General features: G+C 62.0%; 99 protein-coding genes, 2 tRNA genes and 2 pseudogenes (2 of these 103 running past the window's edge). 49 read left to right on the forward strand and 54 right to left on the reverse strand.

What is annotated here, in order from left to right:
- From RX330_RS02400 to RX330_RS02410, 3 genes are all read right to left on the reverse strand, one after another.
- A protein-coding gene (locus RX330_RS02400; protein ID WP_212089008.1) for an efflux RND transporter periplasmic adaptor subunit crosses the window boundary here: on the reverse strand, positions 1 to 182 show its beginning. It extends 748 nt beyond the left edge of the window; only the first 182 of its 930 coding nucleotides appear in the window; it begins with the start codon at positions 180 to 182; its stop codon lies off the left edge, out of view.
- Between the two features lie 158 nt (positions 183 to 340).
- A complete protein-coding gene (locus RX330_RS02405) occupies positions 341 to 1,012 on the reverse strand; it encodes an OmpA family protein (RefSeq protein WP_212089010.1) in 672 nt (223 codons plus the stop codon).
- A gap of 143 nt (positions 1,013 to 1,155) precedes the next feature.
- Positions 1,156 to 2,685 (reverse strand): caspase family protein, encoded by a 1,530-nt coding sequence (locus tag RX330_RS02410; protein WP_212089012.1) that lies wholly within the window; start codon positions 2,683 to 2,685, stop codon positions 1,156 to 1,158.
- A 372-nt stretch (positions 2,686 to 3,057) separates the two neighbouring features.
- Here RX330_RS02410 and RX330_RS02415 point away from each other — a divergent pair, with 372 nt between their 5' ends.
- On the forward strand, positions 3,058 to 3,864 hold the full coding sequence (locus RX330_RS02415; protein WP_317241947.1) for an N-acyl homoserine lactonase family protein: 807 nt from the start codon (positions 3,058 to 3,060) through the stop codon (positions 3,862 to 3,864).
- 15 nt (positions 3,865 to 3,879) lie between these two features.
- On the opposite strand, the gene RX330_RS02420 is transcribed toward RX330_RS02415, so the two are convergent.
- Positions 3,880 to 4,422: a MarR family winged helix-turn-helix transcriptional regulator gene (locus tag RX330_RS02420; protein WP_212089016.1), complete on the reverse strand. Its 543-nt coding sequence runs from the start codon at positions 4,420 to 4,422 to the stop codon at positions 3,880 to 3,882.
- Between the two features lie 110 nt (positions 4,423 to 4,532).
- Between RX330_RS02420 and RX330_RS02425 the strand changes: the two genes are divergently transcribed.
- The 5 genes from RX330_RS02425 (at position 4,533) to fahA (ending at position 10,170) form a co-directional block, all read left to right on the forward strand.
- The gene (locus RX330_RS02425; protein WP_317241948.1) at positions 4,533 to 6,158 is read left to right on the forward strand and encodes an FAD-dependent oxidoreductase; all 1,626 of its coding nucleotides are present in this window, start codon (positions 4,533 to 4,535) and stop codon (positions 6,156 to 6,158) included.
- 7 nt (positions 6,159 to 6,165) lie between these two features.
- Positions 6,166 to 6,390 carry a DUF2783 domain-containing protein gene (locus tag RX330_RS02430; RefSeq protein WP_212089020.1) on the forward strand — a complete coding sequence of 75 codons (225 nt, stop codon included), beginning with the start codon at positions 6,166 to 6,168 and terminating at the stop codon, positions 6,388 to 6,390.
- A 24-nt stretch (positions 6,391 to 6,414) separates the two neighbouring features.
- Positions 6,415 to 7,371: an MBL fold metallo-hydrolase gene (locus RX330_RS02435; protein WP_317241949.1), complete on the forward strand. Its 957-nt coding sequence runs from the start codon at positions 6,415 to 6,417 to the stop codon at positions 7,369 to 7,371.
- Positions 7,372 to 7,373: 2 nt separating this feature from the next.
- On the forward strand, positions 7,374 to 8,720 hold the full coding sequence (gene hmgA / locus RX330_RS02440) for a homogentisate 1,2-dioxygenase (RefSeq protein ID WP_317241950.1): 1,347 nt from the start codon (positions 7,374 to 7,376) through the stop codon (positions 8,718 to 8,720).
- Between the two features lie 175 nt (positions 8,721 to 8,895).
- Positions 8,896 to 10,170 (forward strand): fumarylacetoacetase, encoded by a 1,275-nt coding sequence (gene fahA, locus RX330_RS02445; RefSeq protein WP_317241951.1) that lies wholly within the window; start codon positions 8,896 to 8,898, stop codon positions 10,168 to 10,170.
- Between the two features lie 192 nt (positions 10,171 to 10,362).
- Here the strand turns inward: fahA and RX330_RS02450 are convergent, their stop codons facing one another.
- Positions 10,363 to 10,674, reverse strand: a complete 312-nt coding sequence (locus tag RX330_RS02450) for a DUF1272 domain-containing protein (RefSeq protein ID WP_317241952.1) — start codon at positions 10,672 to 10,674, stop codon at positions 10,363 to 10,365.
- A gap of 71 nt (positions 10,675 to 10,745) precedes the next feature.
- Positions 10,746 to 11,225: an Lrp/AsnC family transcriptional regulator gene (locus RX330_RS02455; protein ID WP_212089030.1), complete on the reverse strand. Its 480-nt coding sequence runs from the start codon at positions 11,223 to 11,225 to the stop codon at positions 10,746 to 10,748.
- Positions 11,226 to 11,348: 123 nt separating this feature from the next.
- On the opposite strand from RX330_RS02455, the gene hppD reads away from it, so the two are divergent.
- Complete coding sequence (hppD, locus tag RX330_RS02460; protein WP_317241953.1) at positions 11,349 to 12,467, forward strand: 4-hydroxyphenylpyruvate dioxygenase; 1,119 nt, start codon at positions 11,349 to 11,351, stop codon at positions 12,465 to 12,467.
- Between the two features lie 28 nt (positions 12,468 to 12,495).
- Here the strand turns inward: hppD and RX330_RS02465 are convergent, their stop codons facing one another.
- The 4 genes from RX330_RS02465 to RX330_RS02480 form a co-directional block, all read right to left on the reverse strand.
- A complete protein-coding gene (locus RX330_RS02465) occupies positions 12,496 to 13,608 on the reverse strand; it encodes a CaiB/BaiF CoA transferase family protein (RefSeq protein WP_317241954.1) in 1,113 nt (370 codons plus the stop codon).
- 203 nt (positions 13,609 to 13,811) lie between these two features.
- Entirely contained in the window at positions 13,812 to 14,612 is an 801-nt protein-coding gene (locus RX330_RS02470; protein WP_317241955.1) for an FAD binding domain-containing protein, read from the reverse strand.
- Between the two features lie 15 nt (positions 14,613 to 14,627).
- Positions 14,628 to 16,970 carry a xanthine dehydrogenase family protein molybdopterin-binding subunit gene (locus RX330_RS02475; protein WP_212089037.1) on the reverse strand — a complete coding sequence of 781 codons (2,343 nt, stop codon included), beginning with the start codon at positions 16,968 to 16,970 and terminating at the stop codon, positions 14,628 to 14,630.
- 86 nt (positions 16,971 to 17,056) lie between these two features.
- Complete coding sequence (locus RX330_RS02480) at positions 17,057 to 17,542, reverse strand: (2Fe-2S)-binding protein (RefSeq protein ID WP_212089039.1); 486 nt, start codon at positions 17,540 to 17,542, stop codon at positions 17,057 to 17,059.
- 351 nt (positions 17,543 to 17,893) lie between these two features.
- Between RX330_RS02480 and RX330_RS02485 the strand changes: the two genes are divergently transcribed.
- Together RX330_RS02485 and RX330_RS02490 are read left to right on the forward strand one after the other, a co-directional pair.
- Positions 17,894 to 19,933: a HAMP domain-containing methyl-accepting chemotaxis protein gene (locus RX330_RS02485; protein WP_317241956.1), complete on the forward strand. Its 2,040-nt coding sequence runs from the start codon at positions 17,894 to 17,896 to the stop codon at positions 19,931 to 19,933.
- 361 nt (positions 19,934 to 20,294) lie between these two features.
- Positions 20,295 to 22,328, forward strand: coding sequence for a HAMP domain-containing methyl-accepting chemotaxis protein (locus tag RX330_RS02490; RefSeq protein WP_317241957.1), 2,034 nt, complete (start codon positions 20,295 to 20,297; stop codon positions 22,326 to 22,328).
- 138 nt (positions 22,329 to 22,466) lie between these two features.
- Here the strand turns inward: RX330_RS02490 and RX330_RS02495 are convergent, their stop codons facing one another.
- Positions 22,467 to 22,853, reverse strand: coding sequence for a DUF3175 domain-containing protein (locus RX330_RS02495; protein WP_317241958.1), 387 nt, complete (start codon positions 22,851 to 22,853; stop codon positions 22,467 to 22,469).
- Between the two features lie 182 nt (positions 22,854 to 23,035).
- Between RX330_RS02495 and RX330_RS02500 the strand changes: the two genes are divergently transcribed.
- The 3 genes from RX330_RS02500 (at position 23,036) to RX330_RS02510 (ending at position 27,048) form a co-directional block, all read left to right on the forward strand.
- Entirely contained in the window at positions 23,036 to 24,520 is a 1,485-nt protein-coding gene (locus tag RX330_RS02500) for an MFS transporter (RefSeq protein ID WP_317244042.1), read from the forward strand.
- 4 nt (positions 24,521 to 24,524) lie between these two features.
- On the forward strand, positions 24,525 to 25,343 hold the full coding sequence (otsB, locus tag RX330_RS02505) for a trehalose-phosphatase (protein ID WP_212079476.1): 819 nt from the start codon (positions 24,525 to 24,527) through the stop codon (positions 25,341 to 25,343).
- A 241-nt stretch (positions 25,344 to 25,584) separates the two neighbouring features.
- Entirely contained in the window at positions 25,585 to 27,048 is a 1,464-nt protein-coding gene (locus RX330_RS02510) for a trehalose-6-phosphate synthase (protein ID WP_317241959.1), read from the forward strand.
- Between the two features lie 174 nt (positions 27,049 to 27,222).
- On the opposite strand, the gene RX330_RS02515 is transcribed toward RX330_RS02510, so the two are convergent.
- Positions 27,223 to 27,564, reverse strand: a complete 342-nt coding sequence (locus tag RX330_RS02515; RefSeq protein WP_317244043.1) for a hypothetical protein — start codon at positions 27,562 to 27,564, stop codon at positions 27,223 to 27,225.
- A 194-nt stretch (positions 27,565 to 27,758) separates the two neighbouring features.
- On the opposite strand from RX330_RS02515, the gene RX330_RS02520 reads away from it, so the two are divergent.
- The 5 genes from RX330_RS02520 to RX330_RS02540 all read left to right on the forward strand — a co-directional run bounded on the left by RX330_RS02520 (position 27,759) and on the right by RX330_RS02540 (position 32,689).
- Positions 27,759 to 27,848: transfer RNA gene (locus RX330_RS02520), tRNA-Ser, on the forward strand.
- 742 nt (positions 27,849 to 28,590) lie between these two features.
- Positions 28,591 to 29,664 (forward strand): competence protein ComEC, encoded by a 1,074-nt coding sequence (locus tag RX330_RS02525; protein ID WP_317241960.1) that lies wholly within the window; start codon positions 28,591 to 28,593, stop codon positions 29,662 to 29,664.
- 2 nt (positions 29,665 to 29,666) lie between these two features.
- On the forward strand, positions 29,667 to 30,422 hold the full coding sequence (locus RX330_RS02530; RefSeq protein ID WP_317241961.1) for a hypothetical protein: 756 nt from the start codon (positions 29,667 to 29,669) through the stop codon (positions 30,420 to 30,422).
- Positions 30,422 to 31,108 (forward strand): hypothetical protein, encoded by a 687-nt coding sequence (locus RX330_RS02535; protein WP_317241962.1) that lies wholly within the window; start codon positions 30,422 to 30,424, stop codon positions 31,106 to 31,108. The genes RX330_RS02530 and RX330_RS02535 overlap by 1 nt, the downstream gene beginning before the upstream one ends.
- Positions 31,109 to 31,150: 42 nt before the next feature.
- Positions 31,151 to 32,689 (forward strand): DUF2235 domain-containing protein, encoded by a 1,539-nt coding sequence (locus RX330_RS02540; protein WP_317241963.1) that lies wholly within the window; start codon positions 31,151 to 31,153, stop codon positions 32,687 to 32,689.
- An 860-nt stretch (positions 32,690 to 33,549) separates the two neighbouring features.
- Here RX330_RS02540 and RX330_RS02545 read toward each other — a convergent pair.
- Together RX330_RS02545 and RX330_RS02550 are read right to left on the reverse strand one after the other, a co-directional pair.
- On the reverse strand, positions 33,550 to 34,866 hold the full coding sequence (locus RX330_RS02545) for a recombinase family protein (protein ID WP_317241964.1): 1,317 nt from the start codon (positions 34,864 to 34,866) through the stop codon (positions 33,550 to 33,552).
- Entirely contained in the window at positions 34,863 to 35,312 is a 450-nt protein-coding gene (locus RX330_RS02550) for a DUF2924 domain-containing protein (RefSeq protein WP_317241965.1), read from the reverse strand. Before RX330_RS02550 ends, RX330_RS02545 begins: the two co-directional genes overlap by 4 nt.
- Positions 35,313 to 35,603: 291 nt before the next feature.
- Between RX330_RS02550 and RX330_RS02555 the strand changes: the two genes are divergently transcribed.
- Together RX330_RS02555 and RX330_RS02560 are read left to right on the forward strand one after the other, a co-directional pair.
- Positions 35,604 to 36,536 (forward strand): hypothetical protein, encoded by a 933-nt coding sequence (locus RX330_RS02555; protein ID WP_317241966.1) that lies wholly within the window; start codon positions 35,604 to 35,606, stop codon positions 36,534 to 36,536.
- Between the two features lie 109 nt (positions 36,537 to 36,645).
- Positions 36,646 to 39,144 carry a phage/plasmid primase, P4 family gene (locus RX330_RS02560; protein WP_317241967.1) on the forward strand — a complete coding sequence of 833 codons (2,499 nt, stop codon included), beginning with the start codon at positions 36,646 to 36,648 and terminating at the stop codon, positions 39,142 to 39,144.
- 1,093 nt (positions 39,145 to 40,237) lie between these two features.
- Here RX330_RS02560 and RX330_RS02565 read toward each other — a convergent pair.
- Positions 40,238 to 40,420, reverse strand: a complete 183-nt coding sequence (locus RX330_RS02565; RefSeq protein ID WP_317241968.1) for a hypothetical protein — start codon at positions 40,418 to 40,420, stop codon at positions 40,238 to 40,240.
- Positions 40,421 to 41,056: 636 nt separating this feature from the next.
- On the opposite strand from RX330_RS02565, the gene RX330_RS02570 reads away from it, so the two are divergent.
- Positions 41,057 to 43,021: a PAS domain S-box protein gene (locus RX330_RS02570; RefSeq protein ID WP_317241969.1), complete on the forward strand. Its 1,965-nt coding sequence runs from the start codon at positions 41,057 to 41,059 to the stop codon at positions 43,019 to 43,021.
- 48 nt (positions 43,022 to 43,069) lie between these two features.
- Here the strand turns inward: RX330_RS02570 and RX330_RS02575 are convergent, their stop codons facing one another.
- The 3 genes and pseudogenes from RX330_RS02575 to RX330_RS02585 form a co-directional block, all read right to left on the reverse strand.
- Positions 43,070 to 43,375 carry a hypothetical protein gene (locus RX330_RS02575; RefSeq protein ID WP_317241970.1) on the reverse strand — a complete coding sequence of 102 codons (306 nt, stop codon included), beginning with the start codon at positions 43,373 to 43,375 and terminating at the stop codon, positions 43,070 to 43,072.
- Between the two features lie 378 nt (positions 43,376 to 43,753).
- A pseudogene (locus tag RX330_RS02580) lies at positions 43,754 to 44,385 on the reverse strand (tyrosine-type recombinase/integrase).
- Between the two features lie 444 nt (positions 44,386 to 44,829).
- Positions 44,830 to 45,270 (reverse strand): hypothetical protein, encoded by a 441-nt coding sequence (locus RX330_RS02585; protein ID WP_317241971.1) that lies wholly within the window; start codon positions 45,268 to 45,270, stop codon positions 44,830 to 44,832.
- Here RX330_RS02585 and RX330_RS35675 point away from each other — a divergent pair.
- From RX330_RS35675 to RX330_RS02595, 3 genes and pseudogenes are all read left to right on the forward strand, one after another.
- Positions 45,197 to 45,514 (forward strand): annotated as a pseudogene (locus tag RX330_RS35675) (hypothetical protein); the annotation flags it as partial. The gene RX330_RS02585 and the pseudogene RX330_RS35675 sit on opposite strands and share 74 nt — an antisense overlap.
- Before the next feature lie 126 nt (positions 45,515 to 45,640).
- On the forward strand, positions 45,641 to 48,922 hold the full coding sequence (locus RX330_RS02590; protein WP_317241972.1) for an autotransporter outer membrane beta-barrel domain-containing protein: 3,282 nt from the start codon (positions 45,641 to 45,643) through the stop codon (positions 48,920 to 48,922).
- Positions 48,923 to 49,365: 443 nt separating this feature from the next.
- Complete coding sequence (locus RX330_RS02595) at positions 49,366 to 49,680, forward strand: hypothetical protein (protein ID WP_317241973.1); 315 nt, start codon at positions 49,366 to 49,368, stop codon at positions 49,678 to 49,680.
- A 24-nt stretch (positions 49,681 to 49,704) separates the two neighbouring features.
- On the opposite strand, the gene RX330_RS02600 is transcribed toward RX330_RS02595, so the two are convergent.
- The 3 genes from RX330_RS02600 to RX330_RS02610 form a co-directional block, all read right to left on the reverse strand.
- The gene (locus RX330_RS02600; RefSeq protein WP_317241974.1) at positions 49,705 to 50,175 is read right to left on the reverse strand and encodes a DUF2721 domain-containing protein; all 471 of its coding nucleotides are present in this window, start codon (positions 50,173 to 50,175) and stop codon (positions 49,705 to 49,707) included.
- Between the two features lie 277 nt (positions 50,176 to 50,452).
- A complete protein-coding gene (locus tag RX330_RS02605; RefSeq protein WP_317241975.1) occupies positions 50,453 to 51,958 on the reverse strand; it encodes a DUF1254 domain-containing protein in 1,506 nt (501 codons plus the stop codon).
- 66 nt (positions 51,959 to 52,024) lie between these two features.
- Positions 52,025 to 53,467 (reverse strand): DUF1254 domain-containing protein, encoded by a 1,443-nt coding sequence (locus RX330_RS02610; protein ID WP_317241976.1) that lies wholly within the window; start codon positions 53,465 to 53,467, stop codon positions 52,025 to 52,027.
- Positions 53,468 to 53,782: 315 nt separating this feature from the next.
- On the opposite strand from RX330_RS02610, the gene RX330_RS02615 reads away from it, so the two are divergent.
- Positions 53,783 to 54,967 carry a TAXI family TRAP transporter solute-binding subunit gene (locus RX330_RS02615; protein WP_317241977.1) on the forward strand — a complete coding sequence of 395 codons (1,185 nt, stop codon included), beginning with the start codon at positions 53,783 to 53,785 and terminating at the stop codon, positions 54,965 to 54,967.
- Positions 54,968 to 55,243: 276 nt separating this feature from the next.
- Here RX330_RS02615 and RX330_RS02620 read toward each other — a convergent pair whose 3' ends face one another.
- From RX330_RS02620 to RX330_RS02635, 4 genes are all read right to left on the reverse strand, one after another.
- Complete coding sequence (locus tag RX330_RS02620; RefSeq protein ID WP_410707096.1) at positions 55,244 to 56,317, reverse strand: transporter; 1,074 nt, start codon at positions 56,315 to 56,317, stop codon at positions 55,244 to 55,246.
- 108 nt (positions 56,318 to 56,425) lie between these two features.
- Positions 56,426 to 56,878 carry a helix-turn-helix domain-containing protein gene (locus tag RX330_RS02625; protein ID WP_317241978.1) on the reverse strand — a complete coding sequence of 151 codons (453 nt, stop codon included), beginning with the start codon at positions 56,876 to 56,878 and terminating at the stop codon, positions 56,426 to 56,428.
- 136 nt (positions 56,879 to 57,014) lie between these two features.
- A complete protein-coding gene (locus RX330_RS02630) occupies positions 57,015 to 57,653 on the reverse strand; it encodes a response regulator transcription factor (protein ID WP_317241979.1) in 639 nt (212 codons plus the stop codon).
- Positions 57,654 to 57,850: 197 nt separating this feature from the next.
- Positions 57,851 to 58,960: an HlyD family secretion protein gene (locus RX330_RS02635; protein ID WP_317241980.1), complete on the reverse strand. Its 1,110-nt coding sequence runs from the start codon at positions 58,958 to 58,960 to the stop codon at positions 57,851 to 57,853.
- A 239-nt stretch (positions 58,961 to 59,199) separates the two neighbouring features.
- Here RX330_RS02635 and RX330_RS02640 point away from each other — a divergent pair, with 239 nt between their 5' ends.
- From RX330_RS02640 to RX330_RS02660, 5 genes are all read left to right on the forward strand, one after another.
- Positions 59,200 to 59,877 carry a hypothetical protein gene (locus RX330_RS02640; protein ID WP_410707098.1) on the forward strand — a complete coding sequence of 226 codons (678 nt, stop codon included), beginning with the start codon at positions 59,200 to 59,202 and terminating at the stop codon, positions 59,875 to 59,877.
- A gap of 118 nt (positions 59,878 to 59,995) precedes the next feature.
- The gene (locus RX330_RS02645; RefSeq protein WP_317244045.1) at positions 59,996 to 61,426 is read left to right on the forward strand and encodes a DUF1254 domain-containing protein; all 1,431 of its coding nucleotides are present in this window, start codon (positions 59,996 to 59,998) and stop codon (positions 61,424 to 61,426) included.
- An 85-nt stretch (positions 61,427 to 61,511) separates the two neighbouring features.
- Positions 61,512 to 61,868 (forward strand): HdeA/HdeB family chaperone, encoded by a 357-nt coding sequence (locus tag RX330_RS02650; protein ID WP_247771768.1) that lies wholly within the window; start codon positions 61,512 to 61,514, stop codon positions 61,866 to 61,868.
- A 78-nt stretch (positions 61,869 to 61,946) separates the two neighbouring features.
- Positions 61,947 to 62,321 (forward strand): response regulator transcription factor, encoded by a 375-nt coding sequence (locus RX330_RS02655; RefSeq protein ID WP_317241982.1) that lies wholly within the window; start codon positions 61,947 to 61,949, stop codon positions 62,319 to 62,321.
- Positions 62,322 to 62,437: 116 nt separating this feature from the next.
- Entirely contained in the window at positions 62,438 to 64,261 is a 1,824-nt protein-coding gene (locus RX330_RS02660) for a sensor histidine kinase (protein ID WP_317241983.1), read from the forward strand.
- A gap of 517 nt (positions 64,262 to 64,778) precedes the next feature.
- On the opposite strand, the gene RX330_RS02665 is transcribed toward RX330_RS02660, so the two are convergent.
- The 3 genes from RX330_RS02665 to RX330_RS02675 form a co-directional block, all read right to left on the reverse strand.
- On the reverse strand, positions 64,779 to 65,939 hold the full coding sequence (locus tag RX330_RS02665; RefSeq protein WP_317241984.1) for a PAS domain-containing sensor histidine kinase: 1,161 nt from the start codon (positions 65,937 to 65,939) through the stop codon (positions 64,779 to 64,781).
- Positions 65,940 to 66,674 carry an alpha/beta fold hydrolase gene (locus RX330_RS02670; protein WP_410707577.1) on the reverse strand — a complete coding sequence of 245 codons (735 nt, stop codon included), beginning with the start codon at positions 66,672 to 66,674 and terminating at the stop codon, positions 65,940 to 65,942. It lies immediately after the preceding gene.
- A 146-nt stretch (positions 66,675 to 66,820) separates the two neighbouring features.
- Positions 66,821 to 67,222, reverse strand: a complete 402-nt coding sequence (locus tag RX330_RS02675) for a response regulator (protein ID WP_317241986.1) — start codon at positions 67,220 to 67,222, stop codon at positions 66,821 to 66,823.
- 394 nt (positions 67,223 to 67,616) lie between these two features.
- Here RX330_RS02675 and RX330_RS02680 point away from each other — a divergent pair, with 394 nt between their 5' ends.
- Entirely contained in the window at positions 67,617 to 67,847 is a 231-nt protein-coding gene (locus RX330_RS02680) for a hypothetical protein (protein ID WP_317241987.1), read from the forward strand.
- A gap of 18 nt (positions 67,848 to 67,865) precedes the next feature.
- Here RX330_RS02680 and RX330_RS02685 read toward each other — a convergent pair whose 3' ends face one another.
- On the reverse strand, positions 67,866 to 68,300 hold the full coding sequence (locus tag RX330_RS02685) for a nuclear transport factor 2 family protein (RefSeq protein WP_317241988.1): 435 nt from the start codon (positions 68,298 to 68,300) through the stop codon (positions 67,866 to 67,868).
- Positions 68,301 to 69,384: 1,084 nt separating this feature from the next.
- Between RX330_RS02685 and RX330_RS02690 the strand changes: the two genes are divergently transcribed.
- Positions 69,385 to 69,522 (forward strand): hypothetical protein, encoded by a 138-nt coding sequence (locus RX330_RS02690; RefSeq protein WP_317241989.1) that lies wholly within the window; start codon positions 69,385 to 69,387, stop codon positions 69,520 to 69,522.
- Positions 69,523 to 69,644: 122 nt separating this feature from the next.
- Here the strand turns inward: RX330_RS02690 and RX330_RS02695 are convergent, their stop codons facing one another.
- Both RX330_RS02695 and RX330_RS02700 read right to left on the reverse strand, forming a co-directional pair.
- The gene (locus RX330_RS02695) at positions 69,645 to 70,844 is read right to left on the reverse strand and encodes a PHB depolymerase family esterase (RefSeq protein ID WP_317241990.1); all 1,200 of its coding nucleotides are present in this window, start codon (positions 70,842 to 70,844) and stop codon (positions 69,645 to 69,647) included.
- Positions 70,845 to 70,848: 4 nt separating this feature from the next.
- Entirely contained in the window at positions 70,849 to 71,268 is a 420-nt protein-coding gene (locus RX330_RS02700; RefSeq protein ID WP_317244046.1) for a CopG family transcriptional regulator, read from the reverse strand.
- 229 nt (positions 71,269 to 71,497) lie between these two features.
- Between RX330_RS02700 and RX330_RS02705 the strand changes: the two genes are divergently transcribed.
- Complete coding sequence (locus tag RX330_RS02705; protein WP_317241991.1) at positions 71,498 to 71,923, forward strand: hypothetical protein; 426 nt, start codon at positions 71,498 to 71,500, stop codon at positions 71,921 to 71,923.
- Positions 71,924 to 72,132: 209 nt separating this feature from the next.
- Here RX330_RS02705 and RX330_RS02710 read toward each other — a convergent pair whose 3' ends face one another.
- The 5 genes from RX330_RS02710 to RX330_RS02730 form a co-directional block, all read right to left on the reverse strand.
- On the reverse strand, positions 72,133 to 73,245 hold the full coding sequence (locus RX330_RS02710; RefSeq protein ID WP_317241992.1) for a murein L,D-transpeptidase family protein: 1,113 nt from the start codon (positions 73,243 to 73,245) through the stop codon (positions 72,133 to 72,135).
- 33 nt (positions 73,246 to 73,278) lie between these two features.
- Positions 73,279 to 73,956 carry a nitroreductase gene (locus tag RX330_RS02715; RefSeq protein WP_212079480.1) on the reverse strand — a complete coding sequence of 226 codons (678 nt, stop codon included), beginning with the start codon at positions 73,954 to 73,956 and terminating at the stop codon, positions 73,279 to 73,281.
- 280 nt (positions 73,957 to 74,236) lie between these two features.
- A complete protein-coding gene (locus tag RX330_RS02720) occupies positions 74,237 to 75,466 on the reverse strand; it encodes a GTP-binding protein (protein ID WP_375847518.1) in 1,230 nt (409 codons plus the stop codon).
- Between the two features lie 114 nt (positions 75,467 to 75,580).
- Positions 75,581 to 76,072 (reverse strand): antibiotic biosynthesis monooxygenase, encoded by a 492-nt coding sequence (locus tag RX330_RS02725; RefSeq protein WP_212079482.1) that lies wholly within the window; start codon positions 76,070 to 76,072, stop codon positions 75,581 to 75,583.
- A gap of 289 nt (positions 76,073 to 76,361) precedes the next feature.
- Entirely contained in the window at positions 76,362 to 77,849 is a 1,488-nt protein-coding gene (locus RX330_RS02730) for a PLP-dependent aminotransferase family protein (protein WP_317241994.1), read from the reverse strand.
- 363 nt (positions 77,850 to 78,212) lie between these two features.
- Here RX330_RS02730 and RX330_RS02735 point away from each other — a divergent pair, with 363 nt between their 5' ends.
- A complete protein-coding gene (locus RX330_RS02735; protein ID WP_317241995.1) occupies positions 78,213 to 79,079 on the forward strand; it encodes a cupin domain-containing protein in 867 nt (288 codons plus the stop codon).
- Positions 79,080 to 79,186: 107 nt separating this feature from the next.
- On the opposite strand, the gene RX330_RS02740 is transcribed toward RX330_RS02735, so the two are convergent.
- The 5 genes from RX330_RS02740 to RX330_RS02760 all read right to left on the reverse strand — a co-directional run bounded on the left by RX330_RS02740 (position 79,187) and on the right by RX330_RS02760 (position 84,980).
- Positions 79,187 to 81,256 carry a response regulator gene (locus tag RX330_RS02740; RefSeq protein ID WP_317241996.1) on the reverse strand — a complete coding sequence of 690 codons (2,070 nt, stop codon included), beginning with the start codon at positions 81,254 to 81,256 and terminating at the stop codon, positions 79,187 to 79,189.
- The gene (gene kaiC / locus RX330_RS02745; RefSeq protein WP_317241998.1) at positions 81,153 to 82,619 is read right to left on the reverse strand and encodes a circadian clock protein KaiC; all 1,467 of its coding nucleotides are present in this window, start codon (positions 82,617 to 82,619) and stop codon (positions 81,153 to 81,155) included. Before kaiC ends, RX330_RS02740 begins: the two co-directional genes overlap by 104 nt.
- The gene (locus RX330_RS02750) at positions 82,603 to 82,902 is read right to left on the reverse strand and encodes a circadian clock KaiB family protein (protein ID WP_317241999.1); all 300 of its coding nucleotides are present in this window, start codon (positions 82,900 to 82,902) and stop codon (positions 82,603 to 82,605) included. The genes kaiC and RX330_RS02750 overlap by 17 nt, the downstream gene beginning before the upstream one ends.
- Before the next feature lie 162 nt (positions 82,903 to 83,064).
- A complete protein-coding gene (locus RX330_RS02755; protein ID WP_212079487.1) occupies positions 83,065 to 83,733 on the reverse strand; it encodes a helix-turn-helix domain-containing protein in 669 nt (222 codons plus the stop codon).
- Between the two features lie 293 nt (positions 83,734 to 84,026).
- Positions 84,027 to 84,980 (reverse strand): LysR family transcriptional regulator, encoded by a 954-nt coding sequence (locus tag RX330_RS02760; protein ID WP_317242000.1) that lies wholly within the window; start codon positions 84,978 to 84,980, stop codon positions 84,027 to 84,029.
- Positions 84,981 to 85,078: 98 nt separating this feature from the next.
- Between RX330_RS02760 and RX330_RS02765 the strand changes: the two genes are divergently transcribed.
- From RX330_RS02765 to recQ, 6 genes are all read left to right on the forward strand, one after another.
- A complete protein-coding gene (locus RX330_RS02765; protein WP_317242001.1) occupies positions 85,079 to 86,260 on the forward strand; it encodes an MFS transporter in 1,182 nt (393 codons plus the stop codon).
- Between the two features lie 129 nt (positions 86,261 to 86,389).
- Positions 86,390 to 87,952, forward strand: a complete 1,563-nt coding sequence (locus RX330_RS02770; RefSeq protein ID WP_317242002.1) for an amidase family protein — start codon at positions 86,390 to 86,392, stop codon at positions 87,950 to 87,952.
- Positions 87,953 to 88,219: 267 nt separating this feature from the next.
- Positions 88,220 to 89,521, forward strand: a complete 1,302-nt coding sequence (locus RX330_RS02775; protein WP_317242003.1) for an O-acetylhomoserine aminocarboxypropyltransferase/cysteine synthase family protein — start codon at positions 88,220 to 88,222, stop codon at positions 89,519 to 89,521.
- A 12-nt stretch (positions 89,522 to 89,533) separates the two neighbouring features.
- Positions 89,534 to 90,574, forward strand: a complete 1,041-nt coding sequence (locus tag RX330_RS02780; protein ID WP_317242004.1) for a homoserine O-succinyltransferase MetA — start codon at positions 89,534 to 89,536, stop codon at positions 90,572 to 90,574.
- 64 nt (positions 90,575 to 90,638) lie between these two features.
- A complete protein-coding gene (locus RX330_RS02785; RefSeq protein ID WP_317242005.1) occupies positions 90,639 to 91,382 on the forward strand; it encodes a polysaccharide deacetylase family protein in 744 nt (247 codons plus the stop codon).
- A 260-nt stretch (positions 91,383 to 91,642) separates the two neighbouring features.
- Positions 91,643 to 93,505: a DNA helicase RecQ gene (gene recQ / locus RX330_RS02790; protein WP_317242006.1), complete on the forward strand. Its 1,863-nt coding sequence runs from the start codon at positions 91,643 to 91,645 to the stop codon at positions 93,503 to 93,505.
- Positions 93,506 to 93,722: 217 nt separating this feature from the next.
- Here the strand turns inward: recQ and RX330_RS02795 are convergent, their stop codons facing one another.
- Complete coding sequence (locus RX330_RS02795; RefSeq protein WP_212079495.1) at positions 93,723 to 94,739, reverse strand: 1-aminocyclopropane-1-carboxylate deaminase; 1,017 nt, start codon at positions 94,737 to 94,739, stop codon at positions 93,723 to 93,725.
- Between the two features lie 158 nt (positions 94,740 to 94,897).
- On the opposite strand from RX330_RS02795, the gene RX330_RS02800 reads away from it, so the two are divergent.
- From RX330_RS02800 to RX330_RS02815, 4 genes are all read left to right on the forward strand, one after another.
- Positions 94,898 to 95,362, forward strand: a complete 465-nt coding sequence (locus RX330_RS02800; RefSeq protein ID WP_212079496.1) for an Lrp/AsnC family transcriptional regulator — start codon at positions 94,898 to 94,900, stop codon at positions 95,360 to 95,362.
- A gap of 66 nt (positions 95,363 to 95,428) precedes the next feature.
- On the forward strand, positions 95,429 to 96,574 hold the full coding sequence (locus RX330_RS02805) for a PLP-dependent cysteine synthase family protein (protein ID WP_317244047.1): 1,146 nt from the start codon (positions 95,429 to 95,431) through the stop codon (positions 96,572 to 96,574).
- Positions 96,575 to 96,867: 293 nt separating this feature from the next.
- Positions 96,868 to 96,953 (forward strand) — tRNA-OTHER (locus RX330_RS02810).
- Positions 96,923 to 97,258 carry a carboxymuconolactone decarboxylase family protein gene (locus RX330_RS02815; RefSeq protein WP_212079497.1) on the forward strand — a complete coding sequence of 112 codons (336 nt, stop codon included), beginning with the start codon at positions 96,923 to 96,925 and terminating at the stop codon, positions 97,256 to 97,258. The genes RX330_RS02810 and RX330_RS02815 overlap by 31 nt, the downstream gene beginning before the upstream one ends.
- Before the next feature lie 8 nt (positions 97,259 to 97,266).
- On the opposite strand, the gene RX330_RS02820 is transcribed toward RX330_RS02815, so the two are convergent.
- Together RX330_RS02820 and RX330_RS02825 are read right to left on the reverse strand one after the other, a co-directional pair.
- Positions 97,267 to 98,850: a diguanylate cyclase gene (locus RX330_RS02820; protein WP_317242007.1), complete on the reverse strand. Its 1,584-nt coding sequence runs from the start codon at positions 98,848 to 98,850 to the stop codon at positions 97,267 to 97,269.
- Positions 98,851 to 99,081: 231 nt separating this feature from the next.
- Positions 99,082 to 99,954: a hypothetical protein gene (locus tag RX330_RS02825; RefSeq protein ID WP_317244048.1), complete on the reverse strand. Its 873-nt coding sequence runs from the start codon at positions 99,952 to 99,954 to the stop codon at positions 99,082 to 99,084.
- 203 nt (positions 99,955 to 100,157) lie between these two features.
- Between RX330_RS02825 and RX330_RS02830 the strand changes: the two genes are divergently transcribed.
- A complete protein-coding gene (locus RX330_RS02830; RefSeq protein ID WP_212079499.1) occupies positions 100,158 to 100,403 on the forward strand; it encodes a hypothetical protein in 246 nt (81 codons plus the stop codon).
- 7 nt (positions 100,404 to 100,410) lie between these two features.
- Here the strand turns inward: RX330_RS02830 and RX330_RS02835 are convergent, their stop codons facing one another.
- Positions 100,411 to 101,346, reverse strand: a complete 936-nt coding sequence (locus RX330_RS02835) for an alpha/beta hydrolase (RefSeq protein WP_212079500.1) — start codon at positions 101,344 to 101,346, stop codon at positions 100,411 to 100,413.
- A gap of 132 nt (positions 101,347 to 101,478) precedes the next feature.
- Between RX330_RS02835 and RX330_RS02840 the strand changes: the two genes are divergently transcribed.
- The gene (locus tag RX330_RS02840) at positions 101,479 to 102,366 is read left to right on the forward strand and encodes a branched-chain amino acid aminotransferase (RefSeq protein WP_317242008.1); all 888 of its coding nucleotides are present in this window, start codon (positions 101,479 to 101,481) and stop codon (positions 102,364 to 102,366) included.
- Between the two features lie 137 nt (positions 102,367 to 102,503).
- Here RX330_RS02840 and RX330_RS02845 read toward each other — a convergent pair whose 3' ends face one another.
- Together RX330_RS02845 and phaR are read right to left on the reverse strand one after the other, a co-directional pair.
- Positions 102,504 to 103,121 carry a class I SAM-dependent methyltransferase gene (locus RX330_RS02845; RefSeq protein ID WP_317242009.1) on the reverse strand — a complete coding sequence of 206 codons (618 nt, stop codon included), beginning with the start codon at positions 103,119 to 103,121 and terminating at the stop codon, positions 102,504 to 102,506.
- 42 nt (positions 103,122 to 103,163) lie between these two features.
- Positions 103,164 to 103,754 (reverse strand): polyhydroxyalkanoate synthesis repressor PhaR, encoded by a 591-nt coding sequence (gene phaR / locus RX330_RS02850; RefSeq protein ID WP_317242010.1) that lies wholly within the window; start codon positions 103,752 to 103,754, stop codon positions 103,164 to 103,166.
- A gap of 316 nt (positions 103,755 to 104,070) precedes the next feature.
- Between phaR and RX330_RS02855 the strand changes: the two genes are divergently transcribed.
- The 3 genes from RX330_RS02855 (at position 104,071) to RX330_RS02865 (ending at position 107,209) form a co-directional block, all read left to right on the forward strand.
- On the forward strand, positions 104,071 to 105,249 hold the full coding sequence (locus RX330_RS02855) for an acetyl-CoA C-acetyltransferase (protein ID WP_212079504.1): 1,179 nt from the start codon (positions 104,071 to 104,073) through the stop codon (positions 105,247 to 105,249).
- 251 nt (positions 105,250 to 105,500) lie between these two features.
- Positions 105,501 to 106,226 (forward strand): acetoacetyl-CoA reductase, encoded by a 726-nt coding sequence (gene phbB, locus RX330_RS02860; RefSeq protein ID WP_212079505.1) that lies wholly within the window; start codon positions 105,501 to 105,503, stop codon positions 106,224 to 106,226.
- A gap of 113 nt (positions 106,227 to 106,339) precedes the next feature.
- Complete coding sequence (locus RX330_RS02865; protein ID WP_212079506.1) at positions 106,340 to 107,209, forward strand: DMT family transporter; 870 nt, start codon at positions 106,340 to 106,342, stop codon at positions 107,207 to 107,209.
- Positions 107,210 to 107,212: 3 nt separating this feature from the next.
- On the opposite strand, the gene RX330_RS02870 is transcribed toward RX330_RS02865, so the two are convergent.
- From RX330_RS02870 to gloB, 3 genes are all read right to left on the reverse strand, one after another.
- Entirely contained in the window at positions 107,213 to 107,896 is a 684-nt protein-coding gene (locus RX330_RS02870; protein WP_317242011.1) for a flavin reductase family protein, read from the reverse strand.
- Between the two features lie 73 nt (positions 107,897 to 107,969).
- Positions 107,970 to 108,392 carry a cupin domain-containing protein gene (locus RX330_RS02875; protein ID WP_317242012.1) on the reverse strand — a complete coding sequence of 141 codons (423 nt, stop codon included), beginning with the start codon at positions 108,390 to 108,392 and terminating at the stop codon, positions 107,970 to 107,972.
- Positions 108,393 to 108,443: 51 nt separating this feature from the next.
- Positions 108,444 to 109,211 carry a hydroxyacylglutathione hydrolase gene (gene gloB, locus RX330_RS02880; RefSeq protein WP_317242013.1) on the reverse strand — a complete coding sequence of 256 codons (768 nt, stop codon included), beginning with the start codon at positions 109,209 to 109,211 and terminating at the stop codon, positions 108,444 to 108,446.
- A gap of 107 nt (positions 109,212 to 109,318) precedes the next feature.
- Here gloB and RX330_RS02885 point away from each other — a divergent pair, with 107 nt between their 5' ends.
- A complete protein-coding gene (locus tag RX330_RS02885; RefSeq protein ID WP_317242014.1) occupies positions 109,319 to 110,059 on the forward strand; it encodes a methyltransferase domain-containing protein in 741 nt (246 codons plus the stop codon).
- 111 nt (positions 110,060 to 110,170) lie between these two features.
- Here the strand turns inward: RX330_RS02885 and RX330_RS02890 are convergent, their stop codons facing one another.
- The 4 genes from RX330_RS02890 to ptsP all read right to left on the reverse strand — a co-directional run.
- Positions 110,171 to 110,953 carry a DUF4167 domain-containing protein gene (locus RX330_RS02890; RefSeq protein ID WP_317242015.1) on the reverse strand — a complete coding sequence of 261 codons (783 nt, stop codon included), beginning with the start codon at positions 110,951 to 110,953 and terminating at the stop codon, positions 110,171 to 110,173.
- 460 nt (positions 110,954 to 111,413) lie between these two features.
- Positions 111,414 to 112,295, reverse strand: a complete 882-nt coding sequence (prmC, locus tag RX330_RS02895) for a peptide chain release factor N(5)-glutamine methyltransferase (RefSeq protein WP_317242016.1) — start codon at positions 112,293 to 112,295, stop codon at positions 111,414 to 111,416.
- Positions 112,292 to 113,377 carry a peptide chain release factor 1 gene (prfA, locus tag RX330_RS02900; RefSeq protein WP_317242017.1) on the reverse strand — a complete coding sequence of 362 codons (1,086 nt, stop codon included), beginning with the start codon at positions 113,375 to 113,377 and terminating at the stop codon, positions 112,292 to 112,294. The genes prmC and prfA overlap by 4 nt, the downstream gene beginning before the upstream one ends.
- A 56-nt stretch (positions 113,378 to 113,433) precedes the next feature.
- Positions 113,434 to 115,343 carry the 3' portion of a phosphoenolpyruvate--protein phosphotransferase gene (ptsP, locus tag RX330_RS02905; protein ID WP_212079514.1) on the reverse strand. It continues 358 nt past the right edge of the window, so the window shows 1,910 of its 2,268 coding nt (coding positions 359-2,268); its start codon lies off the right edge, out of view — the gene reads right to left on this strand; it ends in the stop codon at positions 113,434 to 113,436.

Below are 115,343 nucleotides of genomic sequence, written 5' to 3' on the forward strand. Positions count from 1 at the left end.
CCGGTCACCCGCACCAGGTCGGAGAAGCAGGCATTGGTCGACTTCGTCACGATGACGAGTGCCTCGCTCTGCGTCTCCTTCGGCTCGGGGCGCTTGCGGTGCTCGAACAGATAATAGCCGATGCCGACCGCGACGACGAACACCACGGTGCCGGCAGGCTTGAGATATTCGGTGAACTTCATCGCCGGATCATCCTGGCCTGGCTCACGGCCATCCGCGCGAGGCCCATCGAGAGCGTTTCCCTGAAATGAAGCGGCGTCCCGCACGGCTGCGGGACGCGCTTTGGAAGCGAGACTTTACACCACATCACGACTCGTCACTGCAAAGGATTGCGTCGTGCTTATTTCGATGCGGTGGTCTTGTTTTCCATATTGACGACCTGCACGCGGCGGTTGGCCTCCGCCAGCGGCTGGCCCGGATCCTTCAGCTTGCTCTTGCCATAGCCGACGGTGACGAGGTCGGTCGCGGAGATGCTGTACTTCTCGACGAGATAGCGCTTGATCGAATCCGCGCGGCGCTCCGACAGATCCTGGTTGTAGGCCTCGCCGCCGGCGGCGTCGGTATGACCGGCGACCACGAAGGTCGAGCCCTTCAGGTCGGGACTGGTCAGCGCGCGGCCGAGCGCCTGCACCGAGGGCATCGACTTGGCGCTGATATTGGCGGAGTTGTAGTCGAAGGTGATCTCGAGGTCGATGTTCGGCTTGTCCTTGGCGGCCAAGGCGATTTCCTCGCGCTCGGTCGACGACAGCGAGCGTGTCGAGCGGCCGCGCACCGACTGGATCAGCTTGGTCTCGGTCGCGCTCGGCGCGGGCTCGGTCTGCGGGCCAATGGAGAGCCCACGGGTCAGAGGCTTTTTCGCCGGCGGGGCGAGCGCACGGAGGATCTCGTCCTCGGTGACGTTCTTGCTGTTGCTTTCTTCGCCCGCGAAGGCTGACGAGGCCGGCAGCGACAGAGCCACGCCGATGGTGATGATGGACAGGATCGCGGTCAGTCCCTTTGCAGCCAGTCTCATAGCCAGTCCCTCCTGCAGCCAGCTCGCGTGCTTCCAAATTCGAGCAACAGGCCCCGGAAAAAGACCTGTTGCGGCATCCGCCCATTGGTCTTCCCCGGGCTGTTCAAGGTTCGAGGCCTCGACCGCCTCGAGCCAAAAAAATACTAGCGCACTCCGTAGCTTGCGAACTCCTGAACGATGTTCGGATCCATTGCCTTGGCATTGGCGATATCGAGCGCCCCTTCCTGGGCGGAGCCGTTGCGCTGCTTGGCGAGGCCCCGTCCATAGAGCGAGGAGGTCAGGCGCGGATTGATCTTCAGGGCCGCATCGAAATCGGCGATGGCATTCTTGACCGCGCCGGATTTCAGGTTGACGAGCCCCCGGCTATCCAGCGCATCGACGAAGTTGGGCCGCAGCCGCAGCGCCTCGTTGCAATCCTTCAGCGCGCCCTGCAGGTCGCCGACGACGGTGCGAGTCCAGCAGCGGTTGTTCAGCGCCTCGACATCCTTGGTGTTGATCCGGAGCGTGTCGTCAAAATCCTTGATGGCGAGGTTGTAGGCGCCCTTGCTGGCATAGACCTGGCCGCGCCGGTACAGCGCGTTCACGTCGTCCGGATTGGCGGCAATCTTGGAGGTCAGGCTCTTGATCGTGGGATCGTCGGCCAGGGTGGCGGCACTCGGCCCGCTGTCCGTGCTCGGGGCCGGATCAATCGGTTTCACAGGCAGTGGCGGTGGCGGCGGCGGCAGGGCCGCCTCGACCTGAGGCTTCGGCGTGGGAGCCGGCGCGGGCGCAGGGGGAGGAGCTGGCGCGGGTGCCGCAGCGGTGTCTGCCGGCTTCGGCGGCGGAGGTGGGGTCGGCGGCGCGGGCGGCGGAGGATTGTTGGCGACGACCGGCGGCGCGGGAGGCGCAGGCGGCGTGGCCGGTGCGGGACGCGATCCGCCGCCTCCCGGGCTGAACGAGAAATCTTCGGCCAATGAAGAGGATATCCACGGCACCTGCTCGCCGCGCGAGGCGCGGGTGACGCCCATCTTGGTGCGGTTCAGCGTCTCCTCGGCCATCAGGTCGGGGACACGGATTTCCTTCAGGAGTTCCTGGACGAACAGGCTGCGGTCGCCGCCGGCGTCCGAGACCACCGAGGCCAGCGCGGCCGAATACATCACCAGCGTGCCGTTCGGCGCGATGACCGGGGTCAGGCCGGCCGAGAAGCTGCGGAACCGCCGCTCGAACGGGTTCCGCCTGGAGGCGTCGATCAGCGCGATCTTCACGCCGGCACCGCGGGTGTTGAGCTCGCCGAGAACGGTCTCGAGGCTGAAACCGTCGCGGCGCACGTCGGATTCCGTCCAGATCTGCGCATCGACCGGTAGCATGTAGCTCTGGCGCGCCGACTGGATACCGAAGCCGCTGAAGAACACCAGCGCCACCGATCCCGGCTTGATCTTGCCGTAGAGCTTGTCGAAGGCGCGGCGCATGCCGTCGCCGGTCAGATTCTCCCCGATCTCGACCGCAAAGCCGTCGCGCTTGAGCTCGTCGGCCACGTCGCGCGCATCGTTGATCGGTTCCTTCAGCGGGGCATCCGCATCGGGATACTTGGCGTTGCCGATGACCAGCGCAAAACGATCCCCGGCCGCAAGCGATGGGGCAGTCGGGACGAGTGAGATGAGCAAGGGCAGAAGAAAAAAGAAGCGAATTTTCATAATCAGCGCGGTCCAGCCAAAAAGGCGCCGTTCCCAGCTTGCGCCGCGGCGACCTTAACTTACGCTTCCTGCATTATCAAACCGGGGACGGGGGGCGTCAACCACTTGGAGATTCGGCGTTATCGCGACGATCGACCGCAACGTCCGGGCGAGTCGCAAGGGCAGTATGTGGGCTGTCATGGTTGTGCTCGACGGCATCCGGCTCGATGTTTACCGGCGGGACGTTAGGGCCTTCATGGCGACGAAAATGTGATGGATCGCACATTGATGGCCTGCTCGTCGCGCCGCGAGGCGTTTGACCTTTGCAGCGGACAATGGCTTGCTGCGCAGGATCGTCCTGGAAGACCCACTCAGAAAAGCAAGCAAAAACCCATGGGAAACACCTACGAGATTTACGCCCTGCGCTATGCGACGATGTCGCCGCGCACCCCCAGCATGAACTTTCTTCAGCCCGATCCACATGACAGCGCGGCGCAGGACCTCGACTATTTCGTCTGGCTGATCCGGGGGCACGGCCGCGACATCCTGGTCGACACCGGCTTCAATGCGGAGGAGGCGAGCGCGCGGGCGCGCAAGCTGACGCTCAATCCGGTCGATGCGCTGGAGCGCTTTGGCGTTGCGGCGTCGAGCATTCGCGACATCATCGTGACGCATCTGCACTACGATCATGCCGGCAACCTCGATCGCTTCCCCAATGCGCGATTCCATTTGCAGGAGCGCGAGATGGCCTATGCGACCGGCCGCTGCATGTGCAACGGCCTGCTGCGCCATCCGTTCTCGGTCGAGCACGTCACGCAGATGGTGCGCCACGTCTATGGCGAGCGTGTCAATTTCTATTCGGGCGACGGCGAGGTCGCGCCCGGTGTCACCGTGCATCGCGTCGGCGGCCATTCCGACGGCTTGCAGGTGGTCAAGGTCGAAACCGCGCGCGGGCCGGTGGTGCTGGCATCCGATGCCGCGCATTACTACGCCAATCTGCAGCGCAGGAGCCCGTTCCCGATCGTCTACAATGTCGGCGACATGGCGGTGGGCTGGGAGACGATCGAGCGCCTCGCCGGCCACCCCGATCGATTCATCCCCGGCCACGATCCAATCGTGACGGAGATCTATCCGCGCGCCAGCGACAAGGTCGATGCCTGGGCGCTGCATCTGCCGCCGTCGCGGTCGTTTGCGACATAGGAATGACGGAAGAAGCTAATACGCCTGCTTCGCGTCGGCCTCTTCGCTGGTCTGGATCAGGTCGAGGCTCTGCTCGATCTTGCCGAGCAGCACTGAGAGCTGCTTGCGCTCCTGTGCGGAGAGGCAGGCGAGGATCTCGTCTTCCCGCCGCAGCAATTGCGGGAACAGCTCCTCGTAGAGCACGCGGCCCTTCTTGGTCAGTTGCAGGCGAAATTCGCGGCGGTCGGCTTCGTTCTCGACCCGCTCGATCAGGTCCTCGTGGAGCAGCGTGGTCACCGCGCGGCTGATGGTCGATTTGTGCGTGCGGGTGCATTGCGCGATGTACTGCGCGCTGCAGGCATCAACGCGGAACCCGAGCGTGGCGATCACGCGCCAGGCCGGAATGTCGAGACCGTGCCGTTCCTGATATTCGACCGAGAGCGCGGAACTGACTTCGGCCGCGAGCCGGTTGAGGCGGAACGGGACGAACTTGAAGAGGTCGAGCCGTGCCTTTGGCCGTGCCGAAGCCTCATCGGCTTCGCGTGCCTTCAATGCGATATCGCTGGATGTCCTCGCCAAGGAGTGCGCTCCGAATTCCAGTTGACGGCCGGCCGGCTCCGGTCCAAAATAGTTGCACGTGAGACTATCTAGCAGATCGGTCCTCTCCTGACCAGAGCCGGGGTTCGTGCATGGCGCAGGCCAAGACACATGAGGCCAAGACGCATCAGGCCAAAGCCCAGTTCGGCTATCGCCGCCATCCCGATCAGGACCGCGCCAGCCAAAGCCCGGCCGAGCATCCGGTCGTGGTTGTCGGCGCCGGCCCGGTCGGGCTGTCGCTCGCGATCGATCTCGCCCAGCGCGGCCAGCGCGTCGTCCTTCTGGATGACGCCGACCGCATCGGCGAGGGCTCCCGCGCGATCTGCTTCTCGAAACGCTCGCTGGAATATTGGGACCGGCTCGGCGTCGGCGACCGCATGGTCGCCAAGGGCGTGGTGTGGAGCGTCGGCCGGATCTTCCACGGGGAGTCTCAGCTCTACCAGTTCAACCTGCTGCCCGAAGACGGCCACAAGCGGCCGGCCTTCATCAATTTGCAGCAATACTACGCCGAGGCCTATCTGGTCGATCGCATCCAGGATCTGCCCGAGATCGATTTGCGCTGGCGCAACAAGGTGACGGCGCTGGAGCAGCGCAACGATTCCGCCCTGTTGACGATCGAAACGCCGGAGGGCGCCTATCGTCTGCATGCGCAATATGTGATCGCCTGTGATGGCGCGCGGTCCTCGCTGCGGCAGATGGTTGGCGCCGAGTTCGCGGGCCAGGTGTTCGAGGATCAGTTCCTGATCGCCGACGTCAAGATGACCGCGGAATTCCCGACCGAGCGCTGGTTCTGGTTCGATCCGCCGTTCCATGCGGGACGCTCGGCGCTGCTGCACCGGCAGCCCGACGACGTCTGGCGCATCGATCTCCAGCTCAATCGCTACGCCGATCCCGTTGTCGAAAAGAAGCCTGAAAACGTGCGGCCGCGGATCGCGCGCATGCTCGGTCACGATAAGTTCGAGTTCGAGTGGATATCGCTGTACAAATTCCAATGCCGGCGGATGGACCGCTTCATCCATGGCCGCGTGATTTTTGCCGGCGATTCCGCGCACCAGGTTTCGCCGTTCGGCGCGCGCGGCGCGAACTCGGGACTCGAGGACGCCGAAAATCTCGCCTGGAAGCTCGACCGCGTGCTGCGCGGCACCTCGCCGGCCAGCCTGCTGGAGAGCTATCATGCCGAGCGCAGCATGGCGGCGGACGAGAACATCCGCGAATCCACCCGCTCGACCGATTTCATGGCGCCGAACTCGCATCAGGAAGCCCGGCTGCGCAAGGCGGTGTTGTCGCTCGCCAGGGAGACCGAGTTCGGCAAGCGCATGGTCAATGGCGGACGGCTGTCGGTGCCGTGCAGCTACGATTCGCCGTTGTCGTCGCCGGATACGGATGTGTGGGGCGGCGGACCTTTTCCCGGCTGCTCCATGCTCGACGCGCCGATTGCCGAGCAGAGCTATCTGACGGATGCATTCCGAAAGGGTGGAACGGACTTTACGCTGCTGTCGTTCAGCAACGGCGCGGCGATCCCGGGGCCCGATGGGGTGAAGGAGATCCGCATCGACGGCGGACTTGCCGATCGCGCGGGCCTCGTCGCAAAGCGCTATCACGCCGAGCCGGGCGCCGCCTATCTGCTCCGGCCCGACGGCTACGTCGCGGCGCGCTTCCGCCATCCGACGCCAGCGGCGATCGCGGCGGCCCTGTCGCGGGCGCAAGGTCTGAATTGAGGTTTTCATGCCGCTGTCCACCAGCTCCAACTTCGCGCGACCTGACGACGCCTTCCGTGCCATCGCGGAGGCGCATCGTGGTCTCACGGAGGAGCAGAGCGCCGATCTGGACGCGGCGCTGGTGCTGATCCTCGCCAACCATGTCGGCGACATCGATGTGCTGCGCGAGGCGATCGCTCTCGCCAAGAGGCGCATGATCGACGGCCAGCAGCAACAACAGCAACAACAATGACCCTGTGACCTGAAGGACGAATTGATGGCGAAGAACTTCGCATCCACCGGCGACCTCTCCGAGAAGACAATCACCTTTTCCGAGATCGGCACCGATCTCTATGCCTTCACCGCCGAGGGCGATCCGAACACGGCGATCATCGTCGGCGACGACGGCTGCCTGGTGTTCGACGCGCAGGCGACGCCGGCGATGGCGAACAAGGTGATCGAGCGCGTGCGCGCGGTCACCGACAAGCCGATCAAATATGTCGTGCTGTCGCACTATCATGCCGTGCGCGTGCTGGGCGCCTCCGCCTACAAGGCGCAAGGCGTCGTCGCCTCGCAGGAGACGTACCGGCTGATCGAGGAGCGCGGCCAGCAGGATTGGGATTCCGAATATGGCCGCTTCCCGCGGCTGTTCCAGGACGCGCAGAGCATTCCCGGCCTGACCTGGCCGACGCTGACCTTCGAAGGCGAGATGTCGATCTATCTCGGCAAGCGCGAGGTGCGGCTGATGCAACTCGGAGCCGGCCACACCTCCGGCGACATCGTCGCCTGGGTGCCGGACGCCGAGGTGATGTTCTCCGGCGACCTCATCGAATATCACTCGGCCTGCTATTGCGGCGATGCGCATTTGCGCGAATGGCCGATGACGCTGAACGAGATCCGCAACTTCAATCCCAAGGCGATCGCGCCGGGCCGCGGCGATGCGCTCAAGGGCACCGCCACGGTGCGCGAGGCCATTGCCATGACGCGCGACTTCGTCACCTCGCTCTATGGCGCCGCGGAGATTTCGGTCGCCAAGGGTCGCAGCTTGAAGGAATCGATGGCGGCGACGCGCGAGGTGATGGATCCGAAGTTCAGCAGCTTCGCCATCTACGAGCACTGCCTGCCGTTCAACGTGTCGCGCGCCTACGACGAGGCGTCGGGCATCGATGATCCCGTGATCTGGACCGACAAGCGCGACCAGGAAATGTGGGCCGCCCTGCAAGGAGGAGGATAGTCATGAACATCAACACCTCGCCTGATCAGATCATCCGCAGTTCGGCGCAAGTCACGCCGGGCTACATGTCCGGCTTCGGCAACAGCTTCGAGACCGAGGCGTTGCCGGGCGCGCTGCCGATCGGGCGTAACTCGCCGCAACGCTGCGCCTATGGGCTCTATGCCGAGCAGCTCTCGGGCTCGCCCTTCACCGCGCCTCGCGGCAGCAACGAGCGTTCCTGGCTCTATCGCATCCGCCCCTCGGTGAAGCATTCGGGGCGTTTCGAGAAGGTCGATGCGGGCCTTTGGCGTTCGGCGCCGTGCCACGAATACGATCTGCCGATCGCGCAGATGCGCTGGGATCCGACGCCGCTGCCGAAGGACGACGTGACCTTCGTTCAGGGCGTGCAGAGCATGACGACGGCGGGGGACGTGAATACGCAGGCCGGCATGGCCGCGCATGTCTATCTCATCACCAAGTCGATGGTGGACCAGCACTTTTATAATGCAGACGGCGAGCTGATGTTCGTGCTCCAGCAGGGAAGCTTGCGCCTCGTCACTGAGTTCGGCCGCATCGACGCCGAGCCGGGCGAGATCGTGGTGATTCCGCGCGGCGTCAAATTCCGGGTCGAGGTTCCGAACGGGCCGGCGCGCGGCTATCTCTGCGAGAACTACGGCGGCGCGTTCACCCTGCCGGAGCGCGGGCCGATCGGCGCCAATTGCCTCGCCAATGCGCGCGACTTTCTCACGCCGGTTGCGTTCTACGAGGATAAGGACACGCCGACCGAGCTTTACGTGAAGTGGGGCGGCTCGCTGTTCAAGACCACGCTGCCGCACTCGCCGATCGACGTCGTCGCCTGGCACGGCAATTACGCGCCCTACAAATACGATCTGCGCACGTTCTCGCCGGTCGGCGCGATCGGCTTCGACCATCCCGATCCCTCGATCTTCACGGTGCTGACTTCGCCGTCGGAGACGGCGGGCACCGCGAATATAGACTTCGTGATCTTCCCCGAACGCTGGATGGTCGCCGACAACACCTTCCGCCCGCCCTGGTACCACATGAACATCATGAGCGAGTTCATGGGCCTGATCTACGGTGTCTATGACGCCAAGCCGCAAGGCTTCGTCCCCGGCGGCATGAGTCTGCACAATTGCATGCTGCCGCACGGCCCGGACCGCGACGCCTTCGAGCACGCCAGCAACGGCGAATTGAAGCCGGTGAAGCTGACCGGGACCATGGCCTTCATGTTCGAGACCCGATATCCGCAGCGCGTCACCGCGCATGCCGCGAACGCATCCACGCTGCAGGACGATTATGCGGATTGCTGGAAGGGTTTGGAGAAGCGGTTCGATCCGAGCAAGCCGTAGCTTTCTTCCCCTCTCCCCTTGTGGGAGAGGGGGGCTCGCCGTGTAGCGGCGAGACGGGTGAGGGGTTCTCCCAGCACGGAAATCTCTCATTGGAATTCGCGGAGACAACCCCTCATCTGGCGCTTCGCGCCAGGTTCTCCCACAAGGGGAGAAGGAAGAAAGAATTGAGCCAGACGTGACAACCCATCCCAACGACCCCAGCCTCCGCTCCTTCATCGAGGTCGATCCTTCCTCCGACTTCCCGATCCAGAACCTGCCCTATGGCGTGTTCTCGACCCCTGCCAATCCGACGCCGCGCGTCGGTGTCGCGATCGGAAACTACGTGCTCGATCTCTGGGAGCTCGAGCAGGACTCTCGCCTTGACGTCGGTCCGCTCGGCGTGTTCTCCGGAGGCTCGCTCAATCCCTTCATGGCGCTGGGACCGAAGGTCTGGAGCAAGACGCGAGCGCGGCTCAGCGAATTGCTGCGTCACGATCATCCGGAGCTGCGCGACAACGAGGAGCTGCGCAAGCAGTCACTCGTGCCGATGCGCGATGCAAGACTGCATCTGCCCTTCACCGTCTCCGGCTACACCGATTTCTATTCCTCGAAGGAGCACGCCACCAATGTCGGCGTGATGTTCCGCGGCAAGGACAACGCGCTGCAGCCGAACTGGCTGCATATGCCGATCGCCTATAACGGCCGCGCCTCGACGGTCGTGGTCTCGGGCACGAAAGTGAAGCGGCCGCGCGGACAGCTGAAGCCACCGAATGTCGAGGTGCCGAGCTTTGGCCCGTGCAAGCGGCTCGATTTCGAGCTGGAGATGGGCGTCGTCATTGGCCAACCCTCGCCGATGGGCGGCATGCTGAGCGAGAGCCAAGCCGAAGAGATGATCTTCGGCTTCGTGCTGCTCAACGACTGGAGCGCGCGCGACATCCAGCAATGGGAATATGTGCCGCTCGGCCCGTTCCTTGCGAAAGCATTCGCGACCTCGATCAGCCCGTGGGTGGTGACGCGCGAGGCGCTGGAGCCGTTCCGCCGGAAGGGGCCGGAGCAGGATCCGGTGCCGCTGGACTATTTGAAGCAGACCAAACCGCAGAACTACGATGTCGAGCTCGACGTCTCCTTGCGCGCGGCGGGTGCCAATGCGCCGGCCGGCATCAGCCGCACCAATTTCGAGTACATGTACTGGTCCTCGGTGCAGCAGTTGATGCACCACGCCTCCTCAGGCTGCGCCATGAATGTCGGCGATCTCCTGGGGTCCGGCACCATCTCCGGCCCGGAGAAGAACCAGCGCGGCAGCCTGCTCGAGATCAGCTGGAACGGCACCGAGCCGGTCGAGCTGCCCGGCGGCGCCAAGCGTTCGTTCCTGGAAGACGGCGACAGCCTCGTGATGCGCGGCTGGTGCCAAGGCAACGGCTATCGCGTTGGGTTCGGCGAGGTCGAGGGGACGATTGTGGCGGCGGAGTGAGTTGCCCGCCGGCTATAAGTCGAGGCCCGCCTTGTCGAGCTCAGTTCGCATCCGAGCTGAAAAATCGATAATCTGCTGCCTGTCGAAATTGCAGTAGGTAGGAAGAGATTTGTCGGGGACGTGCTGAACCAGCGCTGCGCCGACCCGAATAATGTACCGAAGTTCTTCCGGCGTTACCTCAATCTGCATTCGCTATCGAGCCTCCGGCGGCACGTCACGGATCCGCGCGCAATGCGCCGCGACATCCTCCGCGCTGTACTTCAAATGCACGCGCTTGTCCGACGGCACCTGCCTGGTCGTGCACACGCCCGGCCGCCATTCCTGCGTGGGACGGATCGGGCGCGGGGCAAAACCGCCGCCGCAGTTTGGGCAGACGTTGAACAGCTTCGTGTCGACGCAATCCGCGCAGAACGTGCATTCATAGGAGCAGATCCGCGCATCCGTTGCATCAGGCGGCAGGTCGCGGTCGCAATATTCGCAGTTCGGTCGAAGCTGGAGCGCCATGGCGGAATTCCCGATTTGGTCGGATCATCGCAGATCGCGGGGCTAGCGCGAATGCCGCATTTCCCTCGATTTCAGCCGGCCTTGATCTCCTTGAGCGGCAGCCGCGAACTCTCCTTCAGCCTATCCAGAACGATCGAGGAGCGCACATGCGCGACGCTCTGGTGCGGCATCAACACGTCGTTGACGAGGTTGGAGAGGCCCTTGAGGTCGCGCAGCACCGCCTTGAGCACATAGTCGGCATCGCCGGTGAGCGAATAGGCCTCCTGGATTTCATCGATCCGGTTCACCAGCGCGCGAAACCGCTTCGAATTATCCGGCGAGTGGGTCGCAAGCCCCACCTGGATGAAGGCGATGACGCCGAAGCCGAGCGCTTCGCTGGAGAGATCGGCGTGATAGCCCGCGATCACCTTCTCCTCCTCCAGCCGCATGCGCCGGCGCGAGCATTGCGACGCCGAGAGGCCCGCGAGGTCGGCGAGCTCCTGATTGGTGAGGCGGCCGTCGTCCTGGAGCGCACTGAGAATCTTGAGATCGAAGGCGTCAACAGAGGTCATGCGTCCTTGGCCCATTTGATGCACGGATCGTGCATATCATAGCCAAATGGCGCCCCGTTTGCACGTTCATTGCAGGCCCCATGAAGGATAATTCCTCTCAGTAGCAATTCGGGAGAGCCTCCAATGGGACCGTTTCCGCACGATGCACCGCCGGCCACCGTCAGCGCCGAGAATCCGAGGGGCACCGACGGGTTCGAGTTCGTCGAATATGCGCATCCCAACCCGGCCGAGTTGCACACGCTGTTCAAGCTGATGGGCTATGCGCCTGTCGCGCGCCACAAGACCAGGAAGATCACGGTCTATCGTCAGGGCGACATCAACTATCTCGTCAACGAAGAGCCCGGCACCCACGGCTATGAGTTCGTCGCCGCGCACGGGCCTTGCGCTCCGTCGATGGCGTTCCGTGTCGTCGATGCCAAGGCCGCCTATGAGCGCGCGATCGCACTCGGCGCCGAGCCTGCGGGTGTGTCCTCGGCACAGAAGACGCTCGACGTGCCCGCGATCAAGGGCATCGGCGGCAGCCTGCTTTATCTGGTCGATCGCTACGGCGCCAAGGGCTCGGCCTATGATGCCGAGTTCGAATGGCTGGGGGTGCGTGATCCGCGGCCGGTCGGCGCCGGTCTGTTTTATCTCGACCACCTCACCCACAACGTCCATCGCGGCCGCATGGATGTCTGGGCCGGCTTCTATGAGAAGCTGTTCAACTTCCGCCAGATCCGCTTCTTCGACATCGAGGGCCGCGCCTCGGGCCTGTTCTCGCGCGCCCTGACCAGCCCCGACGGCAAGATCCGCATTCCGATCAACGAGGACGCCGGTGATTCCGGCCAGATCGAGGAATATCTGAAGACCTATCGCGGCGAGGGCATCCAGCACATCGCCTGCGGCTGCCGCGACATCTACCGCACCATCGAGGATCTGCGCGAAGCCGGCCTGCCCTTCATGCCGGCGCCGCCCGAGACCTATTTCGAGAAGATCGACACGCGGCTGCCCAAGCATGGCGAAGACCTCGCACGTCTCCAGAGGAACGGCATCCTGATCGACGGTGAAGGCGTGGTGGAGGGCGGCCAGACCAAGGTGCTGCTCCAGATCTTCTCGGCCAACGCCATTGGTCCGATCTTCTTCGAGTTCATCCAGCGCAAGGGCGACGACGGATTCGGCGAGGGCAATTTCAAGGCCCTGTTCGAATCGATCGAGGAGGATCAGATCAGGCGTGGGGTGCTGAAGGTGGGCGACGCGGCGTAGGTCCCACCCTACGGGACTGTGCGCGGGGTTACTTCGCTGCCGCCCACGCCTTCGTCACCGCGCCGATCTCCGCGCCTTCCGGCTCCCGCACCGCTGACGGCGTGCGCGAGAATCTCGGCGCCGGCGCAGGCTGCTTCACGCCGTGGCGTTCGACGAAGACGTTGCGGGCGACCATGTGTGGATGCTTTGTTGCCTCCGACATGGTCAGCACCGGCGCGAAGCAGATGTCGGTGCCTTCCATGATCTTGCACCAGTCCTCGCGCGTCTTGCTCTTGAACACCGCCTTGAGCTTCTCCTTCAGCGCCGGCCATGCCTTGGGATTCATCTGCGCGTCGAAATCGGCATCGGTGAGGCCCGCATGCTCGCGCAGCAGCGCGTAGAATTGCGGCTCGATCGAGCCGATCGAGACGAAGTGCCCGCAGGCACATTCATAGACGCCGTAGAAATGCGCGCCGCCGTCGAGGAAGTTCTGGTCCCGCTGTTCGGTCCAGCGGCCCATATTGGTCATGTCGAAGAAGAACGACATCAGCGAGGCCGCGCCGTCGCACATCGCGGCATCAACCACTTGGCCCTTGCCGGAGCGCGAGGCTTCCAGAAGCGCAGCGAGCACGCCGACGACGAGATAGAGCGCGCCGCCGCCGAAATCACCGACCAGATTGAGCGGCGGCACCGGCGTCTCCTTGGTGCCGATCGCGGCGAGCGCGCCGGTGATGGAGATATAATTGATGTCGTGACCGGCCGCGTTCGCCAGTGGGCCTTCCTGGCCCCAACCGGTCATGCGGCCATAGACCAGCCTGGGGTTGCGCGCGAGCACGACGTCAGGCCCGAGGCCGAGCCGCTCCATCACGCCGGGACGAAAACCTTCGACCAGCGCATCGGCGGTGGCCAGGAGGTCGAGCACTTGCGCGATCGCCGCCTTGTCCTTGAGATCGAGCTCGATCACCTTGCGGCCACGGCCCGCCACCGACTTCATGCTCTTCTTTGCGCCGACGCGGTCGAGCGTGACGACGTCGGCGCCCATGTCGGCCAGCATCATGCAGGCGAACGGGCCGGGCCCGATGCCGGCGAATTCGACGATGCGAAAGCCCGACAGCGGGCCGGAGGCGCGGGCGGACGCGGAGGGGGCTGATTTATCGAGCACGTGTTGTTTCCTCGGATCGCGGGCGATTGCCGATGGTTCGGCCATCGCCGCTGCACTGTTCTTGAGCGAGTTAATCGGCTGATTAACTTTTCTCGCCTTCACGCCAGCGAGGCAAGCGCTTTCGATGCCGCAGCCAAAATAAAACGGCGCGCACCGAAGTGCGCGCCGCGGAAAATTTGCGTCGAGACGCTAGCGCATGAGCGTCAGCCGGCAGATGCGACCGCGCGCTGTGCCATCACCTTGACGAGGTTGGCGCGGTATTCCGCCGTGCCGTGGATGTCGGCCAGCAGTCCGTTCGCCGAAATGCTGACGCTGTCGATCGCCGATGGCGACCAGTTCGCCTTCAGCGCGGCTTCGATCGCGGGCACCCGCATCACGCCGCTCTGCGAGGCGCCTGTGGCGGCGACCCGAACCTCGCCCGATTTGGTCTGAGCGACGAACACGCCGGTCAGCGCGAAACGCGAGGCCGGGTGCCGCATCTTCTCGTAGCCTGCCTTCGCCGGCACCGGGAACGATACGGCCGTGATGATCTCGCCGTCTTCGAGCGCCGTCGTGAACAGGCCCTGGAAGAAGTCCTCCGCCCCAATCGACCGCTTATTGGTCTTCACGGTGGCGCCGAGCGCGAGCAGGGCGGCGGGGAAGTCCGCCGCGGGATCGTTATTGGCGATCGAGCCGCCGATCGTGCCGCGGTAGCGCACGGCAGGGTCGCCGAGCACCGAGGTGAGATGGGCGATCGCGGGGATCGCCTTCTTTACATCGGCATTCGTCATGATGTCGTAATAGATCGTGGCGGCCTTGATGGTCAGCGTGTCACCCGACAGTTCGACGCCCTGCAGCTCCTTGATCTTGCCGAGGTCGATGACATCCGAGGGGCTGGCGAGCCGCTGCTTCATGACGGGCAGCAGCGTCTGGCCGCCGGCCAGAAACTTCGCCTCGCTGCTTTTGCCGAACAGGCTGACGGCCTCGTCGACGGAGGAAGCGCGATGATATTTGGTCTGATACATCTTGGTTGCTCCCTCTCAAGCCGCGTGGATCGTACGCCACACCCTGTCGGGGGTCGCGGGCATTTCCAAATTGTTCTTGCCGATCGCATCCGTGATCGCGTTGATCACGGCCGCTGACGCCCCGATCGCGCCAGCCTCACCGCAGCCCTTGATGCCGAGCGGATTGCCCGGGCACAGCGTCGTGGTGTGGGACAGGTTGAAGGAGGGCACATCGTCGGCGCGCGGCATGGCGTAGTCCATGAACGAGGCCGTGACCGGCTGGCCGTTGGCATCGTAGATCGCATGCTCGAGCAGTGCCTGCCCGATGCCCTGGACAAGGCCGCCATGGACCTGGCCCTCGACGATCATCGGGTTGATCAGCCGGCCGAAATCGTCGGCCGCGACGAAGTCGACGAAGGAGGTCTTGCCGGTGCCGGGATCGACCTCGAGCTCGCAGATATAGGTGCCGGCCGGGAAGGTGAAGTTGGTCGGATCGTAGAAGGCGCTTTCCTTCAGACCCGGCTCCATCCCGTCAGGCAGATTATGCGCGGTATAGGCCGCGAGCGCGACCATCGGCAGGGCGATCGCCTTGTCGGTACCGGTGACCTTGAACTCGCCATTCTCGATGACGATGTCGGCCTCGGAAGCTTCCAGCGCATGCGCCGCAATCTTCTTGGCCTTCGATTCCATCTTCTCCATCGCTTTCAGGATCGCGGTGAGGCCGACAGCCGCCGAGCGCGAGCCGTAGGTGCCCATGCCGAACTGCACCTTGTCGGTGTCGCCATGGACGATCGAGACCTGGCTGATGGGGACGCCGAGCCGCTCCGCGACGAGCTGGCAGAACGTGGTCTCATGACCCTGGCCATGACTATGCGAGCCCGTGAGGATCTCGATGGTGCCGACCGGATTGACGCGCACCTCGGCCGATTCCCACAGGCCCACGCCGGCGCCAAGGCTGCCGACCGCCTTCGACGGCGCGATGCCGCAAGCCTCGATGTAGCAGGACACGCCGATGCCGCGCAGCTTGCCGTCGGCTTTCGCCTTGGCCTTGCGGGCAGGGAAGCCGGCATAGTCGATCGCCTTCATCGCGGCATCGAGCGATGCGTTGAAGTCGCCAGTGTCGTAAGCCATGATCACGGGCGTCTGATGCGGGAACTGAGTGATGAAGTTGGTCCGGCGCAACTGGGCCGGATCAACCTTGAGCTGCCGCGCCGCCGTCTCCATCAGCCGTTCGATCAGGTAGCTGGCCTCGGGGCGGCCCGCGCCGCGATAGGCATCGACCGGCGTGGTGTTGGTGTAGACCCCGACCACCTCGGCATGGATCGCCGGGATGTTGTACTGGCCCGACAACAGCGTCGCATAGAGATAGGTCGGCACCGAGGACGAGAACAGCGACATGTAGGCGCCGAAATTGGCGTAGGTCTTCACCTTGAGGCCGGTGATCTTGTTGTTGGCGTCGAATGCCATCTCGGCATGGGTGACATGGTCGCGACCATGCGCGTCGGTAAGGAAGGCCTCGGTGCGGTCGCCGGTCCATTTCACGGGACGGCCGACCTTCTTCGAAGCCCACAGCGCCACCATCTCCTCGGGATAGATGAAGATCTTGGAGCCGAAGCCGCCACCGACATCGGGGGCGATCACGCGCAGCTTGTGCTCGGGCGCGATGTTGTAGAATGCCGACAGCACGAGGCGGGCGACATGCGGGTTCTGCGAGGTCGTGTAGAGCGTGAAATGCTCTTCCGCCGTGTCATAGTCCGCGATCGCCGCGCGCGGCTCCATCGCGTTCGGGGCGAGGCGGTTGTTGGTGACGTCGAGCTTCACCACGTTGGCGGCCTTGGCGAAGGCGGCATCGGTGGCGCCCTCGTCGCCGATCACCCAGTCATAGACCTGGTTGCCGGGAGCCTCGGGATGAAGCTGCGGCGCGCCTGACTTGATCGCGGCTTGGACGTCGGCGACCGCGGGAAGCTCTTCGTAATCGACAACGACCGCTTCGGCGGCATCGCGTGCCAGATTCTTGCTTTCGGCGATCACGACCGCGACGGCCTGCCCGACGAAGCGCACCGTCTCCGGTGCCATCGCCGGCCATGCGCCCATCTTCATCGGGCTGCCGTCCTTGGAGGTGATGGCCCAGCCGCAAATGAGGTTGCCGACCTTGTCGTCGACGATCTGTTGGCCCGTGAGCACGGCGACCACACCCGGCATCTTCAGCGCGGCGGAGGAATCGATCCCCTTCACCTTGGCGTGCGCGTGCGGGCTGCGGACGAAATGGGCATGGGTCATGCCCGTCAGCTTGATGTCGTCGACGTAGCGGCCCTTGCCAGTAATGAAACGCTTGTCTTCCTTGCGCACGACGCGTGCGCCGATACCTTCAACACCCATGTCTGGTCCTCCCGACCGGAAATTATATGGCTGCGCCTTCCTTCGAGAGCGGCAGCGGTCATTTTGTTCGTTCGAGGCGCGCCGCTTTACTCGGCCGCCTGCGAGACCTTCATGCGTCCGGCCGCATCCAGCACGGCTTTCACGATGTTGTGGTAGCCGGTGCAGCGGCAGATATTGCCTTCCAGCTCTTGGCGGACCGTTGTCTCGTCGAGCTGGCCACCATGGCGCTGCACGATGTCGATCGCCGACATGATCATGCCCGGCGTGCAGTAGCCGCATTGAAGGCCATGATTGTCGCGGAAAGCGGCCTGCATCGGATGCAGTTCGTCGCCCTTGGCGATGCCCTCGATGGTGGTGATGCTGGCGCCGTCGGCCTGGCCCGCCAGCATGGTGCAGGATTTCACCGCCCTGCCGTCCATATGCACGACACAGGCGCCGCACTGGCTGGTGTCGCAGCCCACATGGGTCCCCGTGAGATTGAGGTGATCGCGCAGGAGTTGGACCAACAGCGTGCGGTCCTCGACGTCGACAGCCACGGCCTTGCCGTTCACTGTCAGTTTGACTGTAGACACGGTGTAGTCCTCCCGGGATTGATTTTGATTGCTTCTAATTAGAGACAGCGACCCGGAACTTTGCAACTAGGATTTTGGTCGCCCGCGTCATGGAAAGGTCATTGATCCAGCCGAAGACATGAGGCGCCCGTTCAGGGACCAAGGCCGGCGAGGGCGATCCCCGGCTATTTTCCCTGCTAAAAGTGCACAGTTTGCGTGGGATGCCAGCCGTTGCCTGTTCGGTGGGCCTTTGGCGGAGGAGCGCGGATGCGGCGAATTTACCGCCCTTTATCCATTCTGCCCTAGTTTTGCGCATTCGGATCTGGGGGCAGGGCGCCTCCGGATCAGGGCTGAATGAAAATGGGGGTGGGAATGTCCGGGCGTATCGCGTCGCCGTCAAAGCGCACAATATTTCCCACTCTCAGGTTTCGCGCCAAGATCATCCTCGGCTTTGCCGTCGTGCTGGCGATCTCCGCCGGGAGCATGGCCTTCTCCTATTTCGGCTTCGAACGCGTTTCGGAAGGCGTCGGATCCTACCGCAGCAGCGTTTCGGAGGCCGATCGTGCCCGCGATATCGATCGCGAACTGCTCGGCTATCGTTCGGCTGCCCGTTACTTCGTGGTGACCGGCAAGGAAGATGACGCCAAGGCGGCGCTGGACGCCGAGGCCGGCCTGAGGAATGCCATCGATCAGGCGATCAGGAATGCCAAGAAGCCAGCGCGGCTGGAGAGCCTCAACAAGCTCGCCAAGGAGTTTTCCAACTTCTCGGCGACCTTCGCCCAGATTTTGCAGGCCAAGCGCGACAGCGCGCTTCTGGTCCAGAATCAGCTTCAGCGCAACGCCAACCTCCTCAAATACAAGCTGGATGACGTCGGTAACAACGCCTCCGACTCCGAGGCGCAGGCGATCGAATTCGGCACCAAGCAGGTCAACGCCCAATTCCAGACCGCGAGTGCGGCCGCGAGCAATTTCATCCTCAACTCCGACCAGGCCGTCGGAGCAAGTGCGATGGCGCGGCTGAAGTTCGTCGAGAACTCGCTCGGCGCGGTCTATTCCATGGATGACAAGATCGTCGCCGGCCTGAAGGAGGCCAAAGCGCTTCTCGGTGCCTATCGCGAAGCGCTGGAGAAGCTGATTGCGAAAGCCAAGCTGGTCGACGACCTCGTCTCCGAGATGAGCGGCTCGGCCGGTGCGATCCTGCAAGGAGCTACCGCCATGAAGGCGGACCTCGTCGCCGAACAGCAGCGGCTGGAATCGGAGTCGGAAGCGACCATCGGGCAGACGGAGCAACTGGTTCTGATCCTCGCCATTGGCGGCACGCTGCTTGGCGCGGTCCTCGCCTTCCTGCTCGGCACCGGCATTTCGCGTCCGATGATCGCGATGTGCAAGGCGATGCGCGAGCTGGCCTCGGGCAATTTCGACGTCGTGCTGCCGGGCCTTGGCCGCAAGGACGAGATCGGCGAGATGGCCGGCGCGGTCGAGGAATTCAAGGTCCAGGCCGTGGCCAAGGCCGAGCGCGATGCCGCCGCCAGCGAAGTCCAGAACCGGGAGCAGGCGGCCAGCCGCCGCGCCGAGCTGATTCGGTTCGCCGACGATTTCGAGAGCGCGGTCGGCGCCATCGTCTCCAACGTCTCGGCCTCCGCCGTGCAGCTGGAATCGGCGGCCTCGACGCTGACCCGCACCGCCGAGACCACCCAGAGCCTGTCGAGCCAGGTCGCCGGCGTCTCCGAGCAGGCTTCGAGCAACATGCAGTCGGTTGCCACCGCGACGGAAGAGCTCTCGGCCTCGGTCGAGGAGATCGGCCGCCAGGTGCGCGATTCCAGCCGCATTGCGGAGGCCGCCGTGGTTCAGGCCAGGGAGACCGACGGGCGCATCGGCAAGCTGTCGCATGCGGCCCAGCAGATCGGCGAGGTGGTCAAGCTGATCACCGCGATCGCCGAGCAGACCAATCTGCTGGCGCTCAACGCCACCATCGAGGCGGCGCGCGCCGGCGAAGCCGGCCGCGGCTTCGCGGTGGTTGCCAGCGAAGTGAAGTCGCTGGCGAGCCAGACCGCGAAGGCGACCGACGAGATCTCGTCGCACATCACGGGCATGCAGGGCGCCACGGCGGAATCGGTTGCCGCGATCAAGGAGATCGGGGCGACCATCGGCCAGATCTCGTCAATCTCGACCTCGATCGCGAGCGCGGTCGAGCAGCAGGGCGCGGCGACGCAGGAGATCGCGCGCAGCGTCCAGACGGTCGCACAAGGGACTCAGACCGCGGCCACCGACATCGGCGAGGTCAACCGCGGCGCCGCCGAGACCGGCTCGGCCTCGGAGGAGGTGCTGCACTCGGCCAAGACGCTGTCATCCGAAAGCACCCGCCTGCGCGCCGAGCTCAACCGCTTCATGGGGAATATCAGGGCGGCGTAGGGCGTACCTGTCGCCCGACGCCCTCGCTGCAGCCTCATACACCGCTGTCGTCCCGGGCGCGAAGCGAACCCGGGACCCATAACCACAGGGCTTGGTTATGGAGTGAGCCGATAACTCCGAGTCTTCGCCAAACTTGTGGCTGCGGCTATGGCGACGAGCGCAGGCGCTCGCGCTGAGATCCCGGATCTGCGCTTGCGCTTGTCCGGGACGACAAGCTGACCCGCCCGCATCACCTAACCGCCAGTTGCGGTGCCACAAATTTACCACAGCTTATCCTTTGCGCCGTAACGTGCCGGCGAGTCTGGAAGCGGGCTGCTTCCCGGCTGCGCCTGGTTTTCCGCGAATGGAATGGGGTGGGGGAATGTCGGTCAAGTCGAAGTCGCGCCAATCGAAGCTGCCAACGTTGCGTTTTCGTGCAAAAATCATCCTCGGCTTCGGGGCATTGCTAGCCATCCTCGCCGTCAGTATGACTTTCGCCTATTTCGGCTTCGAGCGGATCCAGGGCGCCGTCGCCTCCTACCGAACCAGCGTGTCGGAAGCCGACCTCGCCCGGACGGTCGATCGCGAGCTGATCGCCTATCAGGGATTGGCGCGGGCCTATACCCTGACCGGCGCGGCCGAGGACGAGACCGCGGCCAAGGCGGCTGAAGAGAATCTGAGGAGCGCGATCGCAAAGTCGATGGCCGCTACGACCGGTGCCGTCCGCCGCGAGCAGGTCGGCAAGCTCGAGGGCGAATTCCAGCGCTTCACGAAGGTGTTCGGCGAAATCATCACCCTGACGCGCGAGAACAACAAGATCGCGGCCGACGAGCTCAACAGCGTCGGCAACAAGATCCGCTTCAAGTTCGACGACCTTGCCGATACCGCCGCGCTGGCCGGGCTGGCCTCGGTCCAGACCACGGCCAAGGACATCACCTCGCAATATCTGGCGGTCTCCACCTCGGTCAGTGCCTTCGTCGCCAAGCCGGAGCCGAAGACCGCAGATGGTGTGATCGCGCGGATCAAATTCCTGGAGACCCTGCTGGTCTCGATCTATGCGAACGACCAGAAGATCACCGATCGCGTAACCGAGATCGGCACCCTCCTGAAGCAATACCGCACCTCCTTCACCAAGCTGTCGGAGAATGTGAAGATCATCGTCAAGCTGAACGGCGATATGACCAAGACGGCGGCCGGCATCCTCAAGCTCTCGGGTGAGCTGCGGTCGGATCTGACTGCCGATCAGCAGCGCATCGAAGCCAGCGCCAATGCGGAGATCGTTGATACCGAGCGGCTGATGGTGATGCTGGCGCTCGGCGGCCTCGCCATCGGCGCGGTGCTCGCCCTGATGCTCGGCAACGGCATTTCGCGTCCGATGATCGCGATGTGCAAGGCGATGCGCGAGCTGGCCTCGGGCAATTTCGACGTCGTGCTGCCGGGCCTCGGCCGCAAGGACGAGATCGGCGAGATGGCCGGCGCGGTCGAGGAGTTCAAGGTCCAGGCCGTGGCCAAGGCCGAGCGCGATGCCGCCGCCAGCGAAGTCCAGAACCGGGAGCAGGCGGCCAGCCGCCGCGCCGAGCTGATTCGGTTCGCCGACGATTTCGAGAGCGCGGTCGGCGCCATCGTCTCCAACGTCTCGGCCTCCGCCGTGCAGCTGGAATCGGCGGCCTCCACGCTGACCCGCACCGCCGAGACCACGCAGAGCCTGTCGAGCCAGGTCGCCGGCGTCTCCGAGCAGGCCTCAAGCAACATGCAGTCGGTTGCCACCGCGACCGAAGAGCTCTCGGCCTCGGTCGAGGAGATCGGCCGCCAGGTGCGCGATTCCAGCCGCATTGCGGAAGCCGCCGTGGTTCAGGCCAGGGAAACCGACGGGCGCATCGGCAAGCTGTCGCATGCGGCCCAGCAGATCGGCGAGGTGGTCAAGCTGATCACCGCGATCGCCGAGCAGACCAATCTGCTGGCGCTCAACGCCACCATCGAGGCGGCACGCGCCGGCGAAGCCGGCCGCGGCTTCGCGGTGGTTGCCAGCGAAGTGAAGTCGCTGGCGAGCCAGACCGCGAAGGCGACCGACGAGATCTCCTCGCACATCACGGGCATGCAGGGCGCCACGGCGGAATCGGTTGCCGCGATCAAGGAGATCGGGGCGACCATCGGCCAGATCTCGTCGATCTCGACCTCGATCGCGAGCGCGGTCGAGCAGCAGGGCGCTGCGACGCAGGAGATCGCGCGCAGCGTCCAGACGGTCGCGCAAGGGACTCAGACCGCGGCCACCGACATCGGCGAGGTCAACCGCGGCGCCGCCGAGACCGGCTCGGCCTCGGAGGAGGTGCTGCACTCGGCCAAGACGCTGTCATCCGAAAGCACCCGCCTGCGCGCCGAGCTCGACCGCTTCATGGGGAATATCAGGGCGGCGTAAGTTCGCCGCGGCGTCATACTCCGCTGTCGTCCCGGAGTCGCGCTGCACACCTGACAGCGCTGCGCGCCGCCAGGTGCTCCGCTTCTCCGGGACGACAGCGAAGTCAAGATCGCGCTCTGAGGGCCTCACCTCTCATCCTCACTCCCGCCCAAACGCCCGCTTCAGCTCGACCTTCGCCTTTTCCAGCCGCGTGCGCTGCGTTTTCGGCAAGGTCTTGCCGGCGCGGTTGATGTAGAAGGTCAGCATCGACAGTGCCGACCGATAGGCGCCGGTCTTGCGTCGTGAGCTGTGCTCGGCCGATCGCTTCAGTGACGTCGCGATCTTCTTCGGGCTGGTCAGCTTGAACACGCCCTGCTTGAGGTCGAGTGCGTCGCTCTCTTTGGTCACACGCTGCGACCAGCGCTTTGGCGTTGCGCGTTTGGCGCTCTTGCGCGTGGTCGCGCTACGCCGCGTGCCTGTCTTCCGGCGGCCGGACTTGCCTGTGCCGCTGTTTCGAGAATGTGTCGTCTTTCTGACATGAGCCATGCGTCAACTCCTTGCGGCTCCATCGGAAACGGGCGGTGCTGGCGGCCGTTCCTGCGGGAACCCGGCCTCCCCGCGGACGTTGTCGCAGGTGGCAGGCGGAATGCCGCACCCCAATGATCGGATCGACCCCGTTCACGTCCTGTGAATCGGGGCCGCTTCCATTGATCGAACGCAACAGCTCGATGGAATTGCAGCAAAGCCCAGCGCGGAACTATGCATCTGGGGTCTCGGCGGCCGCGACCGACCGCATCGTCGAGACCAGCATTCCGTCGCGACTCGACGCGCTGCCCTGGAGCGGCTTTCACACCCGCGTCGTGCTCGCGCTCGGCATCACCTGGATTCTTGACGGGCTCGAGGTGACGCTTGCCGGCGCGCTTTCGGGCGCCCTGAAGCAGAGCTCGTCGCTGCATTTCACCAATCTGGATCTCGGCATTGCCAATTCCGCCTATCTCGCCGGTGCCGTGCTCGGCGCGCTCGGCTTCGGCTGGCTCACCGACCGCATCGGCCGCAAGAAGCTCTTCTTCATCACGCTGGCGCTCTATCTTTCGGCGACGGCCGCGACGGCTCTGTCGTGGGATGTCGCGAGCTACGCGCTGTTTCGTTTTCTCACCGGCGCCGGCATCGGCGGCGAATACACGGCGATCAACTCGACCATCCAGGAGCTGGTGCCGGCGCGCTATCGCGGCTGGACCGATCTCGTCATCAATGGAAGCTTCTGGATCGGCGCTGCGATGGGCGCGGTCGCGGCCATCGTGCTGCTCGATCCTGCCGTGATCAACCCCGACCTCGGCTGGCGTCTCGCTTATCTGATCGGCGCGGCGCTGGGCCTCGTCGTGCTCCTGATGCGGATGTGGATCCCGGAAAGTCCACGCTGGCTGATGATCCACGGCCGTCCCGACCAGGCGCACGCCATCGTCGACGAGATCGAGCGCTCGGTGGTCGGACACCGCCAGGATGCGGGCGACGGGCGCTTCACGAAGATCCGTCTGAGGATGCGCGACCACACGCCGATCCGCGAGGTCGTCCACACGCTGTTCTCGGTGTACCGGCAGCGCGCGCTGGTCGGCCTCGTTCTGATGAGTGCGCAGGCGTTCTTCTATAACGCCATCTTCTTCACCTTCGCGCTGGTGCTGACCGATTTTTACGGCATCAGCGCCGAAAACGTCGGCTGGTACCTGCTCCCCTTTGCTGCCGGCAATTTCCTCGGGCCGCTGCTGCTCGGCCGCCTGTTCGATACGCTGGGACGCCGCACCATGATCATGTTCACCTATGGCATGTCGGGCTTGCTGCTGGCGCTCTCGGGCTATCTGTTCTCCATCGGCGCGCTCACCGCGCAGGGGCAGACCGTCGCCTGGATGGTGATTTTCTTCTTTGCCTCACCCGCCGCGAGCGCGGCCTATCTCACCGTCAGCGAGACGTTTCCGCTTGAAGTTCGCGCGCTGGCGATCGCGGTGTTCTATGCGGTCGGCACGGGCATCGGCGGCGTGATCGGGCCGGCGCTGTTCGGCGTGCTGATCGACACGGGGTCGCGCACCAGCGTATTCGCGGGCTACCTGCTGGGCTCAGCCCTGATGATCGCGGCCGCGATCGTGGCGTGGCGCTACGCCGTCTCGGCGGAGCGCAAATCGCTCGAACAAATCGCGCGGCCGCTCGCCTATATGGAGTAGACTGATGAAATCGGAACTTGCAGAGATGGCGTTGGATCAGAAGCGCACCATGCTGGATGACGATGCACCCGACGCGGTGCCGGTGCCGCATGCGCTGGTGCCGCATCTCGATGAGACCGCAATTCTGCTCGACATCGACGGGACCCTGCTCGACCTGATGCCGACGCCGCGTGAAGTGTGGGTGCCGCCGGGGTTGTCGGAAACGCTGAAACATCTGACCGAGCGCACCTCCGGCGCGCTGGCGCTGGTCAGCGGCCGCTCGCTCAACGACATCGACCTGATCTTCGCACCCGACGTGTTTCGCGCCGTCGCCGGCCACGGCGCCGAGATGCGGCTGTCGGTGGACAATGAAGCCGACGCCGTGCATGCGCCACCGCTGGACAAGGAGCTGAAGCGCCGCCTGGCGGCCATTGCCAAGCTCAGCCCGGGCATTCTGCTCGAGGACAAGGGCTATTCGCTCGCCCTGCATTACCGGCTCGCGCCGCACGCGGAGAAAGCGATCTACGAATCCGTCTCGGTGATCCGTGCCGACCTGCCCAATGCGCCCATCGAGGTGCTGCCCGGCAAGTTCGTTTGCGAGATCAAGCATTCCGGATTCACCAAGGCGACCGGCGTGCGTGAACTGATGAAGCGGGAGCCGTTCAAGGGGCGGCGTCCGATCTTCATCGGCGACGACGTCACCGATGAAACCGTGTTTGCGATCATGCCCGACATGAACGGGCTTGCCTTCTCCGTCGGCCGCCGTGCCATGGGCGTAAACGGCCATTTCGATGCGCCAAGCGACGTGCGGGCGTTCCTTGCCCGCCTGCTCGATCCGAGGTGAAACTGAGGCGGCGCCACGTCGCAGACCATGATGCTCGGGAAGCGGCGCCGTTGGGTGCCACAATGTGCTGCGCAAAAGGCCGCAATCGCTGTCTTTGCAGTGGAAAGTCCCGGTTCCCTCAAGCGAAACCAGTTCCAACGCGCGCGCCCGATTTTGGTTTCAATTCGTTGAAACGATGGTCAGGAACCATATTGATGAACGGCAGTTAAACGGGGTGGAATGAAACAGGAGGGGACGACCTGTGAACTTAGTCGTCGTTTCGAATCGTGTCGCGCGCGGCAAGCCTAACGAGCCCATGACGGGCGGCCTCGCGGCAGCCTTGTTGCCGGTGGTGGAACATTCCGGCGCGATCTGGGTGGGATCTTCGGGGCGGGTGCGTGACGGCCATCAGAAGGAACCGTTCGCCGAGATCGAAGCGCTGGGAACGGGCGCGATTGCGACGCTGGATCTGCCGGCGGCGCATTACGGCGGCTATTACGAGGGCTTTGCCAATTCGGCGCTGTGGCCGGCGCTGCATTCGCGCAGCGATCTGATCCGCGTCTCGCGTGAGGATTATGTCAGCTATCGCGAGGTCAACGCCTTCATGGCGCGCGCCTTGATGCGGTTCCGAAAAACAAAGACCGCGTTCTGGGTGCAGGATTATCACTTCCTCGCGCTCGGTGCGGAACTGCGTGATCTCGGCGTCGACGATCCGATCGGCTTCTTCCTGCATACGCCGTGGCCCGTCACTGCCGTGATGCAAGGCGTGCCCAATCATCGCGAGCTGATCACGGCGATGCTGGCCTACGATCTGCTCGGCTTCCAGACCAACGAGGATTGCCAGAACTTCCTCGCCTATGTCGGCGGAGAGCTCGGCCTCGCCGTCGAGGACGGCGTTGCGATCTCGCAGCATGGCCGCACCCGCTGCGAGGTCTTTCCGATCGGCATCGATGCGGAGAAGTTCGCAGCCTATGCCGCGAAATCGGCATCGCACCCCGACGTGTCGCGGCTGAGGCGCAGCCTCAACGGCGAGCGGCTTGCGATCGGCGTCGACCGCCTCGATTATTCGAAAGGCCTCGTCAACCGCATCAGCGCATTCGACCGGCTGTGGACGGAGCAGCCGCAGTTCGCGCGCAGCATCTCGCTGCTTCAGATCGCCAACCCCTCGCGCGGCGCGATCGAGGCCTATGGCAATCTTCAGAACGAGGTCGCGCGCCTCGTCACCGACGTCAACGGCCGTCACGGCGAGGTGGACTGGACCCCGATCCGCTATTTGAACAAGGGATTCAGCCAGGCCGTGCTCGCTGGTCTTTATCGGACGGCGCAAGTCGGCGTGGTGACGCCGCTGCATGACGGCATGAATCTCGTCGCCAAGGAATATGTCGCCGCGCAAAACCCGGCCGATCCCGGCGTGCTGGTGCTGTCGAAGTTCGCGGGCGCGGCCAACGAGCTCGAGACCGCCTTGCTCGTCAATCCGCACGACATCGACGGCATGGCGCGCGCGATCGCGGTCGCGGCCGCAATGCCGCTCCCCGAGCGCAAGATGCGGTGGGATGCGATGATGAAGAAGCTGCGCGGCCATACCATCCAGCAATGGTCGGCCGACTTCGTCGCGGAACTGGAAAAGTGCCGGACCGAGAAGGCCGCGGTCGCCCCGCTCGCAGCGCAACCGCCGCAAGCCTTGCGCTGGCTGAAGTCGGCGATATCAGGCGTGCGGTTGATTTAGAAGCTGAGCAACTTTGCTTTCCCTCTCCCCTTGGGAGAGGGTGGCTCGCGGCGAGACGGGTGAGGGGTATGTTTCCTCACGCGTACCTCTCGCGGTATAACTCGTGGACGCAACCCCTCATCCGTCGCGCCTGCGAGTGCCACCTTCTCCCACAAGGGGAAAAGGAAGAAGGTCTCAATAACAGTACGACACGCCCTCCAGAACCGCACACTGCCGCTTGTTCGGCGCGTTGGGATCGTCCAGCGGCACCACGCCCTTGCCCTGGCCGACGAACACGCCGGGCCCGACATGCACCGAGCTCTTGTTGCCGATGATGACGCTTTGATGCGGCGTCGAGCTCGAGCGCGTGCCGTCCGGCCAGATGATGGCATCGCCGGACAGCACCCCGCGGCGCCCGTCGTTGCAGCTCACATCGACGCCCTGCCGGATGCAGACCTGGGCCAGAGCCGGCACGGCGAAGGCGGGGACAAGGGCCGATAGCAGGCTCAGCACGGTGATGGTCTTGCGGATGGTCACGGCGTCCCCGGTCGTGGTTGGCGTCCTCACGTGAATCGTCGCGGCAAACCCGCCATGGGTTCGGCCCCCGGGCGGTTCAGGGCATGTAGGATCACAGATATTATCTCGTAAATACAACAGGTTGCGGAAAATTCACCCGATTTTCCTTCGATCTCTTGCAAAATCATCGGCGCCCCTTCAAGAGAGGGCGCTCCGGAGAGATGGCCGAGTGGCTTAAGGCGCACGCTTGGAAAGCGTGTGTGCGGGAAACCGTACCGTGGGTTCGAATCCCACTCTCTCCGCCAGTTTCGTTTCCTGAACGCCCTCTCCGGCCCAGTCGAAGCAGCTCGTCGACGCTCATTTCCCGCGTTTTTTAGCGCTGAACCGTACTTTGCCGGTCCGGTGTGCACGCGCCCCCCTTCTCCGCTACCCTGCTTTTCTCCAAACCTCTGTACTTTCTGAGCGGGTAACGGATGACAAAAGCCATTGAAAATCAAAAGATTTCAATCGTCGGAAAAACAGAAGGGTTCGTTTCTTACTTGGCTGCCAAGATGACGACTTCTGGCGGAACTTATGTGAGTACGGTCGCGCGAGACGCTTTGCACACGTTCGATGATGTAAACCTGAGACAATAACCGCCTCAAGCGACGTGGAATGGTTGCTCCTGCTCCAGCGGTAGCTGCCCGGCCCTTTCGGGTAGAAGCCTCGCCGCCCCATCATGGGTCGGGGATGCGAGCGACTGCCTTCGCGATCTTCCTGGCCTCTTCAGGTTTCTGTGCCCGACCGACTACGTCTGTAAGTCGTCTCGGGCGATGACTGTCGCGATCGCGATGCCGTTGGCGTCCTCCACGAACGGATCGGCCTCTGGTCGTTCCACACTCCGGAGGAAAACGCCGGGCTTGGGCCGTCTTCCATTGCTGAACAAAACTAGAACATGAATCAAGCGTGTGGTAGCGTGTGCCGCGCCAAAATACGAATCAGGGGTTGCACGGAACCTACCGGAACCTAATGAACGGGAACGGGCTAACTAGCTATGGGGGCCAAGGAATGGCCGACTTTTACGAACTCGACTTCTTACCTGTTCATACGTCTAAGAGTGGGGACTGTATCACCATTCGCTATTCGATCGGAGGTGCTTCGCCGGTTCTGCACGTTGTGGACGGCGGATACACGAGCACAGCGCCTGACCTCGTGGCCCACATTAAAAAGTGGCACAGCGTTACGCACATTGACCATGTGGTTGTCACACACCCGGACAAGGACCATGCCGAGGGCCTGGCTCCGATACTGGAAGGTTATTCCATTGGCACGCTCTGGATGTTGCGGCCGTGGATTTATGCGGACCAGCTCATCCAGCATTTTCCTCGCATGCAGTCGGCAGACACGCTGCGTGAGCGGCTGCGCGATGACTACCCGTACATTGCGACACTCGAAGAGATCGCACTCCGGCGGGGAATCAATATTCAGGAGCCGTTTCAGGGTCGCCAGATCGGCGCATTCACCGTGCTCGCTCCCTCGCCGACGCGGTATGGACAGCTGATCTTGCGGTCTGACCGGACCCCGCAGCTCGCGCAGGGTATGGGGGGCCTGTTGGCCGCTCTGGTCGTTCCGATGAAAGCAGCGGTACGCATGCTGCGGGACAGTTGGGGATCTGAACGTTTCTCCAGCGAAGAAACGAGCGTCGAAAATGAAATGAGCGTCGTGCAGTTCGCCAACATTGCCGGCGACAACATCGTGCTCACGGGTGACGCGGGTCGGTCCGGCATGGCCGAGGCCGCAGACTTTGCGCCAAACGCAGGCCTGTATCTCCCCGGCGTGAAGCAATTTCAGGTGCCGCATCACGGCGGCCGTCGAAATCTTTCTACCGAAATCTGTGACCGGTGGCTCGGGCCAAGGCTTCCGTCACTTTTGCCCGAAGGCAGCGAGCTCTTTCACGCGCTTATTAGCTCGGCGAAGGAAGACACAGACCATCCGCGTAATGCCGTCATCCGGGCCATGCGGCACCGCGGGGCGTTTGTCGCGACGACCGAAGACTCCGCGTTCCGCGCTCACAAGAACTCACCTCAGCCATGGGCTGGGGCACTGACGAATTACCCCTACCCCAATGAGCAGGAGGAGTAGCGGTGTTCAAATTCCTCGATGCGTACACCCTCCGCGCACGGCTGTTTCCCGCCATCCTGGGCGCGGCACCGGCACTGGCCGCGCTCGCCTTGCTGGTGTCGTGGCAACACGTCCACATGTCCAACGTGATTGCGAGCATCACGCTCTTCGTTTTGGTGTTCGCGCTGGCTGACTTCGCCCGCAAACTCGGTGTAGCTATCGAGCCGAAGATTTACGCAGAAATGGGCGGCAAGCCATCGGTCACCATGTTTCGCCGGTCGGATCACACGATTGAACAAGCCACCAAAGAACGCTATCGGACCTTCATTGCCGGCAAGATTAACCAGCTGGTGCCGTCGTCGCGGCAGGAGGCGGCCAATCAAGCTGTGGCTGATGAGTTCTATGAGGCGTGCGGTACCTGGCTCCGCGCGCACACGCGTGATGCCAAGAAATTCCCGTTGGTGTTCGGCGAAAACGTCGGCTACGGCTTTCGCCGTAACCAGTTCGGCCTGAAGTGGGTTGCGCTCGGGCTGAACCTGATCGTAGTCCTGATCTGCGCCGGGCTCCTTTGGTATCGCGTGCCGCTGGACATGGGGGCTGACCTCACGAACCGCACGACGCTCGTGTTCATCGTAGCAGCGATCCACGCCGCCTATTTCGCATTTGCCGTCACCAAGGAAAGCGTCAAGACCGCAGCCCGGAAGTACGGCCGTGAACTAATCTTGTCCACGGAAGCGCTGATCTCTCCGTTGCCGGCGCCGCGTAAAGAGGGAAAGTAATGGTCGACCAAACAGCAGCGGAAGCCAAGGAGAAGTACATCAAGGTCATGGGTGAAGAGCTCGGCACGCAGTATGCCGAACTTTGGCAGGAACTCGCTCAACTGAACATCAGGTGGTTGGAGTTCATCGAGCTCTACGGAACGAAGAAGAGTCGAATCGAATTGATGAACCGATCTACCGGCCACTTCTTCCGGATGGTGCAAGACTGCCTATGGGAAGGATTGATGCTGCACATAGCACGATTGACTGACCGACCGGTATCTTTCGGTCGGACAAATTTGACGCTGCATAACCTTCCTGCGCTGATCCCTGACGTGGCGTTGAAGAGGAAGCTAGAAGCGCTGTGCTTGGATGCAACGAACAAGACGAAATTTGCTCGGGATTGGCGCAACCGCCACATAGCTCATCGTGATCTTGACCTAGCTCTCGGCACTACGGCAAAGCCGTTGCCCGCCGTTGAGATTCGGCAGGTGAACGATGCTCTGGGTTGCTTTACCGAGATATTGAACAGCATCGCTGGGCCTTATCTGCATTCCACGACATCGTTCAAGCATGGTGTACGCCTGCACGGAGCGATCGAATTGCTGTATCTCTTGGACGATGGGCACGCGCTGCAAGCCGAGCGCAGGAGGCGGTTGGATGCCGGCGACTACAGCCCGGAGCTATCTGAGGCGAACGACGTCTAGCGGCAAGTTGCTTTAGCGGCTTATCACACAATTGGGGTCGGCATGGCGAAGAACATTGTTATCTTCTCGGATGGCACTGGGCAGGACGGCGGAGCTCGTCCCGAACAGCGGATAAGCAACATCTATAAGATGTACCGCATATCGCGCGACCATGCTGACACCGGCATCGATCCGTCAAAGCAGGTTGTATTCTACGATGCGGGTCTCGGAACCGACATAGGTGCAACTGCGCTGACTGCCCCGGTGCGCTTCGTTCAAAAGATGCTTGGCTCTGTCACTGGTGCCGGTATCAAGCGCAACATCGCAGACTCCTATGAATTCATTATCAACCACTACGAAGACGGCGACAGGATCTTTCTGTTTGGCTTCAGCCGAGGCGCTTACACAGTGCGCAGCCTCGCGAATCTGCTGATGTTCTGCGGTGTCCCAACCAAAACGCCCAGCGATCCATTGATGCGGTACAGAAAGGCTGCAAAGGATATCGCTTGGGAGGCGGTAGATGCGGTGCTTGAACATGGCGCCGGGCACCCGAGAGCCGACTTTGAGGATGAACGAGTTGAATTAGCCAAGCGCTTCCAACTCAAATACGGTTCGGGCGATGGGTCCGACTCGAACGTCGCTCCCTATTTCATCGGCGTGTTCGACACCGTCGCGGCGTTGGGAGCGAATGGATTACGCTATTTCATCATTCAGGCTGCACTCGCCGCAGGAGTTGGAGTAGTCGCATTCATTGCCGGATTCATTCCTGCTGTAATGCTGGCCGCTCTTTGCACTTGGTTGCTCGGCACGAATTTCATGCTAATTGGCTTCGTCGCTCAAGTCGCCATCGTGGGAGCTGCCCTCGCTCTCTTCTGGTACTGGCAGAACAAGGCTGACATCAAGACTATCACTGACTACCCGAAGCCTGGCGAGTCGCGATCCCATAAGGCAGTTTGGAAAGGTGCCAATTTTGATCGTCTCCTGAGCCGCCATGTCGCTTTTGCTCGCTCAGCGAACGCGATAGACGAAACCCGGAAGGACTTCGACCGCGTACCGTGGGGCGGCAGCGACGAGGGCGCTCCGCATTTCCCGGGTCATGAGCGGCTTCTCCAATGGTGGTTCGCGGGCAACCACTCGGACATCGGAGGCTCCTATCCGGAACCGGAGTCCCGCCTCTCGGACGTCGCGTTGGAATGGATGTGCGGCGAGGCTGTCGCCGTTCCAAACGGATTGCTAACTGGTCCAATTTTCGTTGGCGGCAGGAAGATGCCGAATACAGGGGACACCGGTCCCGCATTAAATATCTTTCCTGCGGCCGACGGGGTCCAGCACTGCGAGGTCGCAGGTATGCGAGACACGCTCGATTCGCAGGCCGCAAAGCTTCCAAAGTGGCCTTGGCTTCAGAAGTTAGTCAGCAGTCAGAATTGGGAAGCGAAAACTCGCGACATTCAGCCGGAGGCCAAAGTTCACCCTGCGGTTCGGGAGCGTTTCAATCTCTCAGAGATCATTCAGTGCGCCTCCGGCAGCGGTCCTTATCGTCCTGCTGCACTTGCAAATCACGTTGAATTCAAACCCTATTATTCGGGTCCCGCAAAGGGTTGAATTGCGCTTAAAGAGATTCGAATGGTCGTTGTCTAGATTGTACGTTTCGATGATCACGCCTCTTGTCGTTGGAAGAGGGCGCCGTGACCAAATTCAATCGCATATTTCCGGGTATGCTTCTCTGCGGTCGGAGATACGTGGTGCTCGACCCGGACGATTTTCGCGCGATTGGGATGCCAATCCGCGGCAGCGCCGGAGCGAAGTAATCTCGCGAGAGATTGCTGGGTTGGCCAATCAAATCTCCTGATTTTATGATTGCGGGGGAGACTGGTTCGCGATGAATGCTGATGAATTGGGGCGAGCTCGGGAGGCCGACCCACCCCACTGTACTTAGCAAGCGCACAAGCTCCGCGTGGTAGCCAACGTATTATCTTACAAAAAGCTTTTCGCGGTGAGCCGAGGCCCGTGACTATCACCTCTGCGAGCAATCTTGCTCTCCGCACTTCACGAACGGAAGTGAGTTCGTTGCGCGCCCCAGTCCGCAGGGAATGGCTTCAACACCGACTTCAGCTCAAGGGTCTTGCTTTGTCGACCATCCAAGATAGTCTGGACTAAATCCGGAGCGAGCAAGGTAAGGCGAAGCACACGGCAGACGTACGACTCGTTGACTGCTTCACGTTTTGAAAGTTCTGCCGCGGAAGAATAGCATCCAGTCTCGATGAGCCGGCGCCATCGATGCGCTTTCGCGAGAGCGGTAATTAGGCTGTTGCTTGGTCGTGATCGAGGAGCGGTCCAGACCTCCACGCCGGCAGGGACTACAATTTGCTTTCTCCCGCCGCTCTGCCGGAAATCGACCGGGATGCTTACAACCAACTCACGTCCATCACGGCTGAGTCGAACATTCTGTTTGGGATTGGTGGTCACGCGGCCACCTCCGCGATCGTCCCTTTGCCCTTCAGATCCGCGATCAGCGAAGCGAAGCCGTCCACCCGAAGGTGCATATCAACCTTTGCAGAGGCGACGACTACCTTAGCCGCAATGAGCTGCAGGATGCGGGATTGCTCGGCGGGGAATAACTCGCTCCAGACTTGGTCAAAGTCGATAAGGGCATCGCGGACCCATCGCTCGGTGGTCCCGGACACGTGGGTGCGCATCTTCTTCCAGGTCGCCACTATCAGCTCAGGAGAGGAGAGTACGCGCCGGACCTGGTCGACGACCATCTCCTCAATCTCCCCTGCGGGGACGCGAAATGCCGCGCTCGACGCCGCCGCGCCTTTGAGGGTCTGCTGGCTGACGTAGTAGCGGTACAGTTTGCCTCGACGCCGAGTATGGGTGGGAGACATTGCCACGCCAGCGGAATCAAAAATGAGCCCTTTGAGCAGGGCGGGGGTCTGCGCCCGGTGCTTTGCGGCTCGCTTACGAGGGCTTTCCTGCAGGATGGAGTGCACCTGGTCCCAAAGCTTGCGTTCGATGATCGCATGGTGCTCGCCAGGGTACGCGGTGCCCTTATGCACCGCGTCTCCAATGTAAGTTTGGTTGTTGAGCATCTTGTAAATCACGCCCTTGTCGATGGCTTGGCCATAGCGGTTTCGGACGTCTTTTTGCTTGAGCTCTCGGGCGAGAAGGGTGGCTGACCCCAGGGTCACGAACCTGCGGAAGATCCAACGGACGGTCTCCGCGTCCTGGTCATTGATCACCAACTTGCGGTTTTTGACCTCGTAGCCGAATGGGGCCCAACCGCCCATCCACATGCCCTTCTTGCGAGAAGCCGCGAACTTGTCGCGGATGCGCTCGCCGGTGACCTCGCGCTCGAACTGGGCAAAGGACAGCAAGATGTTGAGTGTGAGCCGGCCCATCGAAGTTGTGGTGTTGAAGGCCTGGGTGACCGAGACAAAGGTGACGGTGCGTCGGTCAAACGCCTCCACCAGCTTCGCAAAGTCCATCAATGACCGTGACAGCCGATCGATCTTGTAGACCACGACGATGTCGACCTTGCCCGCCTCGGTGTCCGCCAGCAGGCGCTTGAGGGCAGGGCGCTCCAGCGTGCCGCCGGAGAACCCGCCGTCGTCATAGTGATCAGGAACGAGAAGCCAGCCTTCCTGTTTGTGGCTTGCCACATAAGCCTCGCACGCCTCTCGTTGGGCCTCCAGGGAGTTGAACTCCATGTCCAGGCCTTCCTCGCTGGACTTGCGGGTGTAAACCGCACACCGCAGCTTGCGGACAACCGGCTTGCTCATACCGACGCCCGCTGGCTCTTCAGGCCAAAGAAGATCAGGCCATTCCACCGCGTGCCCGTAATGGCTCTGGCGACCGCAGAGAGCGATTTGTACGGCCGGCCTTGGTACTCGAAGTCGGCGTCGCGGACCGTCACCCGGTGCTCGACACCCTTCCACTCCCGAATGAGGCGGGTGCCGCTGACGGGGCGGTCCAAATTTTTGTGCCGAATGCGCTTGCTGCCCTTGGTCGGCAGGTCGGCCGCCAAGGCTTCCAGCCGCCGGACGGTGTCGGTGGACAGTCCACCATACGCCAGCTCCTGGATACGGTACGCCAGCCGGCTTTCGAGAAAGCGGCGGTTGTAGGGAGGCGGCTCGGAGCCGAACAGCTCGCGCCAGCGCGCCTTCAGCGTGCCCACCGGGGCACTCTTAAGAGCCGAAATCTGCGCCAAAACGCCGCCGCTAGCCATCTGCCGTTCTCCCTTCCAAAGGCGCGGCATGTCCGCTCTGGTCAGGCGAGATGTCGAGTGAAACATCTCCCGTGTGGTCGGAAAATCCGCTTGCCTTTCGGGCCTGGATCCGGCTGAGGCCGAGCGCCAAAAGCTCGGCGATTTCGGCAATTCGGTCGTCGGCGGAAGGAATGTGTGGAGATCCTGTGATCATCCACGCTGTTTGCAGATGATTCGGGAGGTTGTCCGGCGGTCAACCTCCCCCGTTCTGGGTTAGGTTCACAGAAACCGATTCAGGGTCTGCGGACGAACATGTCTAACCATCACTTTGCGCCAGGACCTAAAGCAGAAATCGAGCCGAAAGGCCCTCAACATGCGTTTGAAGGAGCGGTAGCTTTACTGGCGCCCTTTAAGCGCAGGCTGGAGGCGCATGCGCCAGCGGATGCACGAGAGGCAATTGCGGCACAGGATCCCCGCCTTTTGGCTTCTGCGGAAGTCCATAGCTTGGCGGAGGACCTCAATAGTGCGCTGTATCGGGCTCGTCAGGCACCAAGGGTCAAGGACGTCGTCGCCGAACTCGGCCGAGCCCGAGATCTTCTTCGCGAAGCCAATTCGGCGATTGTCTCTCTCGGGGGATGGTCCCGCTTCCATCTTCGAACGCCTTCCGAAGTTTATGGCGATGGTGTCGAGCCTCGCTGGTTGCCTTCCTACGAAGACGGAAATGCCGGTGAATTCGTTGGACTAGCCTCGCGCATAGCCGACCAGATGGACGAGGTCGTCGGCAAGCTGCAAAAGGTGTTCGGCGACGGTCAGATCGCTGACCGCGGCGGCGCTCAAAATTATGAAGACCGTTTCCTCGGCCCCGTGAAGAACAGGTTCATCCGAGAGGCGTTCGACGTGTTCGATGCCTATCACCCGGGAAGCGCGAGCTCGTCGGACGGCTCGCCGTTTTTTTGCTTCGTACACAAGGTCTTTGAGTTTGCGACCGGCGAGCATGACGAAGATAAGATGGCGCTCGGTTATAAGCTGCGAGAGCTGATTAGCGCGCTGCACGGTTATAGCCGTGCCAAGGCGGAGTATTGGAGCATTGAGCTGATGCTCGATCCCGGCGACCAAAGCGACCCAACCAGGGACGATCTCGAAAGGCGCCAAAGGAAAGCGAAGAGGCAGATGGAGCTGCACGAAAGGAAGCTCGTCCCAGCCCTCGGTCAAAAAGGCCTACCTCCTCAAAAAACCGGCAAGTAGGCCGCGTGCTAAAATCATCCGGTTAACGGCCTTCTTCGACCTCGTTTTCGAGGTGGAAGGAAGCACGATGAATAGCCGGGAACGGAAGCGGGCCGGGAAACCTGGCGGCATGAAGGCCGCGGCGCTGGCGTACGCTGCCAAGGGTTGGCCGGTCTTCCCGTGTCATCCCGAGACTAAGCAGCCGCTCGTCAAGGGAGACGCTGATCCGGCCACCGGCAAAGCCATCCCAGGGTCTGGGGGTCTCAAGAAGGCGACCAAAGACGAGGCGCAGATCGAAGCTTGGTGGCGAAAATATCCTAACGCGATGATCGGGGTGCCGACTGGGGCGCCCATTGCCGCCTTCGTGGTCGATATCGACGCCGGAACGGATAGCAAGACAGGCGAGGTTTATGACGCGGCGGAAATCCTCGGCCGCCTGGAAGCGACGCTTGGCTGCCCACTGCCGCTGACACGGGTCTGCCGCACCCCGCGCGGCGGTTTGCATCTGTACTTTCGATTGCCCGAGGGCGGCGGGGCGATGCCGCGCAATCGTGCTGGCATCTTAAAACGCATCGATGTGAGAGGGGATGGCGGATATGTTATCGTCCCTCCTTCACTTCGGTCAGACGGCGCCGGCTATATTTGGCAGGGCGAGGAGGATGCTGCCGAGGCCTGCGCTTCCGACGAACTCCTGCGCTTCTTGGCGGCAACAGCTCGTCGCGATAGTTTGCCCCAGACCAGCGCCAGGGCATCGTCAAAAGAGGCCTACGGTCTGAAGGCCCTTGCCGATGAAATCCGCGCGTTGCGCGGCGCGGTGGATGGGACCCGCAATGACACGCTGTTTCATAGCTCCATAAAGCTGGCGCAACTTGTAGCCTCGGGCAATCTCGACGAAATAGTCGCCCGCTCTTCCCTTGAGGCGGTCGCGGGGCAGTGGCCAAACTTTCAAAAGTCAAAAACAACGATCGCCTCCGGCTTTGCCCGCGGTCTCGCGGAGCCGAGGTCCGTTCCGATGCGCGCAGCCAAGAGCCGTCTTGCTGAGCCGGTTGCCCACGTCGCGCCGACTGCACCAAAAATCGCCGCCTCTATCCTTGAGCGCCTTGGATTGGATGAGGATCATCAAATCCAGCTCGACAGAGAACTGGCTCAGTGTCCCCTGACGGACCTGGGTAATGCCGAACGCTTTGCCCGCCGGTTGCAGGATCGGCTCATGGCGGTGCCGACGCGCGGCTGGTTTCAGTGGGACGGCTGCCGCTGGACGATGAACGGTGCGGAGGACTCGGCGCGAATTGCGGCTCAGTACGTCGCGCGATCCATCCAGCGCGAGGCGGATGCGCTTTGCGGGAGCGATGAAGATGCAGTCGTTGAAGTTCGATCTCCCGGCGCCAAATGCGAGCGCGAAATCAGGCTGTCCGACAAGTTGAGGGATTGGGGCAGAGAAACAGAAAACGATCGGCATTTGACCGCATTGCGCAAGCAGGCCGCACCGATGATGGCGGTCGACCAGGCGCGGCTCGATGCTGATCCCATGAAGATCAACACAAAGAACGGGACTCTTAAGGTCAATCGGAACTGCGCAGACGAGGATCCGATCAGCTTTTATCCTCATGATCCCGCTGATCTGATCACGAAGGTCATCGATGCCGAATACGAGGCAGGCGCGACGTGCCCGGTCTACGACGCTTTCCTGAAGAAGGTTCAGCCCTCATCTAAAGTGCAGCGGTTCCTGCACCAATGGGCTGGACTCGGGCTGACCGGCGACACGTCAGAACAGAAACTGCTGTTCTTCTGGGGAAAGGGACGCAACGGTAAGACGACGTTGGTGGAGGCGTGGGCGTCGATTTATGGCGACTACGCGTGCTCGCTTGCTGTTGAAACCTTCATGGACAATGGCAGGGGACGGAGTGGAGGCCAGGCGACGCCGGATCTCGCGCTCCTGCCGGGGATCAGGTTCGTTCATACTGACGAGCCGGCGCGCAACGCGCGTTTGTCGGAAAGCCATGTGAAGCTGCTGACGGGTGGCGATACCATCCAAGCCCGCGAGCTGAACAAGGGCTTTTTCAGCTTCAAGCCGCAGTTCAAGTTGACGATGTCGGGCAACTACCGGCCGAAGGTGGACGGTGGTGAGGCGTCTCAGGGGACGTGGCGCCGTCTGATCATGGTTCGGTGGGCCATTACGGTTCCCGAGCAAGATGTTGATAGGCAGCTGTCGACGAAGCTCAAGGCCGAGGCTTCGGGCATCTTAAACCGATTGCTCGATGGGCTGCGCGATTGGATAGACCGCGGCCTTCTTGTCCCCGATGAGATTAAGGAGACGACGGAGGAGTACCGCAGTGATAGCGACGTTCTCGGTCGCTTCCTCCAAGAATGCACTATGCGGGCGGAGGGGCAGCGTCTGTCCAATGCGGAGCTCCATAACCTGTTTGTAGTTTGGAGCAGGAGGAACGGCGAGCGCCCGTGGACGAAGAAGAGCCTCACCAGTGCGATGAAGGAGCGAGACTACGAGCAATCCCGAGGGGAGGAGCGCTATTGGAAAGAGATCGTGGCCACCAAGTCAGTCGGTGACTTCGCGGTTGGCGCCTCGGCTGAGGACGATTTGGAGGTAGATGAGCCAGAAAACGACAGTTGAAAGTGTCGGGGAATGCGAGGGTTCAGGAAGTGTCGGGGCTAAAAAAGCCCGACAAAAGTAAGGCTTCCCGACAGTTTCGACACTTTCGACACTTCTTTGCACATAACTCCCTAAGCGCGCGCCCGCGCGCGCAGGAAGGACTAGCTCAGGACACCGAAGTGTCGGAAGCGTCGGGCAGGTTCGGTGTCAACCGGTGTCAACCTTGTCAACCGTGTCAACCTAACTTTTGGAGTGCTCCAGCTAGCGAGACCGAGGGGTGCGAATTACCCGCGGTCGTTTGGAAGCCAGAGGGACCCGTGAAACGAAGAAGGGCCGACCGCGATGTAGCGATCGAACTGCTGGATGCAAACACCCAAGGAGGGCAGCGGCAGCGTCAACCACAAAGGCCGCGCATAGCGTTAGAGCCGGTGCTACCTCAATAGCAGACCTATGGCGTACGCCCTAGCATGGGCTGCTTGTGACCCGAAGCGGACGTCAGTGGCCAAGTTTGAATTTGGGAGTGGCAAAGCCCGTTCCAGCGCGGGAACTGAACTTACCTTTCTCGTTGTGGAGTCGTTGTTAACCGCACGAGGAAAGCGCCATGACAAAGCGCCGGAAGGTGCAGCAAACAAAGTCCCTTGATGAACGAATGATCGCTCTAGCCGCAAAACTCAAAGGGGAGGCTAGCGCACTGCTCGCCGGCGCGGAACGGGACGCCCTCCTGAGGAAGGCCAAGTTAGCCGACACCTGCGCGCACATCACTGATTGGCTGACTTCTCCCGGCCTACAATCGCCGAAGTGAGACACACCGAAGCTACGAAATTGAACCGGCCCCAGCGGGTGGGGCAAGGGCTGACCACCATTCCCACGGCCGACGCAATCGGCGTTAACGCGCGTACGACATATTTTGAGCAAAGACAGAACTTAGGGTTCAACGTTTCCTTGCGTCAAACGCAAAGGGCCGCTGTCTTAGACAACGGCCCCATACTGTCCGGGGTTCAATAAATCCGAAATGAAAACTTGGCCAGCCCGGCATGCGATTTTTCCCGATTGGCCACTCGTTGCCACAACAAATGTGAATCACGCTTGTCTTTGGGTTGACATTGCCAGCGAGCTAATTGAATTTTTCGGGAATGCTGGGAGGCGGGAGCCCATATTGCTTTGCCCGCTTGGCAGCCAGCTTGCGATAGGATGCTGCTTGCTCCAGTAAATCAGCCTTAAACTTGGGGTCCGTCTCCCCGTCTGCCAGCGCTTCCAGTTGCAGCGCTCGCTCAATGTACTCAGTCAGCAACTTCACCGGAGGACCCACCAAATCGGGAGTTCCATTATATCGCAACAGTTCTCCGTCCAACATAGTTGTTAGCTACGCTCGTTTTCATTTTGTGCTCACCTTGAGATGGCAAGGAATTTAGTCCGCGCGGAAACACATTGAGAACGGCGAATGTATACGCCTGCGGAATGCCCGAAGGGAATGCACGAATAGAGTATGCTTTGTCGATGACTTGTTGAGCTATGGAGCTCGCAAGTTGGCTTCTTGCCCGCCGGACAAGAAGAGCGGCCCGCTCTATAAAGTTTCCGTTTTGTACCGACCCTTGACCTACCTCAAGGGAATTAGTCCGCACCGAACGTTCAATGAACGCCATGGATCGGCACACCCTGTACTACCGGCTTTCTCTGGTCTGGCTGGCAGTCGTGGTCGCCTGCCTAGTCGTGGTTCTGATGCAGTAAGGTCGCTTCAGTGAGCGGCCTCTTTCTTCCCCGCAAGTAAACTTCCGCTTGTGGCCCGTTGCTGACGTCCAGCCCCCACGGACCGCGGTCCGATAACCGCCCTTAGCGGAGTCAGGCCGCCCCTGCATCGCCCGGCTTCCAGGGAACCGAAACGAACGCGCAGGGTTAAATGTTACCTTCGTCGTGTCCCGTGGAGCCCTTCCTCTTGCCCTCCCCAAGCTCGCGACTAGACAGCCTTGACGATACTCGGCGGCTTCAGCTTCTGATCGATGCGATTGTCGATTATGCCATCTACATCATTGACGTGGATGGGACGGTACGCAGCTGGAATTCGGGGGCACAGCGACTAAAGGGCTACGCACCCCAAGAGATCATCGGTAAGTCTTTCTCGTCTTTTTATACTCCCGAGGACAGGACCAACGGCCTCCCCGAGCGCGCTCTGAGTATTGCATCAAGAGAAGGTCGCTTCAGCGCCGAGGGATGGCGAGTCCGGAAAGATGGGAGCCGCTTCTGGGCTTCCGTCATCGTTGATGCCATCCGCGACGAGACCGGCGAGCTGATCGGATTTGCGAAGGTCACCAGAGACATTACTGAGCGCCAGCAGGCCCACGAGGAAATACTTAGCAGTGAACGGCGCTATCGCCAGCTCATCGAAGCAGTGATCGACTACGCGATATTCCAGCTCGACCCGTCTGGCCTCGTGACGACTTGGAATCCGGGAGCCCAGCGGATCAAGGGTTACGCGCCATCGGAAATCATCGGTCGGCATTTCAGCGCGTTTTATACCCCCGAGGACCTCGCGGCTGGCGTGCCGACGCGAGCGCTCTCCGAAGCCGCACAGCAAGGCCGGTTCGAGGCTGAAGGCTGGCGAATGCGAAAAGACGGCACGCGATTCTGGGCATCAGTCGTCATCGATCGCATCACGGACGAAGCTGGCAGCCTCGTCGGGTTTGCAAAGGTCACCCGTGACCTGACTGACCGAAAGCGGACTGAAGACGAGCTTCAGAAAGTTCAGGAGCAACTGGTCGCATCTCGAAAGCTCGAAGCTGTTGGGCAACTCAGCGGAGGCATCGCGCACGATTTCAACAACCTGCTTATGATCGTTCTCGGCAATATTGAGACCGCTGAGCGGCACGCAGTTAAGACGCAGTCAGCAAACCTGAACAGAGCGTTGGCCAATGCCAAACGAGGAGCACAGAGAGCGTCGGCGTTGACAAGCCGCTTGCTGGCCTTCTCGCGACGTCAGGCTCTCGACCCCAAGCCCATCAACGTGAACAACTACCTCAATGGCCTGCAGGAATTCCTCCAGCGCACGCTCGGAGAGCGCATCGAGATTGAGACCGTCGGAAGTGCTGGGCTCTGGCAGATCGAAGCTGATTCCAATCATCTGGAATCGGCTATCGTGAACCTGGCAATCAATGCCCGCGACGCAATGACGGAAGGCGGAAAGCTGACTTTGGAAGCGGCCAACATTTCAGCTGACGAGGACTACTGTCGTCTCAATCCTGAATTGGCGCCCGGTCAATACGTGGCCATTTGCGTGACTGATACCGGCGGCGGGATGTCCCTGGACGTTCTACAGCACGCATTCGAGCCCTTCTTCACGACGAAGGAGCCAGGCCACGGTACCGGCCTAGGCCTTAGCCAGGTCTATGGCTTTGTCAAACAATCTGGCGGCCACGCCAAGATCTACAGCGAGGTCGGGCTCGGCACGACAATCAAGATGTACTTTCCGCGCTTTTCTGGGGAAACGCGACAGGAGGCAATTGAACCCGAAGAAATCGCCGCAAGCGAATTGTCCGAGACAATTCTCGTCGTCGAGGATGATGAAGATCTGCGCGGCTATATTTCTGACGTCCTAAGAGAACTTAACTACCGCGTTCTCACGGCCCGCAGCGCTCAGGTTGCTCTGACCATTCTCCTGCAGGACGAGTCTAAGGTGGATCTTCTTCTAACCGACGTTGTCATGCCGGGCATCAACGGGCGCGAGCTCGGGAGGCGCGCGCAGCAAATTCGACCGCGCTTGAAAATCTTGTACATGACCGGATATTCGCGCAATGCAGTCGTTCACCAGGGTAGGCTCGATGAAGGCGTCAATTTGCTTGAGAAGCCGATCTCGCAGGCAAAGCTCGCGCTGCGGGTGCGGGAAATCCTAGATCAGAGCCATTGAAGGCAAGCAAGAGCTCCCGTCTAAGAGCATCGGAAACGGCGCATCTGATCACTGCACTTTTCGCCCGAGGTCTCTCAGGAGCGAGTGGAGAAAATCGCTCGCATGGTCGTACCGCGCGCCGCCGCTCGCGATTTCATGGGCGCGTGGCTCCACTACATTGCCGTCGGCTTCTGGGCCGAGTAGATCGGCTTTTTCAGACCATTGCTGCAGTAGGCGATCAGGAATGTACTCCGCAGACCCGAACAACCTCAAAAGGCAATCCTCGGCTTCGGCTTTGTGATCGTGATGAGCTTTCGCCGCGTAGAAAGCGAATAGTCCACGAAAAGCATCACGGGAAACGGCTGGTTTTGCCATTGCAATGTCCCCGCAAGGATTGCGTTCTAAAGGAAGAGGCCACCGAAAGGCGGCCTCAGGAGTTCATGAGTTGGTCTAAATAACGCGTACTGAAAAGCCTGCCGCAGCGTTCCCGTTGCTGCAGAACCCCGGGTAGTAAATAGATGCGAAATGAACGTGCCAGCCCCGGTCTCAGGAGCATGCCAGCGTGATTCGCTTCTGCCAACTAAAATCTGACGACTGCCGGGAGATTCTGGCAATCCCAATCTATGTCAGTTTAATTGACGTACGCAGCGAGCCGTTCGCGAGCGAAGTATCATGATGATCTATAACGTTCCGCTTGTGGCCCGTAGCCGTCTGTGAGGGCAGCGCAGAGTACGTCTGCTCCGCCCCCGAAGTTCAGACATCAACTTGTTCTGCTATCGCGAGGGCGTCGTCGACCTCGATGCCTAGATATCGGACGGTGCTCTCGATCTTGGTATGCCCCAGTAGGAGCTGTACGCTCGCAGGTTGCCGGTTCGGCGATAGATCAAGGTCGCCTTGGCCCGGCGAAGGGAATGCGTCCCGAACAAGTGCGGGTCCAGTCCGATATCAACGATCCAGTGTGATAGGAGTCTGGCGTACTGGCGGGTCGTCAAATGTCCACTCCGCCGCCGGCCAGTGAACAAGTATTCTCCTGACTTCTTGCCAGTAAGCCGCAGGTAGTCGTCGATTGCCTGCCGGGTCGATTCCGTGAGTTCGAATTTGACCGGCCGGCCGGTCTTCTTTTGTCGGACGGTCGCGCGGTCGGCGGCATATCCGCCTGGCGCAAGGTCATCGACCTTCAAGGCTACGACGTCGCAGCCGCGCAGCTTGCTATCAATGGCGACGTTTAACAGCGCCAGATCGCGCATTCGGCCTTCGACCTGGAGCTTGGTTCGGATTGACCAGACGTGCTTCGGACGGAGCGGCGGCTTTGCGCCGACGACCTTGCCCTTGTTCCAAGGAACGTGTTTCGAGACAGCAGGGATGGTGCTTGGGATATCGGTCATGTTGACCTCCTCAGCTAGTGAGGCTGGTCATTTTCAGCCCGAAGCCCTCCCAATCCCACCTCCGCTTCTAGAAGATTGAAGACGTACTTGTGTCCATTTCGATCTATGACAAGACCGATTTTGACCCATTGAAGACTTGCGGCCTCAGTGAGATCCCTCGCGACCGCGTAAGGACGGCGAGCAATCAGCTTTGAATGGTTGATGCATTCTTAATGCGCAGGGTAGTTGCTCCTAGAGCACACCTCCGGTTGTTCCCGCCTTCAATGCACTTCGGTTTCGTTGACACGATCAAAAGCGATCTCTTACCTTGGATGCACGTCCGAGTCCGCCGTCGTGCGCGCCACAACAGCGCCGCGGGTCGATGGATGTGACGGTGATCGGGCTCGGGTGACTGGGGGCGGGTGACTTGAAAGTTGGGAATACTCCAGGCGCAATCGCTTGGTTTCAGGCCGTCATATCGTCGGCACGGGCGCCCGGCGCGACTGCAACAACGACCCGGCAGCTTCTCCTCGCAACCGTTTCCGCCGCCGCACTAATGGCCCTCTCCGCAGGCTCGGCGGCAGCGCAGACCTGGAACGGCAGCGTCAGCACCGACTGGACGAATGCCGCCAACTGGACCGGCGGCGTGCCTGCGAACGGCCCCGTCACCATCAATACGACGGCACCGAATCCCACCATCCTGGGTGTCTCAGGCGCCGCTACAGGCACGAGCGGCACAATGTTTGTCAGCTCCGGCGGCGGATCGGCCAGCCTGACTATCCAGAACGGCAGCACGTTGACAAGCAATCCGTCGGGATTCTCCTTTGTTGGTGTGAACGCGGGGTCCGTCGCCGTCGTAAGCGTCACGGGGGCGGGATCGACATGGAACATCAATGGCGTCGCCAACTCCCTCATCCTAGGCCGGAATCTAGGCGGGCTCGGCTCTGGCACGCTGAACATCAGCAATGGTGGCGGGGTTAGGACGGCTGGCGATATCGTCGTTGGCGAGACTAACGCCACCGGCGTTTTGTCGGTGACAAGCGGTGGCACACTTACAACCGGGCGGGACGGTTATATCGGGCGGTTTGGTGGCTCGAACGGGACCGCCACGATCACCGGGGCTGGTTCATCCTGGGCCATCACCAATCGCCTCTTCATCGGCAACGGCGGTCCTGGCGCATTGACGATCAGCAACAACGCTGTGGTCGATGTTGGAACCTCCGCGATCGTTGGCGATTCTGCGAGCCAGGGCACATTAAACGTCATAAGCGGCGGCGTGTTGCAGACGCAGACGCTCGTCCGCGGCACCGGCCCGGTTCAGGTCAATTTCGACGGCGGCACGCTCCGCGCCAAAGCAGGTACCACGAGCTTCGTCAGCGGCTTTTCCGGCACTGAACTCAATATCGCGTCCGGCGGACTGACCGTCGACACGGCAGGCTTTGACGTTACGGCGTCCTCCCCCTTCAGCGGGACGGGCACGTTCACCAAGGTCGGCGCCGGCACGCTCACGCTCAGCGGTGCAAACAGCACCAATTTTTCCGGTGTGATGGCCATCAATGCCGGCACGCTTTCGGTGGCCGCCGCGACCAATCTCGGCACGGGCGGACTGGCCTTTGATGGTGGTACGCTACAGAACACGGGGGCCTTCACGACCGCGCTGCCGGTCACGCTCAACGCGGGTGGCGGCACCTTCCAGACCGACGCTGATCTGACGCTTTCCGGAGTTCTCGCTGGTAGCGGCGCGCTCACTAAGACCGGCGGAAGCATGCTCACGCTGACGGGCGCCAACACCTACTCCGGCCAGACCTGGATTCAGACCGGCACCCTGGCGCTGTCCGGCAGCGGCGCAATTGCCAGCTCCAGCCGCGTGGTCGCCGACGGCACGTTCGATATTTCCGCGGCGACACCAGCGAACGCAAGCATTCAGAGCCTTGCCGGCAGCGGCACCGTCAATCTCGGCGCCAAGACTCTGACCTTGACCAATGCCAACGACACGTTCGCGGGCGCGATCACAGGCACCGGCGGCCTGACGGTTTCGGCGGGCATAGAGACCCTCACCGGGATCAGCAACTACACCGGCGTCACGAACGTGACCGGCACCGGCACTTTGCAGCTCCTGAATGGCGGCCAGATCACGGGCACCAGCAGTACTGGGCTGAACGGCCCCAGCGCGACGGCGACGGTCAGCGGCACCGGCTCGCTCCTGCAGACCGGGAGTCTGGCGGTAGGTGGTGTCAGCGCGGGAAGCAACGCCACCCTGAACGTCCTGAACGGAGGCGTCGTCAGGACAACTGCCAACGTCACGGCCGCTATCGCCGGCCCCGCCGCACAAACAGGGACAGTCAATGTCGATGGCGGGGGATCGCTGCTGGACCTCGCCGGCGGCTTCGGGGTTGGCCATCAAAATGGGATTACGAACGCATTCCTGAACATCACGAATGGTGGTGCCGTCCATAGCGCTAGCGGGACGATCGGAGCCTTCGCCCCCGGGAGCGGCACAAAGTCGGTTCTGATCTCGGGGACGGGATCGAGCTGGACCGTGACCGGAGCGCTCAATTTCCAGAGCAATGCATCGATGTCGGTCCTCAATGGCGGCGCGGTAACCGCAGCGACATCAACGATCGGCACCTCGGCGAATGGGACCGCCAATTTGCTGGTTTCTGGTGTCGGCTCAATCTATTCCGTCACCGGCAATCAGGTGATGGGAGCCGTCAACGGCAAAGGGTTCGTCACGCTGGCGGATGGCGCACAAATGACGGTCGGCGGCGCATTGACGCTGGCAAGCTCCGCCGGAGCAACCGGCGTCCTCAACATCGGCGGCGCGGAAGGCCAGGCGGCCACCGGCGCGGGTACGCTCAATGCAGCGACGCTGGTGTTCGGACCCGGAACGGCACGCGTTAACTTCAATCACACCGACGCCAATTATGTCTTCTCGACCGCCATATCAGGAGGCGGCGCGGTGAATCAGACCGGGCCCGGCACCACCGTGCTCACCGGCGCCAACACCTATTCGGGCCCGACCACGGTGTCGGCCGGTACGCTGCGCGCAGGCGGCGCCAATGTGCTGAGCCCGAACTCGGCGTTCTCAGTGCTCTCAGGCGGCATGCTCGATCTCGCGGGGCACGACCATACGCTGACGACACTGAGCAACGCCGGCACCGTTGCGCTGAATGGCGTGCCGGGAACGACCCTCACCATCGCCAATAACTATGTCGGCAGTGGTGGCCTGGTCCAGCTCAACGCCGCGCTCGGCGGCGATGCGTCGCCGACCGATCGGCTGGTCGTTCAGGGAAATACCTCGGGTAGTTCCACGCTCAGGGTCACCAATGTCGGCGGCGCCGGTGCGCCCACAAACGAGGGCATCAAGGTCGTCGACGTCGTCGGCGCCTCGAACGGCACGTTCGCCCTGCAGGGCAACTTTGTGCTTCAAGGCCAGCAGGCGGTGGTCGGAGGCGCCTATGCCTATACGTTGCAGAAGAACGGCATCGCTAGTCCCGGTGACGGCGATTGGTATCTGCGCTCGTCGCTGATCAATCCGCCCCCCTCGGCGCCTGCCGGCCCGCTCTATCAGCCCGGCGTTCCCCTTTACGAGAACTACGCGCAGGTGCTGCTCGGCATGAACGACGCGCCTTCGCTGCAGCAGCGCGTCGGCAACCGCTACTGGGGGGGCAGCGAGGCGATGGCGCGCGCCGGCGTCAACACGACCCAGGCTGATGCGTCCTGGACGCAGTCCGCGTTCTGGGGCCGCATCGAGGGCGGCCAAACCAGCTTGCAGCCGTCCAACACCACTGGCTCGACCTACAACGCCGACCAGATGAAGGCGCAGACCGGGCTCGACGGCCTTGTGCTCGACAATGCCTACGGCCGACTCATCGTCGGGCTCACGGCGCAGTACGGTCTGACCACGGCTTACGTCAACTCGTTCTTCGGCAACGGCACAATTCGCGCGTCCGGCAGCGGCGTCGGCGCTACCGCAACCTGGTACGGCGACAACGGCTTCTATGTCGACGGCCAGGCGCAGACGATGTTCTATCGCACCGATCTGTCGTCGGCGCTGGCCGGCAGCATGACCCATGGCAACGAAGGCTTTGGCTACGCCTTCAGCCTCGAAAGCGGCAAGCGGTTCGGCGTCGGCAACGGCTTCTGGCTGACACCGCAGGCACAGCTCGCCTATTCGAAGGTCGACTTCGCTCCGTTTGCCGATCGTTTCGGCGCGCAGGTTTGGCTTGGCAATGCCGAAAGCCTACTCGGCCGCCTCGGGCTCTCGGTCAACCACCAGCGCACCTGGAACGACGCGTCGGGCATCGTCCGCTCCGACGTCTACGCGATCGGCAATCTGCACTACGAGTTCCTCAACGGCACCAGCATCGATGTCGCAGGCTCGGGGTTTGCTAGCGCCAACAATCGGCTGTGGGGCAGCATCGGCGGCGGCGGCACCTATAGCTGGGCCAACGGTCGTTACGCTGTGTTCGGCGAGGTCACGTACCGCGCCAGTTTCGACAATGCCGATCAGAACCACGGCTACAAGGGCACTGGCGGGTTCCGCCTGACGTGGTGAGAGGTGCATATAGGTGTGCGCGCAAGGTCACCTGTTGGCCCATTGCTGACGTCCGCACTGAATGTGGAAAGTCCGCTAAGTGCATCAGAACCGGAGGTCGCCAATGACCGGCTTCTTCCATAACAACGGATATAGAATGGCGTCAGCTGCATATGAGAGCGGACGTGCCGTAAACGACTGAGCCTTGAGGATAATCGTTAGGGGCAATGTTGATCGCCGGCGAGCGGATTGGCGCGATCTTGCATCTAGTCCGCGTCATCCTGCTTGGCCCCAAATTCTCTGGAAAACTGTCGATCGTTGTCTATGCAAATCGGCTCACTGCGCCTTTGCTTTTGGACGACGAACGTCGACCTGTCGGTTTTTGCATAGACCAAAGCCAAAACCGAATACAGGCTGCAGGAGGAGCTGTTCAGCTTGCGACCTCTAACCGGTAGGGTGCCATTATGCCATTCTCGATCTCAATGATGATTGTGGGTTCACAGCTGCTTATACCAGTGGCCGACACCGTGCCGAAGTTTGACGTTGCCCGCAGTTGCAAGCTCGATTTAGCTGCAACGGCCGGGCTCAGTGTAGGTCAGTCGCCCAAGAGCTGCGTCAACGATGAGCAAAAAGCACGGCGGCAGCTCGGCTCCCTGTGGTCAAAAATGTCGGGGCCGCAAAAGGAGAGCTGCGTCGGGCAGGAGGCAGTCGGCGGCACCCCGAGCTATGTCAGCTTGCTGACGTGTCTTCAGATGGATCAGTGGGCTCGTAAGCCCTGATGCATTTTCAATGAGCTCTGGCGCTCAACGGCGAAACGTAGCGGCACTCCGGCACGGCATCAGGCGAAATGATCTAGCTCGCTCAGCGCAATTCGCACCTTCGCGGGCAAAATCAACGAGCGATACAGCGAACGCGGCGAGAGCAACCATGAAAAGAATAGCCACGCCGTGCTCGTGGCGTATCTGAAGGAAAGCGCTCGCAAACGCGACCATGACAAGGGCGGTCACGGCGATACTGCCGATTACCGCCCAGAAAATTGCGCGGTTCAGCATCGCCGCTCGGCGCATTAGGCGCGGAAGATCCAGCTTTAACCGTAATCTGACTGCATCTTCGTCGGCGATGCCGTTCAGGAGCATCGTTCTATCGATGATCCTGTTCAGGCGAGAAATCAGCACAGAAATGAAGGCGGCCAGCGCTCCAAGAAGGAACGCCGGCGCTGCCGACTGAGAAATGACATGAGATAACTGACTGACGGTTGGTGTATCTGCAGACATCGCACTCGTTCTGTTGCCTGCGCTGAGGACTATCTCAGTGCCATGAAATCCTCTTTGTGCCAGGCCGCTGAGAGTGACCCTCTGCAGCAGGCACTAGAAAGCTCCTCAGTTTCGGGACTATAGAGCCGCTCCGCGATAGAGATTGGACCCTTAGCGCCGGCGGCCAGTTCGACTCCTGGGTTAACCATAGCCATTTCGGCGTCAGCGGGCCGCCGCGACTACCGAGGGCCCGCTCAACCAAACGCCTCGTTGGCAAAAGCCTAACGCGGTCTCAAATTCAATTCACGAGTTCGATCTCGCCGGGCCGCCAGGTCTTGTTGAACCACGGTTCCAGCGGACCGTAGAGGCGAAGGATCATGAACCAGCTCTTGTCCGGAATCGTCTGCACCCAGTTGTTCTCCATTCCCGTCGGGGACTTAGGGCTGAAATAGACATCGACCGAACCGTCGGCGTTGATCTTGAGAGCTTTGTTCTGGCTGCTGACGCTCGGGAATTGCTCATCAGTCTGTAGCATCGAGCGGGTCTGAGTATCGTAGACGATCACCGACCAGAAATCTTTAATTGGAATGTTCGGCGGCAGATGCAGCTTGTAAGTTTTAGCGCCGTCAAACGGATTGCCTTTGGAGTCCTGGGCTGCCCATGGGTATTGCGAGCCCACGCCGACCATCTTTTCGGCCATGGCAGGGGTAACGCCGGTGGCCAGGAAGTAGAAGAACGCAGCACCATCGAGATTACTGACGCCAGGCGCGACCTCGAACTTGTAGCCGCCGAAGAACGGCAGCCGCCACGCGCTGTTCGGATAGAAAAAGGCATCTTCGCCGCGGATCTTGAAGGCGATAGTCCGCGCGGTAACGGCGCCGATATTGGCGGCGTCCGTCAGGATCTTCTTCATCCGCTCGTCGGGATTGAACGATTTTCCCTTCACGATTCCGATCGAGGCGAACAGGCCGAGCGTCGTGGGATCGGAGCCCTCGCTCGGTTCTTCCTGGATGGCCTCGTTCAACAACGACCAGAACTGATAATCGGCGGGCGGGACGAAAGTCGCTGGTTGACCTGATGCGTTGACGAATTTCATAGGCGGCGGGTTGGCCGCGTCGGCGAGATTGTAGATCTTCAGCGTCTTCTTCACCGAGTCCACGCCGGGCTTGGGCGAACCGTCGACCAAGAACGAACGGAACGGCATCCAGTTGCCGAAGGTGCTCGGACGCACGACGTGATAGCCCGCCGGGACGTCACCCTTGTAGCCGGGCGGAAGGATGAGATATTTGCCTCCCTCACCACGGTCCGCGCCGGTGATGCCAACATCGGCAACCCATTTGTACCACATGTCGTCGATCAGCCCGAGCACCTTGCGCGGAATCTCGAGCACCAGCGGTCCCTTGCTCGTATCGAGCCATATGAAGCTGTAGACGGTGTTGTCGTTGGCGGTCAATTCCACTGTCTTGGAGTCGACGAGGTTCTCCCAGATCACATTGGTCTGGTTATCGGGGCCGAACTCGCGCAATGACCTGCGCATGCCAACCTGATTGACGATCGGGAAGCCCAGCAGATAGGCCTGCAAAGCGCGCGACCGATCGAGGTTGTCGTAGATCTTCTGGGCCGTTTCGGCGGACGGATAGCCATCCTTTAGATTGAGTGTCCCGATTGAAGAGTCAACCTTGTCCGGTGTGGCGACGCCCGGAGCGATCGACGTCGTCATCTTGTAGGTCTGCGCGGAAGCGGCGCCCAAGCCCATCAATGCCACCGCAACGGTGGCGCAAAGCAGTCTGTTCGTGCGCATCATTGTTTTCTCCTCACAACATCCGAGGCCAGCATCAGCATGGTCGGAATAATTCATGGTCGGAATGGATTACTGCGCCACCTTGATACCGGGCGGCTGCCAGGTGCCTGAGCCTGGCGGCAAGATCGATGGTGCTTCGGTCTTTGGCCAATACAGCCGCATGACCAGGTAGATCTCGCCATTCGGCGCCGGCAACCAGTTGGACTCCTTGTCGGCGCCAGGTGAATCTTTTTGGAGATGCAGTGTGAGAGAGCCATCTGCATTCTTCTTCATGTCAGGCAGCATCGGCGAGTTGATCAAATAGCGGTTGATCGGATTTTCGATCAGCAATTGCGTCTTGCCGTCATACATCGTCACCGACCAGAAGGCTTCGACGGGAGGATACTGTCCGGCGGCAAACGTGATCGAGTATTTGTGCTTGGAGCAATCGAGAACTTCGCCATTGGCAAGCGTTCTGGTAAGCGGGTAGACGGCCTCTATGGCATCGTTGCCATAAATTCCGCCCTTGGCTGCGGCAGCCCGCTTCAGCCAGTCGCCGCTATAGAACAGTCGGTCGCCGAAGAGCGACCCGACTTTCCAGCCGTTAACGTTCTTGCTGCCGTTCGCAAGATAATTCTCGACCTTCTCCTCGCCGTCCTTCATGCCCAGACCGATTTCAAGTTTATGTGTGAGCGGAAGATCCTTAAAGGCGAAGGTTTTGCCCGCGCCGACACCGATGCGCGCGAGCTTCTCGCGAATGGTGCGTTCTTCCGGTCCGGCCGGCGCGAATTGGAGCGCGAAGTCCAAATATTCGAAGAAATTCTTCTTCACGAGTTCCGCGTCGGCTTTGGGAAACTCGATCGTGGGCGCGGCTGGTGGCGCGGGCTGTTTGAGATAGGTCGACAGCGGTTGGGCCTTGTAGCCGGCCTGAACCTTCTCGACATTCGGCATGTCTTCTGGGTTGAACAGCTGGGTACGAATGGCAGCGAAAACAAACTGGGTCGAGGACTGGAACACCTTCTTGATTTCGGGCGGAGTGGATCCCTGCCAGTTCGGCCCGACGACCATGTAGTCTCCGGCGTCGCTCCCGGTCGCGCGGCTGCCGATATAGCCAAAATTGAACGTGTTACCGTCGATTAGCTGCACTGTATAATAACGAGTCTTCTCCACGGCCGGCACCGAAACCACAATCGGCTCGGCGCGCAGATCGAACCACAGTGTCGAATACGGCGTGTCGCTGTTGGGAGTCACGACGGCGGTGTCCTTGTACGTCGCGACATGCGCCAAGTTCTTGATCTGATTGAACGGCGCCTTGAACTGGCTGTTCTTGGTGTCCACGGAGAATTCGTACATGACCGCGTAGTTCATCACGATGGGCAGGCCGTAGATAAAGGCTTCTTCGGCGATGGCCTTGGCCTCGCGGATGTCGGGCCACTCGGGCTTGCTCTGCGCACTCGCGGGGGCAGACTTCACCAATGGAACGGTGATCGCAGTTATCGCGGCGGAGCGAAGCAGATCGCGTTTTGTCAACATGTGAACATCCCTTTTCAAATGTATTCGGGTTGCTGTGCTAGCTTGAGGAACTTGACGCCAAGCCTACCGGGCGCACGGCTGCGGCGACTATGCAAAAACGATCATCCCGTAATTCGTGAGCGCCGCGGCTGACGATCGGCCCAACACCTGAGAACAACCGTGGGGAAATCCTCCGAACGGAAGTGCATCTCTCTGACGGACCGATTCTGCATAGACGAATAGTCCTGCGTGTTCGTATGAAGGGTGTGGCCGCAGCTGGTTGTGCTTGAGGCCTGTCAGCCTCTCGTAAGAGGCGTCGGTCGCGCGGGGCATGCTATGACGAATCTCGTCACCAACTTGCCGCGATGGCTCCGGATAGTCGTTGTCGGGATTGCAACTGCTGCCATCATTGGCGGCGGCTGGCTCGTTTATCGTCATTTTAGCAAGCCCATCTTTCTAACGGTCGCCACGGGATCGTCTGACGGTGAAGCCCAATTGCTCATCTTAGCGATCTCGGCCCGGCTGACGGCATCGGGCGCCCATGTCAGGCTGAAAGTTGTCAATGCGGGCACGTCCGCGGGAGCTTCCGCGATGCTGGCCGGGGGCAGGGCCGATCTTGCCGTGGTTCCTGGCGATACCGGCGGTCTTTCGGACACGCGAAGCGTGCTTCTCCTGACCCACGGCGTGGTTCTGATCATGGCTCCGTCGACTGCGAGCGCCGACAGCCTGGGCGATCTACGCAGCATAGCCATCGGCGTCATCGGAGGAGACGTTAATCGGGTAGTCGTCGAAGCACTGAAGCAAGTCTATCAGTTCGATCGGGCCAAGGTGAGCTTCCAGGATGTTGCCATCGCGGAGGCCGCGGCCGCGCTGTCGTCGGGAAAGGTCCATGCCCTGCTTGCTGTTGTTCCCCTTACTGAGAAGTACCTGGCGAAAGCCCGGGAAATGTTTCAGCAGAACGGTGGGAAGGCATCGGCTCCGAAGATCATCGAAATCGCATCGGCCGGAGCGGTCGCCAACGTCGCGCAATATTATGAGAGCTACGATATTCCAAAGGGAACTTTACGCGGAGCTCCGCCGGTGCCGTCAGATGATCTCACGTCGCTGCGGGTCTCTTTCTACCTTGTCGCCAACAAGTCGGTCGATGCCGACACAATCACAGATCTGACGCAATCACTGGTTGACGTGCGCAGGGATCTGCTGTCGCAATATCCGATCTTGGCTCAAGCCGGCGCACCCAGCACGGATGCCGATGCGTTAATCCCGATCCATCCGGGAGCCGCAACCTATTACAACGGCAGCCAGCAAAGTTTTCTCGATACATATGATGACAAGCTCTATTACGTATCGCTGTTGCTTGGCTCCCTGATCTCGATCGTCGTAGCAGCATGGCGCTTTGCCGGCTCGGACGTCGCATGCAAGAGCATGCTTGAACCGCTGTACGAACTCGGCCATGAGATCAGAAACGCTGAGAGCGAGCCCGAACTGCAGGACATCAGAAGAAGATTGACGACATCCTGAAAGTTGAGCTTGCCAGGAACGCGATCGATGAGGGCACCGGCAATGCCGAAGTGGCCGCTCTCAGTCTCGCTGCTCATAGATTGCAATATCTGATGAGCCACCGCCGAACGTTGCTTCGCAAGGCACCAGCCGTTGAGGAATTTGCGAAAGCCAAGTAGTGCATTAGCGGAGCGAGCGATGGCCAGCAGAGTGCCAGGAAAGCACCGCGTCCAGTATCTGAATCATCGATGTGGCTGGCGGCTAATCCCACCGCTCTAAGCCGCCGAGTGAGTTGCCCTATTTTGTGACCATTCGGCGGGTGGGGGCCACAGTGCTGACCGGCGCCATGGGCGAGATCGAGAACGTCAGCCAGGTGTTCCAGCCCGCCGGCCTGTTCTCCGCTGCGAATTCACCGTATCCCTTCAGATTGAGGTAGCCCTGCATGTCTCCCACCGGGAACAGATACCCGATCTGGGGACCGATCGCGAGGACACGAGAGCGGAAGCCGCCGAGGATCGGATGCTGGCCGGAATCGTCGGTGATCTGTTGGTACGCATATCCGACAAGGCCGACAAAGACCTGCTTTGAAAGGAACTGGGATGCGCCCCAATCGACGTGGAAATCGACCCCGTTCTGATATTGGGTGTCCTGGTTCTTGAAGTTGTAAGTCAACCCGCCAACGGCGGAAAATTCGTGGCCGGTAGCCGGATTGAAATAGGTGTAGCCGCCGCCACCATCGATAGCACCATGACCGATGCCGAGGTTGGAGAGGCGGCTGGAATCGTAGGCCCCAACTGGAATGTCTCCAGTGACGTAGGTCATGAAATTATGTACGCCGGCATTCCATTTCAGGGTCGCTTGCGGATACAGGTCTCCGACCGATGCAAGTGAATCCGAGATGCTTCCTGTGCGGGTTGTGACCAGCGGACCAATTGCTGTGGTGAGAGTCCCGTCCAGACTGGTGCTTGCTCGGCCGAATATGCCCGTCATGCCGATCGCCAGTTGCCCACCTAGCACCGGCGTGGCGAACGTGTAGGTAGGATTGAGCAGCACCAGGTCGGCCTGCGCATTCAGATGCAGATTCAGATTGGCGTTCACCGCCACCGGAAATCTGCCGATCTGAATCTCTCTGGCTGCGGCCGCGGCACCGAAGGCCGAGACCGACGTGTGATAGTAGACCTCCGCCATGGACCATCCGGGCACCTGCGGCGTGGCTGCGAGGCTGCTGAACCGGCCGGGGAGCCAGTATGAAACTCCGCTTTCGTCGGCGTAGGCTGGAACAGACGCAGACCCGAACATCGTCACAGCCAAGCCAAAGCCGGCGAGCAAAACCAGCCGACTGATTTTTCGTTCGGATATCTTGCGTGTCATCTCAACTCCCCCGAGAACTGGACTGTGTCAGTCGAGCGATTGAATGTCTCGATGCAAGTCGGCGCTATGCAAAATCGGCCCAAGCTGATGCAGGAAAGTCACGCCGACCTACATTCCAAATGGAAGACCGGATCTGTCGTCGGCAGCGCCTTTGAGAACAAGCCTATCGAGCGAGGCGCGATGGAGTGTCTTCGAGGGACTTTCGCCGAACACTCTGCGGTATTCGACTGAAAAGCGCCCCAGCTCCACAAAACCAAAGCCAGTTGCGATTTCCGTTACGGTTACGAGCTGGCTATCTGCTGACAACAGGGCGCGTCGAGCTTCGGACAATCGCAGCATCCGGAGATGCCGGCATGGTGGGATGCCATGGACCTTATGGAAGGCTTTGCGCAGCGTTCGCTCGCTGACCGCAAGCGCGTTACAAACGGCCGAAATGTTAAGCGGTTCGTCCGGCTCTGAAAGCGCAAGCGTTTCCGCCTGCACCACAAGATCGTAGCAGGCCCGGTTTGTCGGCGCGGATAGCGTTCCCGGCACCCTTGCAGCCCGCCGATGCATCGCCATCGAAAAAACCCCCGGCCGTGAGCCGTACACAGGCTCTTCGGAGGATAAACAACACTCCGGAAGTCCGGGCGGTATTGTCCTTCGGGGCAAAACAAAGTTGCAGGACTCGTGCGGACTTGGTGTAAGCGGGACGTCTCTATGAGTTGGCGTCAGGGGAGGGCGCGGCCAGCAATCCGACGCGCTCCGCTATAGAAACGGCCTGGGCAAATGATTGAACCTGCAGCTTTTGCATAACCGCTTGCCGATGGGCCTTGATGGTTCGCTCGGACGTACCCAGCGCGTGGGCAATCTGCTTGTTCATTTTGCCGCGCACCATCAGGGAAAAAACTTCACTTTCCCTGGCCGTCAATGTCTCGATCAGGGATCTAAGCGACTTTTGCTGGTTTCGGCTCTCGCGCATACGCTCGGAGCGAACGAGCGCCCGCTCAATCGCCGGAAGCAACGTGTCCTTGGACACGGGTTTTGAGAGAAAGTCTTCGGCGCCGGCCTTGATAGCGCGTACGCTGGTCGGAATATCCCCATGCGCGGTCATGAAGATAATGGGCCAATCCGGGGACAATCTGGCAAGCTCTTCCTGCAACTGCAATCCGCCAAGAGAGGGCATCTGGACGTCGAGAAGGAGGCAGCCCGGCTTGGCATCCTTGATGTTTCGCAGAAAGACGGCCGCGGAATCGTAGTCGGCCACCTGATACCCCGAGATTTTCAGCACCCGAGAAATCGCGCTACGGAATGAAAAGTCGTCGTCCACGACGTGAATCACGGGGCCGCTCGTCATAAGTTTCGCTTTCGTCAGGGACCGCCGGAGAAATCCGAAAAATCTTCGATGCAGCAGCCGGCAAACCGCCACTGCGGCGGCTGAACTTCAGGAGAATGGGAAAATGAGCATAGCTCCGCCCGGCGGTCAACTCAGCGTTGTGCACCGCGCCCGCTCGGGCACTTTGCCGCAGGTGGCGCTATCCTGAGGCCGTGCGGCTAGAGATAGGCGGTATACGCGCTGACCCAGACAAGGATCGAGGCGAGGAGACCGATCACGCCCGCTTTCTCAGAAAATGCCGTGGCCGTTCCTGACATTCCAAGCCGCAGCGAGTCTCGGTTCATGTCCTCGGGTACGGAAATGATTGCCGGAAAGGCTGATGCACCCCCGAGCGCGTTCGTGCGCGCCAAGGTGCCGGAGGCGGCAATCTGGCCCTGGCCCACCCCTTTGGGAATCCCGATGATCTTTGCGCGATAGATGCGCCCGGGGTCATTATCCAAGACGATATCGACATGAGTGCCAGGCTTGATCGTCTGGAACCCGTTCTGTGAAAACATGCCGACAATTGTAATCTCATTCTCAACGATGAATGAGATTGCGGATTGGGACTGTTTGGCCCGATCACCGACTGTCAGAGCTACCGCGGTCACATAGCCATCCGCGGGTGCGCGAACGGTCGTCTGTGATAGCTCCCAAGTCGCGTTCTCTAATTGGGTTTGGATTTGCGCGACGGACGTATTGACGCCGCCGATCTCGGAGTCCATTGCGAGCTTGGCACTCTGCTGCGTTGCCTTGGCGGCATCGAGTTGCGCGGTCACCGTTTCAAACTGGACCTGAGTGTCCTGCTCCTTGAACGCGGTGTTTGCACCCTCAGTCGAAAGCGTCTGGATGTCGGCGAGACGCTTCGTGTTGTAGGTCAACTGGGCCTTAAGGCCCGCAACGTTCGCAGTCGCCTGCTCATAGTTCGATTTTAAGATTTGCACCTGCTGCCGTGCTCCGGCAAGGGACGCTTGAAGCTGGTTCACCGTGTACTGAAACGGGGTCGGATCGACTTGAAACAGCACGTCACCCGCCTTCACCGGCAGGTTCGGCTTGACCGGAATGGCGATGACCTGGCCAGTTACATTCGGGGTCACCTCGACAACCTTGCCCGCCACTGTAACCTTTCCGGCCGGAGTAAGAAAATTGAAGAGCGCCATAAATGTCGCGAGGATGAACACGCCGACAAGAACTGCGACCGCTCCTGAGGCCCAGCCCCAGCGCAAGAGCTTGAACCTCGAGAATACCGCCCACAACGCTACAACATAGAGGCACAGGATAATGACCACGGTGAGCCTCCCGTCGTTGATTGATGCCAAAGATCTATTCTGCACAACCTTCAATGACCGAACTATGCAAAAACGACGCGGCCTTCTTCTCTCTTCTTGCTGAGCACTCCACGACATTTTCAAAACTTGCCGTTTTTGCATAGCGGATGCTTGTTAGGCCTTCCATAGTTGGCAACGAACGTGATGCGCCGAGCGACGACATCGCGATACGTCACCGAAATCCGACAGGAGAGATGGACATGATCCACGCGAGACCGAGACTAATCGCAGGAGTGTTGGCTGCAGCGGTAGCAATAGGGGGCGCGGACGTAAGCTTCGCTCAGAATGCCCCAGCGTCGTCTGCCATGAAGACCATCGGCACTCCTTCCGCTCCGGCAAAACCCGAAATCGTCCCGTCATTGTTCGTACTAAATTCGCGCGGGGCAACTCTGCAGGGGGACACCTTGATCCTAACAGGCATAACCCCTAGCTCCATCATCTTTGCCGATCGCCCGGTGCGATCCGCAGGTCACCAGCCGACGGCGGACGTTATTGCGGAATGGGGATCGGGCGACGACAGCTTTACCAAGAATCCTCCCAACGCGACTTTGTCTGTGTTCGGCAAGGATGGCGCGGTGAAGGACGCGGTCCTGATATTGAAGAACCCGAAGCTCGATGGCGACAAGCTGACGTTTACGGTTCAGACCCTTGAAGGGGATATTGCCGGCGCGGATGGCGGGGCGGCCCTGTTCATTGACATCATAGGCCGGCCGTTCACGCCGATGTCGTTTGCCGGTGTCGCGCGACGTTCGGCATTCCGGGGCGCGATGTATGCCGGCGCAGCTGGTGCCGCCGCGTATGGTGCGGCTGCTTATTACCATCCATATGCCTACGCCCGTCCGGTCTGTGGCTACTACCCGTATCCGCCCTGCTACTGAGATCACGCCGGGAGGCGCTCTCTCCCGTTGGCTCGAAGTTTCGCCGGGCTTCGTCCGGCTTTTTGATCTTGAAGAAGATGCCACCCCACCAACGATCCGATCGAACGGAGACTCTGCAATGGGCCTTACGCGACGCAATCTCACATTAGGCGGCATCAGCCTGCTGATGGGCGCCTCCGCAAGCACCATCAGCCGAGCCGAACTCGGTTCTTTCCTCGGCATCGGAGAGGGCGTTGAGGATTTTCTGCTTGCCACCGATGCCTACATCTTCGGCTATCCGCTTGTGACCATGGAGATGACGCGCAGAGTCATCACCAATGTGGCGTCTCCGGTCGGAACACGCGGGCCGATGGGTCAGATAATCAAGCTGCGGCAATATCCGGACGCATCCTTTCGAGACGTGACCGCGCCGAACGCCGACACGCTTTACACGACATCGTTCTTCGATGTCAGCAAAGAGCCGTGGGTGCTCAGCATTCCCGACATGAAGGGTCGCTATGCGCTATTCCCGATGCTAGACGGCTGGACCACCGTCTTCGAAGTCCCGGGCAAGCGCACAACTGGCACTGGTGCACAGATCTATGCGATCACTGGCCCTGGCTGGAAGGGCACGCTGCCGGAGGGAGTTAAGCAGTACAAGTCGCCCACCGCAATCGTTTGGCTACTTGGGCGCATTTACTGCACCGGCACAGCGGAGGACTACGCCGAAGTGCACAAGTTGCAGGATGAATTCAAGCTGGTGCCGCTGAGCTCATACGGCAAGCCTTACACCCCACCTCCAGGAACTGTCGACTCATCGATCGACATGAAGACGGCGGTGCGCGAGCAAGTCAACCGGATGGATGCGGTCGAGTACTTCACGCTTCTTTGCAAGCTGATGAAGGATAATCCTCCATCGGCGGCAGATGCACCGCAGTTGGCAAAATTTGGCAAGCTCGGCATTGTCCCCGGACGAGATTTCGACTCGAGCAAGCTCAAGGCGGATTTCGTCAAGCGCATCCCCGAGGTTGCCTTTGATCGAATCATGCTGCAGTTCAAGGTAAATAAGGATGTGACCGACGAGAACGGTTGGGCCTTTACGACCAAGACCGGCATCTACGGCACTGACTATCTGATGCGCGCGCTCGTCACCGCAATAGGGCTGGGGGCCAATCGGCCGCAAGATGCAGTCTATCCGACGTCACAGAAGGACGGGGAAGGCCGCAAATATAACGGCGCCAACAAGTACGTGATGCGTTATCCCAAGGGACAACTGCCTCCGGCTGAGGGATTCTGGTCCCTCACGATGTATGACTCCAGCTATTTCTTCGTCGACAATCCGCTGAACCGATATTCAATCAGCGCGCGAGAGAAATTGAAGTCGAACCCGGACGGCTCCACTGATCTCTACATCCAGAAAGAGTCGCCCGGCAAAGACAAGGAATCGAACTGGTTGCCGGCACCTCCCGGAGATTTCATTTTGATGATGCGCCTGTATTGGCCCCGCGAGAACAGTCCATCAATCCTCAAAGGATCTTGGAAGGTACCGCCCGTGAAAAAGGTATCTTGATCAAGTGTCGCGCGATGTATCGAGCGCTGGCGTAGCAGATGTTGGCCGCGCCAGCGGTCGTTCAGGGGCAGTCGGGAGAGCTGAAATGCTTAGACTACTCGCTATGACGGTAGTGCTCTGCGGAGCAGGGATCTTGCCTGCTCGCTCACAGGTCGATCTCAGTACCTATGCCGACGGTAACGGATTCTTGGATGTTCAGAAACTGACGTGCGCTCAACTCGCGGGGACTTGGCAGGGCGATGCCGACCGGTTGGCAGCCTGGTATAGCGGCTGGTACAACGGACTTGCCCACAAGCACTATATGGATATCGTCAAAGCCAAAGAGGCCGAGCACGAACTAATTGTCTATTGCAAGGCGAACCGCGAACGACTGATCATCGAGGCGATCGCGGTCGTGTTCAAGGACATGCGAACGAAGCTGGGAATCGACTTGAAGCCCTGAGATCTGGCGGTTTGCCAGTGCAATTAGTCTGGGAGATCTTGTCATAGGGAATACTGTAAACGGCAATGATGTGTCGCCATGCGCACTATAGCGGTAGTCGATGATAACCCGAGCATGCTGCAAGGTTTAAACCGCCTTTTGTCAGCCTATGGATTCCGAGTTCTGACGTTTGCATCGGCGGAGTCGTTTTTAGAGGCCGATGCCGGGTGCGCAGCTGATTGTTTGCTCCTGGACGTTCACCTCGCTGGTATCTCAGGCATCGAACTACAGCGGCGATTGATCTCGTCAGGCAGAGAATTGCCGGTCATTATCATGACTGCGATCGATAGTGAGGCCATTAGGCAAGAAGCCTTTGACGCGGGCTGTATTGCGTTTCTAAAGAAGCCGTTTCTATCGAAGCTGCTCATCGATGCCCTGGACAAGATTCCGCATGAAGGCAGCCCAGTTTCTTAAATATTGCGACGAATCGTCGTGGCATTGATTTCATGAATGCTTGCCCAGGAGCTCGCTGAATCGCTTAGGATTGGGATTCTGGGTCACAGTTTATCGCGCATCGGCTGCCCTTTCAGATGAAAACCCGAATATATATCAGTTCACTCGTTCTGCTCCTGGCGATGTCCGGCACCGCTTTCTCCCAGCCAAAGCGGGTGCTGATCGTTCATTCCGTTGGTCGTGATTTTTCGCCATGGGACGATTACGGTAGAAAGATACGGGAAGAGCTGAGGATCCAATCGAAAGATCCGATCGACATCTTTGAGGTGTCGCTGTCGACAGCCCGGTTTCCCGACGGAAATGAAGACGCATTTGTCAGCTACGTGAACGCGGTGTTTTCGGCGCGCAAGCTCGACCTGATCATGACGATTGGCGGTCCCGCGGCACGATTTTTTCAGCAGAACCGGAAGCGAATTTTTCCTTCGATCCCAACCTTGTACGCTGCCCTTGCGCAGCAGATGTCTGCTAATGCACCAGCAACCGATGCAATGGTTTCGGTAGACGTCGACGTGCTAAGTACTCTCCACCAGATCTTGAATTTGGTTCCAGAGACGACCAAGGTTTTCGTCGTGATGGGAAATTCTCCAATCGAAAAGCTTTGGTTGCAGGAAATGCGCAAGCTGTTCGAGCCGTTGGCAAGCCGGGTCGAAATCACTTATTCTAATGAACTCTCGCTGGAGCAGATTCTTCAGCAGGTCGCTATCCTTCCACCCCGAACCTTCATCGTCTACGGGCAGATGTTGGTGGATGCAGCTGGCGTCGTACACGAAGGAAAGGCGGCCATAGGCCGCATTCACGCGGTTGCTAACGCGCCTATGTTTTCGGAGCAAGACGCCTTCTTCGGCCTAGGGGTTGTCGGCGGCCGGATGACGAATACATCCGACGTCAGTCGGCAGACCGCCGCAGTTGCCGTCCGCATTCTGAACGGCGAGTCGCCGGGCAGCATCAAAATGCCTCCAATTCCTGCTGCACATCCCAGGTTCGACTCGAGAGAACTGAAGCGCTGGAATATTAGCGAAGGCCAATTACCGCCAGGCAGTGAATTGTTCTTTCACGTGCCCAGCCTTTGGGAGCAATATCGACCGCAACTGACCGGTATTTTGGCGGCCATCTTGCTGCAAGCCGGCATCATTGCATTGCTGCTCGTCGAGCGACGGCGACGCATTGTCGCCCAGGCGGAGGCAACTAGTCGCCGGCATGAGGTCGTCCGCCTGAACAGGGTAACGACCGCAAGCGTTCTCTCGTCCGCGATTGCTCATGAACTTTATCAGCCGCTCGGTGCTATCTTGAGCAATGCCGAGGCCGCGCAGATGTTGATCAAGGCTCATCCACTAGATGTCGCTCAACTTGGAGAAATCCTTTCCGACATCGTCCGTGATGAGCAACGTGCGAGCGAAATTATCAACGGATTGCGGAACTTGCTCAACAACAGAACGGGAGCTGATCTGCAGCCTCTTAACTTGAACGCCACGGTTCGCGACGTCGTCAGGATCGTATCTCCTGAAGTCACAAGGCGAGGAGTAGTTTTACGCACCATTCTGGCAACGGAGCAATTATGGGTGCGCTGCGATCCGATTCATCTGCAGCAGGTCATCATCAACTTGGTGATGAACGGCATCGACGCGATGGAAGATGTTGCCAATCCGCATGAACTGACAATCCGAACTAATCTGACTGATACTGGCAAGGTGGAGGCGAGGATATCCGATTCTGGCCCGGGGATCTCCAATGAGCAGCTAACCGAAATCTTCGATGCATTTGTAACGACGAAGCCACAGGGGACTGGGCTGGGGCTTCCAATTGCCAGAACAATCGTTGAAAGCTACGGGGGCGAGCTCTGGGCTGAGAGCCGAATGCGCGGCGCCGTCTTCTCCTTTACGCTACCTCTAGCTAGAGCTTAGGTAGTGAGAGCGATCACGCCCATAGCGCCGAGAGACCTGCCGGGATAATCGGGGGGCTCGAATTCGTCGGCTGGAACGCCAACTCATCACCGAGCCGGCTCATCCGTTGCTGACTTTAGGCGCTGCTGGACGGTCCGACCTCGAGTTCGTCTATGATTATCCCGGAGAGATACCCGTGTCGGACCCGACCACTTCGAAATAGCCATTCCGATCGAATTGTGCGCGCTGCTGCGCAGTGAGCCAGCCGCGGAGCAGGCGCACGCCCTTTTTCCGCCGCTCCTCCAGACAGCTTCGGTAGAAGGTCCGGCACGCCCGACGCCGGAAGATCCTGAGGTAATGAGAACCAGTCACGACAATCGCTCGTTCATTTTCGAAAGGCGGCATTGAATATGAAATTGCAATAGAAGATGCCGAGAAGTCAGCGCGTGTTCCTAATGCTCAATACACGGCAATAGCCGCGCTAAGAGCCCTGCCTCGATCAATTTCTCCGAACGATGCCCACTCAAGAGCGCTCGGTTTATGGCGCGGAATGCGGCCGGAGCGATCCATCGCCTTCGAGGGGCATTCGCAAGGTGAACTTGGTTTCCGCGTCGGTCGAGTCGACCTCGATTGAACCTCCGTGCGCCTTCGCTATTTCAGACGCGATGTACAGACCAAGTCCCAATCCTTCAGAAGGGCCGTGCGCCTTTCCTCGGTAGAACGGCTGAAACAGGCGCGTCCGCGCCTCTTCCGGAATAGCCGCGCCTCCATTGGCCACCGAGAGCTCGAACATTTCTGCTTTGGCGGCAGCTTGGACCCGCACTGGCTGATCCGGCGCGCCGTGGCTGATTGCGTTGCCGAGCAGGTTCGAGAACAATTGGGCGATACGGGCCGGATCGCAGAAGACCGGTGTCTCGACTTCGAAGCTGGCTTCGATGCGGCGCGCCGGACGGGCCGCCGTCAATTCGGCGACGACCTGGTCTAGCACGGGTTCAATCGCCGTAATTGACTTGGACAGCGAGATGCCGCCGCCGAGGCGGCCTCGTGCCAAGTCCATGACGCTCTCGATCATCTTGGCCATTCGGCCGACGCTGCTCTGCATCATGGCCTCGAGCCGCAGCGCGTCTTCCGGCGTCTTAGCCTTGAGCATCAGCCGTGCACCGGCCGCAATGGATGCGAGAGGGTTGCGCAGGTCGTGGCCGAGCACGGCGATGAACTGCTCGCGCAGCTCCGCGTTCTCGCGCTCCTGTCGCAGGCGCTCTTCCAAAACTGCCTTGAGCTCGTCGCTCTCTTTGCGGGCATCGATCAGCTGACGCTCATAACGGCGCCGGTCCGCGGCACGCATGATCGTCAGACGAGTGAACAGGAGTGCGTCGCTATCATTTCGACGCTCGCGGGCGTTCGCGATCGCCGGCAACCGTGTCCCGCTTTTCGTAAGGAGATCAAGCGCGAATTCATCGAAGAAGCCCTGCATCCGGAGCAGCGGCGCGACATGGGTTTCCAGGAATATGCGACCGGCCATGTTGAGCAGGTCGCTGAGCCGCATCCCTGGGAGGTCATCGGGCTGGTAGCCCATCCAGCCCGCCAAGGTCCGATTGGCACGATCGATGCGGCCATCCGGACGAACGGACAGGTACCCGCACGGCGCGTTTTCGTAGAGGTCTTCGAAATCGCTGTCGGCGGGGTAATTATTGTTCATTCAGACGAAATCTCGGATTGCGGCAACGACTTCGTCGGGCGCGCTCAGGTTGGGACAATGGCCGGTTGCCTTCAGAACCACCATTTTGCTGTTCGGGATGTTGCGCTGCACGTACGCACCCACCTGCTGCCCGGCGATTATGTCTTCGCTGCACTGCAGGATCAGCGTGCGAGCGTTGACCTTGTCCAAGTCCGCGCGATTGTCGGAGAGGAACGTGACCCGGGCGAACTCCTTGGCGATCGCGGGATCCGTACGGCAGAAGCTGTTGGTCAGCTCCTCGCCGAGTTCAGGACGATCGGGATTGCCCATGATGGCGGGCGCCATCCGCGCCGACCAGCCCATGTGGTTCTCTTCCAAAAAGGAGAGAAGCTCCTCGATCTGTTGAGCGCTAAAACCGCCGACATAGTCGCCATCATCGATGTAGCGCGCAGAAGGCCCCACAAGGATGAGGCTGTCGAACAACGAGGGGTTCTTGATCGCAGCCAAGACCCCGATCATGGCGCTGACGGAATGTCCCACGAAGACTGCGCCCTTCAGATCGAGCGCCTGGCCGATCTCGGCGACGTCGTCCGCATAACCGGACAATTTGGAGTACTTCTGGCGATCGTAAGCAGTGAGGTCCGACCGGCCCGCTCCGACGTGATCGAACAGAACCGTCCTGAATTCGTCTTCGAATGCCGGGGCCACGAAGCGCCACATGTTCTGGTCGCACCCGAACCCATGAGCGAACATCATGGCACGCTCGCCGCGGCCGCGGACTTGGACGTTGTTGCGGAACTCAATCGACACTTGGTACTCCCTAAGCGTGAGATCGTGCTTATCGTTCGGATAAGCCTAGGGTGAACTGGAGGCCTATGCATCCCTTTTCGCGCGCCGGGCAGCTATGACGTTCGGATGAGGAGATCGGATAGAGCCTCGACCAACTGCGCTGGCGCGAAGGGCTTGGGCAGGATTACGCTGCGCGGCACGCCTTTCGAGACCCAGCGATGGGCGCTATCGCCGGAGACGTAGATTATCGCGCAGCTTGGATCGTGCTCCCGGACGCGACGGGCCAGCGCCCACCCGTCCATTCTGGCGCGTCCCAGATTGATATCCGTGATTAGGGCTCGGGGCAGAGAACTCCCGCTGAGCAGGTCGGCAGCCTCCTCGCCGGATGCGGCGCTGAGGACGCCAAAACCGGCCTCCAGCAATGTCTCTTCGAGCATTTCACGAAGAAGATCTTCATCCTCGACCAAGAGAATGATTGATCTCGCTCCGATGTCTTGGGAGTTGCTCAGGTGCATCCTCTCGCATCTCTCATGTTCAGAGCACAGCAGACACGACGCCTGGGCTGCCAGCCACAACGCAACCGGCGGCAAACCGTTCACTTGGCGAGATTGGGCGCTGCTGGTCGTGGAACCGCAAGCGAGAAATACTGGCGGACGCTATCCTGATTCTGCCGGCGATAGTCAATTCACCTTTGTAGGTGCTTGAGGTGCCACCGCAGCGTGTGCAGGGGGTGCGCTGACTTGCCTGCACATCGGCATCACGTGTGCAAGACCACGCGCCGATCCCAATTCAGCAGTCGTGCTCATTCCCGCACGCGCGGCTAGGTCTACGCGAACGAAAATAGTTCGATTTTTGCGAGCCAGTGCTTACAGTTCGGTCGAACCTGAACGCCGAGTAGAGAGACTGGCAATGCAATATCGAGCCTGCATCGTTGATGCGAATGGTCACGAGAACTCCCGCACGTTCGCCTGCGCCAACGACGAGGACGCCGTCGTCTGGGCGAGGCAGATGCTGCACGGCAATTCCGTCGAGCTCTGGTGTGGTGAGCGACTGGTGAAGCGCTTGCTTGCTTCAGAGGACAGCCGGGCCGTAACGCATGAGGTGCATGAAGGTCGAATGGTGCCAAAAGGAAAAGAATGAGCTACCTGCAACGCGGCCTTATGGAGCCGCGATGCTGACCGTCTCTTCAATGATCCTCGTTTCGTCGCCCTCGCCCGCCAGTATTGCGCTGTAGTAGCCATGGAAGGGCTGATCGCCCACTTTGGCTTGCCACTCTCCGACGTTGAGTATGAACGAACCTTCGCTGTGAGATATGACACGCCTGACTGAGTAGTCGTGCAGTCCTATTTTCAAAGCTTCTTGAAAGCTTCGTCGTATGTCAGCGCGGCCTTGGAAGATTCCGCTAGGAGTAACTCTGATTGCATTCTCGTCGAATGCTGCCGCCATGGCATCGAGGTCGCCCCGATTGTACGCGGATGCAAAATTCTTCTGAAGAATGGCGCTCGCACTCTCGGCCGATAGCTTCTCTTGCCCGAGTGCCAGCGAGATCGAGATAAAGAGCAGGAACGCGACCGCGAATGTGGTTCTCACCATGAATGGCTCCGCTGTTGGTAGATGCAGGTCAGGCTGACTTGCCGTGCGCTGGCTGGTTTCTGTCGGCGCCCACCTTGCCCGCGTGATGAAGTCGCGGTCTACGGCGCACGCATCTTCCGCTTTCAAATTTCCGAGTCCCACGGGGCGATTGAAGCTGCGATTGTGCGCCCCAATACGAGGCCAAAGTCGGGCAGTCGCTCCAAGATCGAGGCGTTGGTGAAGGAAGCCAGCGCAGTGGTTCTAATGCTCACCAACTATTGTCCCATTGCTCCAAGCTTTCCGGATGGCGGAGGGCCTATTCAGGCAGCCCTACTGCAATCAACCCTTCACCGAGCCTCGATGCGAGGGCCGGCTCGCAACCGACGCCAGCAAACTGTCGGCTAACCCGGAAATTGGGCTGCAACTCGAGCACCCGGGCCGCAGCGGCTCTCGCCTCGTCGAGCCGGCCGAGGGCGACCAGAGGTCCAATCGAAATGACGTAGTTGATGCTGTGGGCGGGGTTCGACTGAACGGCGCGGTACGCGGCCTTGGCCGCTTGCTCCCACCGACCTTGCAAGAAGTGCCCGATCGCCTGCGAACCGAAGGCCGCGAACGCCCAGGGGTCGAAAGGGCTAAGCCGCAGCCCGCGCTCCCCCCACGCGATCGCCGGCTCGCCCAGCTATGCACGACGCTGCGAAGGATGAAGCCGAGCGCCGTCGACGGGCTCAGCGTGACCGCGGTTTCGAAGGAGGCGAAGGCTGCGGCGCGGTCATGGGCGTCCATTCCGAGCGAGAGTAGGGGTGCGGAGTCCTTGCGGTCAAAAGGCCTCACCTTCGCTGGTCCGCGGTGCTGCGCTCATGAAACTCTACCGGATCCGGGACGAGATCGTGCGTATGCGTGGGCAGATCCGCGCCTAGGAGCGCGAACTCCACATGCTACAGCGGGCAGGCGTCGCGACGTCTCCGCCGGACTGCTGCTCTCGACGATGCGGGCCAAGTTCAACGACCTCTGCCGGAGTTCGAACGGCTGAGATCTTCGTGATGTTTTGCAGCGTGGGCCGCGGTCATGCTCGGAACGAGGTGGCGCAGCGGGCATTGGTGTGTCCATGGACGACAGGAAGTGGATTGCCATCATGATCGCCTCGATGCTGTTGCTGGTCGGGGTCGCCGCGTTGCTGGTGCAGCAACCGGAGCTAGTCGTGACCGGACATTCGGTGGTGAGCGGCCTCCCCTCGGCTTTCTGAGAAGATAGGCCGACCCGGGCATTGTCCTCCTGCACGAGAAGTGTTTGCAACTACACGGCGGCGGCCCGCTCCGTCGCGTTCAGTCAAACGGGGATCCGGCGATTGCGAATTCAGGCTGCGCCCTATCTCCGCGTGAAGCTTGCCAGCGAATGCTCGAGGAAGAAACGCAGCATCTCCCTGGTCGCGTCCGGCCCGCGCGGATCCGTGTAGGACCCGGCAGGACTGCCTCCCGACCAGGCATGGGCGGCGCCGTGGACGCTCCAGTGCTCGGACAGGTCCAAGCCCCCTCCATCGGTGAGGATAGTGCGGGTATACGCGTGCCCCTCAGGTACTCGCCCGCGAATAACCTTCGTCCTCAGGCTCGCATCGTCGCTGGGCCCACCGAGAATCCGGTCAGCATTTCTCGGATGCACCGCGGTGTCGCGATCGCCATGGAAGACGATGGTGGGCACCCAGGCGCCGGCCGTCCCGATCGGTCCAGCGCTGCCCCGCTGCATAGCGGCCAGTGCGGACGGAAGGTCGCTGGCAGCCCCACAAGCCAGGCCGGAGTGGATGCCAATGGCGGCGTATAGGTCGGGGTACGTCGCACCCATGATGGCCGCGGCGGCCCCGCCGGCCGACAGTCCTGCGACGTAGATGCGCTTGGGATCGATAGGATGCTCCCGCATGATCTGGCGGGTGATCCCGGCGATCAGCGAAGGCTCGCCGCTATCTCGGCGCTGGTCACCCGTGCGAAACCAGTTCCAGCATTTCGCATGGTTGGCTCCGCGTGGCTGCTCCGGATAGACAACGAAGCAATCCCGCTCGTCCGCCCGAAAATTCATCCGGGTGCCGGCGGCGAAATCGTCGGGTGACTGGGTGCAGCCGTGAAGCATGACAATGAGGGGGCGCGGTCCTCCATCAGCGCGGCTGGGTATGAACAGCTTGTAGGTCCGACTTCCCGCCGCGTTGGTGAAGGTGGCAGAGACGAACCTTGTGCCCTCCGGTGCAATATCCGCCTTGGACAGTGGAGCGCGCCCGACCGGACCTGGCAGGCTGAAACCGGAAAGATCTTTAATGCTGCCGAAGGGCGCGAGGCCTTTGAGTTGTTTGGCAGGCGTGGCTTGCGTGGACGGCCCGCTCTCCTTCTCCTCGACGACATTGGCCTTCAGCTCGATTGTCGGCGGCTCAAGCCTTGCAGGCTCGACAGGCACAGCATTTCCCCTTGTCGCTGGGGGGCCGCCATCGCCGCGCAGCATTCGCTGCAGCACTGCAGTGGCTTCGACCGGTTGGCCGGCACGTGTGAGGCGAGTCGCTTCGCGGACCATGGCTGGATTCAGCATCGTTTCACCTCGTTCGGTCGGCGAGAGCGGCCTTGACCGCGGGGCTGGCATGAAGGGCTCCGAGCACCGAGACCGAGGCAATTGTGGCGCGCGCCAGCTCGGGCGTGACGTCCTGGTCGATGGTCGCCAAGCCGAGAACGTTGATGTGCAGCATCTCGCCGTCGCGCCGCGCCCTCTCGAGATCGACGCGGGCATAATTACGCAGCCCCAGGTCCAGACTTTTACGGGCCGTGGATTGCTTGACCACATCCGCGTGCCGCTCGAGCTGGTTGCGGATCGCCGTCCGGATGAAATCGGTGCGGTTCGAGTAAAATCCTTCCTGCACCATGAGATCGACCTGGCCGAGGTCCACATAGCCTAGGTTGATTGTGACCTTCTCCGTATCCGGGGTCCGGGGTCGCAGTTCGCGTACATTGTCGGTCATGGAGGGTACATCCATTTGTCCATCCAACTGGATGGCGACTGGATGGTAAATGGACATTCACGCTGAAATTTCAAGTTGGCGGGCAAAGATTTCCCCGCCGACGGGGATCCGCCGTTTCGCAAACTTCGCAAGCTAGGACGGATCTTTCGCCCGGCCTGGTCCAACCGTCTGAATCAACTGAGGGCTCGTTGGGCGGCGTGCTATCATCGCGGCTACAGGAGGAAGACACATGTCCACTTCCAAGAAGCGATTAGCACCCGATGATTTTCCGGTGACCGCCGAAGGCCAAAAGATCAAGAAACAAGATGGCGAGCCCATCGCCACTACGGAGGATCATGAAACCGCTGCCGACCTGGCCGGGCGCATCAACGACGACGAAGCGCGCCTGAGGAAGACAAATGGTCGGCCTGAGCGCCTTCTCTCAATCCTCCAGCAGCGCCCAGACGTCACCGTTGCTGCTTTCGTAGAGAACTCGCTCGCTCATACGACTGATGGTACCGACGATCATCCGTTCCAGCTGCCCATCGGCGAAGTTGCAAGGGAGCCTGAGCACGTCCGCAGCCGCTGTAGGCCGGGAACAACGGCGGCGTCCAAAGGCAACGCTTTTTACCCCAACCAGACACCGATCCCGTCCCCACCGGCGGAAACGCTATAATCTGACCTGACCACAGCGCTTTAACGGAACATCCAGCCCGGTCAGCATGATGGCCCGGCTTACCCCACTGTCCCGAGGGTATTGGTCCCATGCTGGAACACTTAAGCCGTCGGCCACTTCATAATCATCAAAGCAGCCGGTCCCAGCGAGAACTGCCCACCGGCGGAGAAGGTTCGAACCCAGTTCCTCTCCCTCCGCCAGCACGTCGTTCAGCACCGGCCCGACGGGGCGCCGCCGGGAGCCGCATCACACACGGCCAGCCCGGCGAACGAACGTCCAAACCATCTGCTCGTCAACGAGCCGCCACTGTCGATCCACGGGATCGGAGGCAGTTGCGGCATGTAGGATGCATACGGCATCACTTTCGCAAGCGTCACGCGACCCGGAAACCGCGCTTGGAAAGCCTTGTTCATGCCGCCGTCGAGTCCGCTGTAGATCGGGGCCGCCGGCACATTGTCTTCAACCAATTGCGCGTATGCGCGTTCGTCGGCGCGTTGTTTTTGCAGCGCCCGCCGCGCGATCTCGGGATCGACGACGAAGGGCGGGCATTTTTCCGTCGCGTTGAACATGAGAGCGTGCGGCGAGTTCGGAGGTGGTTGCGCATCGAAGACATAGCGGCGGTCGCACACATCTACCTTGGGTTCGCGTTGCGTCGTCTCGAAGTGATCGTTGCCGACCTTGAGCATTTTCCAGAAGGCCAGATCGGGACTATTCCGATGTCGCGCCAGGTTTTCCGGTGTCAGGCGGAACGGATAGGCCTGGACCTGGAACGATGGCCGGCCGCTGAGGGAGTCGCGCGCCAGCGCATAGATTTCGCTGATCTGTTCGTCGGTCATGGCATAGCAACCGCTCGACCAGCAATCGCCGTGAATCATGAGGAAGCTGCCGTTGCGCCTGTTCGCCTTGTCGAAGCTGTTGGGGAAGCCGAGATTGATCGACAGATAGAAGTTGGAGTTGGGATTCATCAACTCGGGTGTAATGGTATAAAATCCCTCCGGCGCCTGCCGGTCGCCCTCGCGCAACTTCGGCCCGAGATCGCCCGACCACCGGCAGATCGGATAGGTCTTGAGGATCTGGAAACGGCCGGCCGTGTCCTGCTTCCAGACTTCGAGCTCCGCGTCCTCCTTGAAGAGGCGCATGATGATCGGCGAATATTTTGGCATCCTCTTCTGTTCGAGCAGCGAAAGCAGCTCGCCCGGCAGCTCCTGTGTTGCCTTGGCGGGCAACGGCTTGCTGCCTTCGCCAAGGCAGGCAACCGGCGTCAAGGTGGCGGCAAAGGCGGCTGCCAGCACAAGCGCATATCGAGCCATCGCGCGGATCATTGCTGCATCTCCAGCCCCTTCGCCTGCGCGCCGCTACTTCTCAAACCCAACGAACACGGTCGCCTCCTCGACCGACTTCCGCTCCGACACCACCGCATTCGCCGGAAATGTTTCATCCGGCCAGCCCAGTGCGATGCTCTTCATGATGACCTGATCGTCGGCGATGCCCGCGTGCTCGCGCACCACGGGAGATTGCATGATGCCCTGGCTGTTGATCACGGCGCCGAGCCCGCGAGACCAGGCAGCATTGACCAGAGCCGTCGCCACGGCGCCGCAGTCGAAGGGCGTATCGTCGCTGCCGTCGAGCACGCGGTCATAGGTTATGATCACGCAGACGGGCGCGTCGAATTGACGGAAGCCGCGCAGGACCCAGTCCTGGCGCTTGTCCCTGTTGTCGCGCTCGATCCCCATCGCGGAGAACAATTGCTTGGCGACACCGACCTGCCGGTCGCGGTGCTTGCCTGCAAAGGGCTGACCCGTGCGAAACTCGCGCGACTGCGGAATGCCCGCCACCATCCGCTCGGTATTGCCGGCGCGGATTCGATCCAGCGGTTCGCCGGTGATGACGTAGAAATTCCAGGGCTGAGTGTTCATCGACGACGGAGCGCGCATCGCCAAGCCAATGATTTCCGCAATCAGCGCCTTGGGTACCGGATCGGGTTTGTAACCGCGGATGCTCCGGCGACCGAGGATCACGTCATCAAACTGCATCTGTGTGGAATTCCCCTGACAAGTTCCGAAACAGTCGGGATTGTCGCGGTTTCAGTACCCTCGCGCAAGAGACGCCCGCATCCTCAACGGCCCAGCCACGCGGAACATGATCGCATCAATAGTGCGCACGCGATCGTTTAGCGAACTCCGGAAGGATGAAATTGTGCCGCTGACGCGCTCGACGTGTCAAGCTTTTCGGCCAAACCGTCGGTTCAGCGACCGCCGGCGACTCTACATGGGGCCTGTTTTCGACATCTTGCCGCGGCGACCCGCGCGGCGTCTAGGCGCCGCTATGGAGATCGGCTTTTGCAAGCCAGGGCGGAAAGCAGTCTTCCTCGTCGACCAGTTCTGAATGCACCTGAGAGGGACAGGAGTCCGTCAGGCATAGATCTAGCCTTCTGCGCAGCTCGTCGGCATCAATATCCGTACCGATGAAAACGAGCTCCTGCTTGCGATCGCAATATCTGGGGTCCCAGGAAGCCTCTAGCTCGCTGCGCCATAGCGGATCACTCGGCCAAAGGGTCTTGCCGATCGCCGACCACCACCAGCGTTTTCCGGTCGTCCGCACGAGAGCGCCGCATTGACTGAGTTCGCCGACCCATCGGGGGCGGCTTGCAAGCCAGAAGAAGCCTTTGGCTCGCAAGACCCCGTTCCAGGGACTGGCGATGAATTCTGAAAGCCGGGTTGGATCAAACGGACGCCGTGCACGATAGACGAAACTCGAAATGCCGTACTCCTCCGTTTCAGGAACATGGTCCCTGAAGCCCTCGAGCTCCTTCTTCCAGAGCGGATGCATTCGTGCTCGCTCGGCGTCAAACCGGTTGACGTCGATCAGATCTCGAAGGCTCACACGCCCGAAATCAGCCTCGAGTATCGTCGCGTCAGAGTTCAACCCGCGCACAATCGAGTACGCGGAGCGGCGCTGGTCGATGCGGGCCGATGAAATCTTGTTCAGGATGATCGTGTCAGCGAATTCGATCTGATCAGCCAGGAGCTCAACGATGGTGCGCTTGTCGTCCGACGCTGCGGCCCCTCTGGAGTTGAGAAAGTCCCGCGACCAAAAGTTCTGGGAAATCTGGGCCGTGTCGATGACGGTGACCATATTGTCGATAAAGGCGACATCATCCAGGCTCAAGCCATATTCATCCCGATAGGCAAATGCCGCCGCGATCGGCAGCGGCTCGGAGATGCCCGTTGCTTCGATGACGAGATTGTCAAACCGAGCCTGTTTCGCAAGTTTCCTGACCTCGTCGACGAGATCTCCGCGAAGCGTACAGCAGATGCAGCCATTGCTCAGTTCAACCAGCGTTTCCTCGGTGCGGGACAGCTGCGCAGTTCCAGATTTGATCAGTGCAGCGTCGATATTCACCGCCGACATGTCATTGACGATGACCGCGATCCGCCGTCCGACCCGGTTCAGCAGCAGCGCGTTCAGCAAGGTCGTCTTGCCGGCGCCGAGAAAGCCGGACAGGACAGTCACCGGAAGCTTTCGCCGCGTTCGCCCCAACATCGAAGACGCCTTTTGCTGCAGTGATTCGGTGCGTTACAGAGACCTGCCGCCTCGTCGAGGGGCCGCAGATCATTGCTCGAGCGGTGTGGCCCTCCGGCCCGCCGGATCGAGCGACTACTCCGCGGCAATGGATGTCGGCACCGGAGCGACATCCTTGAAGACCGCCGTACTGTTTCCGGTTTCCGCCATCACCGGAAATATGAACCCGCATTTGGGGCAGGGTTGGGCGAGGGCGGCTTGCTCCTGGGCGACATCGAACGGCGTATCGGAGATATGGGCGCAAGCCGGGCAGACGCGAATGAGGCGGGCGTTCTTGTATTCGAAGTTGACGATGATGTCTTCCATGATCGCGCCGGTACGGACAGCCCACTCCTTGGCGTGCTTGTGGTACGTGTCCATGTGCCAGTCCTTCAGAGCTTCGAAGCTGGTCCAGAAACTGACCTCGTTGTACCAGTGTGGATCGTCCGGATGCACCCACCATGTCAAATGCAGAAACCCCGGAAGTTTCTTCAGGTGATGACGCACGTTGGAGAAAACCATCTGGAATTTCTTGTAGCCGTCCTCACTCGAGAACCGCACGCGCTGCATGCTTTGATAAACCGCCATGGATAGTCTCCCTCGCTACGATCTACGCTGAGGGGAGGCTAAGGGTGATTTTCGAGGAAGGCTTGGACCAGCGGCGCAGTTTAGAATTGGTCCAGAGCAAGGGCGGGACGAAGTTGCTCCGACAGCGGCACCTCGATGCCGTCCGTCCTTCCAACTGGCCTCACGTCCATCTGGCGGCACGGACTTCCCAAATCTCCCTGGCGCCCGCCCCATTGGGTCGGGCAGCCCCTTGTCTGCGGAGACTTCTCGATGTCGCGGATATGGCTGACGGCAGCGGCGGCCCGATCCGCTAGGTCACATGGTCTTTGATTGCCGCAGCAACATGCGCGATCGCCTCGCGGATTTCGCCTTCCGACAATGCCGTGTAGCCAAGGACAAGTGTCCGATCGCGCAATTGTGCTTTACCGTACTCGTGGGCCGCCGCTTTCGAAAGTGGATAGAGCCCCACGCCACGGCTGAGCGCGACACGCTGTATTTCATCCGCCGCGGGCAGATCGGGGGGCAACGTCCACATCATGTGCATGCCACATTCGCGGCCTGAAAGGACGCCACCCGGGAAGTGATGCTCGATCGCATCGACCAGGGCATCCCGAGCAGCCATGTACGATCGTCGGATACGACGAAGATGCCGGAGGAACGCGCCTTCTTGCAGGAAATCCGCGAGTACCGCCTGTTCGAGCCAGGGCGCGCCATTATCGAGTAAAGCCTTCACGATCCGTGCCTGCTCGAGCAGATGGCGCGGAACAACCGCGTAGCCGATCCTGATTCCAGCGCCGATCGATTTGGAAAACGTGCCCAGGTAGATGACGTGTCCACGGCGATCCAGCCCGGCAAGGGCGGTCAGAGGTGGTCCATCGTACCGAAAGTCGCTGTCGTAATCGTCCTCGATGACATAGCTTCCTGTTTGATAGGCCCAGCTCAGCAGGTGAAGCCTGCGGTCGAGGCTCATGGTGCAGCCCGTTGGAAACTGATGCGACGGCGTGACATAGATCAGGTTGCCGCGAAATTCTTCGAGTTGAGAAACGATCAACCCATGATCGTCCACCCGAACGGGGTGTATATGAGCGCCGTAACTGCTGAACAAGAAAGCTGCGCCCTGATAGCAGGGGTTCTCGATGGCAACGCCGGTGTCTCCGGTCCCGTTGACGAAGACGCGTGCCAGCAGATTGAGCGCCCCTTGAATGCCTGAGGTGATCAGGACTTGGTCGGCATCCGCCTCGATGCCGCGCGTTGTCCGCAAATGGTCGCTGATTGCCGCGCGTAGCGCACCCAGCCCGCATGGATCGCCATATTGGGTTTGAATACCGTGCGCAAAGGCCAGATGGCGCGCGGTGGCGTTGCGCCAAAAGCTCGTCGGAAAGCTGTCGGCGTGCGGGCGGCCGACAAAAAAGTCGAACCGCGGTCGCGCGCGCTGTTCCGTCCAAAGCACAGGTGCGCGTCCTGAAAATCCCGGATTCTTTCCAAGACGAATGCGTTGTGCCTTCGATGTCACGGTCGAGTAACCGGATTGGATCAGGACGGCGGCATCTGGAAGCCTGTCGTTGACGAAGATGCCGGCCTTGGTCTTTGAGTTGATATAGTCCTCGGCAGCAAGTCGCTCGTAAGCCAGCACGACCGTGTTGCGGGCGATGCCCAGTTGCTCCGAGAGACTTCGCGAGGATGGCAGCTGCTTCCCGGCTTTGAGAATCCCGCTCAAGATCTGGGATCGGATCGATTCATAGATCTGGATTTGCAAGGGGCGCCCAGCGGCGCGGTCGATGCTGATCAGGGGCTGCATTGAGTGTCTCTCGTGTCAGACCTGTTCGTCATAGGTCTCAAGCAGTGCTCCTTGGCGCTCGTGGGATTCGAATTCGGCCCCATCCAAAGGTCAACTGGGCGCGCTACCAATCCTCGGCATCGTTTCCCATCCAACCTCCGGGGTCAATGCGGCGGCCGTTTCGGCGCAGTGAGCGCAATTCTGGCTCCATCGCAAATATCGAAGCAGGACCTACGGCCGAGCTGGGAGTGTGTTGTTAGATGCGTTTCCGGCCGACCTGCCAGTCCGACGGCAAAAGAAGATCAAGCCGTGGCGGATGCCTCGGCGAAGGTCGCCGCAACACAACTTGCAATCGTAGGGACACACCAGAAGGAGGAGGCAAAGATGTCGACGAAGTCGAATTTGGCCAAAGTAATCGCACCGCGCCATGTGGTGCACGGCGGCGTTCAGAATCCGCCGGCAGATCAATGGGCGCCCTTCGAATGGGTGGAGCCCCGCCTTGGCAAGCAGGTTCATGGCGAAATCACCGTTGTTCGTCCGGAAGGCGTGTCCGGTTCGTTGTCCGCCGGATTCTGGAGGACTGGCCCTACGTCGCCCGGGGCCTCCCGCGCTGGATCGCACAAGATCGTCTATTCGTCCCCGCTCGGCGATGAAACAGCGTGCGTCATCGACGGCACAGCCACCCTCACGGTGCCGGAGACCGGCCAGCGGTATCGGGTGTGGCCGGGTTCGATCATCAGTTCACCAAAGGGCCTGGAGGTCCACTGGGAGATCGACGCGCCTTCGTTCAAGAAATATTGGTGCATCTGGAACGGGACGCAGCCGACGGCCAATGCGTCAAAGGAACTGAAGATCAGCCACGTTAGCGACAATCCGGAGGAATGGCAGGACTATCATTTCACCGAGCCGAAGGAAGGGGAGCTGGTCGCCGGCGAACTGTATTTCATTCGCTCGTCCGGCTCTACGGGCACGATGATGAGCGGCGTCTGGCGGTCCGGCAAGGGAATCGCCGGCTCATCGGTGGACGAGAAAGGAACGCTGGTCACCCCCTACACCGGTACGCTGGGCGACGAGACGATTCTGCTGCTCGAGGGCGAGGTGGACGTCGTGGAGACCGAGAGCGGAAAGAAGCACTCGTTCAAGGCTGGTGACCTGATCGGACTGACTTCCGGGATGCACGTCACCTGGATTTCCAAAGGTCCGTTTACAAAGAAACTGTGGGTGATAACCCGCGACGCCCTGATCGAATGACTGGGTTGGCGACGGTGGCCGTCCCGGCCGGTCTGGTTGAGGATGGCTACCGTCCGCCTTCATATTCATCGCGCACCCAGGTCATGATGATTGGAATACAACCGTCATCAGGCTTCGGGACGAGGGGCTTGCTCCAAGCGGATCCCGAATCTCTGAAGCGCGTTCACGATGTCGCTCGCATTGAACGGCTTGGTCAGGATCTCCAGACGGGCGTCGTCCGCGAAGCGCGCGCGGATGTCGTCCTTGGCATAGCCGGTGGTCAAAATGACCGGCAGGTCGGGACGTGAAGCTCTGATCTCCCGGATCAATTCGTGCCCGGGACGGTCAGGCAAGCCGAGATCGACGATAGCTGCCGCAAATTGCGTGCCGCTGCCCTGAAACTTGGCAAGAGCTTCCCTGAAACTGGCGGCGGTTTCTGTCTGCAAACCGTGCTCGGCGAGCCCTTCGACCAGAAAGATCTGCAGCAGGAACTCGTCCTCGACCAAGAGAATCCGGGCCCCGACCGGGGCGCCGATTGGCCCCGAATCCAGCGCCTTGCGCACGCGTGTCGCGAGCGCGACAAAGGAAAAGGGCTTGATGAGAAGGTCGATGTCCGGAGCAAGCCGGCCTTCGTGAATCAGGGAGTTATCGGCGTAAGCGGACGTGATCAATACCCGAAGCGACGGACGCATCAGTCGCGCTTGCTCCGCCAAACCTTTTCCATCGATGCCGCCCGGCAGGCCAAGATCGGTAAAGAGCAAATCGACGTTCGGCTGGCGTTGAAGGACCTCGAGCGCGGCTCTGGCGTCAGCGGCTTCGAATACGGCATAGCCGAGCTCTCGCAAGCTGCCAACCGCGTACTGGCGAACACCCTTGTCGTCTTCTACGACGAGGATCGTCTCGACGGCTCTCGCTGCCGGAACGGGCGCCGTTTCTTGCGGCTGAACGGTCCGGGGTTCGGCCGCGTCGGGACGTCTGGCCGCCTTCGGCAGATAGATCCCGACCGTCGTTCCGACATCCGGCTGGCTGAAGACTTCCACGTAACCGCCGCTCTGCCGGGCGAAGCCGTAGACCTGGCTCAGCCCCAGGCCGGTCCCACGTCCATCGGTCTTGGTCGTGAAGAACGGTTCGAAGACGTGTCGGAGCACCTCGGGTGGCATGCCGCTGCCGGAATCGGCGATCGAGATCAGCACGTGAGGCCCTGCCTTGGTCTCGCTCTCCGCTGCCTCGGGATCGACGCCGAGCTCGATATTCGCCGTCTCGATGATGAGCTCGCCGCCCGAGGGCATGGCGTCTCGCGCGTTGACCGCAAGGTTCAGGATCGCCGCCTCCAGTTCGGTCGGGTCAGCTTCCACCGGCCAGAGACCTGCTCCGATCCTGGCGCGAACGATGATCCTTTCCCCGAGCGTGCGCTGGAGCAGATCCGTCATTCTGCTGATGACGGCGTCGAGGTCCAGGAGCCGGGGCTCCAGCGGCTTGCGTCGCGCGAATGCCAGCAACCGCTCGGTGAGAACCGCGGCCTGTTGAGCGCCCCGCGTCGCATTTCCGAGAGCACGCACCACGACAGGATCGAGATCGGCGAAGCGCCGCTGCACGCTCTCGAGATTGCCCAGAACCACGGTGAGAAGGTTGTTGAAATCATGCGCGATGCCTGCCGTCAGCCGGCCGATCGCCTCCATCTTCGCCGAATGCCGCAGTCGCTCCTCCAGAGCCCTGCGCGCCGAAATATCGCGAAGACTGACGAGACGGGCGGGCCGCTGATCCCAGCTGGTCTCCACGACGCGGATCTCGGCGTCGATCTGTCCGTCTCCCGGCTTGTGAATGGTGATTTCCGTCGTATCGCCGGTGACGAAGGGTATTCCGATTGGCGAGCCGATCAGAGACCCCGACGATCGGCCAAAGATCCCTTCGGCGGCCGGGTTGGCGAACAAGACCATGCCGCTCTCGTCGACCACGATAATGCCATCGGCATTCTTCTCGATGAGAAACCTCATCTCGGTCTGATCGATGCCAGAACTGCTGGCCGCACCGGTCAACTTCATCGTGCATGCCTCGATGTCGTTTATGTCAGCCGGGACCGTTCGCGAACGCGTTTCAATCCCTGAATACATTCGGCGCAGCCTTGAACGCCTCGCCGAGGTGCATGCCGGAACCATCGATGGCAAACCGCCGGATCTCCTTGGCGTGCTCGCTGCCACGCATCTTGAGCACCATGAGACCCCGGTGCATGGTTTCCTGCTCCTGGATGTATCGCAGCAGGATGATCGAGTCGGTCAAAGTGGAGATATGCTGCTCGCTGACGCTCTCACCGCCAATGAGAGATTTGCTGGTTGCGGTGCAGAGCCCGGCTATTTCGCGCTTCTTGATGAACGAGGTCAGGCTGATCAGGAATTCGCGGAAACCATTATTCGGCGCGATGCGCTCCAGCGCGGAAAGGCTATCCACGGCGATCCGGTTGGGCTTAAATTCGTCGACTAGGCTCTGAATCGTGAGCAGGTGATCCGGCAAGCCCTGAGCTTCCGGATAGAGACAGATGATCTTGAGCTTGCCCTCGGCTTCCATCCGCGCGAAATCCGTGCCCCAGCCGCTCGCGTTGCGGAACAATTGGCCCTTGCTTTCCTCGTAGCCGAAGAGAATCGCCTTTTCGCCCGCCGCCACCCCGCCCGCGAGAAAGTTGGTGACCAGGAGGGTCTTGCCCGTGCCGGTGGCGCCGCTCACGAGCGTGACGCTGTCGCGAAAGAATCCGCCACCGCACATTTCATCAATGGCGGAATTTCCGCTGGTCACACGCACCGTGCTCGATTCCTGTTCGAGCCGAAGCGACGACAGGGGAACGGCAACCACGCCCCGATTTGCCAGCAGCGTGAACGGTGCCTCGCCTTCGGCGTGATGGCTACCGCGCATTTTGAGGACTTCGATCGTTCGTCGCCGCTTCTCCCGATAAAGCACGTTGCGCAAGATCACGACGTTGTCGGCAACGAACTCCTCCAGCCGATGGCGCGTGATCTCTCCGTACTCGCTGTTGCGTTCCGCCGTCATCAGCACGGTAAGGCCCGACTTTTTCAGCGCGCTACTGATGTGGAACAGCTCGCGGCGCAGGATCTTGGGGTCGCCGATGAAGTGGTCGAATAGTTGCGTCAGCGAGTCCAGGACAACGCGTTTGCCCCGGACCCCGCGAACCGCGTGCTGGATGCGCGACAGCAGGCCGGTGAGGTCGAAGTCCCCGATGACGAGTTCGTCGTTGGCCGGTGGGCTTGCGTCTACGAAGGCCAAACGGCCTTCCTTGCGCCACTGCGCAAGCTCCCACCCGAAACCGCGCATATTGGCTTCGATATCGGCAGGTGGCTCCTCGAAGGTCACCAGCACGCCATTTTCGCCGAAGGTCGTGATGCCGTGAGCTAGAAACTGCGTAGCGAAAACCGTCTTTCCGCTTCCGGGCGTGCCGCCGACAACGGTTGTCCGGGCCCGCGGAAGCCCGCCCATGACGAGGTCGTCGAAGGCCTCCACGCCGGTTTTGACCCGCTCCAACACATCCGGAACATCGCTATCCTGTGCGGTCATGCAGGTCTCCCCTTATCTCGATTCCCAGAAATTCAAGAACCCGCCTCGTATCGCTGAGGTCGCCGACGATGCGTCGCGGACGAACGGAATGTTCGTAGGACAGCGTCGGCGTGGCGATGACGCCCGCCTTCTCGGCGAGTTCTGGCTTGGTCAGCACGTCGATGATCTCGACGTCCCAGCCTTCGTCCTTGATGATAGCCAGCATGCGGTGAAGGTTTTGCTCTGCCCGGCGAGAGCTGGCCGAATTTCCGGCGATGTAGAGACGGAGCACGAATTCGGCCACAGCGGTGCCTTGTGATCGTTGGACGACCCCCGCCGGTGCCGGAGCGCAGCAGCGCCCGATGCTACGGAAGCCTCAGCCGAATGAGCCATGAATTGAGCGCAGGAAACAACGCGAGCAGTTCCCGCGCAAGAGGGCGAGAAATACTAATCGCTTAGTAGGAAATCATCTCTCGAGAGAATCGGCGGAGCGCCGCGTCCGCTGCTTGAGGCTTAGATTCGCCTGGCTCGTAATGGCTCGCTCGCGTGCCCAGATGATCGCTGCGCTGCGGCGGTTAACGCCGATTTTTCGATAGAGCGAGGCGATGTGATTGCGCACGGTGTTCTCCGAGAGGTTGAGCTTTTTGCTCATCTCCAAGTCGCTGTGGCCCTCACATATAAGTCCTAGAACCTCTCGCTCGCGGTGAGTGAGCAAATCAACGTCCAGAGATGCTTCAGCCGGATCGGTGGCCTCCGGCTTCGTTGCTTGACGCAGGCCCTTCAGCCTGTCCATGACGCTGCGAGCAAAGGACGATGTATCGACCAGCACCGATTCAATGGCCGAAATCAGATCTCGGTCCGGGGCCCTGTTTTCCTGGATCACGCACACCATTGCTTCCTTGCCGTCCAGCTTCAACGGCATGGCGGAAACGAAACAATCGATTGCCGACGTGCCCGCCTTTTGAACAGGCAGCACAAGATCCTCCATGCCGCCGTTCAGACGGCGACGCATGCCTTGATCGATCCAGACGATGTGTCCATCGGAATCGACAAAGATCACGCCGCTGCCAAGAGCCGACGCGATCTGCTCCCGCGGGTCACTTTCGCGCGCAACATCGCTCGCAGCCTGGTCCATTACTGTCCCCCCGCTTTCGGTGGATGATCGATATGCCTGGATTTGCTGAAACAACGCGGGGTCGGAAAATTGGTTCCTGGGTACTAAGTGGTTAGTTCAAGAGCACTATTTGGGCTCGCGCCGGACAAACAGACCAGTGATGGCAAGGAGACCTCGGCAAGCGACTTGGCGGAGCGGGCTCTTATCAGAGACGGAAATTCAATTCCGGCCGTCGCTCAAATAGCGGGTTTTGTCCGACAGAGTCGAAATGCTCCGTCTTCCAGGGGGACTGCCACTCTCTTCCCCACCCAGCCTCATCCGACCAATTTCCATGACCCATCCGCCGTGCGCTTCAGCGCGGGATCGCTCACCCGCACGTGCGCGGCGAGAAAATCGATGAACGCGCGCACGCGGGCCGGAAGCGGGGCGGTGTGGCCGACGTAGACGGCGTGGATGTCTTCGCGATCGCCTGGATTGTAGTTTTGCAGCACCGGAACGAGGCGGCCGGATTCGATGTCGGGGCCGATGTGAAAGAGGGCGAGGCGGGCGAGACCGACGCCGCCGAGGCAAAGGCGGCGGGCGGCTTCGCCGTCGCTGGCGCGCGCAACGGGCGGCGGCACGGCCTCCTCGGCGTGGTCGCCGCGCTTGAATGGCCAGCCGCGGATCGCGCGCGGAAAGGTCCAGCCGATGCCGCGGTGATCGGCGAGATCGGCCGGAATCTTCGGTGTGCCGCAGCGGCTGAGATAGCTTGGCGTGCCGACCACGACCATGCGGCTGGTGCCGAGCTTTCGCGCAACGAGGCGCGAGGCGCGTAGCGGGCCGACGCGGATGGCGACGTCGGCGCGCTCCTGCATCAGGTCGATCAACGTGTCGGTCAGCACGAGATCGAGCGTGACGTCGGGATGCTGCTCCAGGAAGCGCGGGATCAGCGGCATCACATGCAGCATGCCGAAGGGGATGTTGCTGTTGACGGTGAGGCGGCCGCGCGGCGCCGCGCCCGAAGCCGCTTCGCGCTCGGCCTCGTCCATCTCGGCGAGGATGCGCGCGGCGCGCTGATAGAACGCCTGGCCTTCCTCCGTCAGTGTCAGCTTGCGCGTGGTGCGGTTGACGAGCCGTGACCCGAGCCGGGCTTCCAGCCGCGAGATCAGCTTGCTCACGCCCGATGGCGTCAGGCGGAGTTTTCGCGCGGCCGAGGTGAAACCGCCGAGATCGACGACGCGGACGAAGACCTCCATTTCGGCGGAGCGGTTGGTGTCGAAGCGGGCCATGTTGAATTCACGTCACAAATGATTGGATTGCAGACGTTCTAATGGTTTTGCCTTGGCTCGGCTATCTGCGTGGCTCGTCTCAACCATCGGAGCCACGCATGCCTCCCGCCGTTCTCGCGCTCACCGCCGGTGCCTTTGGCATCGGCACCACGGAATTCATCATCATGGGCCTCCTGCTCCAGGTCGCCGCCGACATGCACGTTTCCGTGCCGGTCGCCGGGCTGCTCATCTCCGGCTATGCTCTCGGCGTATTCGTCGGTGCGCCCGTCCTGACGCTCGCCACACGGCGGATGCCGCGGAAAACCGTGCTGCTCGCGCTGATGGCGATCTTCACATTGGGCAATGCCGCCTGCGCGCTGGCGCCGAACTACGAATTGCTGATGGCCGCGCGGGTGCTGACCTCGCTTGCCCACGGGACCTTCTTCGGCGTCGGGTCGGTGGTCGCGACCAGCCTCGTCCCCGAGGACAAGCGGGCCTCGGCGATATCCACCATGTTCATCGGCCTCACGGTCGCGACGCTGCTGGGCGTGCCCTTCGGCGCCTGGTTCGGCCTGCTGCTCGGCTGGCGCGCGGCGTTCTGGGCCGTGACGGTCATCGGCGTGATCGCCTTTGCGGTGGTCGCCGCGCTCGTTCCCGACCATGTCGGCAACGGCGACAAGCCGGTCTCTCTTGCCGAGGAAGTCGCCGTGCTCAGCCGTCCGCAGGTGCTGCTTGGCCTTGCCATGACCGTGTTCGGCTTCGCCGGCCTTTTCGTCGTCTTCACCTACATTCAGCCCATCCTGACGCGCTTCACCGGATTCTCGGAAGAAGCGGTCTCGCCGATCCTGCTGGTGTTCGGCGTCGGACTCGCAATCGGCAACGTCGCCGGCGGCAAGCTTGCGGACCGCGGCCTCGCCGGTGCACTGGTCGGGACGCTCGCCGCGCTCGCCATCGCGCTTCTCGGGCTCGCCGCGGTGCTGTCGGTCAAGTTTGCGGCGATCGTGCTGATCCTGCTGCTCGGCGTCGCCGCCTTTGCTACCGTCGCCCCGCTCCAGCTTCGCGTGCTGGAGGCGGCCGGCGCCAACGGGCGCACGCTCGCCTCCAGCCTCAACATCGCCGCGTTCAATCTCGGCAACGCGCTCGGCGCCTGGGCCGGCGGCGTCGCCATCGATCGCGGACTCGGCCTCTCCGCGCTGCCGCTGGTCGCGGCCGGCATTACGACGATCGGCCTCGTGCTCGCACTGTGGAGCCTCCGGCTCGACCGCGCGCCGGTCGCCGTCGCAGCGTGTCCTGCGGAGTAGAGCGAAGGCGTGAGGCTCGCTGACGAGTGGTCGCATCGATCCTGACGCCAACTCGCCATGCAGAAACGCACCTGTACAGGACCGAATGCGGTCCGTAACCTCCGCCGCGCAATTCAAGGAGATGCTGGCGTGGCGAAGAAGACGGCGACCAAAAAGAAAAGTGTCTTGAAGAAAGCGGCGAAGACTCCGAGCAAGGCGAGCTCCGGCCGCAAGAGCGCGGTCGCGAAGCCGACCGGCAAGGCGGCACGAGGGAAGTCCACCGCACCACGCCGTCCCAAGGGATCGGCCTGGCAATGGTCGGCAGTGGAGACCGCGGCCGCGATCCGGTCCGGCGCCATCTCCGCAGTCGAGACGGTCGAGGCGCATCTCGAACGGATGCGCGCCGTCAATCCGAAGCTGAATGCGGTCGTCGTCGATCTCGGCGAGGAAGCGCTGAAAGCGGCCCATGCAGCCGACAAGCAGCGCGCCAAGGGCGGTGCGCTCGGCCTTCTGCATGGGGTGCCCATAACGATCAAGGAAAACGTCGATTACGAGGGCCGACCGAACTTCAACGGCGTTCCCGCCAACAAGGACCTCGTCGCGCCGTCGGACGCGCCTGTTGTCCGCAACCTGAAGAAGGCCGGCGCGATCGTCATCGGGCTCACCAACACGCCGGAATTCTCCTTCCGCGGCTTCACCGACAATCCCCTGCACGGGCTGACGCTCAATCCGTGGGATCCAAACATCACCTGCGGCGGCTCCTCGGGCGGCGCGGGTTCGGCGGTCGCCGCCGGCATCGGCACCATCGCCCATGGCAACGACATCGGCGGCTCGCTGCGCTGGCCGGCGCATTGCAACGGTGTTGCCACCATCAAGCCGACGCAAGGGCGCATTCCCGCGTTCAACGAGAGCGCAACCTCCGAGCGGCCGATGCTGGCGCATCTGATGTCGGCACAGGGGCCGCTCGCCCGCCACGTCGGCGACGTCCGTCTTGCGCTGGAGGTGATGAGCCAGCGCGATCCGCGCGATCCCTGGTGGGTGCCGGCGCCGCTGGTCGGCGCGAGACCGAAGGGGCCGATCAAGGTGGCCCTGGCCAAGATTCCCGACGACATGGACGTCGATCCGTCGGTCGCCGCGGCGCTGCGCCAGGCCGCCGACCATCTCGAACGGTCCGGCTACCGCGTCAGCGAGGTCGAGGTACCCGACATCAACGGTGTCTGGCAGACCTGGTGCGACATCATCACCAACGAGACCGTGGTGATGCAGGAAGCCTCCATGCTGAAGGTGACTTCGGAAGACTTCCACAAGGCCTGGGGCGGCATGAAGGCCAAGGCCAACGTGCTCGATCTCAAGGCCTGGATGCAGGCGACCGCCGCGCGTAACGGGCATATCCGCGCCTGGCAGTTGTTCTTCGAGGACTATCCGATCGTGCTTGCGCCGACCACGGTGAAGCCGACGCCGGGCCCGCGCGATGACACCGTCAGCCCCGAGCGCGTGCGCGAGATCTTCTGGGGCGAGATCCGCTTCATCTCCGCAATCAACGTGCTGGGCCTGCCCGGCGCCGTGGTGCCGGTGGCGCTCCACGACGGCAAGCCCATCGGCGTGCAGCTCATCGCCGGGCGCTATCGCGAGGATCTCGCGCTCGATGCGGCGGCCGCGATCGAGAAGCGCGCCGGCGTGCTCGCCCACAGGCTGTGGGAGCAGATGGCTTAGGTGTGCCTTCCCTATTGCGGCGTCGATCTGCCTTCTCCAAGTCGGGAGAAGGCAGACGGCACGGCGAGCTGCGGCAAGACGCAGCATTTGTTAATGCGCATTAACCCGAATGCCGGTCAATTTTCCAGCGAGCGTTAGGGTTACTTCCTCGATCTCTAAGCGAATTATTGTCCGCTTTACCACCCGCCTCTAACACGAGGACGGCGGACAACGCACATGCCTCATACAGGCCAATAAGTGCGGCCCGCTCCACGCGGAGGTGGCACGATGCGCAACGAGACGATCGCTATTCACGCCGGCTACGAGCCCGAGGCGACCACGCACGCGGTCGCGGTGCCGATTTACCAGACCGCTGCCTACGCCTTCGACAGCGCCGATCACGGCGCGGCGCTCTTCAATCTCGAGGCTGAAGGTTTCCGCTACAGCCGTATCGCCAATCCGACCAGCGCGGTGCTGGAGAAGCGTATCGCCCAGCTCGAAGGCGGCGTCGGCGCGCTCGCGGTTGCGACCGGCCAGGCGGCGCTGCATTTTGCCTTCGTCAACGTCGCCGACCACGGCGGCAACATCGTGTCCGTGCCGCAGCTCTACGGCACCACGCACACGCTGCTCTCCCACATCCTGCCGCGCCAGGGCATCACCGGCCGCTTCGCCGAGAGCGACAAGCCCGAGGCGATCGAGAAGCTGATCGACGAGAACACCCGCGCCGTGTTCGCAGAGACCATCGGCAATCCCGCCGGCAATGTCTGCGACATCGAGGCGCTGGCCAAGGTCGCGCATGCGCATGGCGTGCCGCTGATCGTCGACAACACGGTGGCAACTCCGATTCTGCTCAAGCCGTTCGACTACGGCGCCGACATCGCCGTGCACTCGCTGACCAAATTCCTGGGCGGTCACGGCACCACGCTCGGCGGCGCCATCGTCGACTCCGGAAATTTCCCGTGGGCGAAATACGCAGACCGCTTCCCCGCCTACAACAAGCCCGACGCTTCCTATCACGGCCTCGTCTATGCCGAGCGTTTCGGCCGCACCGCCTATATCGAGCGCGCGCGCAGCGTCTATCAGCGCACCATGGGCTCGGTGCTGTCGCCATTCAACGCCTTCCTGCTGCTCCAGGGCATCGAGACCGTAGCGCTGCGCATGGAGCGCCATGTCGAGAACGCCCGCAAGGTCGCCGAATTCCTGCGCAAGGATTCGCGGGTCGCCTGGGTCAATTACACCGGCTTTCCCGACAGTCCCTATTATCCGCTGGTGCAGAAATATCTCGACGGCAACGCCTCCTCGCTGTTCACCTTCGGCATCAAGGGCGGGATGGAGGCCGGCAAGTCCTTCTATGATGCGCTGAAGCTGATCACGCGCCTCGTCAATATCGGCGATGCTAAGTCGCTGGCCTGTCATCCGGCCTCGACCACCCACCGGCAGATGTCGGCGGAGCAGCAGCGCGCTGCCGGCGTGCTGCCGGAGACCATCCGGCTCTCGATCGGCATCGAGCATGTCTCCGATATCATCGAGGATATTGATCAGGCGCTGGACAAGGCCTGTCGGTCAGCGCGCCTCGAGGCCGCGGAGTAGGCGGCAGCGCCCATGACGATCTTGATCGACAGGGATCAAGTCATCTCGAGCCCGGCGCTGGTGCCGACCGAGCGCGATTTCGCGCGAGAACATGGTCCCGAACTCACGATCGGGCTCGTCAACAACATGCCGGATCCGGCGCTGAAGGCGACCGAGCGGCAGTTCATGAAGCTGCTCCAGGCCGCAGCAGGTCCGTGCCGCATCCGCTTCCACTGCTTCTCGCTTCCCAGTGTGAAGCGCTCGCCGGAAGCGAGGTGGCATGTCGAGAGCGAATATTCGGATCTTTCCGATCTCAAGCGTCAGAAATTCGACGGGCTGATCGTGACCGGCGCCGAGCCTGTCGCGCCCGAGCTCGATCAGGAGCCGTACTGGCGCGATCTTACCGACCTCATCGACTGGGCCAAGGCCAGCACGCGCTCGACGATCTGGTCGTGCCTTGCCGCGCATGCGGCAGTGCTGCACCTCGACGGCATCGAACGGCGACGGCTGCGGGCCAAATGCCACGGCATCTTCGATTGCGACGCCATGACGAACGATTCCCTGACGCGCGCCGCGCCGGCGCCACTGAAGGTCTCGCATTCGCGGTTGAACGAGATTGCGGAGAGCGACCTGGTGCAGGCCGGCTATCAGGTGCTGACACGCTCGGCCCTTGCAGGTGTCGACGTATTCGTTCGCCAATATGCCAGCCGCTTCGTGTTTTTCCAGGGGCATCCGGAATACGACGCGCTGTCGCTCCAGCGCGAATATCTGCGCGACATCGGCCGCTATCTCGCGCGTGAACGCGAGAATTATCCGCGCCTGCCCGTGAGCTATTTTGACGCAGCGACGGAAGAGAAACTGTCCCGTTTCGAGAAGAAAGCGGTGCACCAGCGCCATCCGGCGCTCGCCAACGAGTTGCCCGGGCTGAATTTGCGCGCCGATATCGGCGCCGGCAGCGCGGCGGCGGTGCTCTTCCGCAACTGGCTGCAGTATCTCAGCCTGGAAGCCGATGCATCGGTCCCTGCGCATCAGCCGAAGGATGTTGGTTCCGCGTTAGGATTACCCAAGCGTTAGGCTTGCCTCGACCGGCGCGCGAATGTTTCATTACGGCAACAACGGAATCACCGGAAACGCAGTCGTGTGGTCGGCACTCCAGGGACGCGTGAGCAATCGGTTGGCCCGGCATTTCCGCGCCGCGCCGCACCGGCTGCCTGCCCATGCGCCGATGGTGAGCTTCACCTTCGACGATGCCCCCGACAGCGCGGCAGGCGAGGGCGCCGAGCTTCTGGAAAAGCATGGCGGCCGCGGGACGTTCTATCTCGCCGGCAGCCTGATCGATCGTCCGTCGGACCACTGGCACGGGCTGTCGAACGACGCCATCGTGCGACTTCACCGCGCCGGTCACGAGATCGCCTGCCACACCTTCTCGCACCAGAGCTCGGCCAGTCTCGATGAAGCAGCGATGGCTCGCGAGATCGAGCGGAACCGCGCTTATTTTCGTGGAATCGATTCCTCGATCAAGCTGGAGAACTTCGCCTATCCCTATGGGATCGCCTCGGTCTGGCGCAAGCCGCAGCTCGCCAGGGCCTTCCGTTCGGCGCGTGGTATTCTCCCCGGCGTCAACAGCGACGTCATCGACCTCCAGTTCCTGCGCGCGTCGCCCCTGGTCGATTGCGAGATCGATCAAGCGGGGGTCGATCGCTACTTCGATGAGGCGGTCGCGAGCGGGGGATGGCTCATCTTCTATGGCCACGACATAACGAACGCGCCGAGTCCCTATGGCTGCACTCCCGGCCTGATGCGACATGCGCTGGATGCGGCCCAGAGGCGTGGCATGCCCATTGTGACTGTCGCGGAAGCCTTGCGACGAATCGGGGCGTAGTGTCTTCTTCCTTTCTCCCCTTGTGGGAGAAGGTGGCGCGAAGCGCCGGATGAGGGGTATGTCTCCTCAAACTCATATCTGCGTTCGCGGATAGAATCCCTCACCCGTCTCGCCGCTCACGCGGCGAGCCACCCTCTCCGACAAGGAGCCCACAAGGGGCGAGGGGAAGATAATATCCTGCACCCGAAACACTCTTGCCACGCCGACGCCAGCATGCGACTGGCCTTGTGACGAATCCCACGGTCGATCCTGTCCCGCCCATGTCCGTTCCTTCCACCGCTCCGCCCGCGCCGACCAACGGCCGCGATGCGCTGTCGGTGCTGCATTCCATCTTCGGCCTGCCGGGTTTTCGCGGCGCGCAGGGAGAGATCGTCAGGCACGTCACGGGCGGTGGCAATTGCCTGGTGCTGATGCCGACCGGCGGCGGCAAGTCGCTGTGCTATCAACTTCCTTCCTTGCTGCGTGAAGGCTGCGGCATCGTGGTGTCGCCGCTGATCGCGTTGATGCGCGATCAGGTCGCCGGCCTGATCGAAGCCGGCGTCAATGCCGCCGCGCTGAATTCGTCACTGTCGTTCCAGGAAGCCTCCGACATCGAACGCCGCCTGCTCGCGGGCGATCTCGATCTGCTTTATGTCGCGCCGGAGCGTCTGGTGACGCCGCGCTGCCTGTCGCTGCTGGCGCAGGCCAAGGTGGCGCTGTTCGCGATCGACGAGGCGCATTGCGTCTCGCAATGGGGCCATGACTTTCGCCCCGAATATGTCGGCCTCTCCATCATCGCCGAGCGCTTTCCCGACGTGCCGCGCATCGCGCTGACCGCGACCGCCGACGATCTGACGCGCAAGGAGATCGTCGCGCGGCTTCAATTGACGGACGCGCCGCAATTCGTCTCGAGCTTCGACCGGCCCAACATCCGTTACGAGATCGTCGACAAGCGCAACGCCGTATCGCAGCTGAAGGAATTCATCCGGGAGCGTCACGCGGGCGATGCCGGCGTGGTCTATTGCCTGTCCCGCAACCGGGTCGAGGAGGTCGCCGCCGCGCTTGACGACGCCGGCATTGCGGCGCTGCCCTACCACGCCGGGCTCGACAGCCAGGTGCGCTCGCGCAACCAGGACCGCTTTCTCAACGAGGACGGCATCGTTATCGTCGCGACGGTCGCGTTCGGCATGGGCATCGACAAGCCCGACGTGCGCTTCGTCGCCCATCTCGACCTGCCCAAGAGCATCGAGGCCTATTACCAGGAGACGGGCCGCGCCGGCCGTGACGGCAAGCCGTCGGCGGCCTGGATGGCCTATGGGCTCTCCGACATCGTGCAGCAGCGGCGCATGATCGACGAGTCCAGCGCCTCCGACGAATTCAAGCGGGTCTCGATCGGCAAGCTCGATGCGCTGGTCGGACTTGCCGAAACGCCGCACTGCCGGCGCCGGCGGCTGCTCGCCTATTTCGGCGAGATCGTGATGGGCGAGACCTGCGGCAATTGCGACAACTGCCTGACGCCGCCGAAAATGCGCGACGGCAAGGTGCTGGCGCAGAAGCTGTTGTCCTGCGTCTACCGCACCGGACAGCGGTTTGGAGCGATGCATCTGATCGACGTGCTGGTCGGACGCCTGACCGAGAAGGTGACGCAGTTCGGCCACGACAAATTGTCGGTGTTCGGCATCGGCCGCGAGCTCAATGAAAAGCAGTGGCGCACAGTGCTCCGGCAGTTGGTGGCGATGGGACATCTGCACAGCGACAGCGAGGCTTTCGGCGCGCTGAAGCTGACCGAGACCGCGCGCGGCGTGCTGCGCGGGGAGACCGAGGTGTGGCTGCGCGAGGAAGCGCCCGGCGCGCGTATTCGCGCCAGTCGCGGCAAATCGCGCCGCGGTGATCTCGCGCCTGCGGCCAGCGCGCCGCAAGGCGATGTCGATCCGGAGCTGCGCGCGCGGCTGCGGTCCTGGCGCTCGGACATCGCCCGCGAACGCGGCGTACCGGCCTATGTCGTGCTGCATGATGCCACCATCGACGGCATCGTCCGGGCTTGGCCAACCACTCTCGACGAACTCCGCAACGTCCCCGGCATCGGCGACAAGAAGCTCGAGCATTACGGCGACGAACTGCTACAGATCGTCAGGACGCGGTAGGGCGCTGGTGCGCTCAATTCTCTCAACACGTCATCCCGGACAAGCGCGCCTAAAGCGCGCGCAGATCCGGGATCCATAACCACAGGCCGGTGTGGGTACGGCAGGCTGGCGACCACGAGTCTTCGCAAAACGACTGCTGCGGCGTATGGGTCCCGGGTCTGCGCTTACGCTTGCCCGGGACGACAGCGGTGTGCCAGGCGAGAGCTACGCCTTCCACTCACCCATTCCGGAACGCATACGCATATCCATTCAGTGCGGGGGCGCCGCCGAGATGGGCGTACAGAATCTTCGCGCCCTTCTCGAAATAGCCCTTCTTCGCAAGATCGATCAGGCCCTGCATCGACTTGCCCTCGTAGACGGGGTCGGTGATCATGCCTTCGAGACGTGCGCTGAGGCGGATGGCCTCCTTGGTCTCCTCCGACGGCACGCCATAGGCGGGATAGGCGTAATCCTCGATCAGCACGACGTCGTCAGCGACGAGCTCCTTGCCGAGCTCGACGAGCTTGGCGGTGTTTTGCGCGATCTCCAGCACCTGGGCCTTGGTCTGTTCGGGCGTGAAGGAGGCATCGATGCCGATCACTTTGCGCGCGCGGCCGTCGGCAGCGAAGCCCACCAGCATGCCGGCATGGGTCGAGCCAGTGACCGTGCAGACCACGATGTAGTCGAACTTGAAGCCGAGCTCGGCTTCCTGCTTGCGCACCTCCTCGGCGAAGCCGACATAGCCGAGACCGCCAAATTTGTGCACGGAGGCTCCGGCAGGAATCGCGTAAGGCTTGCCGCCCGCGGCCTTCACTTCCTCGATCGCCTGCTCCCAGCTCTTGCGGATACCGATGTCGAAGCCGTCGTCGACGAGGCGCACGTCGGCGCCCATGATGCGCGAGAGCATGATGTTGCCGACGCGGTCATAGACGGCGTCCTCGTGCGGCACCCAGGCTTCCTGCACCAGACGACACTTCATGCCGATCTTGGCCGCGACGGCGGCGATCATGCGGGTGTGGTTCGACTGCACGCCGCCGATCGAGACCAACGTGTCGGCGTTGGAGGCGATCGCGTCGGGAATGATATATTCGAGCTTGCGCAGCTTGTTGCCGCCATAGGCAAGGCCCGAATTGCAGTCCTCGCGCTTGGCATAGACCTCGACCTGGCCGCCGAGATGTTTTGACAGCCGCTCCAGCTTCTCGATGGGCGTCGGGCCGAAGGTCAGCTTGTATCGCGGAAATTTATCGAGCTTCATGGGTCATCCCGATTGGCGTTGATGTCCGTCGTTGCCTAGCATCGCCTTGGAAAAATGTGCTTTCGAATATTGCGCCCATATTGCGCTTGTTCTTGCGAAAATGGCCCTATTCGCTAAGATTTCTTCCGTAGGTCCGCTCTTTTATGGAAGTTTCTTTCATGGCATCTCGTCTCGATCGCACTGACCTTAAGATCCTGAGATTGCTGCAAAATAACGGACGGCTGAGCAATGCCGAGCTGGCCGAAACCGTCGCGATCAGCCCCGCCACCTGCCATCGCCGCACCCAGCGCCTGTTCGAGGACGGCTTCATCGCCGCCGTCCGCGCCATGATCGCCCCCAAGAAAGTGGCCAAGGGCACGCTGGTGATGGTCGGCGTCGTGCTCGACCGCTCGACGCCGGAGAGCTTCGCCATTTTCGAGCAGGCGATCGCCAGGCTGAAATTCGTGCTCGACTGCCACCTCGTCGCCGGCGACTTCGACTATTTCCTCAAGATCCGCGTCGGCGACATGGAGGATTTCAACCGCATCCACGGCGAGCAGCTCATCGCGCTGCCCGGCGTACGGCAGACCCGCACCTTCTTCGTGATGAAGGAAGTGGTCGACAACGCGCCGCTGGAATTTTGAGCGGCGTGCACGAAGCGCCCCGTGCTAGAGGGACGTCAGTTTTCGAGGAATCGTCAGGTCATGCCGATGGAGCCGCCTCCCTTCCGCCACTCCCATCCGGCCGGGCCGGCCTATCGCCGCGGCTGGGTCGATGAGGCCGTCGCCGCGATCGAGGCCGACCAGTGCCGCACCGCCGATACGCATCTGATCCGGCTCATCGTGCCGGCGCTATCAGGCATCGACATCTATCTGAAGGACGAGTCCACCCATCCGACCGGAAGCCTGAAGCATCGCCTCGCGCGCTCGCTGTTTCTCTACGCACTCTGCAACGGTCACATCCGTGAAGGCACACCTGTGGTCGAGGCCTCGTCGGGATCGACTGCGGTGTCGGAGGCCTATTTCGCAGAGATGATCGGCGTCCCCTTCTACGCCGTGATGCCGCGCACGACGTCGGCGGAGAAGATCGTCGCGATCGAGCATTATGGCGGCCATTGCCATCTGATCGACGATGGCCGCGCGCTGTATGCGGAGGCCGCCGCGCTCGCCGCTCGTCTGAACGGTCATTACATGGACCAGTTCACCTTCGCCGAGCGTGCGACCGACTGGCGCGGCAACAACAACATCGCCGAGTCGATCTTTACGCAATTGCAGGGCGAGCCGCGCCCGCTGCCGGATTGGATCGTGATGGGCGCCGGCACCGGCGGCACCTCGGCCACGATCGGGCGCTATTTGCGCTACCGGCAGTATCCGACACGGCTGTGCGTCGCCGATGTCGAGCATTCCGCCTTCTTCGACTGCTTCCGCTCGCAGGACCGCTCCCATGTCTGCGATCGTCCGTCGCTGATCGAGGGTGTTGGCCGTCCCCGTTGCGAGCCGTCCTTCGTGCCCGGCGTGGTCGACCGCATGATGAAGATTCCGGACGGGGCCACGATCGCGGCGATGAACGTGCTGTCGCGCCGGCTGCGCCGCCCGGTGGGCGGCTCCACCGGCACCAATTTCCTCGCGCTGTGCCGGCTCGCCTCGGAGATGCGTCAGGCCAACGTCGTGGGGTCGCTGGTGACGCTGATCTGCGATTCCGGCGAACGCTACCGGCAAACCTATTACGAGCCCGAATGGTTGAAGGCGCGCGGGCTCGATCCGGCGCCGTTCGAGGCGGCGCTGTCGGCATTCCTTGCGACGGGCGAGCCGCTCGCGCTCGCCGCCGACGATGTCGCAAATCCCCAGAGCGTGTGAAGCCCCGAGACGAATAGTCGAATTTGTCGGAACGCCCGCTCGCCGTGCGATGTCACGGCAACTTCACTTGCGTTGCGCCCGCACGCGGGCAAGCCTCGTCGTCTCAACGAGGAGATCTTCGCCGTGCGCCTTCCCATTCTCGATCCCAAGGACCTGTCCGCCGAACAGAAGCCGCTCTATGACGACATGCAAGCCGGCATCAAGGACCACTTCAAGGGCTTTGTGAACATGCGCGACGACGGCGCGCTGCTCGGACCCTGGAATCCCTGGATCCGCGAGCCGCGATTCGGCAAGCCGGTGTGGGAGCTGGTCAAGGCGATCGCTTCGAATCCGCTGCTGCCTGGCCCGGTGCGCGAGGTCGCGATTCTCGTCACCGGCTCGCATTTCCGCTCCGGCTACGAGCTCTATGCCCATGTGCTGGTCGCCGAGCAGCGCGGCCTGTCCGATGACAAGCTCGCGACCATCGTCGCCGGACAGCGGCCGGCGGATCTCACCAGACAGGAGGGCGTCGCCTACGACGTCGCCTCCGCACTGGTCAGTGGCGGCGTGCTGCCGGAACTGACCTGGCGCGCCGCGGTGAAGGAGTTCGGCGAGCACGGCGCGGCCGAGCTGTCCTATCTGGTGGGCGTCTATTGCATGGTCTCGGTCACGCTCAACACGTTCGATGTGCCGGTGCCCGAATAGCAGCGGCTTCACTCCGCCGCCTTGTTTAACGGCGGCGGCGGCACAAAGGCGATGCAGCGGTTGCGGCCCTCGGCCTTGGCCTGATAGAGCGCCTGATCGGACGCGCTCATCAGCGCGTCGATGCCCGACATGCTGACGGCGGCCTCCGCGATGCCAATGCTTACGGTGACCCCGAACTGAATCTCGCCGGCTGCGATCTGCGCGCTCATCACGCGCTTGCGGATGCGATCTGCGACAGTCCTAGCGCGCGACAGGCTGGTCTCGGGCAGCAGCACCGCGAACTCCTCACCGCCGAGGCGGCCGACGAGGTCCGATTTGCGCTTGCCGTCGAGGCACGCGGCGGCAACCGCCCTGATCGCAGCGTCGCCCACGGCATGGCCGTAGCGGTCGTTGACCGACTTGAAGTGGTCGATGTCGAGCATCAGCACCGAGACGGAGCGATAATAGCGCTGGAACCGGCTCCATTCCGCATCGAGGGATTCGAGGAAGTGGCGGCGGTTGTAGAGGCCGGTAAGAGAGTCGGTGGTCGCGAGCGTCTCCAGCATCGCGGCCTTTTGCGTGAGGTCGGTGATGTCGACATAAGTCAACATGCGGCCGCCATTCGACATCGTGGTGCAATGAGCCCTGATGCGTCGTCCGTCCGGCGTTTGCAGATCGCGCACATGGTCGCCGTCCCTGACCTCTGCGACCCGCCTGGCTGGAAATTTCGACAGCTCATTTGCCGGAAGATCCGGCGCGCTGGCGCGATGGACCCGGCTCACCAGTGATGCATAGGTCGGTCGGCTCTCCGCCTCCTGTTCGCTCACTTCCCAGAACCTTCGCATCCGTCGGTTCATGAAGCTGGCGTTGAGATCGCGATCGAGCAGCAGCACGCCGTCCTCGACATTTTCCAGCGCGTCGCGCAGCAACTTCAGCTCGTCGGAATAGCGCACGATGTCGGTGACTGGCGTATAGGTCAGCATTCGCCCGCCGTCGGGCAGGGGGGTGCACTGCATCCGAACGACGTCGCCCTTGGTGCGGCGCAGATCGAGCGGCGAGGCGTCACCCGCCTGGACGTGACGGACCCGCTCTGCGACGTAAGCTTCAAGTTCAGCCGGCGGAATCTCGTAAGCAAGTGTATCGCGGCCGTGATGCATCAGCGTCACGAATGACGGATTGCTGTTGGCGACCTCGTCCGGCAATAGCCACATCTCCCGGAAGGCACGGTTGATCAACTTTGCGCGGAGCTTTGCATCCAGCAGCACGATGCCGAGCGGGACGAAGTCAAGCGCTGCGCGAAGTGCGAGCATCTGCCCGCGTATCAGCGCGTCGGACGAGCGCTCCCGCTCCTCGCCGCCGAGGCGCTCAATGCTGCCCGGCTGTTCGAAGGCGACGCCGACCTGGCGGTCCGATCGCCAGACCACCCGGCAGGTCAGGACCTCGCGCCCCGCGAGCCTGAGCTGGAAGCGCTCGGGCACGCCGAGGCCGCTCTCCATCTCCAGCGTCGCCGCCTCCTCGGTCAGCCGACGCACGACGCAATCGATCGTCGACTGGCCGAAATTGAAGAAGATCTTCCCAGCAAGTAGCGTCCGTTCCGGAACCAGATGGGACATTCGCAGCCTCCCGCGTGACTCGGCCCAGTCTGTCGCAAGCATATTGCCGAGAGGTAACTGGATGAGCCGGCGGCCATAAGACCAACCGGCAGTCCTTGGCCGGGAGAAGCCACCACGGGGGTCCGAAGCCGTGCGAAAATCCTTCATCGTCAAGGCCGGCCCAGTGCGACCGCCCTGCGATGCCGGAACAAGCGGCAGATTGGCTTTACCAGCTATCCACCATGATCGCAGTCAATTGCGCACGGCGTAAAGCGGCGTTCGCAAGGTCAGCTGGTAGGCCGGCTTCGGCGTCCAGGCGATCTGCGCGGTAATGCCGAACAGCCGGTTGTCATTGTCATCCATGCGGTCGAGGTCGAGCCGCAGGATGGGCTGCGTGAAGGACTCGGCCAGCGTCCGTCCGCCAAGCTGCGCGCCGCCGAACGACTGCACGCCGAGGCGGCCGGTAAACTTCCAGTTGCTCGGCCATTGGTAATAGCCGCCAGCATAGACGATGGTGTTCGGCCGGATGTGGGCGAACGGGCTGGCGATGGTGGTGTAGGTATGTTGCATGCCGGCGAGCCAGCCCCGCGTCTCGTCTTCGTCCAGCGCGTAGTCGAATTCCAGGATGTTGTTGAGCGAGTTCGTCATGCCCTGATCGTTCGGCACCGATTGGGTCAAGGTCGATTGCAGCGTAATGGTCGGTATCGTCCCGCCATTCTGCTGGTAGAGGTCGGCCTGCACGCCGATGTTCCAACTGGTGATGTCGAACGTCGACCAGCCACCGCCAATGTCGGTCGTCGAGCCCGACACGCCGCCATAAAGCGAGACGCGGTCGTTGACGTCGACGGTCAGCGGCAGGTCAACGGCAATCGATTTCGCGGCCGGCAGGCCGTTCGGTAGCGTTGCGCCTCTGCGCACCGCGAGAGCTTGGAGCGCCGCCGATAGCGACGTGGTGCCGAAACCGAGTCCGAGCGTCCCCGCTGGAATCGACGCATAGCTCGTACGCAGATCAAGGTAAATGTTCGGGATCGCTGGTTTCGCCGGTGCATCCTCCTCATCTTCCGCGGAGAAGGCGGCGCTGGCCGAAATCGTCAGGCAGGCCAGTCCCATCGCGACGGCGCGCAAGCTCGGACGATGCGATGGGCTGTGAGGAGACACGTGACAATCCGGCGCGCGGGCAAATCGCGTGCTAGATGGAACGTGATCGCTCCCGCGGTCAAGCGCTATCGGCAAGCCATGGACTGCATCGACAGGCGCGGCTACCCTGTCGCGATTGCACCGACACGCTCGCCGGCCGGAGCAGGCCGGGACAATGGAGGACGACAGCCATGACCACGTCACGCCGCATCCTGCTCGCCGGAATGGCAGGGCTCGCCGTCGCTCCGGCCGCAATGGCAGCCACCCCCGTGCCGGCGCGCGATGACACCACGGTCGCGGAAGAACGCTTTGCGCGCATGATTGCCGCCGCGCATGCGCCCGACGTCACTTGCGCCCGGCAGGCGGAGCGTTATGCGGACATGCATTGGCCTGACTATGTCACGGCAGCCAGGGCCGTGCTCGACGCGCGCGTATGATTTCGCGCTACTTCTCCACCGCTCGGCGCACCTGCTCGCCGATCTGCGACAGCACGAGTTGCGCCTGCGGCAGGATCGCGCCCATGGCGTGGAAATTGTGAACCATGCCGTCGTGGCAGACATGCTCGACGGCGACGCCTGCGGCGAGCAGCTTGCGGGCATAGGCATTGCCCTCGTCGCGCATCGGGTCGTACTCGGCGGTGTGGATGATCGCGGTCGGCAGCCCTGTGAGCCGTGTGGCGCGCAAGGGGGAAACGCGGGGATCGGCCGTGTCGATGTCGTCGGGCAGATAGTCGGACAGATCGGCTTCGATCGTGACCCGATCGATCAGATGGCCTTCGGCGAATTCCTCGCGTGAGGGCGAGGTCTCCTCGAAGTCCAGCACCGGGCAGATCAGGCATTGCGCGGCGATGGCAAGGCCCGCGGTCTGCGCCGCCTCCTGGCACACGATCGCAGCGAGCGTTGCACCGGCGGAATCGCCGCCGACCACCAGACGGTCTGCGTGGATACCGAGCGACGCGGCCTCGCGCGCGACCCATTCGGTGGCAGCGATCGCATCGTCGACGGCGGCAGGAAACCTGTGCTCGGGCGCGAGCCGGTAGTCGACCGAGACGAGGCGGCAACCGGTGGCATGCGCCAGCGCGGCCGCGATGCGATCATGCGTGGCGATGCTGCCAGCGACGAGGCCGCCGCCATGAAAGAACACGAAGCCGGGTGCAAGCTCGTCGGCATTTGCAGGCGTGTAGAGCCGATAGGGCAGTTCGCCGGCGCGGCCAGGCAGCTTGCCGTCGCGCGTCGTCACATCCGGCGCATCGGTGCGCGCGAACTGCATCAGCTTGGCCAGCGATTGCCGCCGCGCCTCTACGCTCGGCCGGTTTTTCGCCTGCGGCGCAGCCGCGGCCATCATGGTCAACAAGCGCTTTGCGAGCGGATCGAGCGGCATGGCGAACTCCGTATCATTGCCCGCATTATAGCCTGTTTGGCTTGTCTGCCTTCCAGCAGAGGGTGCTAACCAGGCAGCAAATCGTTTAGAAATTAGGACAATAGTGCCCGGATATTCCAAGGGAGGCCGGGTATGGCCGAAATCAAGAAGCCGATCGAATATTCGCCGAGCTGGACCTTCTTCGAGGGTAAATGGCACGACGGCAACGTGCCGATCATGGGGCCGCGCACTCACGCCGCCTGGCTCGGCTCGGTGGTGTTCGACGGTGCCCGCGCGTTCGAAGGCGTCGCGCCCGATCTCGACCGTCACGTCGCGCGCGCCAATCAATCCGCGATCAGTTTTGGCCTGAAGCCGGTGGTCGATACCGGCACCTGGCTCGCGCTCGCAAGCGAAGGCATCGCACGCTTTGCGCCCAATGCCGAGCTCTATGTCCGTCCAATGTATTGGGCGCAGAACGGCTCGGGCGGCGGTGTGCTGTTCGACCCCGAGACCACCAGTTGGTGCCTGTGCATCTACGAGGCGCCGATGCCAAAGCCCGTCGGAAACGCCATCACCCTGTCGCCGTTCCGCAGGCCCACCGCCGAATGCGCGCCGGTGGAGGCGAAGGCGGCCTGCCTCTATCCGAACAATTCGCGTGCGCTCGCGGAAGCCGCTTCCCGCGGCTTCCAGAACGCGTTGATGCTCGACATGCTCGGCAATGTCGCGGAGTTCGGCAATTCCAACGTGTTCATGGCCAGGGACGGCGTGGTGTTCACGCCGGTGCCCAACGGCACCTTCCTCAACGGCATCACGCGCCAGCGCGTCATGAACCTGCTCCGCGGCGACGGCGTCACCGTGGTCGAGAAGACGTTGCGCTATGCCGACTTCCTGGCCGCGGACGAGATCTTCTCCACCGGCAATTTCGCCAAGGTCGCGCCCGTCATCCGCATCGACGGGCGCGAGCTGAAGCCGGGCCCTTTCTACACCAAAGCGCGAAAGCTCTATTGGGACTTCGCGCATGCGGTAAAGCCGGCGGCTTAGGCTCGCATGCGCGCCACGGACTCCGCTGTCATCGTCCGCGAAGGCGGACGATCCAGCATTCCAGAGGCGGGAGTGATTGACCCGATGGGCCGCGGTGTATTGGATGCCCTGCCAGCCCGGGGCATGACACCGACTTCCTAGCCCCGTCGCTCAAACCGGCTGAACTGAAACGCCTGCGTCGAATTCCACGGCGTATGATGCGTCTCGCCGCGCGTCTCCAGTAGCTCGAACTCCGGCCCCAGCTCTGCTGCAAGGCTGGCGCTGTCATGGCGCTGCACCGGCAGGCCGCTACATTTCTCCGGACCATCGGGCGCAAACGTCGCGATGATGACGTGGCCGCCGGGCGCGATAGCAGACCGCAGGCGCTCGACGTAAGCAGCTCTGTCGCGGGAATCGGTCAGGAAGTGAAACGCCGCGCGATCGTGCCATACATCGTAGATCCTCGCCGGCCGCCATGTCGTGGCGTCGGCAACGATCCAGTCGACCATTGACGCGGCTCCGCCTATCCGCTTCTTCGCCGCGTCAAGCGCGTTGGCAGAAAGATCCAGCACGGCGACGTTGCGATATCCGTCCTGCAACAACGCGTCGACCAGCCGCGAAGCGCCGCCGCCGATATCGATGATGGCGGCCTCGCGATCGGATTTGGCGGCCCTGATCATCGCGAGCGAGGTAGAGGGGCTATCCTGGAACCAGCTGACCTCGGCCTCGCCCTTGCTGGCGTAGACCGTGTCCCAATGAGAGCTTCGGTCGGACATCTCGTATCCTCCGGCTCATTCGCGTGCCGGGAGAAGGAAGATCTACTCTTCCTTCTTCGACATCCGCTCCAGGCGTTCCTGCATTTCCTTCATCTGCTGGCGCAGATCGTCGATGTTGCTGTCCTTTGGCGCCTCTGCATTCGTATCCGGCTCGGGCTCAGCGCTTGTCGCCGGGCGCGGTGGGACGAAGGGCTTGAACATGGAGAAAGTCTGCTGAAACAGTTCCATGTTGCGGCGGACCTGTTCCTCCAAGGGAGCAAAAGGAGTGCCGGACAGGCTATTGGCGATCTGCTTGCGGAACTTCTCTTGCTCCTGGGTCAGGGTCGCGATCGACTGCTCCAGATATTTCGGAACCACCATCTGCATGCTGTCGCCGTAGAAACGAATGAGCTGGCGCAGGAAGGTGGTCGGCAGCAGGTTCTGGCCCGCCTTGTTCTCCTGCTCGAAGATGATCTGGGCGAGCACGGAGCGGGTGATGTCGTCGCCGGTCTTGGCGTCATAGACCAGGAAATCTTCGCCATCCTTGACCATCGCGGCGAGGTCTTCCAGCGTCACATAGGTACTCGTTCCGGTGTTATAGAGCCGGCGGTTCGCGTATTTCTTGATGGTGGTGGGTTGGTCTGATTTCGCCATGGGCTCTCACTTGCAAGCGCGGAGAACGGGAACCCGGCGGGCGATGCCGCAGGGCGGGAAGAGTACGCAACGCAACAAAATAAGCATTTTCAAAGGGGTCACGCTACCGTTTTGTGCGGCACGGTTAATCGCGGAGCAAAATCTTGCTTGCGAAAGCGCCAAGAACGCTATTTTGAATGCGCTGCGGCATGAATTCGGTCACCGGCCGATTGACATGCCTCAACGACGTTAACAGGATGGCTGACGAGACTGGCGAGCCGTTTTCTCAAAGCCCCGCCTGCCCCCTTTAAAAAACCTCAAGCCTCAGGAGATGCCCATGTCAGACGATGTCGTCATCGTCAGCGCCGCCCGCACCCCGGTCGGAAGCTTCAACGGAGCGTTCGCGACCCTTCCCGCCCACGATCTCGGCGCCATCGCCATCAAGGCCGCGCTGGAGCGCGGTGGCATCGAGCCCGGCCGGGTCTCGGAAGTCATCATGGGGCAGATCCTGACCGCCGCCCAGGGTCAGAACCCCGCCCGCCAGGCCTCGATCGGCGCCGGTATCCCGGTGGAGAGCCCGGCCTGGGGCGTGAACCAGCTTTGCGGCTCGGGCCTGCGGACGGTCGCACTCGGCTACCAGGCGCTGCTCAACGGCGATTCCGAAATCGTGGTTGCCGGCGGCCAGGAATCCATGAGCATGGCCCCGCACGCCCAATATCTGCGTGGTGGCGTCAAGATGGGCCCCGTCGAGTTCGTCGACACGATGATCAAGGACGGTCTGTGGGATGCCTTCAACGGCTACCACATGGGCAACACCGCCGAGAACGTCGCGCGCCAGTGGCAGATCACCCGCGCTCAACAGGACGAGTTCGCGGTCGCCTCGCAGCAGAAGGCCGAGGCGGCGCAGAAGGCCGGTAAGTTCAACGACGAGATCGTCCCCGTCACCATCAAGACCCGCAAAGGTGACGTCGTCGTCAGCGCCGACGAATATCCGCGTCACGGCGCAACGCTCGACGCGATGGCCAAGCTCAAGCCGGCCTTCGAGAAGGAAGGCACGGTCACCGCGGGCTCTGCCTCCGGCATCAATGACGGCGCTGCCGCGGTGGTGCTGATGACCGCCAAGCAGGCGGCCAAGGAAGGCAAGAAGCCGCTCGCGCGAATCGTCTCCTGGGCACAGGCCGGCGTCGATCCGAAGATCATGGGCTCGGGGCCGATCCCGGCCTCGCGCGCTGCGCTGAAGAAGGCCGGCTGGAATGTCGGCGATCTCGACTTGATCGAGGCCAACGAAGCCTTCGCGGCGCAGGCCTGCGCGGTCAACAAGGACCTCGGCTGGGACACCTCCAAGGTCAACGTCAATGGCGGCGCGATCGCGATCGGCCATCCGGTCGGCGCGTCCGGCGCCCGCGTGCTGGTGACGCTGCTGCACGAAATGCAGAAGCGCGATTCGAAGAAGGGCCTTGCCACGCTGTGCATCGGCGGCGGCATGGGTATCGCGATGTGTATCGCGCGCGACTGACGATAGCTGACGTGCAGCTTACGCGCGGTGTGCGCGTGCGCTGCACACGTCAGTGAGTGCGTTGCACGCGACTAAAAAGGCAGCGGTTGCGAATCAAATATTCTTCGCAACTGCGCAAGCCTCGACTAAAGAGAAACGCCCGGCTCAACGCCGGGCGTTTTGTTCTTGATGTCCGTCAAACCAGCCGCATAATCCGCAGTTAAAAGCGATCACGTCAGAAACGTCCGAAAAGTCCAAGGGAAGGATAAGATATGGCACGTGTTGCATTGGTCACGGGTGGTACGCGGGGCATCGGTGCTGCGATCAGCAAGGCACTGAAGGCGGCCGGCTACAAGGTTGCGGCGAGCTATGCCGGCAACGACGCGGCGGCGGAGAAGTTCAAGGCCGAGACCGGCATTGCCGTCTACAAATGGGACGTCAGCAATTTCGACGCCTGCGCGGAAGGTGTGAAGAAGGTCGAGGCCGATCTCGGGCCGATCGAGGTGCTCGTCAATAATGCCGGCATCACCCGCGACACCGCCTTCCACAAGATGACGCTCGAGCAGTGGAACGCCGTCATCAACACCAATCTCGGCTCGCTCTTCAACATGACGCGCCAGGTCATCGAGGGCATGCGTTCACGCAAGTTCGGCCGCATCATCTCGATCTCGTCGATCAACGGCCAGAAGGGGCAGTTCGGTCAGGTCAACTATTCCGCGGCGAAGGCCGGGGACATCGGCTTCACCAAGGCGCTCGCGCTGGAGAATGCCAAGGGCGGCATCACCGTGAATGCGATCTGCCCCGGCTACATCAACACGGAAATGGTGCAGGCCGTGCCGAAGGACGTTCTGGAGAAGAACGTGATCCCGCAGATCCCGGTCAACCGGCTCGGCGAGCCCGAAGAGATTGCGCGCGCCGTCGTGTTCCTCGCGGCCGACGAGGCCGGCTTCGTCACGGGCTCGACCATGACCATCAACGGCGGCCAATATCAGGCCTGAGATAACGCCGGGCCCCAAGCCAAAAGCCTGTAGCTTCAGGCGCGACAAGGCGATAGTGAAGACGAAAATGCCCGGCCTCGTGCCGGGCATCATCGTCCTCGGGCCTTTGATTGATGACCCCGCGCACAGCCACGCTGATCGGATTGACCGCGATCCTGATGTGGTCGCTGCTGTCAGTAATGACGGTGGCGACCGGAAAGATCCCGGCGTTCCAGCTCGCCGCGATGACCTTCGCGATCGGCGGGCTCGTCGGTCTGCTCACCTGGATCGGCCGCGGCGAAGCGGCGAAAAGCCTGCGCCAGCCGCTCGTCGTCTGGGCCGTCGGCGTCGGCGGCCTGTTCGGCTATCACGCGCTCTATTTCCTGGCGCTTCGCTTTGCGCCGCCGGCCGAGGCCGGCCTGCTGAATTATCTCTGGCCGCTCCTGATCGTACTGTTCTCGTCGTTCCTGCCGGGTGAACGGCTCGCGCTGCATCACATCGTCGGCGCGGTGCTCGGCCTCGTCGGCACTGTGCTGCTGTTTGCCGGCAACACCAGCGGCTTTGAGCCGGGCCAGGTGCCGGGGCTGGTCGCGGCCTTCATCGCCGCCTTCGTCTGGGCAATCTATTCGGTGTCGTCGCGGCGCTTGAAGGCCGTGCCGACCGATGCGGTCGCCGGCTTCTGTCTCGCTACGGCGGTGCTCGCCGCGTTGATGCACGCAGCGCTCGAAACCACGGTGTGGCCGGAGACGAGCTTGCAATGGCTCTCCGTGATCGCGCTGGGCATCGGCCCCGTCGGTGCTGCGTTCTACGCCTGGGACATCGGCATGAAGCGTGGCGACATCCGCGTGCTCGGCGCCGCGTCCTACGCGACGCCGCTGCTCTCGACCGGATTCCTCATCGCGGCCGGCTTCGCCAAGGCCAGCGCCAACATCGCGATTGCCGCGATCCTGATCGCCGGCGGCGGCTTGATTGCCGCAAAGGACATGGTGTTGCGGAAGCGATGATCGTCATTCCGAAGGTCGCCAGCCCGGCGGGCGATACTTCGCTTCCGGAATCTGCCCGAGCTCGGAGCGCTGCAGGCGCCGTGGCGTCGTGCCGTAGAACTCCTGGAAGCTCATGATCAGCGGACGCCATTTGTCGGGATCGATGCGGTTCTTGGCGCCGTCCATCATGATGCCGGGGTGTGCATGCACGCGCGTGATGCGGACCTCGATCGCGGCGAGATGGCCGCGAAAGCTGTCGTCGTCGTGCGCCATCTCGTGCACATGCGCGACCTTGGCTTCCATCTGCACCGGACATTCGGCGGCACGCGGCGCGACGATTGTCTCGCCCCGCAGCGCCGTCAATCCGCTGAGGCCGAACTTGTCCTTTTCGTGCCGATAGCCGCGATAGAGCTTGCTGGGCGGCACCGGATCGGAGCCTGTGGTGCGGGCGAGACGGTCGACCGCGGCCACGAGGCCGGAGGACGGCAGATTGAGTGCGCATTCGCCGGTGCGAATCATGTTCTCGGTGGTCTTGGAATTGCGCGCGAGCCCGAGCATGCAGCGCCATCCCACCCACCATGCCGACGACATCGGTGCAAGATTGTAGGAGCCGTCCTCGTTGGTTGATCCGATCAGGACGACGGGTGTGCCGAAATAGAGGATTGCCGGATCGATCTGAATGATCGGGTGATCGAAGGTACCATGCATCGCTCGCTCCTGTTCTGGGAGCGCCGTCCTACGATGTGTGGGGTCGCGATCCCACCCGATTCCGGATCGCGGGTTACGGTTCCCAGCCCTTTGGCGCGAGCTCGAACTTCGCGAATTCGAACGCAGGCGCCACGGTGCAGCCGACCAGGGTCCATTCGCCCGTCGTCTCCGCCATCTGCCAGGCATTCGCCGGCACGATCGCCTGCGGGCGCTCTCCACTCGCGAGGTCCGTACCGAGCTGCACCTCATGCTGCGAGCAACCGTCATGGGCGATGCGCAGCGTCAGCGGACTGCCGGCGTAATAATGCCAGGTCTCGACCGCGTCGACGCGATGCCAGTGCGAACGCTCGCCGCTCGCGAGCAGGAAATAGATCGAGGTCGAACGCGAGCGGCCGTTGGCGTCGATCGCCTGGTCGCGGAACGTCTCGCGGTAATGCCCGCCTTCGGGATGCGGGCGGAGCTCGAGGCGCGCGATGATCTCGGCTGCGGTCGGCATCGGTCCAGTCAGGACTTTCTTCTGCAGAACTTGCTCTTCAGGACTGGTGCTTCAAGATTTGTTCTTGCGCTCGCGCAGCTCGCCGAACACCGCGGCGGCATCCGCGCCCTTCATGTGCAGCTTGGCTGCGACCGACGGTTCGTCAGCGCGCAGGAACACGTTGGCCCGCTTCTCCTCGCCAAGCAATGTCGGAATGGTCGGTTTGTTCTCGGCCCGGAGTTTCGCCACCTCCGCCGCGCGCGCCTGCAGCGCCGCATTGTCGGGATCGACGGTGAGCGCGAACTTGACGTTGGAGGCCGTGTATTCGTGTCCGCAATAGAGCTTGAAGTCGTCGGGCAGGGCACGCAGCTTCAGAAGCGAATCCCACATCATCGGGTAGGTGCCCTCGAACACGCGGCCGCAGCCGATCGAGAACAGCGTGTCGGCGGCGAAGACCGTCTTCTCCGTGTCGAACACGTAGGAGATGTGGTCGAGCGTGTGGCCGGGCGTCTCGATCACGCGCGCCAGCAGATTGCCGATCTTGACCACGTCGGCATTGGCGACGCGCAGATCGACGTCCGCGATCGCCGTGGTCTTGTCGTGCGGCGCGACGACGCGGCAATTGTATTTGCCCTTGAGCTCGGCAACGCCGCCGACATGATCGCCGTGATGATGGGTGATCAGGATGTCGGTGAGCTGCCAGCCTTCGCGGTCCAGCGCCTTCAGGATGGGGCCGGCCTCCGGCGCATCGATCGACGCCGTCGCCTTGGTTTCCACATCGTGGATCAGATAACCGAAATTGTCGTTTAAACAGGTGAAAGTACGAATTTCGGCGGCCATGTCATCTCCATCGCGCTCAGCCCGCCAGACAAATATGGCGTTAACGTTGCGCAGGCAATGCAATATTCCGCGCGCGGCGCCGGCCTTGCGCATGTTACATTGCGGTCATGACCATCGACGTCGTCGACCTCCGCGAGTTCTATTCCCGCCGCCTCGGGATTGTGGCGCGACAAATGATCAATCGCGGCATCCGGGAGCGCTGGCCGGGCGCGCAGGGCCAGCGCGTGCTCGGCCTTGGCTATCCCACGCCCTATCTGGGGTTGTTCCGGGAAGATGCCGAGCGCTGCATCGCCTTCATGCCGGCGGCCCAGGGCGTCCTGAAATGGCCGACGGGACGGCCGGCGCTGGCTTCGCTGGTCGACGAATTCTCGCTGCCGCTTCCCGACGCCGCGGTCGACCGCATCCTGCTGGTCCACGCGCTGGAGATGTCGGACGATCCGGCCGCGCTGCTGCGCGAGGTGTGGCGGGTGCTGTCGCCGTCCGGGCGCGTGATCGCGGTGATCCCGAACCGGCGTGGGGTGTGGACCCGCACCGACAGCACGCCGTTCGGTCACGGCCGGCCGTATTCGCGTTCGCAGATCACCGATCTGTTGCGCCAGACCTGGTTCACGCCGACAGCCTGGGGCGAAGCGCTGTTCATGCCGCCCTATGCCGGCGGTTGGGTGCTGAGATCGGCGCAGATGTGGGAGCGCGCCGGCGCGGCGCTGTCGCTGCCCTTTGCCGGCGTCCATATCGTGGAGGCGACCAAGCAGGTTTACCGCGCGATCCCCGCCAAGCAGCGGGCGCGGCTCATTCCGTCGCTTGCGAAGCCGGTGCTGGTGCCGTCCTCGACGGCGACGCGCAGCTAGCTTCACCTCTCCCTCGGGAGAGGTGATCCGTGCCCGGAGCGCTCACCGCTTCAGCCGACGCACAAAAAAATCGTCCCGGCGGAGCCGGGACGATTTCAGATCGGAAGAAGCCTACTCGCCGGGCGCGAGATCGTCGCTCGAGGCGGCTGGAGCCGCCTCGCGCTCGGGGCGCGGACCATGCGGCCGGCGCCGCCGGCGCGGAAAGCGTTCGCCGCCGCCGCCTTCGAAGCCGGCCTGGCCGCCGTTCGCGCCGACATTCACCTGCGGCTGCGCGCCGGTGATGAAGGAAGGCAGGCGATCGACGCCGCCGGCATCGGCGATGACGGGCTGCGGTTGGTTAGCGGGTAGCGGCTGCGGCTGGTATTGCGGCTGCGGACGATGATCACGTTCGCGGCGCTCGCGCGGCTGCTGGTTGTCACGCTGATAGGGCTGCTGGTTGTCGCGTTGCTGGTCGCGCTGATGATGATCGCGCTGGCCGTCGCGGTCGCGCACGAAAGACTGCTGCGGCGGTTGCGGGACGAAGCCCGGCTCCTGGCCGAAATTCGAGAAATTTTCGCCGTCGTCTTCGCCGTCGTCGCTATGGCTGCTGGTCGGCTCGTCACCGCGCGGCTGCTGGTTCTGGCGGAACTGCTCCTGGGCCGCCGCGATCAGGCGGAAATAATGCTCGGCATGCTGGTAGTAGTTCTCGGCCGCGACGGGGTCGCCGGAGGAGCGCGCATCGCGCGCGAGCTGGAGATACTTTTCAGCGATGTGCGAGGCGGTGCCGCGGATCTTGATGTCGGGTCCGTTGGACTCGTAGACCCGGGTCATCGGGTTCTGGCTGCGCCGGTTATTGTTGTTATTGTTATTATTGTTGCGGTTGCGCATCCGCTGCTTGTTCTGACCGTTTCTCATGTCCTGCCTTTAATTCCAGCCCTAAACGTTGCACGCATTACAGATTGCCAGGAGTGCCCGATGACAGCAGCTCACGTTGCTCGCGCGCGCCGCGCGCAAGAGTGGATCCCACCCTGCCGATGTTCGTCGACCGTCGCGTTCAACAAGGACGCGTTCCCCACCCGCCAGCACTGATCGCCAGCGAACCCATTCATTTTGCTTGCCGAAACAAGCCCAGCGGTGTTGCGTAAGTCTTCAAGCGCAATATCAGGCTTTCGTTCACTTTGCGGTCGGAGAGCAGCGCAGCTCCACTGGCTATCGCGCTTCACGGGACCTGCGGCTTGGAACCTTTATCAGTAAAGCTCTCGCCCGAGAGCCCGGCTTTCGCCCGTAAGTCTACGGGGCCGGCACCGATGTGTTGACTGGAACGTAGTCGTTCCCAAGGGATATTCCAAGAGCTTTTTACAGGCCAATCCGGCTTTTATGGGGGCATTTTTCGGGCCGAAACGGCCCGCGGAATGCCCGACAGGTCGGCCTTGGGTGGCCTGTCCACGGTCAACTCCGCGCCCGCCATGAGGGTTTCAATATTTCTCGCCTGACCCTGGCCGGCCTCGACGATCAGCGCTCCGCCGGGGGCGAGACGCTCGCTCGCCTGCGGAATCAGCGCGCGGTAGGCGTCATAGCCGTCATTGCCTCCGTCGAGCGCCAGATGCGGATCGTGCTCGCGCACCTCGATGCTCAATGTCGGAATTTCGGCCGAGGGGATATAGGGCGGATTTGACACGATGAGGTCGAACGGGCCGCTGAGCGCCGATGCATAGGAGCAGGCGACGAAGCCGGCGCGTCCGGCGAGGCCGAGAGCCGTGGCATTGTCCCTGGCGGTGACGAGCGCGGTCAGACTGAGGTCGGTACCGACCCCGAAGGCGTCGGGGATCTCATGCAGCAGCGCGAGCAGGATCGCGCCGGATCCGGTGCCGATGTCGGCGATCCGGGGCGGCTGAGATATCTGCCGTTCGCGAAGGATTTCGAGCGCAAGCTCGACCACGGTCTCGGTATCGGGACGCGGCACCAGCGTCGCCTCTGACAGGCGGAACGGCAGGCCCCAGAACTCGCGTGTACCGAGGATGCGCGCCACCGGCTCGCCGGCCATGCGGCGCTCGGCATGCTGCACCAGCCGAGACGCTTCGGCGGTGGTGAGAGGGCGCGCAGCCTGCGCGATCAGGCCAGTAAGGTCGAGGCCGAGCACAGCACCGAGCAGGATGCGCGCGTCAATCTCGGCCTCGTCGAGCTGCGCCGCCTTCAGTTGTGCAGCCAGCGCGCGCCGCGCGCTCTCGATCGATCGTCCGGCGAAGTGGTTGCTCACGCGGCCGCGCCCTGCGCCGCGAGTTGCGCGGCCTGGTGCTCGGTGGTCAGCGCGTCGGTCAGCTCGCCCAGCGCTTCGCCCGCGATCACTTGCGGCAGCTTGTAGAGCGTCAGATTGATGCGATGGTCGGTGACGCGCCCTTGCGGAAAATTATAGGTGCGGATGCGCTCGGAGCGGTCGCCGGAGCCGACCTTCTCCTTGCGCTCGGCCGAGCGCGCGGCGTCGACGCGCTGGCGCTCGGCGTCGTAGATGCGCGAGCGCAGGATGTTCATGGCGGAGGCACGGTTCTTGTGCTGCGAGCGGCTGTCCTGCATCATCACGACGATGCCGGTCGGGATGTGGGTGATGCGGATCGCCGATTCGGTCTTGTTGACGTGCTGGCCGCCGGCTCCTTGCGCGCGCATGGTCTCGATGCGGAGGTCGTCGTTCTTGATGTCGACGTCGACATCCTCGACCTCTGGCAGCACGGCGACGGTCGCCGCAGAGGTGTGGATGCGCCCCTGCGTCTCGGTGTCGGGCACGCGCTGGACGCGGTGCACGCCGGACTCGAACTTCAGCTTGGAGAACGCGCCGCGGCCCTGCACCTCCGCGATGATTTCCTTGTAGCCGCCGACGGTGCCTTCGCTGGCCGAGATCACCTCGACCTTCCAGCCCTGCAACGCAGCGAAGCGCTCGTACATCCGGAACAGGTCTCCGGCAAACAGCGAGGCTTCGTCGCCGCCGGTGCCGGCGCGGATTTCCAGCACCACGTTGCGATCGTCCATGGCGTCCTTGGGCAGCAGCGCAACGCGGATCTTCTGGACCAGCTCCTCGATTTTCGGCGCGAGTTCGTTGCGTTCGGCTTCCGCCATGCCGCGCATCTCGGCATCGGTCGCGGGATCGGCGATCAGCGCCTCGGTGTCGGCGAGTTCTTTGACGGCAGCCCGGTAAGCCTTCACCGCTTCGATCAGCGGCGCGATCTCGGCGAGCTCGCGCGTGATCTGCACGTAGCGTTCGGAGGCGAGCTGCCCCAGCGATTCGGCCTCGAGCGAGGCATGATGGGCGAGCAGGACGTCCAGTTTGGCTTCGGGGAGTGACGACATCGGTTCAGTCTCAAATGGCGGAAGGAGGCGAGGCGACAGGGAGCGGGACAGGCCCGCTACAACGCCAGGCCTTCGGCCTCGGCAAATTCCGTCAGTTTCTGCCGGATCGAGACGCTGCCCGCCGGCGCGTCCAGGAGCGGGCCGAGCATGGCCTCGGCCTTCTTGGCATCGAGATCGATCACCATCGCCTTGACCGGGCCGAGCGCGGTTGCCGACAACGACAGCGAGCGATAGCCCAGCGCGATCAAAGCGAGCGCGCCGAGCGGCTTGGACGCCATCTCGCCGCAGAGTGAGAGGGACTTCTTCGCCGCATGGGACTTGCGCGCGATGTCGCGTAGCGCGCGCAGGATCGGCGCCGACATGGTGTCGAACCGTTCGGAGACTTTCGCATTGCCGCGATCGACCGCGAACAGGAACTGGAACAGATCGTTGGAGCCGACCGAGATGAAGTCGACCTTCCGCAGCAGCTCGTCGAGCTGATAGAGCAGCGCGGGGACCTCGACCATAGTGCCGATGTCGATGCGTTCCGGCAGCGTGTGGCCGTGCTGGCGCAAGTATGTGAGCTCGCGCTCGACCAGCGCCTTGGCCGAATCGAATTCGGCGACCTCCGAAATCATCGGGAACATGATGCGCAGCGCGCGGCCGCCGCCGGCGCGCAGCAGCGCGCGGATCTGGCCGCGCAACAGGCCGGGGCGATCCAGCCCGAGCCGGATCGCGCGCCAGCCCAGCGCGGGATTTTCCTCGATCACCGCTTCCATATAGGGCAGAGCCTTGTCGCCGCCGATGTCGAGGGTGCGGAAGGTGACGGGCTTGGGACCGGCGGCATCCAGCACGGTGCGATAGAGCGCAAGCTGGTCGCTGGTGCGCGGCAGGCTCTGGCCCACCATGAATTGCAGCTCGGTGCGGAACAGGCCGATGCCGGCGCTGCCGGTGTCCTCGATATGCGGCAGGTCGATGGCGAGCCCTGCGTTGATCATCAACTCGACCTTCTGCCCGTCCCTGGTGACGCAGGGCCGGTCGCGCAGCGCCAGGTATTGCGCCTGACGGCGGGCGCGGAAGCGCACGCGCTCGGCGAACGCCGCCTCGACTTCCTGGGAGGGGCGCACATAGATCGAGCCGGAGGTGCCGTCGACGATGATGGCGTCGCCGGGATCGGCGATGCCGGGCGCGTTCGGTACCTCGCCCACCGCGGGAATGCCGAGCGCGCGGGCCACGATCGACACGTGCGAGTTGGCGGTGCCTTCCTCCAGCACGATGCCGCGCAGGCGCTTGCGGTCGTAGTCGAGCAGCGCCGCCGGGCCCATCGCGCGCGCGATGACGATGGCGTTGTCGGGCAGTTGCTCGCGCGAGGGCGCGTGGTCTTGGCCGACCAGCTGCCGCATCAGGCGATAGCCGAGATCCTCCAGATCGTGCAGGCGGTCGCGCAAATAGGGGTCGGTCGAGCGCAGCATGCGTGCACGGGTGTCGGACTGCACGCGCTCGACTGCGGCTTCGGCGGTGAGTCCGGTGGCGACCGCCTCGTGCAGCTTGTGCGACCAGCCCTGGTCGTTGGCGAACATGCGATAGGCTTCCAGCACCTCGCGATGCTCGCCGCCCTCGGCGACGTCGCCGCGCTCCAGCATGCGGTCGAGATCGGCCCGCAGCTTGGCGAGCGCGGTGTCGAGCCGCTTGATCTCCTTCGGCAGGTCCTCGGCGATGTAGTCCTTGATGACGACGCGCGGCTCGTGCAGCACGACATGGCCGAGCGCGATGCCCTCCGACAGGATGGCGCCGACCTTCTGCGCCGAATGGCGCGCGGCCGGCTCCTGGCCCGGCTGGGCCAGCGCCGACAGTTCGCCCGAGGCGATCAGCTCCGCCAGCACCATCGCGGTGGTCTGCAGCGCCTCGAGCTCTTCCTCGACATAGTTGCGCTTGGCGCGGTTCTGCACCACCAGCACGCCGAGCGTGTTGCCGGCGCGCAGGATCG

The organism is Bradyrhizobium sp. NDS-1 (assembly GCF_032918005.1).
Taxonomy (GTDB): domain Bacteria; phylum Pseudomonadota; class Alphaproteobacteria; order Rhizobiales; family Xanthobacteraceae; genus Bradyrhizobium; species Bradyrhizobium tunisiense.

Coding starts and splice junctions, on each gene's coding strand:
- RX330_RS02780 (WP_317242004.1), top strand. CDS start 89,534: ATGACGATCTTGATCGACAGGGATCAAGTCATCTCGAGCCCGGCGCTG.
- RX330_RS02685 (WP_317241988.1), bottom strand. CDS start 68,300: ATGGTGAGAACCACATTCGCGGTCGCGTTCCTGCTCTTTATCTCGATC.
- RX330_RS02765 (WP_317242001.1), top strand. CDS start 85,079: ATGCCTCCCGCCGTTCTCGCGCTCACCGCCGGTGCCTTTGGCATCGGC.
- RX330_RS02705 (WP_317241991.1), top strand. CDS start 71,498: ATGTCCACTTCCAAGAAGCGATTAGCACCCGATGATTTTCCGGTGACC.
- RX330_RS02500 (WP_317244042.1), top strand. CDS start 23,036: ATGGAATTGCAGCAAAGCCCAGCGCGGAACTATGCATCTGGGGTCTCG.
- RX330_RS02540 (WP_317241963.1), top strand. CDS start 31,151: ATGGCGAAGAACATTGTTATCTTCTCGGATGGCACTGGGCAGGACGGC.
- RX330_RS02725 (WP_212079482.1), bottom strand. CDS start 76,072: ATGGCGGTTTATCAAAGCATGCAGCGCGTGCGGTTCTCGAGTGAGGAC.
- RX330_RS02870 (WP_317242011.1), bottom strand. CDS start 107,896: ATGCATGGTACCTTCGATCACCCGATCATTCAGATCGATCCGGCAATC.
- recQ (WP_317242006.1), top strand. CDS start 91,643: ATGTCCGTTCCTTCCACCGCTCCGCCCGCGCCGACCAACGGCCGCGAT.
- RX330_RS02610 (WP_317241976.1), bottom strand. CDS start 53,467: ATGTTGACAAAACGCGATCTGCTTCGCTCCGCCGCGATAACTGCGATC.
- RX330_RS02755 (WP_212079487.1), bottom strand. CDS start 83,733: ATGGACCAGGCTGCGAGCGATGTTGCGCGCGAAAGTGACCCGCGGGAG.
- RX330_RS02855 (WP_212079504.1), top strand. CDS start 104,071: ATGTCAGACGATGTCGTCATCGTCAGCGCCGCCCGCACCCCGGTCGGA.
- RX330_RS02405 (WP_212089010.1), bottom strand. CDS start 1,012: ATGAGACTGGCTGCAAAGGGACTGACCGCGATCCTGTCCATCATCACC.
- RX330_RS02410 (WP_212089012.1), bottom strand. CDS start 2,685: ATGAAAATTCGCTTCTTTTTTCTTCTGCCCTTGCTCATCTCACTCGTC.
- RX330_RS02660 (WP_317241983.1), top strand. CDS start 62,438: ATGAAAACCCGAATATATATCAGTTCACTCGTTCTGCTCCTGGCGATG.
- RX330_RS02595 (WP_317241973.1), top strand. CDS start 49,366: ATGCCATTCTCGATCTCAATGATGATTGTGGGTTCACAGCTGCTTATA.
- RX330_RS02545 (WP_317241964.1), bottom strand. CDS start 34,866: ATGAGCAAGCCGGTTGTCCGCAAGCTGCGGTGTGCGGTTTACACCCGC.
- RX330_RS02830 (WP_212079499.1), top strand. CDS start 100,158: ATGACCACGTCACGCCGCATCCTGCTCGCCGGAATGGCAGGGCTCGCC.
- RX330_RS02605 (WP_317241975.1), bottom strand. CDS start 51,958: ATGATGCGCACGAACAGACTGCTTTGCGCCACCGTTGCGGTGGCATTG.
- RX330_RS02715 (WP_212079480.1), bottom strand. CDS start 73,956: ATGCAGTTTGATGACGTGATCCTCGGTCGCCGGAGCATCCGCGGTTAC.
- RX330_RS02575 (WP_317241970.1), bottom strand. CDS start 43,375: ATGGCAAAACCAGCCGTTTCCCGTGATGCTTTTCGTGGACTATTCGCT.
- RX330_RS02735 (WP_317241995.1), top strand. CDS start 78,213: ATGTCGACGAAGTCGAATTTGGCCAAAGTAATCGCACCGCGCCATGTG.
- RX330_RS02490 (WP_317241957.1), top strand. CDS start 20,295: ATGTCGGTCAAGTCGAAGTCGCGCCAATCGAAGCTGCCAACGTTGCGT.
- RX330_RS02450 (WP_317241952.1), bottom strand. CDS start 10,674: ATGGCGCTCCAGCTTCGACCGAACTGCGAATATTGCGACCGCGACCTG.
- RX330_RS02875 (WP_317242012.1), bottom strand. CDS start 108,392: ATGCCGACCGCAGCCGAGATCATCGCGCGCCTCGAGCTCCGCCCGCAT.
- RX330_RS02600 (WP_317241974.1), bottom strand. CDS start 50,175: ATGTCTGCAGATACACCAACCGTCAGTCAGTTATCTCATGTCATTTCT.
- RX330_RS02655 (WP_317241982.1), top strand. CDS start 61,947: ATGCGCACTATAGCGGTAGTCGATGATAACCCGAGCATGCTGCAAGGT.
- RX330_RS02835 (WP_212079500.1), bottom strand. CDS start 101,346: ATGCCGCTCGATCCGCTCGCAAAGCGCTTGTTGACCATGATGGCCGCG.
- RX330_RS02535 (WP_317241962.1), top strand. CDS start 30,422: ATGGTCGACCAAACAGCAGCGGAAGCCAAGGAGAAGTACATCAAGGTC.
- RX330_RS02890 (WP_317242015.1), bottom strand. CDS start 110,953: ATGAGAAACGGTCAGAACAAGCAGCGGATGCGCAACCGCAACAATAAT.
- prfA (WP_317242017.1), bottom strand. CDS start 113,377: ATGTCGTCACTCCCCGAAGCCAAACTGGACGTCCTGCTCGCCCATCAT.
- RX330_RS02730 (WP_317241994.1), bottom strand. CDS start 77,849: ATGCAGCCCCTGATCAGCATCGACCGCGCCGCTGGGCGCCCCTTGCAA.
- RX330_RS02525 (WP_317241960.1), top strand. CDS start 28,591: ATGGCCGACTTTTACGAACTCGACTTCTTACCTGTTCATACGTCTAAG.
- RX330_RS02885 (WP_317242014.1), top strand. CDS start 109,319: ATGACCATCGACGTCGTCGACCTCCGCGAGTTCTATTCCCGCCGCCTC.
- RX330_RS02425 (WP_317241948.1), top strand. CDS start 4,533: ATGGCGCAGGCCAAGACACATGAGGCCAAGACGCATCAGGCCAAAGCC.
- RX330_RS02710 (WP_317241992.1), bottom strand. CDS start 73,245: ATGATCCGCGCGATGGCTCGATATGCGCTTGTGCTGGCAGCCGCCTTT.
- RX330_RS02700 (WP_317244046.1), bottom strand. CDS start 71,268: ATGACCGACAATGTACGCGAACTGCGACCCCGGACCCCGGATACGGAG.
- RX330_RS02430 (WP_212089020.1), top strand. CDS start 6,166: ATGCCGCTGTCCACCAGCTCCAACTTCGCGCGACCTGACGACGCCTTC.
- RX330_RS02760 (WP_317242000.1), bottom strand. CDS start 84,980: ATGGCCCGCTTCGACACCAACCGCTCCGCCGAAATGGAGGTCTTCGTC.
- RX330_RS02845 (WP_317242009.1), bottom strand. CDS start 103,121: ATGTCCGACCGAAGCTCTCATTGGGACACGGTCTACGCCAGCAAGGGC.
- RX330_RS02675 (WP_317241986.1), bottom strand. CDS start 67,222: ATGCACCTGAGCAACTCCCAAGACATCGGAGCGAGATCAATCATTCTC.
- phbB (WP_212079505.1), top strand. CDS start 105,501: ATGGCACGTGTTGCATTGGTCACGGGTGGTACGCGGGGCATCGGTGCT.
- RX330_RS02720 (WP_375847518.1), bottom strand. CDS start 75,466: ATGTTGGGGCGAACGCGGCGAAAGCTTCCGGTGACTGTCCTGTCCGGC.
- RX330_RS02775 (WP_317242003.1), top strand. CDS start 88,220: ATGCGCAACGAGACGATCGCTATTCACGCCGGCTACGAGCCCGAGGCG.
- RX330_RS02485 (WP_317241956.1), top strand. CDS start 17,894: ATGTCCGGGCGTATCGCGTCGCCGTCAAAGCGCACAATATTTCCCACT.
- RX330_RS02840 (WP_317242008.1), top strand. CDS start 101,479: ATGGCCGAAATCAAGAAGCCGATCGAATATTCGCCGAGCTGGACCTTC.
- RX330_RS02820 (WP_317242007.1), bottom strand. CDS start 98,850: ATGTCCCATCTGGTTCCGGAACGGACGCTACTTGCTGGGAAGATCTTC.
- RX330_RS02435 (WP_317241949.1), top strand. CDS start 6,415: ATGGCGAAGAACTTCGCATCCACCGGCGACCTCTCCGAGAAGACAATC.
- RX330_RS02615 (WP_317241977.1), top strand. CDS start 53,783: ATGACGAATCTCGTCACCAACTTGCCGCGATGGCTCCGGATAGTCGTT.
- RX330_RS02805 (WP_317244047.1), top strand. CDS start 95,429: ATGGAGCCGCCTCCCTTCCGCCACTCCCATCCGGCCGGGCCGGCCTAT.
- hppD (WP_317241953.1), top strand. CDS start 11,349: ATGGGACCGTTTCCGCACGATGCACCGCCGGCCACCGTCAGCGCCGAG.
- kaiC (WP_317241998.1), bottom strand. CDS start 82,619: ATGACCGCACAGGATAGCGATGTTCCGGATGTGTTGGAGCGGGTCAAA.
- RX330_RS02680 (WP_317241987.1), top strand. CDS start 67,617: ATGCAATATCGAGCCTGCATCGTTGATGCGAATGGTCACGAGAACTCC.
- RX330_RS02630 (WP_317241979.1), bottom strand. CDS start 57,653: ATGACGAGCGGCCCCGTGATTCACGTCGTGGACGACGACTTTTCATTC.
- RX330_RS02645 (WP_317244045.1), top strand. CDS start 59,996: ATGGGCCTTACGCGACGCAATCTCACATTAGGCGGCATCAGCCTGCTG.
- hmgA (WP_317241950.1), top strand. CDS start 7,374: ATGAACATCAACACCTCGCCTGATCAGATCATCCGCAGTTCGGCGCAA.
- RX330_RS02415 (WP_317241947.1), top strand. CDS start 3,058: ATGGGAAACACCTACGAGATTTACGCCCTGCGCTATGCGACGATGTCG.
- RX330_RS02560 (WP_317241967.1), top strand. CDS start 36,646: ATGAAGGCCGCGGCGCTGGCGTACGCTGCCAAGGGTTGGCCGGTCTTC.
- RX330_RS02455 (WP_212089030.1), bottom strand. CDS start 11,225: ATGACCTCTGTTGACGCCTTCGATCTCAAGATTCTCAGTGCGCTCCAG.
- RX330_RS02690 (WP_317241989.1), top strand. CDS start 69,385: ATGGACGACAGGAAGTGGATTGCCATCATGATCGCCTCGATGCTGTTG.
- otsB (WP_212079476.1), top strand. CDS start 24,525: ATGAAATCGGAACTTGCAGAGATGGCGTTGGATCAGAAGCGCACCATG.
- RX330_RS02475 (WP_212089037.1), bottom strand. CDS start 16,970: ATGGGTGTTGAAGGTATCGGCGCACGCGTCGTGCGCAAGGAAGACAAG.
- RX330_RS02555 (WP_317241966.1), top strand. CDS start 35,604: ATGTCTAACCATCACTTTGCGCCAGGACCTAAAGCAGAAATCGAGCCG.
- RX330_RS02650 (WP_247771768.1), top strand. CDS start 61,512: ATGCTTAGACTACTCGCTATGACGGTAGTGCTCTGCGGAGCAGGGATC.
- RX330_RS02640 (WP_410707098.1), top strand. CDS start 59,200: ATGATCCACGCGAGACCGAGACTAATCGCAGGAGTGTTGGCTGCAGCG.
- RX330_RS02665 (WP_317241984.1), bottom strand. CDS start 65,939: ATGAACAATAATTACCCCGCCGACAGCGATTTCGAAGACCTCTACGAA.
- RX330_RS02865 (WP_212079506.1), top strand. CDS start 106,340: ATGACCCCGCGCACAGCCACGCTGATCGGATTGACCGCGATCCTGATG.
- RX330_RS02800 (WP_212079496.1), top strand. CDS start 94,898: ATGGCATCTCGTCTCGATCGCACTGACCTTAAGATCCTGAGATTGCTG.
- gloB (WP_317242013.1), bottom strand. CDS start 109,211: ATGGCCGCCGAAATTCGTACTTTCACCTGTTTAAACGACAATTTCGGT.
- RX330_RS02695 (WP_317241990.1), bottom strand. CDS start 70,844: ATGCTGAATCCAGCCATGGTCCGCGAAGCGACTCGCCTCACACGTGCC.
- phaR (WP_317242010.1), bottom strand. CDS start 103,754: ATGGCGAAATCAGACCAACCCACCACCATCAAGAAATACGCGAACCGC.
- RX330_RS02495 (WP_317241958.1), bottom strand. CDS start 22,853: ATGGCTCATGTCAGAAAGACGACACATTCTCGAAACAGCGGCACAGGC.
- RX330_RS02620 (WP_410707096.1), bottom strand. CDS start 56,317: ATGACACGCAAGATATCCGAACGAAAAATCAGTCGGCTGGTTTTGCTC.
- RX330_RS02670 (WP_410707577.1), bottom strand. CDS start 66,674: ATGATGTTCGCTCATGGGTTCGGGTGCGACCAGAACATGTGGCGCTTC.
- RX330_RS02625 (WP_317241978.1), bottom strand. CDS start 56,878: ATGGCGATGCATCGGCGGGCTGCAAGGGTGCCGGGAACGCTATCCGCG.
- RX330_RS02550 (WP_317241965.1), bottom strand. CDS start 35,312: ATGGCTAGCGGCGGCGTTTTGGCGCAGATTTCGGCTCTTAAGAGTGCC.
- RX330_RS02795 (WP_212079495.1), bottom strand. CDS start 94,739: ATGAAGCTCGATAAATTTCCGCGATACAAGCTGACCTTCGGCCCGACG.
- RX330_RS02470 (WP_317241955.1), bottom strand. CDS start 14,612: ATGTATCAGACCAAATATCATCGCGCTTCCTCCGTCGACGAGGCCGTC.